Origin of the sequence: Terriglobus sp. 2YAB30_2 (assembly GCF_052114765.1) — a bacterium.
Classification (GTDB): domain Bacteria; phylum Acidobacteriota; class Terriglobia; order Terriglobales; family Acidobacteriaceae; genus Terriglobus.
The window spans coordinates 1-115343 of sequence record NZ_JBFRFJ010000012.1 but is presented as its reverse complement, the minus strand read 5'-3'; the positions used below and the strand labels follow the sequence as shown (position 1 = coordinate 115343).

Here is a 115343-nt window from a genome sequence, read left to right as displayed (position 1 = left end):
GCGTGGTTGCGCCGATAGCCCGCAGCTCGCCGCGCGCCAGTGCCGGCTTGAGCATGTTGCTGGCGTCGATAGCGCCTTCCGCTGCTCCGGCGCCGACCAGCGTGTGCAGCTCATCGATAAACAGGATGATCTGTCCGTTCGACTCTTCGATCTCCTTCAGCACTGCCTTCAGACGGTCTTCGAACTCTCCACGGAACTTCGCTCCGGCAAGCATCGATCCCAGGTCCAGCGAGATGACCCGTTTCTCCTTCAGGATCTCGGGCACATCTCCGGAGACGATGCGGCGCGCCAGGCCTTCCACAATCGCCGTCTTACCCACGCCGGGTTCGCCAATCAACACAGGGTTGTTCTTGGTGCGGCGCGACAGCACTTGAATGACGCGACGAATCTCCTCGTCGCGGCCGATCACCGGATCGAGCTTGCCCTTGCGCGCCTGCTCGGTAAGATCCTTGGCGTACTTCTCCAGCGCCTGGAACTTCCCTTCGGGATTCTGATCGGTCACGCGCTGGGTGCCACGCACTGAGGTCAGCGCCTTCAGAATCGCATCATGGGTTGCACCGAAGGCGGCCATGGCCGCCTGCACAACGCCATTCTTCTCTTCACTCAAGGCCAGCAGAAGATGCTCGGTCGAGACATACTCGTCCTTGAAGTTCTCCGCCTCTTTGAAGGCGCGATCTAATACCTTCTGCAAAGCAGAGCCCACACCGGGCTGCTGACTGGCTCCCTGCACTTTCGGCAGTTTCGCGATGGCCGCATTTACCTGGCTAAGAAGCTGCTGCACAGGTACACCGATCTTCTCCAGCACCGGAATCACGATGCCCTCACGGTCTTCCAGCAGAGCCGCGGCAAGATGCAGCGGCAGCACCTCGGCGTTTCCCGAGTCAGAAGCGTGCCCCAGCGCCGCCTGTACCGCCTCCTGCGACTTCACCGTAAATTTGTCCCAACGAATTGCCATCGCTTCTCTACCTCACCTGATTCCTTAGATACATCTCAAGCCGAATAACGACCATGCCCCGCATCACAAAAGAATGGGAGACCGCCCTTCACAACCGGCAGGTCTCCCGTTCATGTCCCCACTGCGAAAATGCAATGGGTTTCATCGATGGCGACAAGGCCGGCAGCCCCTTCGCCATCAGGTGCCCGTCAGTGCACCATGAAGCTTACGCTGCGGTCTTTGCCTCAACCTGCTTCGGACCAGTACCGGCGCCTACCTTGATCTGCTTGGGCTGAGCCTCAGACTTCTTCGCGATCTCAATCTGAAGCACGCCATCCTTATACTCGGCGCTTACTTTCTCCATATCCGCCGTTTGCGGAAGCGTGAACGCGCGGATGAAGCTGCCGTAGCGGCGCTCAATGCGATGGAAGTTCTCTTCCTTCTCTTCCTTCCCGAATTGGCGCTCGCCCTTGACCGTCAGAGTCTGGTTCTCCAGGCGGACATCGATATCTTCCTGCCTGATCCCCGGAACGTCGAGTTTCAGCACGATCTTCTGCGCATCCTCATAAACGTCCACGGCGGGAGTGAAATTCCCTGACGCCAACGACTCACTGCGGCCTTCCGGCGCACCGAAGTCGTTAAAGATCGAGTTCAAACGGTTCTGCAGAACAGCCAGATCCGAGAACGGGGTCCAACGTGTGATCGTCATGATGCATTTCCTCCTGAGTTGTGGGCCGGGATCTCCGGCCTTCACATCATCTGACGCATACCATAGCACAACCGATTCATAAAATGTGATGCAAGTACACTCAAGTTTAGAAGAAACTTTCGCCCTTTCGTAAGCAAATGAAAATAAACTACTTTTTCACGTGTTCCAATCGTCGCTCGGCCAACTCACCACCGAAGACCGTGGCCGGAACCATGACGACGATCGATACCCAGGTCAGTTCCAGGGAGCCCGACCGGCTGACAAGGAGAGACTCCGCAACGCCGAACCCACCTGTGGCAAACAGGATGATCGCAGTTCCCCAGCTGGACCGGCGCGACCCGCCGATAACCGCAGCCAGGAATCCGGTCGCCACCGAGCAGAAGAAGCCGACTACGATACTTGCGAGCAGGTAGCGCGTCGAGACCCGTTGCGTCGGATCATGATTCGTTTTGAGAAACCAGACAACCGAGCTGCCAAGTGAGAGCAGGTAACCAAAGACAGCGCCGAGAACGATCCGAACCATGGGGACTCTCCGTGCTGAATGATGACATACCAGTTCAGGCAACTCCGCAACAAAAGCTTTGCATCGCATGGAAGTCCCATTGATAGTCTCGATGCGTGCCTTTGGTTACCGGCTCGCCTATATTGGCGCCGTTCTGATTGTGTTGCTCAATAGCTGGTTGGCCTATCGCTCTCTCCGCATCTTTGCGGCGAGCCAGCAGTGGCAGACCCATACCCTGGAGACCCTGACTGCCTGCGAGCAGTTAGTGGCGGAGATTCGGACGGCCGAGGGCGCAGCTCGAGGCTACGTTCTGCAGGCGGATCCGTTCCTGGAAAAGCAGTACAACGATGCCGTCAACCAGGTCTGGGACACCTTTGAATACGTGCGCAAGCTCACGGAGGACAATCCCAGCCAGCAGGCTCGCCTCCCCAGAGTCCGCGAGCGGATTCAGGCGCGGCTGACCTCGATTGAGATTGGCGTTCAACTTCGTAAGGCTCAACCAACTGCCGCGCTCACGCCGGATCAGCTTTCGATCATGATGACCGACCAGTACCAGTATGGCGACTTCACAGCGGCTTATGCCATCACCCAGGTCGAAGGAGAGGAGCGCCGTCTGCTCAAGTGGAGGGATTCCCAGGTCACAAGCGCCCGCCGCTCGGCCTACACCACCTTCGGTGTTGCGACCGGACTGAATCTTCTATTCCTGATTCTCGCCTTCCATTTCCTTGGAAAAGAGGTGGCTGCGCGCGACCGGATCACGGCGCAGGCAGAAGAGATTCAAGCTCTGGCTACCGATCTGGAAAAGCGCGTGCGGGAGCGCACGCATGAGCTCGAGACCTCGAACCAGGAGCTCGAAGCCTTCTCCTATTCCGTATCGCACGATCTTCGCGCACCGCTACGCACCATCGATGGCTTTTCGCTGGCGCTGTATGAGGACTTCGGCGACAGGCTGGATGATCAGGGCCGAGACTACATTCATCGCGTCCGCAGCGGTGTACAGCGCATGGGCCAGTTGATCGATGCCCTGCTGCAGTTGTCCCGCGTCACCCGTACCGACCTTGTCCGCGAGACCACGGATCTGGCGGAAGTTGCCCGTTCCGTCGCCGCCGACCTCAAAGCCTCAGACCCTGATCGCAATGTCCGCTTCGAGATTCCCGGCACGCCCATGCTGGCTCAGGCTGATCCGCGTCTGCTGCGCATTGCCCTGGAAAACCTGATGGGGAATGCCTTCAAGTTCACCGCAAAAACACCGAACGCTGTCATCAGGTTCGGCTCCTATCTGGGAGATGGCGTGAACGTCTACTTTATCCGGGATAATGGAGCCGGCTTTGATATGCGGTATGCCGATCGCCTCTTCACTGCGTTCCAGCGCCTTCACGGAGATCGCGACTTTAAGGGGTCAGGCATCGGCCTGGCGACCACACTTCGCATCGTCCGCCGGCATCAGGGCCGCATCTGGGCCGAGGCTACGGAGGACCAGGGCGCGACCTTCTACTTCACGCTTGGATCATAATCTTTTGGGAAAGGTTCCTACGAATGACCATCAATACGAATTCGATCCTGCTGGTCGAAGACGACCCGGACCACGAAGCTCTCGCCATCCGTGCTTTGCGCAAGGCCAATGTCGCGAACGAGATCAGTGTCGCCCGTGACGGCGCCGAGGCGCTTGAGCTGATCGACAGGTACGAAGCGGGTGAGCTTCCCATGCCGCAGCTCGTTCTTCTGGACCTGAAGCTTCCCAAGGTGCAGGGCCTGGATGTGTTGAAGGTAATTCGCTCCAAAGAAAAGGCCTCACTCTTGCCCGTCGTTGTACTCACTTCCTCGGACGAGGAGCGCGATATCGTCAGCTCGTATCGCCTGGGCGTGAACAGCTACATTCGCAAACCAGTCAACTTTACAGATTTTGCCGAAGCCACCAAGCAGCTTGGAATCTACTGGCTTCTGCTGAACCAAGCGCCGCCGATCTCCTGAGACACGCGCGTGACCCTGCCGCAGCTCAATCCCGCTCCCCTCGCAGAACAACGCAGGCGGCTTCGCGTCCTCATCGTCGAAGACTACGAGCCTGACGCGCTGTTGCTGCGGCGTCACCTTCACCGCGCCGGATACGAGATCGAGATGCGGCGCGTCGAAACCCGCGCGCAGATGCATGAGGCCCTGCGTGCGGGGAGCTGGGACGTGGTCATCGCCGACTACACGCTGCCTGGTTTTGGAGCGCGCGACGCCCTGGCCATGCTGCAGGCCAGCGGGATCGACCTACCCTTCATCATCGTCTCTGGCACCATCAGCGAAGAGACCGCCGTCTCCACCATGCGCGCCGGGGCACACGACTATGTGTTGAAAGACAATCTGGAGCGCCTGGTACCCGCAATCGAGCGAGAGCTCGCCGATGCCGAAGCCCGCCGCGAAAAACTACGCACCGCCGCCGCGCTCAAAACTCTGGAAACACGCTTCTCCGCAACCTTCAACCAGGCTGCCATGGGAATGGCGCATATCTCACTCGATGGACGATGGATCCTGGCCAATCAGCGCCTGCGCGACATACTCGGTTTGACCGCGGATGAGCTGGAGTCAATCAGCTTCTACGATCTGCTACTGCCGGCCTCCGATCGCGATGAAGACGAGGAGATCGTCTTCGAAGATCTGCTCTCTCGCCGAATCCCCAGCCTGCGCGTCGAAAAATGCCTGCGCCACAAAGATGGTCACGCCGTCGATGTGCAGCTCACCATCTCTGTTCTGCAGCCGGACCCCAACGAGACCGAGTCGCTTTCGCTGGTGATCGAGGATATCTCCGCGCGCAAGGCCGATGCCCGTGAGCGCGCCGACCTGGTGAAACGCCTGATCAACTCCGAACGCCTGGCTTCCGCGGGACGCATGGCCAACACGCTGGCGCATGAGATCAATAACCCGCTCGAAGCCCTGACCAATGTGTTGTATCTGCTGCAGACGCATCCAGAGCTTCCACTCGATCTGCAGGAACTGGTCAATATGGGGGCACGTGAGTTGGACCGTGTCGGCCACATCACGCGCACCACACTCAGCTTCTATCGTGGCAACTCCGGCAGCGGACATCTGGTGAATAAGCTGGTCGGCGAGGTGGTGCAGATCTTTGCCTCTCGCGCCGAAGGAGCCCAGGTACAGATCATCACGGACCTTCGTCCTTCTGCTTCAGGAACAACCTTCCCGCTTTCACTGCGGCAGGTGTTCGCCAACCTGATTGGCAACGCCATCGAAGCCATGTCAGGCACGGGCGGCACCCTCACCATCCGCTCCCGCGAGACAGCCACATGCGCCATCGTGACCATCGCCGACACCGGCCCGGGAATCGCGCAGGCACACATCTCACAGATCTTCGAGCCCTTCTTCACTACCAAGGGCGAGCGCGGCACCGGTCTCGGTCTTTGGGTCACGCGCGGCATCGTCGCCGAATCCGGAGGAACCCTCACTCTGCGCTCAAGCACCGACCCCAGGAATCGCGGCACCACCATGCGAATTACGCTGCCTTTGAAGAGTTGAAGACGTACTCGGACGTAGTTACGGATTTGTTGTCACCTTCATACACTTGTGGCTGAGCTTTGAAGTTGAAAGTTGAAGACGTACTGCGTGGGCAGTCCAATCGCGCCGGCACCTTGAAGGGTTGAAGACGTACTGTATGGGTAGCTGCCGTGTGTTGCCAACTTCAGGCGATTAGGGTTGACCAACGAAGTTGAAAGTTGAAGACGTGCTGTATGGGCGGAGAGGACCTCATCGGCCCGCTGGCGCTTTCAGTTCATTGCAAGTTCTGATGGCACGTCGCCGCTGTGCCTACTGGGACTTTGCATCTTTTTTCTTCGGCGCCAGATAGATCCACAGCCGATGCAGCATGCGACCAATTTCCTCTGCTTCCTTTTGAACAGTGATTGCGGTCGCCGCCGGTAGAATTCCAACGCGTTGTGCTAGTTCAATCTGGGTCTGCAGTTCGTTGTTTGAACCTCGCGCGATCGTCACAAACTGTCGAAACTCTTTGCGCCCTATTCGATTGGCGCCTTCCGCAAGGTTACTGGGAATGGAAACCGCCGCTCGTCGCATTTGGGTAGCCAACCCATAGACTTCGCGCTTCGGAAAGTCTTCGGTGATGCGGAAGATTGTCTCCGCAAGCTGCATGGAGCGCTGCCAGACGAGCAGCTCTCGAAATGATTTCGCCATTATGCCAACAGTCTAAGCAGCTCAAAGCCATTCGAGAAGAGGTTCAATAAAATAATCGGGACCCATCCCACCCATACAGTACGTCTTCAACTTCAAAAGTCGAGCCCGACCGCATGAAGGTGGAGACGCACAACCATAACTACCCATGCAGTACGTCTTCAACTTTGGGGCTACACCAGGACTGGAACGTTCTCGACGCCTTCCACTCCAAACACGCGGCGATAACGAACAAGCTCTTCCTCGGGCCCGGTGGCTTTCTGATAGTTATCACTCAGCTTGACCGCGGGTCTCCCATTGACTGTCTGCAGTTTGCAGATCAGACCAAGCGGTTCCAGCTCATGTTCCCTGCGCGGATGGCAGCCGCGGAAGTCGTTGGTCAGTAGTGTTCCCCAGCCTGCGCTGAAGCGGACCCTTCCGTGGAAGCGCTGATGCAGGGTAAGAATCTCGTCTACATCGAGCCCGTCACTTGCGATCAGGCGCTTTCGAGCCGGATCCTGACCGCGCTCTTTGAGCCACGCGATATATTCTTCACCCGCGATAAGAGGATCTTTGCTGTCGATACGCAGACCGGTCCATGCTGCGACCCAATCCGGAGCATTGCGAAAGAACTGCGTACTACCGTAGGTGTCGGGAAGCAGCATCAGCAGTGCTCCGCCGTAGGTCTGCTGCCAGAGCTCGAGCACGTTGTACTGCGACTGCAACAGCTCTTCTTCTGTGTTTGCCATCGCGGCCAGAGCCATCGGAAGCTCGTGCGCGTTGGTGCCGATGGCTTCCATATCGTGCTTGTATGCGAGATAGGTGTTCGAGGTTCCGGCGAAGCGGTCGCCAAGCGTGGAGTGCATGGCATCGACAACATACTCCTGCCACAGAAAGCTGTGACGGCGGCGGGTACCAAAGTCGGCGATGCGCAGGCCGTCGATCGCACGCATCCGTTCGATCTTCTCCCACAGCCGTGTCTTCGCCCGCGCATACAGGATGTCGAGCTCCAACTCGTTCAGGCCGCGCAGACCATAACGCGTCTTCATCTCGCTCAGGATGGAGAGCGCATAGATCTCCCACATCGTCACCTGCGTCCATTCGCCGGCGAACTCAAGCTTCACTTGTCCATCGACAACATCGAGCAGGTAGTCCGGAAGACGGAAGTCATGTTCCAGCCATTCCAGAAAGGCAGGCTCGAAGATACCGCGTACGCCGTAGAAGGTATTGCCGGCGAGCCACACCAGTTCGCTCTTCTTGAAGCTGAGACCGCGTACGTGATCCAGTTGCGACCGCAACTGCTCGATATCGATCTGCTCTGCCAGACGTACGGCAGGCTTGCGGTTCACGACGGAGAAGGTCACCTGGACATCGCGAAAATGCTTCCAGATGTACTGCAGCATAAGCAGCTTGTAGAAGTCTGTATCCAGCAGCGAGCGGACGATCGGGTCCAGTGCCCAGTTATGGTTATGCGCCCGCCGCGCGAGGTTCAAGATCATATGCAGTCATTAGAGCATTTTCCCTGTAGGTGTCCTAGAAACCGCATCCGCTGCTGGTGGCTTACTTGGGAGCCGCAGCGGATTGCAGTTAGAGAATATCGACGTATTGGAGATAACCGATGCACCGGGTGCCCATGTCCCTCGGGGACATGGCCCGGCTTTTACTTTAGCGGCAGAATTCTTCAACGGGTCCGAGCCAAGATCCCCGGGGCATCTTGGCTCGCTTGGATTTAAGAGTTATAGATCGGGCCTTCAGCCCTCAGCTTTCACTTGGCCGATAACCCGGGGCGTTGCCCCAGGCTGGTATAGAGCGCGCTTTCAGCGCTTTTATAACGGAGGCAATCCTCGTGCGTGTTCCAATGAACCACGTTCGTTGTGGCCTATGACGAAATAGGCACTCACAAAGCATCGCACTATTCAACGATTCAACGATTCAACCATTCAACGACTCAATGCAGCGTGCTATTCACCTGCGGCGACATCGCCTGCAGCAAGCCTTCCAGCGTCAACTGCCGGGCAGCCAGCTGACACATTTTCGCGGCCTGCAGAAATGCCTCCGGAGCCAGGCGGACAGTCACAGCGCCCACGGAGAGATGTACTGTTCCGCAGGCACACAAGGTAACGCCGCCGAGGCCTTCGGCCTCGGCCAGCATCATGCGCTCTTCACTGGCAGCACAGGCCATCGCTACACTCCTCGCTTGGCGTAGTACTCCGCCACCTGTCTCAGGTTGAACTCGAAAGGGACATGTTCATTGCCAGGCACTGACAGTACCGTGCCATGGGTGGTGACACCTTCAGCAGCGAACTGCAGATAACTCGGCAGGCCCAGCCGGGGATTGGTGCGGGAGGTCCCAGTCATCTCACCACCGGCCTTCTCTGTCAGGCGGATGAAGTCGCCAACGCGCAGAACATAGCTGCCGATTGTCACGCGTTGGCCATTGACCAGCACGTGTCCATGGCTGACGAGTTGACGGGCCTGCGCGATCGAGCGTGCAAATCCCAACCTGAAGACAACGTTGTCCAGACGCCGCTCCAACAGACCGATCAGAGCCTCGGCCCAGTTGCCATTCTGCTGCACCCGTTTGGCAACGCGGACAAAGCGGCGAAGCTGCTCCTCGCGCAGACCATAGTGGAAGATCAGCTTCTGCTTCTCCCGCAGCTGCGCCCCAAACTCTGACAACTTCGGCTTACGCTCGCGGCCGTGCTGGCCTGGCGGATAGTTCCTCTTTTCGAGCGCGCCGGGCTTCCCCAAACCAGGCAGTTCCAGCCCCAGCGCACGCTGCATCTTCCACTTTGTCCGATGGCCCATACCGTTGAGGACCCCTCCTGATACCAAGAAATCGTCGAGGGTCCCTCAACCGTCGACAGAACTAAGACTAAACAAGTCCTATATTGATCTCCACGGACACACATCGAACTGCGAGAAAAAGCGCCTGAAAGGTATAGACCCCGCCCTGAGGCGAGGTCTGAGAGCATTTCCCTGTTGCTGGGTAGCCCGGAGGTAGCGTGCAGCGGCGTTTTCATTGCGGAAAACGCCCATGGAGCATTTCTCCTAATGGTGTAGAGCGGAGTTTTCGCTGTTTGCGCCGTTTTCCGCGAAGAAAACGGCATTCGCAGATTTTTCCAAGGCTACAGTATTAGGAGAAATGCTCTAGATGCGGAAGCCCTACTCTACACCTACAGCGAAAATGCTCTGACCAGGTCTTGCGGCGTATGGAATCGTTATTTCCCGTTCTGTGTCGACCGGATGAACTCGGCGGTGTCGTCGTGGAAGCGCTTCATAATCGACTCGTTCAGATAGACCATGTGCCCGGACTCGTAGAAGTGGTAGCTGATGTTCTTTTCGAGCGATGCCGGAATCTGCAGGTGCTTCATCTCGTACTCGGCCCCGAAGTAGAGGGTTCCGAGATCGAAATAGCCGCCCAGCAGCATGACCTTCATCCTGGGATTACCCTTCATGCAGTTAGCCAAGTCTGTCATCACATTGGTGCTTCGACCGAAGTTGGCAAACCCCTTGCGCATATCCCAGTCAAAGCCTGGGTCACCGTAAGCACCTGGCTTGTAGGTCATCTGGTCGCCATACTTTAACGTCTCGCGAGTGTAGCTGTTGATGGCGGTGGTGTAGGCCGAAGTGATGGCCTGCCCCTGTGGATCGTACTCCGCCTCCGAAGCCAGCGGATCGATATCAGGAGCCGCATAGCGCGAGTCCAGACGGCCGGTCGTCAGACCATCGCCAAGCTGCAGCATCTTGGAAAATCCACCGCCGTTGACGCGAAGATCGGCACGCAGCAGATAGTCGACCGGCAGCCCCGTGTAGCCGTGCAATTTTTCGGCGACAGCGCGCTTGTCCGTGTCATCCAGGTCGGCTCCCTTCGCCAGCGCCAGCAGATAGTCTGTCGTTGCGAAGTGCTCCACCTCACGCAGGAAGGGCTCCAGCGCCGCGCCCTGGCTGGGCAGCTTGTGGTGATAGAACGCTGTCGCCGCCATGCTGGGCAGCGACAGCACATAGGCCATATCGCTGCCGGGTCCGGAACGCGATCCGTCGGCCGAGTCGGCAAAGTTCAGAATCTGGCTCAGCAGGATCACACCGTTCAGATCGACGCCGCTGTTCTGCAGCATGTTCGAAAGCACCGCCGAACGGGTCGTGCCGTAGCTCTCGCCGAAGAGATACTTCGGCGAATTCCAACGCGAATACTTGGTCAGAAAACGCCGGACAAAACGATCGAAGGCATGGGCGTCCTGATCGATGCCCCAGAAGGCCTTCTCCTTATCCTTGCCGAAGAGACGACTGAAACCCGCACCGGGCATGTCGATGAAAACCACATCGGAGACGTCGAGCAGCGAATAGGTATTCTCCGTGATCTTGTACGGCGCTGCCGGGTCGTGATGCGTGTCGTTGGTGATGACACGCTTCGGTCCGAACGAGCCCATATGCAACCACATCGTCGAGCTGCCCGGACCGCCGTTGTAGAGGAAGGTCACCGGCCGCTCCTCGGCCTTCGCTCCTTTCTTGAAATAAGCCGTGTAGAAGATGCGGGCAGTCGCCGGAGCCTCCTCCGGCTTTTCGAGATTGATGTGAGCTTCAGGCAGCCAACTTCCATCGAGCGAGATCTGCGCGTCATGCGCATCATCGGCAGCCACAGTCAGTGTTCCGGCAACCGCTCTGTAGTCGACCCGCTGACCATTGGCGGTGACCGAACCTTCGGTCTCGGAATCAGGCTTCGGAGCGGCGGGCATAGCAGCGGCGGGGGCGGGGGCAGGAACCTTCGGCGGCTCTTCCTTCTGTTGCGCAAAACAGGAAGCCGTTGCAAATGCCAGAAAAACAAGCTTCTTCATCGTGATGTTTAAACCTCGGCTCATACAGGACGGGGGATTTCGTTCTTGCAACAGGTTACAGGCAAAAAAATAGGCCCCACATACGTGAGGCCTCGCTCAAGGATTTGTCGGTGCCTGGATTGTTGTGACACTTGGATTGCTAACCATACTTGCCTCCGCCGGACTCTCCCTAAGGGCCCGGAATCTGCATCGTTAGCTAGCCTAATTGCCCCAAACAATGGAACCGTACAACATATTGTGTTGTCTATGCAGATAAGTCAAGCAAAATTTCTCTGGAGCATTTTCCCTGTGGGTGTAATGCGGAGCTCCCACACCTATGGGCGTTTTCCGCAATGAAAACGCCGCTGCACGTCCCTTCCGGGATACCCAGCAACAGGGAAAATGCTCTAAATGGGAACGAATCTCCGGAAGTCGCCGTATCCTTCCATCACTATGAAAACCTCCGTCTGCCTGCTCACTCTCGTATCTGCGACTGCGCTGCTCGCCACCGGCTGCCGCGTCTCCTCCAGTGGCGAGTCCGGCAACAAGGATGTTCGTGTCGCCACCCCTTTTGGAGGACTGCAGGTCAAGACCGACCCGGAGAAGGTGATCAGCGGTCTCGGCCTGCCCGTCTATCCCGGCGCCTCCCTCGAACTGAAACAGAAGGACGGCAAAGAAGAACCCGATGCAGCCGACTTCAATATGGGTTTCGGGGACTTCCGCATCCATGTGAAGGCGGTGACCTACACCACCTCCGACTCAGCCGACAAGGTTGAGGCGTACTACCGCAAGGCGCTTGCAGCCTATGGCGACGTCATCGCCTGCAAGGACAGCAAGCCGATCGGAACGCCCACCCGCACCGGCCAGGGCCTGACCTGCGATGAGAAGGATGGCCACGTCAACGTAAACGGCAAGGGAACGGATTCCGTCAAGGGCGACCTGGACCTGCGGGCCGGTTCGAAGCAGCATCAACACATCGTCGGTATTGAGAAGAAAGGCGATGTCACCCGCTTCGGTCTTGTGGCGCTCGATCTGCCAGGCAAAATCAGCTTCGACGACAACGACAAGGACAAGGAAAAACAGGCCAACTAGCGACTCGAGATAGCCCATACACCGGGTGCCCCATTCACGCAAAAGCGTGAGTGGGACATTCGGGCGAAGCTCGAACCGGGTGGGAGCCATCCTCTGGACGTAGGTTGAACGGATATCTCGATATGCTTACCGCCTCGTCCGCTGGCCGATATGCGGAATACATGCAAAATCCATATAGTGGCACCGTTAAGGCCGACGACGACCCCGGTGCCATTGTGGAAAGCTTTCGACTTCCGGCCGTAACCTCTCCGGTTGCCTGCGGACTGTGGGCCACGTATCATTCGAGGGCAGAATGAGCGAGTCAAAGCCGAAACCCACCCTCCGCGAAAAGGGCAGACTGATGTCTGCTTCAGAGATTGAGCGCACCCTGGTGCGTCTGGCACACGAGATTGTCGAAAAGAACAATGGCGCGGCCAACCTGGGTCTGGTCGGCATCAAACGCCGTGGCGTTCCTTTGGCCGCGCGTCTGGCGAAACTGATCGGAGCGATTGAAAAGACCACGGTCGACACCGGCGTTCTCGACATCAGCTTCTACCGCGATGACCTGTCGACCTCGGGAACGCGGCCGACGGTGACTCCCGGCGCGATCGGTTTCGACGTCAACGACCGCGATATCATTCTGATGGACGACGTGCTCTACACCGGCCGTACCATCCGCGCCGCGCTCGATGCCCTGTTTGACCACGGACGTCCCCGCTCGGTACAACTTCTGGTGCTGATTGATCGCGGCTGGCGCGAACTGCCCATCGAAGCGCAGTTCATCGGCCGTAAGGTCCAAACGACTGACCGCGAAATTATTGAAGTGAAGTTCAACGAAGTCGACCAGCAGGAGCAGGTTCTGCTCGTGGAGCGAGTCGACTAACCCAGGTTTTCCCGTGTTACCTCCTGATGTCACCTGCCACTAAGTCCGCCGCTAAATCTGCGCCGAAGTCTGTGCCTAAAAAGGCTGCAGCTCAGGCGCCGCAGCCGAAGGCTACGACACCACCAGCCGACGGCATTCACCCTGGCAGCCTGCTCTCCATCACGCAGCTTTCGCTCGAAGAGGTCAGCAATATTCTTGCGCTCGCCGAACGCCTGGCCGCCGAACCGCTGAGCAAGCACGCGACCCTGCTGGAAAACCGCAAGCTCGCGCTGCTGTTCTACGAGAGCAGCACGCGCACCCGCACCAGCTTTGAGCTTGCAGCAAAGTCCCTCGGCGCAATGACCACTCTGGTCAGCGACAAGTCCTCCTCCATTGAGAAGGGCGAGAGCCTGAAAGACACCGGGCTGACGCTGCGCGCCCTGGGAGCGGAGTGCATCATCCTGCGCCACAACGCCTCCGGCTCACCTTATCTGCTGGCGAAACATACCGGCCTGCCGGTGCTGAATGCGGGCGATGGCATGCACGAGCATCCTTCGCAGGCGCTGCTGGATCTTCGCACCATCCTCAGCCGCCTGGGGAAGAAGCAGGCCGTCACCGAGACGACGCTCGACGGCATTACCGTCTGCATCACCGGCGACATCCTGCACTCGCGCGTAGCCCGTTCGAATGCGCTGCTGCTGCCGCGTCTGGGAGCAAAGGTCATTCTCTGCGGACCGCAGCAGTTGCTTCCTCCGGAAGCCGTTGATCTGTCCTCCGGGATCACCCTGGAGCGCGATTTCGATAAAGCGCTGCAGCAGTCGCAGGTCGCCATGATGCTTCGTATCCAGAAGGAACGGCTGGCGGGCATGCAGATTGACCTAGCCGACTACCAGAAGCAGTACCAGCTCAACGAAGATCGCTACTTCAAACACGCACCCAACGCTGTGGTCATGCATCCCGGACCGATGATCCGTGGGCTGGAGATCACGGCCGATATCGCCGACGGTCCAAGCTCCGCCATTGAGGAACAGGTCCGCAACGGTCTCGCCATCCGCATGGCGCTTCTCGTACGCGCGTTGAACGGAGGCGCCGCATGAAATCGATTCTGATCAAAGGCGGCCATCTGATTGATCCGCCATCGCGCACCGATCGTCCGCGCGATCTGCTCATTCACGACAATAAGATTGTTGAACTCGGCGATCCGGGCAAGCTCAATGCCACGGCCAAGAAAGAAGGCGCTGAAGTCATCGACGCCAGCGGCCTGATCGTCGCGCCGGGATTGGTCGACATCCACGTCCACCTGCGTGAACCGGGACAGAGTCACAAGGAGACCATCGAGTCCGGCACCAAAGCCGGAGCGATGGGTGGATTCACCGCCCTATGCTGCATGCCTAATACCTCTCCGGTAAACGATTCGCCAGAGATCACCCGCTGGATGCTCTCGCCAGAACGCAACGCTGTTATTCGCGTCTTCCCCGTGGCAGCCGCAACCCGCGGCAGCATGGGCGAGGCTATTACGGAGTACGGCTCGCTGAAAGCTGCCGGCGCCGTCGGCGTCTCCGACGATGGCAAACCGGTCCTGCAGGACGCCGTCATGCACCAGGCACTCATCGCTGCCGCACGCGCCGGCGTGCCAATGATTCAGCATGCGGAGAACACCAAGATCACCGTGGGCGCCAGCATGAACGCCGGCGCACGCGCCTTCCGCCTTGGCCTGCGCGGCATGTCGGTGGAAGCAGAGTCCGGCATTGTGGAGCGCGACATTCGCCTGGTCCGCGAGCTGACAACCTCGGGCAAAGGTCCACGTCCACATCTGCACGTTCAGCATGTGTCCACGGCGAAAGCGATGGAGGCCATCCGTCACGCCAAACGCGCGGGCCTGCATGTGACCTGCGAGGTAGCGCCGCATCACTTCATGCTGACCGATGAGGCAGTCGAGGGCTACAACACGCACGCGAAGATGAATCCTCCGTTGCGTAGCGAAGCCGATCGAGCAGCGATGGTGACAGCACTGCTGGACGGCACAGCCGACTGCATTGCAACCGATCACGCTCCGCACGCCGTGCATGAGAAAGAGCAGGAGTTCGAGAAGGCTCCGAACGGCATCACCGGTCTGGAGACATCACTCTCACTTTCGATCAAGATGCTGCATCATCAGCACCGTATGCCGTTACTGCGGCTGATCCACCTGTTGAGCACCGCGCCTGCCCACATCATGGGCCTCCGCGGACGTGGAACCCTGGCGCCTGAAGCCTTCGCCGATGTCGTGCTCTTCGATCCGAAGTCGACCTGGACCTTCAACGCCCGCAACTCTCCCTCGAAGTCACGCAACACGCCCTTCGATGGACACACCTTGCCGGGCGTGGTGAAGATGACAATCTCGGAGGGACGGATCGTTTACAAAGCGTAGTTGAATAGTGGAATGGCTGAATAGTTGAATGGTAAAAGCCCGGTGAATGCCGGGCTTTTTGCTTTGAGAGCATCAACCCGTTAACAAAAGTTCAGAACCGGCCCGACCGTTTGGCGACTAAACTATTCAACCATTCCACTATTCAACGACTTCCCACGACTTACAACTTGTAACTGCCGTTCACGCATCGAATTACTCGAACCGACCTCGCGCCTCCCCTCCCACTGGCGCGATCAGAAACGAGGACGATCGATGTTTCTCCCCTGGAAGACAATTTCATCTACCGCTGCGGCCCTGTTGTTGTGCGGTGCGCTTGCGGGTTGCAAGTCTGCGGATGAAAAAGCGCTGGAACAAGCGAAACAACAGGCTACAGCTACCGGCCAACCGCAGCAGGTAGTGACCAATGATGGTAAGGGCAATATCGTCACAACGACGGTGCAACCGCCCGATCCGCAAACCCATCAGCAGACCATTACGCAGACCACCGCTCCGGCGCCCGCTGGCAGCACTCCCGGCACTACCAGCACGGCAGCAGCTCCGATGGCGGCTCCCGGCTCGGCGTCCGGCGCCGCTCCCATGAGTCCCGTCGCACCTGAGCCGAATAAGCCTATCGTGAAGCCGGCCGATGTTCGGATTCCCGCCGGAACCAATATGGCGATCCGCATTAATCAGCACATCAGTGTGAAGACTACGCCCGCAGGCTCTCGCTTCACCGGCGAGATCGCCGAACCTATCGCAGTGAATGATCGCGTGATCGTGCCGCGCGGCACACCGGTAGGCGGCGTTGTCGAGGAGTCGCACAAGCGCGGTCACTTCAAGGGCGCATCCATCCTGCAGCTTCGCCTCACCACCATGACCCTGAACGGCACTGAGTATCCGCTGGAAACCGGCACCTTTACCCGCACCAAGAAGGGCAAAGGCAAGCGTAGCGCCGCCTGGATCGGCGGTGGTACCGGCGCAGGTATGCTGATCGGCGGCCTGGCCACCGGTGGTGTTGGCCTCCTGGTCGGCGGCCTCTCGGGCGCCGGCGCAGGCACAGCTGTCGCTGGCCTGACCGGCAACAAGGACATCGACTTACCTGCCGAGTCGCTTGTCCGTTTCCGCCTGGCTGACGACCTCAGCGTCGTCCCCCCGGCAAACAACACCGCGGCCTCACAGCAGTAGAGTATTTTCCCTGTTGCTGGGTATCCCGAGAGAGGAGTGCAGCGGCGTTTTCATTGCGGAAAACGCCAATAGACGCGGAAGCCCTACGCTACACCCACAGGGAAAATACTCCAGCACAGACAAACAGCTAGCCTCCCTTAGCGGACGTCCCCCGGCGTCCGCTCTTTTTTTTGAATAACCAAATGATTGAAGAATTGAAGAAGGCCTGCGCGTAGCGTCATTCAATCATTCAATTCTTCCGTTATTCAATCATCATTCAACCTCCCAGTTGACAATCTCCTCACTCCAAGCAATACTCAACCACATGGTTGAACGAGAAGCGAAACTCGACCGGGTCTTTCATGCACTCTCCGACGGCACACGACGTAAGATGCTGCGCCGGCTGACGGGTGGGGAGCACTCGGTCGGTGAACTGGCTGCCGGCTTCGAGATGTCGTTCGCTGCCGGAGCCAAGCATGTGAAGGTGCTGGAGAACGCAGGTCTGGTGCGGAGGCGCATTATGGGCCGTGTGCACCTGTGCCGTCTTGAGGCACGGCAACTGAAAAAGGCGGACGAGTGGTTACGCTTCTATGAACGTTTCTGGAGCGACAGCCTGGATCGTCTGGAGATGCTGCTGGAACAGGACGCAGCAGCGGATGCGAGATCGAAAGGAGAGAAATAGTGAAGCAGGCAACCATCATCGACAAGCGCGCAGTGCGCGTCAATGCAGACACCTTCCGCTTCGAACGTCTGTTCCCCGGCCCCATCGAACGTGTGTGGGAGTACCTGGCAGACGGCGAGAAGCGCGGCAAGTGGCTGGCGAAGGGAGACGCGGGAACCTCGGTCGGCGAAGAGTTCCAGATGCGCTTCAAACACGCGGAACTGACGCCTGATCCGGGCGTGATTCCTGAACGTTTCAAACAATATGAAAACGGTCTCACCAGCACACACAAAGTCACCGTGTGGGAGCCTCCGCGCCGTTTCGGTATGAGCTGGGGAGGAGGCGAAGAGCCATCCGAGGTCATCTTCGAGCTCACGCCCGAGGGCAAGAAGGTCCGCTTTGTCCTGACACACCGCCGCGTCTCCGACGCGAGTCAGGCGGAAGGATTCACCAAGGGCTGGCACACGCATCTGGAGGTACTGGAAGGTGTGCTGGAGGAGAAGCCGTTGGAGCCCTTCTGGGACATCTACCGCAATACCGAAGCACTTTACGAAACAGCAGAATAGCGAACGGGCCTCATTGGGGAGCGCCTCAGCGAGGCCCATTTTTCGTTGCGCCCTCTACAATCAAAGAGACAGCTTTTTTGAGAGTAGAGGACCCACCCCAGCAATGGCTTTGAACTGTGGCATCGTCGGCCTGCCGAACGTCGGCAAGAGCACGATCTTCAACGCGCTGACCTCGGCCAAGGCGATGGCCGCCAACTATCCGTTCTGCACCATCGAACCCAACGTAGGCGTTGTGGTCGTTCCCGATCCCCGTCTCGACAAGATCACCAACTTCGTGAAGCCGGCCAAGACCGTGCCCACGACGATGGAGTTCGTCGATATCGCCGGTCTGGTCGCGGGCGCCAGCAAAGGCGAAGGCCTCGGCAACCAGTTCCTCGGCCACATCCGCTCCACCGATGCTGTTGCGCACGTCGTCCGCTGCTTTACTGATGACAATGTCGTCCACGTTGCCGGCGGCGTTAATCCGCTCAGCGATATCGATGTCATCAACACCGAGCTTCTGCTCGCCGACCTCGAATCCGTCGAGAAGCGGCTGGTGAAGACCGAAAAGGTTGCCAAGAACTCGCAAGACGCCAAGGTGAAGAGCGAGCTCTCCGCGCTGAAGAAGCTGCAGGCCGTGCTTGGCGAGGGCAAGCCCGCGCGCGTTGCCGACCTCACGGAAGACGAACTGATCGCCAGCCGCGAGCTCTTCCTCATCACCCAGAAGCCCATGCTCTACGTCGCCAACGTCGACGAGGCCGGACTGACCGAAGGCAATGAGTGGACAGCACAGGTGGAGAAGCGCGCCGCCGAAGACGGCAGCGAGGTCGTGCGTATCTGCGGCGCGATGGAGAGCGAAATCGCGCTCCTCGATCTGGAAGAGCGCAAGGAGTTCCTCTCCGCTATGGGGCTGGAAGAGCCCGGCCTCAACCGCCTGATCCACGCTGCCTACAAGCTGCTGCATCTGATCACGTACTTCACCGCCGGTGTCACCGAAGTCCGCGCCTGGACCATCAAGCGCGGTACCAAGGCTCCGGGCGCGGCAGGCGTGATCCATTCGGACTTCGAGAAGGGCTTCATCCGCGCCGAGGCTTACCACTGCGACGATCTCTTCGCTCTTGGCAGCGAACAGGCCGTCAAGGAGAAGGGCCTCTACCGCTCGGAAGGCAAGGAGTACGTCGTCAAGGACGGCGACATTCTCTTCTTCAAGTTCAACGTCTAGCTTCAAGACGCGGTCGCGTTTCAATGCAAGAATAGTTTCTATATCCACATCATCTCCGTGGACAAGAGGAACCGTTCCGATGTCGATGACGCGCCGTACCCTGCTTGCATCGGCGCTGGGAGCAGCCGCAACCGCGGCCGCCCCGGTGCTGACTGCCGCCACCACCTCCCGCCGGCCAAACATCCTCTTCATCCTGGCCGATGACATGGGATGGGGCGACCCCGCCGTCTACGGCTCCGCCAAGATCAAAACCCCGAACATCGACCGTCTCGCGGCGCAGGGCATGCGCTTCACGCAGGGCTACGCCGGGGCTCCGGTCTGCGGTCCATCGCGTTGCACGCTGATGACCGGCCTGCACGGCGGCCACGCGCGTGTCCGCGACAACTTCGCTCTCGCGGCGGGCAAGGTTGGCCATAAGGGCAAAGAAGAGATTCGTCGCGCCAGCCTGCTTCCCGAAGACCGCACCGTGGCCGACTACCTGCGCCCGGCGGGCTATCGTACTGGTCTGATGGGCAAATGGCATCTCGATGGCTACGATCCCGAGGCCACGCCGAATCGTCATGGCTTCGAAGAGTTCAAAGGCTGGCTGACGCAGCGCGAAGAGACGCAGGGCTACTGGCCGGCGAAGCGCATGCGCAATGAGGAAGAGATCGAGATCCCCGAAAACGCGAGCGGCCGCCAGGGCCGCTACGACACGGTGATGATCACTGAAGACTCCATCGACTTCATCACGCGGCACAAGGACGAGCCCTTCTTCCTCTACACCGCCTTCGACAGCCCGCATAGTCCCTACACCGCTCCGGACTTCGGGCCTTACGCCGAGGAGAAGGGCTGGTCTGACGATGAGAAGACCTACGCCTCGATGATCTGGTGGATGGATAAGGGCATCGGGCAGATCCTCGACACACTGAAACGTCTGCACCTGGATGAAAACACGGTCATCTTCTTCGCCTCCGACAACGGTCCGCGCTCCGAACCCACACCGGCGCAGACGCGCGTCATCGACTTCTTCGACTCCAACGGCAACCTGACCGGCTACAAGCGCGACATGTACGAGGGAGGCATTCGCGATCCGCTAATTGTTCGCTGGACTGGCCAGATCAAGGCCGGCTCCATCAGCCAGATGCCTGTCTACTTCCCCGACTTCCTGCCCACGGCACTCGACCTCGCCGGAGCTCCATCAGAGCCCACCGACGGCATCAGCATCCGGCCCTATCTGCTGAGCGGACGCACCGGCGAAGACCGTTTCCTCTACTGGGAGTTCTACGAGCCCGTCTACCGCCAGGCCGGACGCCTGGGCAAATGGAAGGCAGTGCGTCTGAAGAAGGGCGCAAAATTGGAACTTTACGATCTGAGCGTCGATCCCTGGGAAAGCAAGAACATCGCCGCCCAGCATCCCGACATCGTCGCCCGTATGGACGAGGAGATGAAGAAGGCCCACCGCGAGTCACCCGAGTACCCGGACAATCCTCCAGCCAACGGAGCCAAAGCGCCCGAATAGCCCAAGCACCGGGTGCCCCATGTCTCGATTCTGGGACGTGGGTATTCGCGCTCCGCGCGAACCGTTTTTGCTTTCGTCAGGAACCGGAATCATCAACATCCCACTACCGTTTTCCAGCGTTCCGGAAGGTTCCGAACCAAGCCCATCCAACTCACGTGGGAAAATAGAGACATTGTGAGCGACGAATTTCCTAGAATCAAACGCCTTCCGCCCTATGTCTTCAACATAACCGGCGAGCTGAAGGCGGCGGCGCGTAAGCGCGGCGAAGACATCATCGACTTCGGCATGGGTAATCCTGACGGCGCGACGCCGCAGCATATTGTCGACAAGATGATCGAGGCGGCGCACAAGACGCGCACGCATCGCTATTCGCTCTCGAAGGGGATTCCCCGTCTGCGCAAAGCCATCTGCAACTGGTATGCGCAGCGCTACAACGTCGAATTCGATCCCGCGACCGAGGCCATCATGACCATCGGCTCGAAGGAGGGCATCGCCCACTTCTGCCTGGCCGTGCTCGACAAGGGTGACACCGTGCTGGTGCCCAACCCCAGCTACCCGATTCACATCTACGGCCCTGTGATCGCAGGAGCCGATGTACTTAGCATTCCCATCACTGACTCGACCGACGAGTTCCTGTCGCGCATTCAGGACGTGATTCCGCGTATGACGCCGCGCCCCAAGGTGCTGATCGTCAACTTCCCTGCCAATCCGACCGCACAGTGCGTCGATCTTCCCTTCTTCGAGAAGCTGGTCTCCATCTGCAGGGAGTACGGTGTGTGGCTGGTGCACGATCTCGCCTACGCCGACATCGCCTTCGACGGTTACACGCCTCCCAGCGTCATGCAGGTGCCCGGAGCCAAAGACATCGCCGTCGAGTTCTTCACGCTTTCGAAGAGCTACAACATGCCCGGCTGGCGCGTTGGCTTTATGGTCGGTAATCAGAAGCTCGTCGGCGCTCTGGCCCGCATCAAGAGCTACTTTGACTACGGCACCTTCACGCCGATCCAGGTCGCCAGCATTCTCGCCCTGGAAGGCCCGCAGGACTGCGTCAAAGCCATCTGCGACAACTACCGCTCACGCCGCGACGTCCTGGTCCACGGCCTGAACAAGCTGGGCTGGCCGGTGGATCTGCCGAAGGCAACGATGTTCGCCTGGGCTCGCATTCCCGAGCAGTATCGCCATCTGAAGTCGCTCGAGTTCTCAAAGCTGATACTCGAACAGGCCAAGGTCGCGGTAAGCCCCGGCATCGGCTTCGGCGAGTACGGCGATGAGTACGTTCGCTTCTCACTGATCGAGAACGAAGAACGGACTCGCCAGGCGCTTCGTGGCATCAAGCACATGTTCTCGAAGCCCATCGGCGACTAAAGAATCTGGCTAATCTTTTACAAGTTGTCATCCTGAGCGTTCGGGGTCCCCGGCGAACTTGTTCGCTGGGGTGATTAGCGAAGGACCTGCTTTTAGACGGAGCCAACGCGACAACCCAAGCACCGCACCCGCTGCCCCATTCTTCGCGGTGTTATCGCGAAGCGTGGGGTTTAGGGTGGGTATCCCGCTATGCGCGACCGTTTTTCCAAACGTCAAACGACATGCGTAGAGAAGCAGATTTCTCCGCTCCGCTGCGAAATGACAAAACAAGGATTCGAAGGTAGCTCCATATGAATGGGCACCCACCTATTCAACCATTCAACAATTCAACAATTCAACTATCGTGGCCGAAGGCCACGTCCTGGCTTTTAAGCCAGCTCCGCCGACACCGCAGGCTCTTCCTTCGCCGGCCGCTGTACATCGCTATGCGCGTAGTACATCTCCGCAATCGCATCGTGCAGCTTCTTTGTGACAGCCTCAGCATCTCTCGTCGTAAGTCCGGTGGTGTCGATCGGATCCCCCACCACCAGCTTCAACGGGCGCGGAGCCAGAGCATACACATGCATCGGCATCAGCTCATGTGTTCCCACCAGGGCCAGCGGAATCAGCGGCACCTGCGCCTTGATCGCCATAAACGCCGCGCCCGACAGCATCGAGCGAATATGGCCGTCCTTACTACGGCCTGCCTCGGGAAACAGCAGGAGCGGCATGCCCGACTTCAGCGTCCCTGTGCCCTTATTCAAACCCGCGATCTGCGAACGCAGGTTTGACTGGTCGATGGGTACCTGGCCAGAACGCGTGAGATGCCATCCAATAAACGGAATCTTGAAGAGATAGTGATTCGCCAGGATGCGGAACTGGAATGGCAGATTGCCAAAGAGCGCCGGTGTATCCATGTAGCTGATGTGGTTTGACGCGTACACTCCCACACGGCCCAGTTTCTCGCGGCCGATGATGGTCATCGGCGAGAACGCGAGCATCAGCAGTGACTTCGCCCACACCTGCGCAATGGCATGCTGCTGCCGCCCGCCCTTATCCCACAACGACGTAATCAACGAGATGATGCCAAAGAACGCGGTGGACGCCACGATCAACGGCGCCAGCAAAACGTATGTCAGAAGCTTCTGTGCGGTGGTCGGTTTCGCCATCGTAGTCAGTTACATCTCTTTCCTCAGAATATGACGCACCTCGCCAATCAAATAAACCGAACCGGTCACAACCACGAGTCCGCCGGCTGGCGTAACGGCGCGAGCCTGCTCCACGGCAGCGGCAACGTCGGGCGCCGTCTCAGCAGGGATATCCAGACGAGCGGCAGCCTGCTTCAGGTCATCGATCAACGCGGCGCGCGGATTCATCATCGGCATCAGCACAATGTGATCCTGCACGCGATCGGCACTTGCATCGAAGAGCGGGAATAGTATCTGCGCAATGCCGTCTACTGCTTTGTCCCGCAGACAGGAGAAGAGCAGCGTGCGCGGCCGCGACTCCGGAAGCTGGCCCAACGCGGAGCGCAGTGTCCATGCGCCGTCAGGGTTATGAGCCACATCCAGCAGGAACTCCACACCGCCGCGGGTCAGCACCTCTAGACGTCCCGGCCATTCTGTCTGGTGAATCCCAGCGGCAATGCTGCCGGCAGTGATCTTCGCAAAGTCATGATGCTCGCGAAGCTCGACTGCGGTGGCAATCGCAAGTGCGAGATTGCGCTGTTGGTGTGCTCCCCCCAAGGGAGCATCGATGATGACATCTTCCCCAAGCACACGCAGGGGATACACATTGCGGAAAGGACTTGTCTGCGCCAGGCCGCGGTCAGGAATATAAGCAGCGGCATTGACGCCACGCACCTCCAGGGGCACCGCGACTTCACCCAGAGCGTAGTTCGCCTCAGGATGCTGCGGCAGCGTGACCATCACGCCGTTCTTGCGCAGAATCCCGGCCTTCTCCTTCGCGATGTGCGTCAGTGTTGGTCCGAGGTAGTCCATGTGATCGAGCCCGAGATCGGTAATCACCGAGACGACGGGTTCGACGATATTCGTCGCATCCAGACGCCCGCCCAGGCCAACCTCCAGCACGGCAATCTCAACCTTCTGCTCCGCGAAGTAGAGGAAGGCGATCGCGGTCATCACCTCAAAGAAGCTGGGAGGATGCGGCAACTCTCCAGCAGCGACCAGACGGTTCGACGTGTCATCCACACGGAAGTAGAGCTGTGCGAAGGTCTCGTCACCAATCAACTCATTGCCAATGCGGATGCGCTCATTGATACGCTCCAGGTGCGGCGAGGTGTAGAGTCCGGCGCGATAACCCGAGGCGGTCAGAACACTGGCCAGCGCCGCCGCCGTCGATCCCTTGCCATTCGTGCCTGCAATCAGCACGGACGGGAAGGTGGTCTGCAGATCGCCCAACTCGGCCATCAACCGGCGCATATAGGCGAGGTCGAACTTGCGGCGGGGCGCACCCGGCTGTGGCGGCGCAAGCTCGTGGCCACGGGCGTAAAGCTGTTCGACGGCAAGCTGGTAGGACATGACGGGCTCCCCCCCTATTTTAGGCGTGCCATCAAACCCCTGATGTCAGCGTTCGATGACACGTCTTATGACCACCTACCACCAAGGTGGAATAGGGAATCCCACCACCGTTCGCGGCCGCTTGCCGAAGTGGAATGTTCACCGGAGCACCTTCGAGAGATTCTGACTCTGGCAGGAGCGGGAAGACGCTCCGCAGAAAAGAGGCACACAGTATGCACGACATCGTCATCGCTATTATTTTTGTTGCCATGGTTCTCGCACCTTGTATCACCGCCGCCCGCTCCGGAGCCGCCAAAGCCGAAGAGAACCTCTAAGACTAAAGATCGCGCACCGTGTGTGCGGCGAAGAAGACCGCAGTCCGAACCTGGATGCGGTCTTTGGTGTTTAAACACGTAGCTTCTTGAGCCTTTTATTTGTCATTTCGCAGAGGGTCCCCGGCCGGCTTTGCTGGCCGGGCAGAGCGACCAGAGGGAGGGGAGAAATCTGCTTCTCCCCCCATACAGTCTCAGTATTCATACACCGCTGCTTCGTGTTTAATCGGCTTCACCCATGAAGATCACCGCCGCAGCGGTCAAGACAGAAGTAGCCCGGCTCGCCGATCCGGCACGCGCCACATTTCTCCAGCGATTCTTCCGCACCGGTAAAGGCGAGTATGCCGAAGGCGATCTCCTGCTCGGCCTCACCGTTCCGCAACAACGTGCCATCGCAAAACACTTCCGCGATCTCCCTCTGCCTGAGATCGAAAAGCTGCTCCGCTCAAAGTTCCACGAACACCGCTTGATTGCCCTGCTCCTGCTCTGCGGCCGCTACGAACGTGCCGACGGAGACAGCGAACAGCGCGAAGAGCTGCACCAGTTCTACCTGGAGCACACCGCCTGGGTGAACAACTGGGATCTGGTCGATACTTCGGCAAGGACCATGGTGGGAGAACACGTTGCTCCGGGACAGTACGGTCTGCTCGACCGTCTCGCGGACTCTGACTCGCTATGGGAACGCCGGATCGCCATCGTCTCCACCTACGCCTCCATCCGCAAAGGAGAGCTTGCGCCTACGTTCCGCATCGCCCGCAGGCTGCTGCATGACCGCCATGACCTCATTCACAAGGCCATCGGCTGGATGTTGCGGGAGGCAGGCAAACAATCTCCCGCGGAACTGCTGGACTTCCTGGAGAAACACTACGCACGTCTGCCACGTACGGCGCTGCGCTACGCTATTGAACGCTTCCCTGAGGAACGCAGGAAACAACTACTGCGCGGAGAGTTCCGAACGTAGACACCGCTACCCTCTCCAGGCCGAGATGATCCGGCCGCCGCTACCCCGCAGCGCCAGGCCGTCCTCTCGTCCGGCAAGATAGCGCGCAGAGAGATCCGGTCCTCCAAGATCCTCAATCTCCCTGAATCCGGCCTCGGTGAGTCGGCCGCTCAACTCCTCTTTGCGGAAGAAGAGCTGGAAGGGCTCGCCCGCCTGGGCCACGCGCGCCGACATCGAGTCCAGCATCATCTGCTCCACCGGCGGCAGCACCTCGCGCGGCTGCGAGTAGTCGAAGACCACGCCCGATCCCGCAGGCCGCTCCGCGATGAAACGCAGAGTCTCGGAAAATCCTCTCTCGGTGAGGTAAGGCACCACTCCCAGCCAGGCAAAGAAAACAGGCTGCGTAAAATCGAACCCGGCCTCGGCGAGTCCCTCCGCCAGCGAATGTTCCTCAAAATCCACGGGAGCGTAGCAAGCATTTTCAGGGACCGGGACACCGGCCTCCGTCAGCAGGCTGCGCTTCCAGACCTGGGTGGCAGGAAAGTCCACCTCGAAGACGCGCAGGCCCGAGAAGGGGTTGCGATAGGCAAAGGTATCGAGGCCCGCGCCCAGCAGCACATACTGCGACAGCCCGCGGGCGACAGCGGCCCCAAGCAGGTCTTCCGCATGGCGACTACGGACCACCATGAACGCGCGGATGGCAGCCGAAAAGGGTTTACGCAGGCCGTCTGGCGTGCGCTTGACCTCGTCCTGCTGCTCCTGAGGAAGAATCCGCAAAGCTACGGGATCCTCCAGAACCAGCGGGCGATCAAAAACCTGGTGCGCCGCGCGCCGCATGGCGACGCGAAGGGCGGTTCTCGATGGAGTTCCCTCAATCATTCCATTTGCATCTTACGAGATATGAAAGTCCCTGCACGTATTGCTCTTCTGCTCGCTGTCTCCCTTATTGCCGGCTGCAACAGTAAATCCGCCGAGACGCCGGAAAACTTCATGACCGGGCTGAACAAATACTGGCCGGAACATCGCCGGGACTGCCTGTTCCCCGCCGGTTGGCGCTTCCCCTACACGACCAGCAATCCCAAGGAGCAGCAACAGCTTGATGCCCTGGTGAAGGTCCTGCTGCTTAAACGCACGAAAGAGGAGAAGCTTGCCTATTACGAGCCGACCGACTACGGCAAAACCGGAGCTCCGCGGTACTGCTATGGCTACCGCGAGGCCAACGCGGTGCTCAGCAATACTCCCCCGGCCGTGAAGGACGGCTTTCGGCAGACAGGTGTCACATATCGCTATCAGATGAAAGATGTTCCGGGATGGGCAAAGTCGGACGACCTGAAAGCGGCCTTCCCACAGCTGGCCAAGGATCTGAGCGGTGAGGCGACCGCAACTACTCCCCTGGCCCAGACGGGGGCAGGATGGCAAGTCGTAGATTAGAGCGAGCCTCAAAAGCCATCAAAGCCGGCATCTCTGCCGGCTTTTCCCTTTTAAACCCTGTATCCCGAAACGAAGTCGCAAAACAGAATCGCGCGTTTTTCCCGGGAACCTGCCTGTTTCCTATGACTTGCAAGAACGAGAGCCAGCACCCGCGAAAGTTACCTCGGTAATCAAAATCCATTCATACTTTCACATGTAATTGATTCTATTGGACTTAGGGATAATCACACGATACTCTCTCGACATCTGGCAAGTCCAGAAAAATTTTTAGCTCGAAATTGAGGTTCTCAACACCATGAAAATTGCCATCCGCACCCTCGCTGTCGCCCTTGCTTTGACCGGAGCCGTTGCTTCCGCCCATACCCGTACCTCCGATGTGAAGCCTTCTCGCGCGACCAGCATTGTTCCAATCCCCGTTTGCCCTCCCGACGATCCGAACGCCTGCGGCATGTAAGAAATCCAATTCGTTGTTTTTTATCAACAAGTTATTTGATTCCCGGAGCCTTAAGAACATGAAAATCGCTATCCGTACTCTCGCCGTTGCTCTCGCTCTTACCGGAGCCGTTGCCTCCGCCCACACCCGCACCGCCGACGTGAAGCCTTCCCGCGCCACCAGCATCGTGCCGATCCCGGTTTGCCCGCCCGACGACCCGAACGCTTGCGGAATGTAAACACGCTTTTGATACAGCGAAACCGAAATTTGAAATCTCCCAGGAGAACCGAGACCCCATGAAGACCGCCATCCGTACCCTCGCCGTCGCCCTTGCCCTCACCGGAGCCGTTGCTTCCGCCCATACCCGCACCACCGATGTGAAGCCTGTCCGTGCCACCAGCATTGTGCCGATCCCCGCTTGCCCGCCCGACGACCCGAACGCTTGCGGAATGTAATGCCAGCGTTGATGCACCAAAAGCTACACCTGAATTTCTGAGATTTCCCAGGAGAAACACCATGAAGACCGCTATCCGTACTTTCGCTGTTGCCCTTGCCCTGACCGGAGCCGTCGCTTCCGCCCACACCCGCACCACCGACGTGAAGCCTGCCCGCGCCACCAGCATTGTGCCGATCCCCGCTTGCCCGCCCGACGACCCGAACGCTTGTGGGATGTAATCCAAAGTGGGATGTAGTCCAAAAGTTGCAGGCGAAATTCATTGATCAGCTCCAGTAGCTGGGGTACAGTTAAAGTCCCGGTAGCTGCAGGAGCCTGTTCATGAACGCAAAATCGGTTATTGAGCTTCTGGAATACGTTGATCCGATTCTCTGCCTAATTACACTCGGCGCTCTGTTCCGCGCGAAGCAGGTGCGGGCGTTCTTCAGCCTGTTTCTCCTGCTTTCCACCAAAGTGATTGCAGATAGCGTTGCGCTGCTGATCTTCGCCCTTTTGGCGAAGGGCGTGGATAAACACATCGCGTATCCGATCTACTTCTACACCTACTGGACTGCCTACGCACTCGAGGCGATTCTGTCCATCCTGGTGATCTATAGCATCTTCAAGCTCGCGATGGAGCCGTTGAAGGGCCTGCAGTCGCTCGGCCTTCTGGTCTTCCGCTGGGCAGCGGCAATCTCCATAGCAGTCGCTATCGGCATGGCCTTTGGCCCGCACATGACCAGCACCAAGTTCATCATCAATGCAGCCAACCAGTTGCAGCGCACCCAGAGCATCCTGACTCTGTGCCTGCTGCTCTTCGTCTGCTTCGCCATCCGTCCGATGGGCCTGTCTCACCGCAGCCGTATCTTCGGTGTCAGCCTTGGCCTGGGCATCCTGTCTACTGTCGAGCTGGTAAACGCCGCCTGGCTCACCAACCAGACCAGCATGTACACGACCATCAGCGTGATCCGTGGATTAGCCATCAGTGCGGCATTCGCCATCTGGGCCGCGTACTTCTTCATCCCCGAGCCGCAGCGCCGCATGATCGTGCTGCCGACGACCTCTCCGTTCCTCAAATGGAATCAGGTTTCGCTGGCTCTGGGGCATGACCCCGGCTATGTCGTCGTAGGCAGCAGCTCACCCGACCTCTTTGCTCCCGCGGAGCTGGAGATCATGCGCCGCGCCGCTGAGAAGACAGTTCCGGTCGCTGCGCTCAACTAACCCATTCCGGTTGAAAATTGTAAAAGGGTCGTCTCCGGACGGCCCTTTTGCTTGACCGCTCTCTGCGATAGGAACAGAATTACACTGTTAGGGACATCTCACTATGACAGCGTATCTGGTACTCTTCGTCGCGGTCTTCAGCCGCCTTCTGCCGCACCTGACTCACTCCGCGGGTATTGGCTTTACTGCCGTCGGCGGCGGCTTGCTCTACTTCGGCGCAAAGCGCAACCGGTGGCACGCCATCGTTGCAACGCTTGCCCTGATGGCGACCGATTACTACCTGACCGTCTATGCCTACGGTTACGCGTTCCACGCTTCGCACTACCTGCCCACCTGGGCCTGGTACGCGGGTGTCTGCCTGATGGCGAACGCGACGCTAGCAAAAAAGCAGAGCTTCCTGCGCGTCACCGGAGCTGTACTGGCCTCGGCCACCAGCTTCTTCGTGATCTCAAACTTCTTTGTCTGGGCATGGTCGAACATGTATGCCAAGAGCCTGAGCGGACTCGCCACTTGCTACGTTGCAGCGATTCCCTTCTACCGCAATGACCTCATCGCGACCGGCCTGATCGCCGGTGCGCTCTTCGGCCTGCCGGCTCTGGTCCGCCAGATGACCGCCGCCCACGAAACCGCCAGCGACAGCCACCTGGCCCACTAAGATCGACACACACTACAAAAGCCCTCGCGTCGGCGAGGCTTTTGTATTTGCATCGGCGCAGCCATTTCGCATCGTAGGTGCGAATGTCTTCTTACGGGGACGGCTTCAGCCGCCGTCCTGTCAGAGGCGCCACGATTCACGGACTTCAGCCCCTGAGGGCAAAGCGGCCCGAAAACTACACCTCGTCGATACGGTCGCCGTGACTCGGCGGCTGGCTGATCATCAGGAAGCGCAGATCTCCCCCACTGCGATTCATCGCCTGATGGCTCTGTCCTGGATGGATCTCAACCCCCTCGCCGGCACGAACCGTGAAGTCGTGGTGCTCGACCTCCATCGTCAGCTCGCCCTCCAGCACATAAGCAAACTGGCGTGAGCGCACATGATGATGCCGCACCTCGCTGGTGCCCGGCGGCATACGTTCTTCAATGACACTCAGGCCATCCTGTTTCACCAGATGCCAGCCGTCACACTGCTTGCCCCAGAGATAATGCTCGGCGCTCTGGCGGCTGATGACCGTCGTCGGGTCGCTTCCAAAATCGTTCATGGACTTAGGGTCTGTCATCCAATTCCTGTCGTCAGCGTTGCGAGCGCAAATTTGTTCATACGAGACGGAGGCCGAAGACTGTGGCGTTCCCACTGCCGAGGCCGACAACGAAGTATGGGCGAATTTGCGCCGCAACCCGAAGGGCCGGGCAGATTTTCCCGATCTCTTCGTCGCTCGTCGTTCCAGTAGATCAGCTACAGTTTCTCTCCTCGCTCCTCGATCTCAAAAAAATCTGCTCCCGGCGCTGACGGCAGGAATTAGATGACAGACCCTTGAGTGTGCCGTCTATCCATCCACAATTCCAGCGAAGAAAAGGAGAATATAATCAGTTTCTGCCATGTCGGCCACGCCCCAATCCGGCGAGTTCCGCATACCGGAGGACCGGTTCGTCTTTCTGCACATCGATCTCAACTCCTTCTTCGCCTCGGTCGAGCAGCAGCTTCATCCGGAGTACCGCAACCGCCCGCTCGCCGTTGTTCCCACCAACTCCGATACCACCGCCTGCATCGCCGCCAGTTATGAGGCCAAGGCCTTCGGCATCAAGACCGGCACCATTGTCGGCGAGGCCAAGCTGAAGTGCCCCGGCATCATCCTCGTCGAAGGTAGTCACACCGAGTACGCGAAGTTCTCCCACGCCATTGCGGAAGCGGTGGAACGCGTATGTCCCGTCTCGCATACACCTTCTATCGATGAGATGGTCTGTCAGTTGATGGGCCGCGAACAGTTGCCGGAGAATGCGCGTCGCATCGCATACGACATCAAGCAGGCGATCTATCAGGATGTCGGCGAGGTGCTGCGCTGCTCCATCGGCATGGCGCCGAACCGCTACCTGGCAAAGATCGCCAGCGACATGCAGAAGCCCGATGGCCTGATCGGCCTGCTCCCCTCGCAGCTGCCGCGCGCCATCGCGCACCTGGACCTGCGTGACCTTCCCGGTGTGGGTGCGCGCACCGAGGCTCGGTTAAATGCGCAGGGTATCCACACCATGCCGCAACTCCTGGCGCTGGATCGGCACGGAATGCATAAGCTCTGGGACTCTGTATGGGGAGACCGCCTTTATCACTGGCTTCGCGGCCACGTCACTGGCGACGACGGGGCGCCCGTGCCGAGCGAAATCCAGAAGTCTCTCGGCCACTCTCACGTTCTTGCGCCGGAACATCGCACCATCCCCGGATCCTGGGCGGTCGCCCACAAGCTGCTGCATAAAGCCGCCATGCGTCTGCGCATGGAGAAGTTCTATGCCGGCTCCATGGCGCTCCACGTCCGTTTTGCATTGAACCGTGAACAGGCAGAGCGCCTGCGGTCAAAACAACATTTCTCCGGTCTGAAACATACCGGCTGGGGAATGGAGGCCCGCTTCCCGGATGCGCAGGATACGCTCACGCTACTGGAAGTCCTGCAGAAGCTCTGGCAGAAGCGGCCGCAGGGACCCGACTTCGAAAAGCCATTCTTCGTCGGTGTCACGCTGGGCCGCCTGCTGCCGGAGTCCCACCACAATCCCGGCCTATTTGCCGATCAGGACCGGCGCTCCCAGCTCTCCACAGCTATCGATCAGATCAACCTGAAACACGGCCACACCACCGTGCATCTGGCCGGCATGATGTCGGCCCGCGACTCCGCACCGACACGCATCGCCTTCACCCAGATTCCGGTGCAATACGGAAGCGAGTGGATGTAGATCATCGTCTCGTGCACAGTAGAGATATGACCCGGTATCGCCTGCTCGTCATTCTGATGACACTTGCCGCCTCCGCGCTCAACGCGCAGACACTAACCTGGCAGCCGCAACACATCGAACAGGGTTCGCCGGTACTGTTCACACTCACGCTCGATCGCCCCGCAACACGCGTCACAGCCACCTGGCTTGGCAAAGAGCTTGGTTTCTTTCCTGCGATCGATAGCCGCACCTGGTACGCCATCGCCGGAGCCGATGTCGAACAGGAGCCGGCATCGTATCCCTTCGCGATCAGTGGCACCTATGCGGGTGGTGCAGCGTTGAACACAACGCAGGAGCTACAGGTAGCCGCAGCGAACTTCCACTCCAGCACACTCTCTGTTGCGAAGGCCTTCATTGCGCCCAGTCCCGCAGCGCAACGGCAGATGGAGCGAGATGCGGCGGCAAAGAAGCGTGCCTTTGCAAGCTCTGCCTCGCAACCGTTGTGGTCCGGCAGCTTTGCCGCTCCGGTTGCCTCCAGGGTCTTCGACAACTTCGGCGACAACCGCGTCTTCAACGGCAAGAAAATCAGCATCCATCGAGGATCAGACTTTCCCGCACGCCCCGGCACTCCTGTCCATGCGCTGAACGCAGGCCGCGTCGTGCTGGCACAACGCATGTTTCTGGAAGGCAACTGCGTCATCATCGATCACGGCAATCGGCTCTTCAGCATCTACATGCACTTCTCGCGCCTGCAGGTGAAGGCAGGAGCGATGGTGAGGAAAGGCCAGCTACTCGGCCTCTCCGGAGCGACAGGACGCGTCACAGGGCCACACCTTCATGTTTCATTACGTTGGAGTGGTGAGAATCTGAGCCCCGCAGCGTTGCTCGCGATGCAGTTGCCGGAAACTGGCGCAATCGAACCTAAAGAGCGCTGAAGGCGCGTTCCATACCAACTCAGAAGAAAAACGCACCCCGCATTAATAACGCCCGGTTCGCTGCGCTGTTGTTCGTGAACGGCGTATTCAGTGAAATAGATCTGCCGAAATACGGCGAGCTCAACACACCCACAGGTGCACCGGGATTGTTCGTATTCAGCAGATTGTCTGCGCCAATACCGACCTGGAAACGATATGGCTTCTGTGGCAGCTTCTCCTTCGCAGTGTCCTTCGGCGACTCCGGTCGTTTGCCGAAGTAGAAGTTCTTATTGAAGTACAACTCCATGTAGAACAGTCCCGGCGCCGTGCCGTAGTTGATGGGAATGATAGTCTGCCCGGCCATCGGCTTGGTGTCGAAGTTACCCCACGCTGTTCGCACTACTGAAGATCTCGTCAGATCTGTCGCAAACGCAGGCCGATCGTTATACTGCGCGTCTCCGTTCAGGTCAGTGCCGGTCGTGATGTTGAAGTTCGACTGCGACCAGGCGGACATGAAGACATTGAATGCTGTGCCCCAGCCGGGCTTCCAGTTCGCTCCGCCGAAGTAGCGTATCGGAGAGAAGCCAGCCAGCCTGCCGTAGTCGGCGCCGAGGTTATACGAGTTCGACGGGAAGAAACCCGAGGCGCTGCTGGTGCTGAAGTTGACGTTGCCTTCCTGGCGGGCAACGCCTATGAACGACCAGACATTGAGCGACTTCGTCACGTTGAAATTTCCATTGATGCCCAGGCTATGGCCCTCTGACAGACCATTGGAGGAGAACTGATACAGGTTGCTGTTTCCTCCCAGCGGCCGTACACCGCTGTTGGGATTGCTGGGATCATATGTACCGGGCAATGGCGCGTTGATATTCAGCGAGGTCCACTGGTGTGTGGATTTGCGCTGGTAGTACTGCACCGAGATAGAGCCGTACTTGCCCAGGCTGTGATCGACCGAAACCATCCCCTGCATCTGCATCGGTGACCGCAGATTTGGATCGAGCCGGTAGACGGTGTTCAGATACTGCGGCAATGAAGAAGCCGGCGGAATGTTGGGGTAGAAGTCAGGGTTCTGAACGATGAATGCCTGTTGAGTCACGCCGTTCTGGCGATAGGTGCGGAGGATATTACCGGCATCGAACCTCTGATAGAAGATGCCGAAGCCGCCGCGGATTACGAAGAACGGCTCCTTCGCCTTTCCATGATGAAGGACAGACCAGGCAAAGCCCGCGCGAGGTGCTGGATCGAAATGGTCAGGAATCGCTGTCTGCGATTCGAAGCGAATGCCGAGGTTCAGCGTAAAATTCCGGTTCAGCTTCCACTCATCATCGAAGTACACACCCAGGTCCGCAGTATTCACCTCTGCTGTCGGAGTACCCGCGGTCAGTGAGAACTGCGTTGCTCCTCCGCCGGCTGCGCGAATGGCCGCCGGAGTGAGGCCGCGCTGAATGCCATCGAGGGTAATGCGATAGGCGGTCAGTGAGGGAAAGATGAACTGGCCGTTGTAGCCGGCTCTCGATAGATTCGAATCGTGATACCAGCGATAGCGGAGGCCGGTCCGAAGGTAGTGATTCCCCAAAGAAATCGATGCCTCCTCGCGCAGCTCGATACGGTCCTGGTGATCGTGCTCCTGCTGGATAGTATTGGATCCGCTGCTGAAGGAACCCTGCACGATCAGTGAGGGTGTATTCGACGTGGCATCGCTGCTCGTCTTGCTGCGAAGGTACTGTACTGCGGAGTCCAACACTACTTTAGGGCTGAAGATGTGCGTATCGGTGAGCTGGAAGGTGTCTGTCCGGACACTGTTCCGGTAAGCCTGCGAAGCCAGCACCAGCTGCCCCGCTCCTGAGGCCGGTACCAGGACACTACTGTAGCTGTAACGCCCAATCAGAGTGTTCTTCTTGCCGAACTGGTGATCGAGCCGGATGGAATCGTTCTGCACCGACCGCTTGTTGGCGATGGTCTGCTGCACATTGACCGGATTCAGACTCGAGTCCAGCACGGTCGCATTGATGACCTGGTTCGCCGAAACACCTCGCTGCTGCCAGGTGAAGTAGAACGAGCTGTTCTTGCCCAGTGGGCCATTCACACCGCCATCGAGATAGTAGTTCGTATACGGCAACACCGAAGCCGCATACGGATTGTTGGCGTTGAGCGCCTGTGCACCGAAGTTGCTGGCAATGTTGCCGTGCAGCTTATTGGCTCCCGGTTTGGTAAAGACCTCAATGCGGCCGCCGCCGAACTGATCGTAGTAAGGCGAGAACGGATTCTGGTTGACGCGGATCTCGCGGATACTCTCCTTCGGGGGAAGGTCTCCGTGGGCAAAGCCATCCACATAAAGCTGCGGAGGATTGGTGGGATCGCCACCGGCCAGCGACGTTAGCTGCTGCTGCATCATCTCCGGATCGTCAGAGAGCGTATCGAGCTTGTCGCCTTTGAAGACCAGGGCGCTCTTGTTCGAGCTGCTGTCGTTCGAGACTTGCTCCTCTCCAGAGACCTCGACGACTTCGTCTTCGCCTGCGACGACTAAGACCGCCGACAACGGCGTGGTTCGGCCATCGAGAACGAGCACTTTCTTCATTGTCCGTTCACGAAAGTTATCGGCTTTGATCGTGATGTCATAGCTTCCGGCCGGTAACGGTAGCGTCACATTTCCCTGACCATCGGTCTGCCGATCTTCCCCTACCTGCGGAGAGACATGCACCGATGCACCAGGGATCGCAGCACCGGAGGTATCGAGCGCCGTCAATGAAACCTGCGAGACATGCGGCACAGCCTGCGCAATCAGTGCGGCTGCCCAAAGGCAAATAGACAAGGCAAAAAAACGCAGCGCGGTTCTCATCGAACGGAACCCTCCCTACTCAGCATCCGGAAACAGAATCAATGTACGAATCACTTCGTAATACTGCAACGAAATGATTCGTATGTCAATTCTTCCCGTTTTTAGAACCAATTGGCCCGGCTTGTGACTTAGACAGAGGGAAGCGCTACCGGTTAGCTTATTTTTTTGCGTTCTGCATCTTTAGCCATTCATACAGCGGAGCAAAGTAGTCCGCCATCGCCTGCGCATCGAGGTGATCGCTGCCGGTCATCTCTTTGAGGGTCTGCTGCCAGGGCTGCGATTGTCCTGCCTCCAGCATCTTCGCCAGTTTGTCACCCGCCGGCTTCGATGCGAAGAAGCTGCACCGGTTCAGCGGCCCTTTATAACCGCTGGCGTCACACATCGCCTTGTAGAACTGGAACTGATAGATGCGCGCCAGGTAGTAACGGGCATAGGGCACGTTGGCGGGAACATGCATCTTTGCTCCCGCATCGAAGTCGGTCTCGGAGCGATCCACCGGTGGGGCGACCTTCTGGTACTTGCCCCGCAGCTCCCACCAGGCTTTGTTGTAGTCCGCCGGCTTGATCTCGCCGGAGAAAACACCCCAGCGCCACTTATCGAGAGCCAGCGCAAAGGGCAGGAACGCGATCTTATCAAGTGCGGTGCGCAGCTGCAGCGGGATGTCGGCTTCGGCAGGAGGCTCCGATTCGCTCAATCCCAGCGCCTTCAGATAAGAGGGCGTAATCGACAGAGCAACTGCATCGCCGATCGCCTCATGGAAGCCGTCATTCGCTCCGCCTCGGAAGAGGAACGGCTGCTTGTTATAGGCACGCTGGTAGAAGTTGTGTCCAAGCTCATGGTGCACGGTGGTGAAGTAGTCGTCATTCACCTCAATGCACATCTTTACCCGCAAGTCGTCGACCGAGTCCAGGTCCCAGGCCGAAGCGTGGCACACGACATCGCGATCACGCGGATGGATAAACTGCGAGCGCTCCCAGAAGGTGGCGGGCAGAGCCGGAAATCCGAGCGAAGTAAAGAAGCTTTCACCGTAGCGCACCATCGCTTTACCGGCTGCCGTCTTCGCGTCCTGGCCGGCATCGCTTGTCAGGTCCGTGCCGGAGGCGAATGCCGCTGCCGCAGCCGGATCCTTCGCCGCGATCTGCTTCTTCAATGCCTCTTCCAGGTTCACCGGCTTGTACTGCGCCAGCTTCGGATCAGTTGGAGCGACGATGTCATAGATATTGCCCCACTCCTGTGCCCACATGTTGCCGAGCAGCTGCGCGGGAATCTTTCCGTCGGCGCGCTCTGCCGCTTTGCCGTACTTCGCGATCAGCCGTGTGCGGACGTAGGTAAACAGCTCGTCATAGAGCGGCTGCAACTGGGTCCAGGCGCGCTCCAGCTCGACGGAGAACTCCGCCGGAGTCATGTCATATCCCGCGCGCCACAGCTCGCCGGTGTCCTTATAGCCCAGCTCCTTCGCACCGATGTTCTGCAGCTCGATGAAGCGCACGTACTTCTGGCGCATGGGTGCACCGGTGTCATGCCATCCCACCCAGATCTTCCTGAGTTCCTCAGGATCACGGGACTTGGCCATGATCTGCGACAGCGGATCGATCCCCAGGCACTTCTGCGGTTCTACACAGAACTTGCCTTTGCCGTACATACCGGTCAACTGTGCCGCGAGCTGCGTCTCCTCTGCCAGCAGCTTCGGATCCTTGGGCGCGGCGGGCGCTCCCAGCTGGAGCAGCAGGATCTGGCGGCGCAGATCGTCCGGCAGCTTCACCTTGTCGAACTTGTGGCTTTCTGCGGTAAGCTCCAGGGAACGTGCCGTGACCCGCTCATTCTGCAGAGCCGTGTTCGACTCCGTGTCGTCGGTAATGTAGGTCTCCGCAATCCATTCCGCGTGCGAGGCATCGGTGGAGAGCTTCAGCAGCTCGGCATTGGCCTTATCGACAAAGGCCTTCGCATCCGCAACCGTAGGCGCCTTCTGCGACCACACCGGTACGCACGTAACGACAAAGAGAGAGCTCAGGAGGAGTTTCCGCATGGCCGACAGTATAGCGAGTTTCTAGTTGCTGGTTGCTGGTTGATTCTTGCCGATTATGCAGTATCGGTTACCAGGCACCTTCCGGAAGAGTCTGGAGAGCGGATGTGGACGAGGACGCAACCAGCAACCAGGAACTAGCAACCAGCAACCAGCAACTAGGATGGACATATGTCCATCCTCTACCGGGGCCGCATCGCTCCTACTCCGACGGGATACATGCACCTGGGGCATGCGCGTACTTTCTGGATCGCGCAGCAGCGTGCGACCGGCGGCGTGCTGGTGCTGCGCAATGAAGACCTGGACCGGCAGCGATGCAAACCGGAGTTCACCGCCGCCATGCTGGAAGACCTGCGATGGTTTGGGCTCGACTGGCAGGAAGGTCCCGATGTCGGCGGTCCCTTTGCTCCTTATACCCAATCAGAGCGACTGCCTCTCTATGAAGACGCGTTGCAGCGTCTGCTCGCGATGGGGCTTGCCTATGCTTGCAACTGCTCCCGCAAAGACCTGGCGCGCATCGCCGCTCCGCATGCCGAGGATGATGACGAACCGGTGTATGACAATCACTGCCGTCCCGCAGACGCAGAGCCGCAGCCGTTCGCTGCCGGTGTGAACTATCGCTTTCGAGTGCCGGACGGCGAGCTGATTCAGTTCACCGATGGCAATCTGGGCTCGCAACAGTTCATCGGCGGCGGAGACTTCGGCGACTTCCTCATCTGGCGCAAGGACGGCCTGCCGAGTTATCAGCTCGCCTGTGTTGTCGATGATGCGGCCATGCTGATGACCGAGGTCGTACGTGGCCGCGATCTACTGAAGTCCACGGCGCGGCAGATCCTGCTGCAACAGGTACTCGGCCTTCCAACACCGGCATACTTCCACGCTGAGCTCATGCTGGACGACCACGGTGAACGACTCGCCAAACGTCACGATGCGCTCGCCTTGAGAACCCTTCGCTCCCAGGGCATATCGCCACAGCAACTGATCGACACATTCGCGAAATAAGCAATGAATCCGGGTGCATAGGCCGTCCAAAACAAAAGAGGCATGGCCGTAGCCATGCCTCTCCTCACTCGCCCTAACCCTAGAACACATCCGGCTTCGTACTCATCTTGTACTCCGCCGGTGGTGTCGCGCCCATCAGGTTGGTCACGAAATAATCCCAACGCCGCCGCATCATGTAACGCGATGCATCGGCATAGCCGTGATGCGCGTTTGGAATCAGAAGCAGGTCGAAAGTCTTATTCGCCTTGATCAGCGCATCCACCACCATCAATGTCTCGTACGGCGGAACATTATCATCCATCGTTCCGTGCGCCAGCAGCAGCTTGCCCTTCAGGTTCTTCGCCAGCGTGATGTTGGACTGGTTGTCATAGTTACTGGTCTTGCCGTCCGGACTCGTCTCCAGCATGCCTTGATAGCGCTCGCCCCAGTCATCCTCATACAGACGGTTGTCATGGTTGCCGCTCTCGGAGATGCCCACCTTGAAGAAATCCGGATAGGCAAACATGGCATCCGCCGTCGCGTTGCCGCCACCCGAGTGGCCCCAGATGCCGACGCGATTCAGATCCATCCACGGATTCTTCGACGCCAGTTCCTTGATCCCGGCTACCTGGTCAGGCAAGGTGTTGTCGCCCATCTGGCCGTACCAGGTGTCCTGGAAGGTCTTCGAGCGCCACGGTGTTCCCATGCCGTCAATACACACCACCACAAACCCAAGCTGCGCCAGCGCCTGGTTGTCACCGCGCGCTGCGGCAAAGCTCCGCCCACCACAGGAGCCGGTCTGCGGTCCCGGATAGATGTAATCAATGACCGGATACTTCTTCGACGCATCCAGGTTCACCGGCTTGTAGAGATAACCATACAAATCCGTCTTGCCGTCACGCGCCTTCACCGTAATCGGCGTGGGTGCAACCCATCCAGTCAGCTTCGAGACATCCGTCTTTGCAATCTCCGCCACCTGCTTCCCATCGCCGTCGCGCAGCACGGTCGTGGTCGGCGTATCGGCGGTGGAGAACGAATCGACGAAGAGCTTGCCGTCCTTCGAGAGCACGATGTTGTGATCAGCTGTCTCCGGTGTCAGCAGCTTCAGACCTTTGCCGTCAAAACCGATCTTGTAAAAGTAGTGGAAATAGGGATCGCCCTTTTCGTGGCCCATACCGGTGAAGTAGATCACCCGCTTCTCTTCATCCACCTTCGGCACGGTGTAGACGTTCCATTCACCGCTGGTGATCTGGCTCTTCAAGGAGCCGGTCTTCAGGTCGTAGAGATAGAGATGGCCCCAGTCGCTGCGTTGCGAAAACCAGAGCAGCTCATTCGACTTCGGCAAATACTTCCAGTCCACCGCCGCATGACCGCTCTCAAAGTAGGTCTTCACCGTCTCGTTCATCACGGTGCGGACCTCGCCGGTCTCCACATCAGCAATGCGGAAGGTCGCGGACTTATGATCGCGCGAGGTGGAGACAAAGCCCAGCGTCTTGCAATCTTCATCCCACTGCACGTCATCCCATCCGGAGCCGCCGCGGCAGCTCACATCGTCGCAGTTGGTTGAACGGTGCTGGTCAGGCTCCATCTTCAGGCGCAGAACTTTAGCGGTGGGCACATCGATGATCACGCGTTCAATCATCGTCACATCTTTATCGCCAGGCAGCGGATACTTCCACTGCTCCAGCTTCGGATGCCCCATCTGCGTTGAAACCAGATACATGTCACCGGTCCTGCGCTGATCCTGCTGGAAGGTGGCAATCTTCTTACCGTCAGGCGACCAGACCAGGATCGGGCTATCGGAGTGTGTCCAGCCGGCGTTATCCGTAGCGTAGCCGTAATCCTTCACGCCATCGGTCGTAAGCTGCTTCTCTCCACCCGACTTCACATCGCGCACCCACAGATTCCAGTCGCGGATGAAGGCCGCCTGCGATCCATCGGGGCTCAGAGCCTCCGGAGAACGCCGGCCCGTTGCTCCACCGGACGGCGCCATAATCATCGTGCAGCTCCAGTCCGCCTTCTGGCAGAGGAACTTGCCGCCCTGCACTCCAATCTCCAGGGACTTGCCGTCGCTTCCCTCTTCCAGCGAGCTGATCTGCAGCCGCGCCGCATCTACAGGCCGCTTCAGCAAGCCACTTACAGAAGCCGCTACCTTCTTTGCATCGAAGGCAGGAGACTTGGCTCCCTTCGCATCGACAACGAAGAACTGTGCTCCCTCCGGGCCAACATCGCGATACCAGAAGCGGCCATCCTTCATCCACTCAACACGGTTGACCTGGTGATAGACCAGAGGATTGATGTTGTAGCTTAGCCGCTGTTCAGCGGCGGCATAATCTGCATCGGTATAGACCCGGCCCTGCTGGGCCAGGGCGACCGTGCTCAAAACGCACAGGAACACACCAGAGTGCACGGAAAGACGCATCAGAAAACTGCCTCCAAATGGATGCCTTTGAGCATACATCGGCACACTAGAGCATTTCTCCTGTTACTGGGTATCCCGGAAAGAGCGTGCAGCGGCGTTTTTCATTGAGGAAAACGCCCATAGATGCAAACGCCCTGCACTACACCTACAGGAGAAATGCTCTAGTCGCATTTTCCCTGTTGCCAGRTATCCCGGAGGGGGAGTGCGGCGGCGTTTTCATTACGGAAAACGCCCATAGATGCGGGAGCGCTGCGCTACACCTACAGGGAAAATGCTCTAGTCGCATTTTCCCTGTTGCCGGGTATCCCGGAGGGGGAGTGCGGCGGCGTTTTCATTACGGAAAACGCCCATAGATGCGGGAGCGCTGCGCTACACCTACAGGGAAAATGCTCTACTGCCGCAGCTTCCAAAGCACCTGCCGCCAGATGCCCGTCCAGATCTCGGCATCCCTCCGGTTCAACCGCAGCCGGCGCACCAGGCGGCGTGTCATCTCTTCGCCGCAGTTGGCCGGAAACTTCGCCTCATACCCGGTCGCTGTCAGACCTTCGCGAAGCACTGCCTCGAAACGGTCTACCGCAGCGCTGTCGGCAAACCCATCCTCCGGCRTCACACCTCCGCTCACTCCATCACGAGTAAGCTCCCACAGACAGACCGCCACGGATTGCCCCAGGTTCATGGAGGTGCCATGTACCTCCATCGGAATCGTCAGCAGGCCGGAGCAGTAGCTCATCTGCTCATTGCTCATGCCCGTCTTCTCGCTGCCAAAGACAATGGCCGCTCTCTGCTTTCCAGCCAGCACATTTCTCACGGCAGCAGCAGCCTGCGGCAACGGCTCGACCGGATGCTCCAGTCTCCTGCTGCCGACCGCCGTCGTGCCGTAGATCAGGCCGCAGTCCCCGATGGCCTCGGCGAAGCTGGTATGAACCGTCGCCTGTTGCATCACCTCGGCGGCATCCACGGCGCTCTTTGCTTCCGTGACCGGCAGCGGGAACTCCGTCACGATCCGCAGGGTGCGAAAGCCAAAGTTGCTCATCGCACGAGCCGCTGCGCCGATGTTCAACGGGTTGCGCGCGCCGGCCAGCACGACAACGAGGTTCTCTTTCTGCTCAGGTGTCAGCACAGGGACTATTCTAGGCAGCATGAGCGAACTTGGGTTAGGCGAGAACGATCGTCTCTTTATCCTGACCGGCGCCGGCATCTCCGCTGAGAGCGGTCTTGCCACCTTCCGAGGAAGCGGTGGCCTGTGGAATGGCTACCGTGTCGAACAAGTCGCTACCCCCGAAGCCTGGGAGGCCGATCCAGAGCTGGTGTGGCGTTTCTACTCCATGCGGAGGCGTGACGCCATGGCCGCGGAGCCGAACGCAGCTCATCGCGCCCTGGCCGCCCTGGAACAGAAGTCTGGCGATCGCCTGTATCTCTGCACGCAGAACGTCGATGACCTCCACGAGCGTGGTGGCTCCCAACGCGTACACCACATGCATGGTTCCCTCTTCGAGTCGCGGTGCGTGCGCTGCGAAGAACCCTTCACGGACCATGCCTTCTATGAGAAGGCCGCTGCATTACCGGTATGCACCACCTGCGGTGCGGTAGTGCGACCGCACATCGTCTGGTTCGGTGAGATTCCGCTGAATATGGATGAGATCTACAGCCGTCTCGCGACATCGACCCATTTCCTGGTTGTGGGTACCTCGGGCTCGGTCTATCCGGCCGCTGGCTTTGTCCAGATCGCTAATCAGCGTGGCCTGAAGACAATCTATGTCGGCCCGGAAGAACCGCTGAATGCAGAGGCATTCGACACCATCTTCCTGGGCAACGCCACCGAGGTGCTGCCGAGCTTTCTCCGATAAGGCCGTTTCCCTGTAGGTGTAGCGTAGGACTTCTGCATCTATGGGCGTTTTCCGCAATGAAAACGCCGCTGCACTCCTCTTCCGGGATACCCAGCGACAGGGAGAAGGCTCTAGGGCAACATCGGCTCACCTACACTAGAAAGAACCAGTGGCGGATGATTTCGCACAGCTCGTCAAGCAGCAGGCCGACATCGTTAAGATCGTCGAGGAGTACGTCCGCCTCCGCAAAAGTGGAGCCCAGAACTACTCCGGCCTTTGCCCCTTCCACAAAGAGAAATCGCCCTCCTTCTCCGTAAACRCAGTCCACGGCTACTTCTACTGCTTCGGCTGCCATGAGAAGGGCGATGTCTTCACCTTTGTCATGAAGCTGGAAAATGTAGGTTTCCCCGAAGCGTTGCGCATCGTCGCCCAGAAGGCCGGTATCCCGCTGCCCAAACGCGACTTCTCTTCCCCTGAAGAGGCCCGGGAAGCGGGCTTGCGACGCCAGCTTCTCGATGTCCACGAGGCCGCCACGCAGTACTTCCAGGCAGCCTTGAACTCCCCCATGGCAGCCCGCGCCCGCGAGTATATGAGCGGCCGAGGTATTACACCTGAGACCGTACAACGCTTCCGCATCGGCTTCGCCCCAGACGATTTCAACCACATGCGCGACGAGCTGCGGAAACACTTCAGCGAAGAGGTGCTGCGCGCCAGCGGTCTGTTCACCAGCAAAGAGCAGGACCAGCAGGGACTGCCAACCGGCAATCTCTATGCCCGCTTCCGCAACCGCGTCACCTTTCCCATCTGCAACGAACAGGGCAAGGTCATCGCCTTCACAGCGCGTGCTCTGCTTCCTGACGAAAAGACTCCGAAGTATCTCAATTCGCCGGAGACACCTCTCTATACCAAGGGACAGGTCCTCTTCAATCTGGATAAAGCAAAAGCCGCCATCCGGGCGCAGGATTACGCCCTGCTGGTGGAAGGCCAGATGGACTGTATCTCCGTCTTTATGGCCGGCATTCAGCCTGTCCTGGCCACCAGCGGCACTGCCTTCACCGAGGCCCAGGTCCGCCTGCTCTCCCGCTTCACCAAACGCGTTGTCGTGAACTTCGACCCTGATACGGCCGGAGCCGCCGCTGCGGAGAAGTCCATCGCGCTGCTTACCGAAGAAGACTTCGAGGTTAAGGTTGTTACTCTTGAAGGCGGCTTGGACCCTGACCGCTTTGTCCGCGAACAAGGCATCCAGGCCTATGGTGCAGCTCTGCGCGGCGCCCGAAGACACTCCGATTATCTGATCGAGCGGGCACGTACTCAGTTTCCGCCGCGTACGCCGGAGGCCAAGGTTAAGGCGGTGAACTACCTCATGCCGCACATTCGGCGTGTCCCCTCAGCGATTCAACGTGACGCCTTTATTACCGATGCAGCCCAGAAGCTTGGCATCGACTCATCCATCCTCAGGCAGGAGATGAAGCAGGCAGCCGCCAACCGGCTTGGCTCCGTCCGTCAGAACGCGGTTGCTCCTGTCTCCGAGACCGAACGCCTGCTGTTGCGCGCGTTGGTGCAACCCGAGGGCTCCGCACCTAGGCAGATGGCGAGCGAACAGCTTGCCGCACACCCGGAATGGTATGACGGCCTGACCACCGCCGCCCTCATGGAACAGCTTGCCAACGCACCTGTTCCGGCCAACCCTCTGGAGGCCGCTTCGGAGCCGCAACTGGCCGCTGTACTCGCCACCGTTCTGGCAGAGTCGCACGCGGGAGACGATCAGTTGCCAATGCAGCTCAACGGCGCACTCCATACTCTGCATCGCCGAGGCCTGGAAAGAAGGCAGCGCGAGATTCGCGTAACCATCGCCGAAGCCGACCGGCGCGGAGATACATCTATGGTCGGGAGCCTAACAGAAGAGCTAATGGTAATTAGCCGTCAGTTACGAGAGTTATAGGTTGGAGCATCGAAACCGAGACTCCAACGTATAACCGGTCTTGAATGTCGGGCTTAAGACATTGTTCTTCGTGAAAAGTTGCGCTTTTCGCTATCTAAATTCAGGACATTCGTGCAAATCTGTTAGCAGATATCCCACGATTTCGATCCCGAATGGCTATCCGACAAAAGATAGGCACCTGGAATCTCAACGATTCGAGTCTTCCGATGCCACATGTTGCACGATAAAAAGCATCATACGGAAAAAGATCGTAATTCTTCCCGCCCGGCCGCTGAGCTGAACTTAACCCGGCTCCCAAGGACTGTGTCTGTGCGTATCCTTCATTTGATTTCGTCACTGGATCTCCGCGGAGGAGGCCCAGCAGAGGTGGTTCGTCTTCTGGGCAAAACGCAGGCCGCTATGGGGTATAGCGTCGAGGCGGTCAGTGCGGATGGCGAAGCTACGGACGTCTCCGCCTTTGAATTTCCTGTACATCGGCTCGGCCCTGGCATCGGGTACGGCTATTCCAGCCGTTTGGCCGAATGGCTGAAGAAGAATAGGTCACGATTCGATGCCGTGATCGTGCATGGTCTCTGGCAGTATCCGCATCAAGCGGCCTACACCCTGCTGCGCGGTCACGTCCCCTACTTTGTCTTCGTCCATGGCATGCTGGACCCCTGGTTCAACCAGAGCTTTCGCTTCAAGCATCTGAAGAAGCTTTTTTACTGGCACACGATCGGGCGCCATGCTCTCGATGGGGCGGCCTCCGTCATCTTCACAACAGACGAAGAGCTTCGCCGCTCCGCCTCGGCGTTCTTTCCATATAAGTGGCGGGCGATGGTTGCGGCTCTGGGGATTGAGGGACCACAACATCCTGTCGATCCGTCGGGCCTGTATCAGAGATGGCCTCAACTGGAGCAGAGAGAATATCTCCTGTTCTTCGGCAGGCTCCATCCTAAAAAGGGATGCGATCTGCTTCTAAAGGCGTTTGCCCGTGTCGAGACCGACAGCGAGCGGATGCTGGTCTTAGCTGGCCCCGCGGACCGTTCATATGGACGGTATCTTCGCGAACTGGCGAAAGAGCTTGAGATCGAGGACCGCATTCTCTGGACCGGCATGGTGCAGGGCGAAGAGAAATGGGCCATGCTGCAGGAGGCCGACGCCTTTGTCCTTCCTTCGCACCAGGAGAACTTCGCCATCGCCACTGTCGAAGCCATGTGCTGCGGGACACCGGTCCTGTTGAGCGATAAGGTGCAGATCTACCGCGATGTAGTTCAAGAAGGCGCGGGCCTGGCGGAGCCGGATACGCTGGCGGGCACGGTGTGCCTGCTGCAACGCTGGGCTGCTCTGGACAATCACGCCAAGGCAACCATGGGGCAAAACGCCCGGACAGCCTATCGGCAGAGGTACACGGCCGTGGCTTCCACTGGAAATCTCATGCAACAGATCGAGACCGAGTTGCGCAGATTACGCCGGCCGGAGCCCGGACTTCCATTCGGCGGCTCTCAAAGCGCAGCGAGGCATAGCGGACTCTAAGTATGCAAAAGATGCAGCTCCCTAATCCTTACCCTTCGCCGGTACGTTACGGTGCCGCCGTCGGTGTTGCGACCTTGTCCATCGTCCTGAGCACTGTGCTGCTCCGGGTGGGCATTCGGCTGGAGTCCGCATGGATGCTTGCTGCTGTCACCCTCGCCGCCTGGTTCGGCGGCCTGGGGCCCGGTCTGCTGTCGACCGCGCTCTGCTTTGCCGGGCAGATGGTGCTTCGCTACCCGGAAGGAAGCTGGAGGGTAGAAGGTACAAGCGAGTGGGTCGGTCTGGCGGCGTTCCTGCTGAATGCGCTGCTGGTCTCGGTCCTGTTTCGCTCTCACTACCGTGTCCGTGCCTGGCGCAAGGTGTCACCGGTCGCGGTCACCGGCGGATACTGGTGGCGGTATGACATCGGCGGCGAAAGCGTAGAACTCAGTTCGCCCGCTTTCCCCCACGTCACCATCACGCGCACCTATGCCGACTGGCTGCGGCAGATCGCACGGCAGGACCGCGAGCGCGTTGAGGCTGCCATACACAAGGCTATTTCCAGTGGCCAGATCGACCTCCAGTTCCACATGATCCTGCCGGAAGGCGTTACCCGGTTAGTGGAGATGCGCGGCGTCCGGCCTGAAGGCAAAGAAAATGGCCTTCTCGCGGTCTGCCTGGAGATGGGAGCACCGACGCCCGATCCCCAGGCGTTTCTGCACTAAAGCGTTTTTCCTATTCCAGAATTATTGCGAGCGCCAATTCGTCCACACGAGACCAGTCGAGGCCGGCAACGCATGGACGAATTTGCGCCGCAACGCTCAGGCCGGAATCTTGTTCCGCTTGCGCTTATAGTCCAATAGCTCCTCTTTCCAGTTCACCTGAGGCATGCCTGCATGTTTCGCCTGTTGCTGCAGGCGTTCGATCGCCTCTCCAAACGGTGTCTGCGGTTCTGGGCTGTCCTCAGTTGAGGACTCCGAAGACGGCGCCGGCATCACGTGAACTTCATGAGGAACCACTGCTGCCGGGTCGTGCTCCTGCCTGATGTGTTGTTGGCGCTCAGCAAACTGCTCCGGGCTCATCATAGAGGCGGGTAGCCCCATGGGGTCGTACACAATTCCCTCAGCCATCAGCTTACGGGCAGTCACTGTCAGATTATCGCGACGGGTTGTGGCGGTACGAAGAGCGCGGTCGCGCTCGGGTTCAGACTCGAACTGCGCGTGATGCCGAAGATGCTCAATTTTGCGGTCATACAAGTCAATCTCACGAAGCAGATCCTTCAGAAAATACTTGTCATGAACAACATGACGCATGGATGTAATCTCTCCAAAGCCGATTTGGCTACAGACGTTGTCGTGCTTTGGTTGGGGGCGAAAGACGTGCGGAGCGCAACTGCCCTGGAAGGATAAGGGACCCTTCCGGAGAGGGGCTATCGGCTCTCGACCGCCCATAAACCGGATGAAGAGATAGATGCAGAATGCACGGCCGGCAGTTGTGTCAGCTTAAACACGAAGGGGACAGCGCGAACGCTGTCCCCTTCGGCACTCTATCCGTGAGTGAACTTAGACTGCCGTAACGTTCTCAGCCTGGAAGCCCTTCGGGCCCTTCACGACGTTGAACTGAACGCGCTGTCCCTCGGCGAGCGAGCGGAAGCCGTTGGCATTGATGGCGGTGTGGTGCACGAAAACATCCTCACCGTTGTCGCGGCTCAGAAAGCCGAATCCCTTGGCGTCGTTAAACCACTTCACTGTTCCCTGTTCCATTGTTGTTCCTCTTTACCTGTGATGTACCGCTGAATTCTGATGTTTGGAATTCTGCGTGTTCATCTTTGGGGGAACATGCAGGGATTACAAGATCGGATTCTACGATGTTGATTCATGATACCAGATTTCCTCAGTGATGTTTTCCGCAGGGGCACGTCTATAGAGGATTTTCCTGTCGCTGGGTATCCCGGAAGGGGTGCAGCGGCGTTTTCATTATGGAAAACGCCCATAGATAACGAATCCCTACACTACACCTACAGGAGAAATGCTCTAATGCGCCGCCTTCTGCGCCGCGATCCAGCGGTCGGTTCGGGCATCCAGAACATCCAGGGGAAGCGCCCCTCCGTCCAGCATCTCGTCATGGAAGGTCCGGATGTCGAACTTCGGCCCCAGTTCCTTCTTTGCCCGCTCCCGTAATTCCACAAACTTCAACTGTCCCAGCTTGTAGGAGAGCGCCTGGGCCGGCCATGCGATATACCGGTCTGTCTCCGACTGAATCGTAGGCTCGTCCACGGCATGTGAATTTCTCATAAATTCGACCACCTGGTCGCGCGACCAGCCAAGATCGTGAATTCCCGTATCGACGACCAGGCGCACCGCACGGAAGAGCTCTGAAGAGAGCCGGCCGTAGTCCGAGACCGGATCCTGGTAGAAACCAACCTCTTTGCCCAGTTGCTCGGCATAGAGCGCCCAGCCCTCAACATATGCGGAGTTGCCTCCATGCAGCCGGAAACCGGGCAGGCCGGTAAGCTGCTGCTGGATCGAGAGCTGCATGTGATGCCCAGGGATCCCCTCGTGGTACGCGACCGCCTCGTCCTTGATGGTGTCGCGGTGCTGGAAATCGGAGACCGCAACCGACACGCGGCCCGGCCGCTTTCCGTCGAGGGTACCGGTCTGGTAATGGGTCGCCATGGCCGCCTGGAAAGCAGGGATAGCCTCGACGGTAACCGGCGACTTGGGCAGCAGAGTGAAGAGCTGCGGAAGCTTGGGCTCCATCTGCGCAATCGCCTTGCGGAAGTTGTCGAGGATCTGCTCTTCCGAGGTGGGAATGTACTTCGGATTCCCCACGAGGGATGCCCGGAAGCTGACCAGGTCCGGATATCCGGCACGTTTGGCCACCGCAGTCATCTCAACCTCAATCCGCTTGATCTCATCCAGACCGATCTGGTGGATCTTTGCCGGCGGCAGATTCGTGGTGGTGCGGCTATAGATCGCCGCCTGGTAGCGGCGCTTACCATCGGGTAACGAGGTGATCGAAAGCTGTGTCCGGCCGTGCGCCGCATACTCGTCCCGCACATAGGCAGCAAACTGCCGGTATGCCGGGAACACCTCTTTTTCGACGGCTTCGGTGATCTGATCGGTCAGGCGCTTCTTGTCTGCTTCAGAGAAGCTCGCAGGAAACTTCTGAGTCGGGCGGAGGAACGGGTTGGCGCGGATGACTCCCTCGCACTGTCCCGGAACCTTTTCCAGAAGAAACCGCACCGGCATCAGGTGATCGTTCTCACCGGCCTTCATCGCTTCGATTGTCTGCTGGAAGACGCGCGGGACCTGGTGCAGCCGCGCGATGTAGTCCTCATATTGCTTCACCGAATCCAGAGGAACGGCATTCGGCAGATCCGCCAGACTGGAGTGCGGCCCGCCCATCTGGTCGACGGGCATCTCATAGTCTTTCAGCTCGTAGTTCTCGAGAGCCAGCTTCAGGCTGCGGACAGCGAGCTGATGCGAGAGCAGATCCTGCTCCGGAAATCCCGTGGTCGAAATCGCATCCAGCTTTGCCAGATACGCCTTGCGGTGCTGGTTCTGGCGGGCAATCGTCGCCAGAGAGACGTCGTCGAGCTGGTCGTTATAGCGATAGTCGCCGTAAGCCGTCGCACGCTGAGGAGACTGCCGCAGGCTCTCCTGGAACTCGTCTTCGAAGAGCTTGTTTTGAGCGGCGACTCGCTCAGCGACGGGTGCAACCTGGGCGAAGGCGGCCGCAGACACAGCAATGCCGCTGGAGAGAACTACCGCATGGAGAAGACGCATGCAGCGACAATACCAGAGATCGTCCGGGACTCCTCGTCCCTTCCCGCCTACTCTTCTTCGTCGTCGAGGACTTCTTCTTCGATCTGCATGTCATGGAACTCTTCGGAGTCAAAAACTTCTCCGCACTGGAGACATTCAACGAACTCCGCATCTTCATCGCGGGAGACGACGCGGACCTGAGGGTGCTTGCAGTCAAGGTTCATGGGACGAATCGATCCGGAAGACGGCATATACCGCAGGTCCCGGATGACTCGGATTTTTACCCGCAATGGCCATTATGTCAACGCCATTCACCAACTTTGATAATAATTATCGTCTAATAGGTGTTGCTTTCACCCTGAGGGTGGACTAGACTTGTCCTATATCGTGAGACCTCCGGGTCTGTACGATTCCCAGGCGAAACGGCATGCTCAGGCTGACAAAAAAAGCGGACTACGGGCTGATGGCTCTGAAGTATCTGGCCGAGCACGTGGATAACGGTGCCCAGAGCGCCAAAGACATTGCCGAGGCCTACCATATTCCCGCTCAGTTGCTTGCGAAAATTCTGCAGACGCTCGCCAAGGGCGGCCTGCTGGTCTCAACCGCAGGCACGCGCGGCGGTTATGCGCTGGCGAAGCCGGCAAACGAGATCAGCGCCTTTGAGGTTATCCGCACGATCGATGGGCCGCTGTTTATTACCAGTTGCATTACGATTCACGGCGCGTGCGACCTGACGAGTACCTGCACCATCAAAGAACCGCTACGCAAGGTGAATGACAGCATCAAAGAACTGCTGAGCGGCATTACGATTGGGGACCTGGCTGAATCGCCAGAGACCGGAACTGCGCTGGGCAGTGGCCTGGTAACGATTGCGCTATAAGCCATGAGCTACAGCGATTGCGCTGTAAGCGCATAAAAGTCCGATTCACGGACGAGAAAGATTGTAAGGAGAAGATCAAGAGTTATGAGCACTGTTGCCGCTACCGTTGCCGCGCCGAAGGGTGTGAAGCTCCCCATTTACATGGACAACCACGCCACCACGCCGCTGGATCCGCGCGTGTTGGAGGCGATGATGCCCTACTTCACCACCGTCTTCGGAAACGCCGCCAGCCGCAACCACAGCTTCGGCTGGGAGGCGGAGCAGGCTGTAGAGAATGCCCGTGAGCAGGTCGCGAAGCTGATCGGCGCTACCGCCAAGGAGATCATCTTCACCTCGGGCGCGACTGAATCCAACAACCTCGCCATCAAGGGCATCGCCGAGATGTATCGCGAGCGCGGCAACCACATCATCACTCAGGTTACCGAGCATAAGGCCACTCTCGACACCTGTAAGAAACTCGAGAAGCAGGGCTACCGCGTCACCTACCTGCCGGTAAAGGCCGACGGCCTCATCGACATCGAAGACCTGAAGCGCGCCATTGACGACAAGACCATCCTCGTCTCGATCATGTACGCCAACAATGAGATCGGCGTCGTTCAGCCGGTTGCCGAAATCGGACAGCTCTGCCATGAGAAGGGCGTGCTCTTCCACAGTGACGGCGTGCAGGCTGTAGGCAAGATCCCAGTCAACGTCATCAAGGACAACATCGACGTTCTCTCACTCTCCGGCCACAAGATCTACGGACCTAAGGGTGTAGGCGCACTGTATGTTCGCCGCCGCAACCCACGTGTGCAGATTTCGGAACAGATCAATGGCGGCGGACACGAGCGCGGCATGCGTTCGGGCACGCTGAATGTTCCCGGCATCGTCGGCCTGGGCAAGGCCTGTGAGCTCGCCGGCCAGGAGATGGAAGAAGAGTCGAAGCGGCTCTCCTCCCTGCGCGATCACCTCCGCCAGAAGTTCGAGTCTGTGCTTGACTATATTCACGTCAACGGCAACATGGAGCACCATCTGCCCGGCAACCTGAATATGAGCTTCGTGTACGTGGAAGGCGAGAGCCTGCTGATGGGCATCAACGACATCGCTGTCTCCTCCGGTTCGGCCTGCACCTCGGCCACCCTGGAGCCCAGCTATGTGCTCAAGGCCCTCGGCCTGGGTGACGACGTTGYGCACAGCTCCATCCGCTTCGGCCTCGGCCGCTTCAACACGATCGAAGAAGTAGATTACGTTGCCGACAAACTGATCGACGTAGTGCAGAAGCTGCGCGAACTCAGCCCGCTTTACGAGATGGTGAAGGAAGGCATCGACCTCAGCAAGATCGAGTGGGCAGCACACTAAACAGAGAATTCGGACGAACCTTCGTCCCTGAAAGCTAATCTAAGACTCAAGGAACCCGTGAGGGAGGAAACGAAATATGGCATATAGCGATAAGGTCGTAGACCACTACAACAACCCCCGCAACGTCGGCACCCTGGACAAGAGCTCCGAGGATGTTGGCACGGGCCTGGTCGGCGCACCCGAGTGCGGCGACGTGATGCGCCTGCAGATCAAGGTCAACCCCGAGACACAGGTCATCGAAGACGCCAAGTTCAAGACCTTCGGCTGTGGTTCGGCCATCGCTTCTTCCTCGCTCGCCACCGAGTGGGTGAAGGGCAAGACCATCGACGAGGCTCTCTCCATCTCGAACACCGACATCGTGAAGGAGCTCGCGCTTCCTCCGGTCAAGATCCACTGCTCGGTTCTGGCGGAAGACGCCATCCGCGCCGCGATCGGCGACTGGAAGAAGAAGAACAGCGTTGAGACCGAGGCTGCCGCTCCGGCCGCTGTCGCTCACTAGTCTCCTTCGGCATTCATAACCAAAGGCGCAGACTAAGGTCTGCGCCTTTGTGTTTTAAAAACCAAGCGATGCACTGGGTGCCCCATCCATCGCATCGCGATGGGTGGGATATTCGGGTTCCCCGGCGAACTTGGTTCGCTGGGGTGGTGTCCCTCGGGGACATGGGCCTGGCCTTCACTTTCCTGAGCACTCCTATTTACATCAACGTTAGGCATAGAAAGACGGTCGCGCGAAGCGCGATACCCCACCCTTCGCGATAAAACCGCGAAGAATGGGGCAACGAGACTGTACTGCTTTGGAATTTGTCGATGCATTAGCAAACGCGCGAATTGGTGATTCTCGACGTGATCAGACTTCACGCTATGCCGCCGTCTTCGGCCCTAGAGCATTTTCCCTGTAGGTGTAGAGTAGGGTTTCCGCATCTATGGGCGTTTTCCGCAATGAAAACGCCGCTGCACGTCGCTTTCGCTACCCAGCAACGGGAAAATGCTCTATATCCCACAGCATCTTCGCCTGCCCCGCAATCAGGTCCGGCATCTCCTCCGGAAAGAAGAGATTCGCATCCGGCACCCGCTTCACGCCGCGAGCCCCCGGCAGCGTAGTGTTCAACCAGTCGGCCCACTCCACCGGGAAGAACGAGTCTTTCAGTCCCCAGATCATGCGTGCATGTCCGCTCCATGAATGAAGCTGCTCTCGCATCGGAACCAGGACATTTTCTCCAAGCGCAACGGTGTAGGAATGAAACTGTTCCCGCCGCTGCGTTGTTGCCGCAATCGGGCTAAGGTAGTAGTCAATCGTCTCGTCCGCCAGCTTTTCCGGATAGCTGAAGGCTTGCCCCATTCCCTTCTGCGACCGCGCCAGTTCCTTGTTCTGCAGCTGCGACACAATGAAACGATCGGCCAGTATTCCCTTCTTCGCCAACTCGATGAAAGGTGCGAACTGCGGCGGTGGATTGTTCGTGTCCACATCGCAGTTGGTCATCAGCAGCGAACGTACACGATGCGGGTACAGAGCGATGAAGATCTGCGCCGTAATGCCGCCGCTGTCGTTGGCTACCAGATCCACGCTCTCAACCTTCAGATGATCGAGCAATGCCGCCAGCATCTCCGCCTGGGTTTGCGGAGTGATGGCCTGTCCTGCATTCGGCTCGGAGTAGCCGAGCCCCATCAGATCGGGCGCGATACAGCGGCGTTCGCCATGTAGCCGTTCAAGGGCACCGCGCCACTGATAGCCGTTGAGCGGATATCCATGAATGAAGAGCGCCGCTGGGCCCCGGCCGTGTTCGACATACGCAATGCGGCCAAAGCTCAGTTCGGCAAACCTGCGAGAACGGGTGTACCAGTTCACATCGAGCCGCTGATTCTCTGCCACCGCAATGATGGGTGAGCACGAACCGGCTGCGACAAAAGCGGAGGAGCGAAGAAGGTCTCTGCGAGTCATAGATCGCAGTATCGCCAGCCCAGACAAACCTTTCGCGCACATTCAGACGCTCATGAGCACATTCAGCGGACGATCCATGATGAGCCCATACTCCGGGTGCCCCATGTCCCGGGTCCCCAACGAACTTTGTTCGTTGGGGTGGTGTCCCGATTTTGGGACGTGGGTATTCGCGCTACGCGCGAACCGCTGCTTACTTGTCATCCTGAGCGATCGGGGCCCCAGCGAACTTGTTCGCTGGGGTGATTAGCGAAGGACCCGCTTCTCTCTAATCCGCCGCCGTCATCTCCGTCATCCTGCGCCGCAGCTCCATCGGCGCCGTTCCCTCGGCGCGCCGCAGATGGCGCGCCATGTGACTCTGATGCGCAAACCCCGCGGCCTGGGCGATCTCTGCCATCGTCAGGCCACCATGCCGCATCAGCCGTTTGGCGTGGTCCACACGCCGCTGGATGACATACTGATGCACCGGCGTCCCCACTGCCTCCCGAAAGACAGACTTCAGGTGTGACTGGCTCATGCCGGCCGTCCCTGCCAACTGACCAAGCGAGAGATCCTCGGCGATGTTCTCTTCGATGAAGCTAAGAAGCTGTTTCAACCTGTGCCCGCTTAGCGACTGCCTGGCGCGGGTTTCGCGCACCGTCAACGAGCTGTGCCGCGTCACCAGGCGCGATGCAACCGCCAGGGACAGTCCATCCATGTAGAGCGTTCCGGAAGGAAAGCCGTTTTCAATCTCGCGCTTGATCGCCCAGGCCAGCGTCTCCAACTCTGTGTCACGCGCCTGGTAGCGGTTGAGCAGCTCCAGTTTGTCCGGATTCAGGCCGCTGCTCTCGGCCACGGAGCGAAGAAGTTTCCCCGGCATGCTGAGCAGCAGCGCCATGTCATTTTCGTCATGCATCTGCCAGCGTGCCGGCACGTGAGCGGGAATGATATCGATGTCACCGTGAACGGCCGTTCCCGAGAACCACCTCCCTTCGCGGCGGCAGGCGACTCGGGCCGCCGGTCCCACGTGGACGGCAATCAGAGCATTCTCCAGACCCGGCATCTCCAGCGTCCCTGCAGGATCGCGCCGAAGCTGGAAGATTACGCCCTGTTTCGAAGCTCCCTGGGCCAGAATCAGCGGTTTTGGCTCTGCCTGCGGCATGGTTCCCTCCCTGCGCATGGTTCCAGGACGGCTCCGTTTGTGCTGGAACGATATACTGGAAATGATGCGGACGGGTTCCCTGTCGCATCTAAATATCTATGTCCACTGTCTCCATCAGCTCGACCACCAGCAACGCCATGAGCGCCCCGGCGCCCGAGGAGCAGAAGCTCTCCTCGCCGCTGGCGACGGCGGTGGCAGCGCCCGAATTGAATGCAAAAGCCACCGGCATCTCCGTGACAGAAAAGGCGATCCGCCGCGTCCGTGCCGCCATGCACAAGGAAGGCATCTCCGGTACCGACGGAGGTCTGCGGCTGGGCGTTACCGGCGGCGGCTGCTCCGGTCTGAGCTACTCCATCCGCTTCGATACCAAGCCGCGTGAACGCGACCGCGTGTGGGAGTTTGAGCAGGACAGCGAACGGGTCCGCATCTTCGTCGATCCCAAGAGCTTCCTCTACTTGAACGGCATGATCCTCGACTTCGAAGAGACCCTCATGCGCCAGGGTTTCAACTTCATCAATCCCAACTCGCAGAAATCCTGCGGCTGCGGATCGTCGTTCACGGCATAAAAGCTCTTAGAGAAGACAACGAGAGGCCGGCCATCGTGGCCGGCCTCTTGCATGCAGCCCTCAGAGCATTTTTCCTGTTGCTGGGTATCCCGGAAGGGCGTGCGGCGGCGTTTCATTGCGGAAAACGCCCATAGATGCGGAAGCCCTACTCTACACCTACAGGAAAATGCTCTAGGCAGCGAAGCCCCCATCGATCAACAGGCTTGCGCCGGTAATGTATCCAGCCTCCGGGCCTGCAAGATAACTCACCATGCCCGCAATCTCATCGGCATGACCGTAGCGCTTCAGCGCCAACAATGACAGCATCGTCTCCGCAAAGGGTCCGGACGCTGGATTCAGATCGGTATCAACCGGGCCGGGCTGAATGTTGTTGACCGTAATGCTGCGCGATCCCAGATCACGCGCCAGTCCCTGCGTGAAGCTGGCCAGTGCGCCCTTCGTCAGGGCATAGACAGAGCCACCCGCAAACGGCATCCGCTCTGCATTGGTGGAGCCGATATGGATGATCCGGCCTCCGTCAGGCATGTTGCGAACCGCCTCCTGCGTGGCTGTAAACACACTGCGTACGTTTACCGAGAGCGAGCGCTCAAAGTCGGCCTCGCTGAAGTCAGCGATAGGCGCCAGGACGGCGATACCGGCGTTGTTGACCAGGATGTCGATCTTGCCGAACTCCTTTGCCGCCTGCTGCACGGCCGAGCGTACTGCTGCCTGATCCGTCGCATCCGCCTTGATAGCGATGGCTTTCCCTCCGGCCTTCTGAACCTGATCGACGACCTGTTGTGCCTGATCGGGCGACGCGCTGTAGGTAAATGCGACCTGTGCACCGTCGGAGGCGAGGCGCTTGACGATCGCCGCACCGATACCACGTGAGCCGCCGGTGACGAGCGCCGCTCTTCCACTGAGGTTTGCCATGACGAATTCTCCTGTTCTGATTGAGGCTTATTTCTGAATGCCCTATTTATAGAACGACACCGATGCCCATGCACCAGCACTGATACTGATGACCATACTGCAGAAATGATCTTCCGGCTGCGGGCAGAACAGCGATGGCGGCGTGGCCTGTTGCATAGAGCATTTTTCCTGTAGCTGTCGTGCAGGGCTTGTGCATTTATGGGCATTTTCCGCAATGAAAACGCCGCTGCACGATCCTTCGGGATACCAGCAACAGGAAAAATGCTCTAACCGATACACTGGTGATCGATGAGTGATTACTTTGCGTTCTTCGGTCTTCCCCGTCATCTGCATCTCGACACCGCCGCCCTGGAGAAGCAGTTCTACACTCTGAGCCGCAAACTGCACCCCGACCGCTTCGCCGCGAAGCCTGTCGCGGAGCAGGAAGAGGCTCTGCGCCAGTCCTCGTTGTTGAACGACGCCTATCGCACGTTGAAGGAACCCATCGCCCGTACGGAATATCTGTTGACATTGGAAGGCGTGCAACTCGAAGAGCAGTCACGTGCCGCTACCGATGCAGCCAGAGCCGCCGGCACCGAGAAGAAACAGGTGGCTCCGCCGGAGCTTCTCGAAGAAGCCTTCGAGCTCAACATGCAGCTTGAAGAGATGAAGATGAACAAACAGATGGGCGACGACGATCCCCAACTGCGCAAAGACCTCGAAATCGCAAAGGCGAACTTCGAAGGCATGCTCGCCAGCGCACAGACCGAGCTCGAATCGCTATGGACAGCCTGGGATGCGGCTGTCGATGCAGGTGACGATACCGCGAAGACCAAAGCCCGCGACCGCATAGTGGCATTGCTCAATCGCCGCAGCTACATTCGCAACCTCGTGCGCGACGTCAACGCAGCGTTGGAATAGTCACCACGATGTTCTTAGGTGGGAGCAGCGGGCTTCAGCCCGCTGATTTCAGACTTACTAATCAATGGGCTTTAGCCCTGGGCCTTTCTGTCCTCCAGAAAATGAGCCCAGGGCTAAAGCCCATTTGTTATGTGGCTCTAAACCGTGGGCTGAAGCCCACGGCTCCCACCTGCTTCACATCTTTGCCCATGGGTTATACGTCCCTACATGCCACAGATATCCCTCAGGATCGCGGCACGTAAACCCTTTGCCGCCGTAGAACTTTTCTTCAAGATCGAAGACCATCTCTGCTCCCGCAGCCTTTGCGAGCGCATACACCGCATCGCAGTCGCTGACCACCAGCGACACACTCCTCGTCTCGCGTCCGCCAATCTCCTGCGGAGTCGCGGCATACGGTGTGTATGGGGTTTCATTCTGCGCCGAGCCCAGCATGATCATGCCGTTGCCGAAGGTAAGCTGCGCATGGTCGACGCGTATACCATCAGCGTTCATGTATACGGCATTCTTTTCAAAGCCGAGTGCGGTACAAAGCCATTCGATTGCCGCCACGCAGTCGCGATACCGCATGCCGGGAATCACAGTTGAGGGAACGTTCGCTGCCGGAGTTTTCATGCGCCTATCTTCCTCTCTCTGCCAACAAGCTTCTTGGAAAAAACGGAAATCTTTACAACACGAGATGGTTCGCCCATGGCCGCTCAAGACGGGAATAGGCCGTCGGACTGATGCCTGAGAACTCATAAAACTCATTCGCAAAGTGCGACTGATCGTAGTATCCGCACTCCAGCGCCAACTCTGCCCACGGTTGCTCTGTCCCCTGATGTAACTGCTGCACCGCCCGCTGAAACCGCAGGATCCGCAGAAACGACTTCGGAGACACACCGATCTCCTCGCGAAACAGATCGCGCACTCTGCGATCGCTGAGGCCCGTTGCCTTGCTCGCATCTGCCAACGAGCACGCCGTCGCATGCCGCCGGATCTCCAGCAACATGGAACGTACCGCCGGGTGCAGGGGTGCGGCTCCCAGCCTGCCGCGCAAGAACGATTCGAGCACGGCAAACTTCAACTCCGGACCGGAGACGTCCATCAGGCGCTCACGGAGGGTTGCGGCATCCTTACCGAGCAGCGATTCCAGATCCGTCTCTTGGCCGCAAAGCTGCGCCGCCGGCTCCGCGAAGAAACGCCGCTGCCCGCCGGGAGCAAAGACCACGCCGACCATCTCTTCGGTGTCCGCGAGGTCGATGGTCTGGTACCCATGCTGCAGCCCAACCAGAAGCGATGGGGCCTGCAGGAATCGCTCTCCGGAACGAAGAACTCCATGACAGTGCGCGTGCGCCAGGTTGATGACGATCTGCGTGTCACCATTCGGCAGGACGCGCTGCACGGTGCTCACCATGCCGGGTGTACGGACGTACCAGAGCGTCTTCACCCATCGCGCGAGCGGCGCCTTCGGCTTGTATTCGAGGTAGACCATTTTCCCTGTAGGTGTAATGAAGGATTCCACATCTATGGGCGTTTGCCGCAATGAAAACGCCGCTGCACGCGCTCTTCGGGGATACCCAGCAACAGGGAAAATGCCCTAGACCGCGCATCGCCTTTGCTGTGCCGTCATCAGAAGAATGCGACAATAGTATGTTGCGCCTCTGCGGCTTTCAGCCGCCAGTGGACCCTTGTTTATGGCAGATCTTTTACAGATTGAGAGCATTCAGCCCGCGGGCCGCGTGGTCGGTATCGACCTCGGTACAACGAACTCCCTCGTCGCCTTTATGGAAGGTGAAAAGCCGGTGGTCATTCCGGGCGAAGACGGATCGAACCTTGTCCCCTCGGTGGTTGCGTTCACCGGCGAAGGCGCGATCGTGGGCAATCCGGCGCGCGCCACCTTGCTGAGCCATCCGGGCAGCGCTGTCTACTCCGCCAAGCGCCTGATGGGGCGTGGTTTGGAAGATGTTCGGGATGAGTTAAAGCTCTTCCCTTTTCAGATCGCCTCCAAAGCCGGTGAAGTGTTGCGGCTCAAAGTTGGCGACCGCGAGATGACGCCACCGGAGATCTCCGCTCTGGTTCTGGGCCAGTTGAAGAGGAACGCCGAGCGCTTCTTTGGCCAGGCAGTCACCAAGGCTGTCATCACCGTTCCCGCGTACTTCAACGACGCGCAGCGGCAGGCCACCAAAGACGCCGGCCGCATCGCCGGCCTTGAGGTGCTGCGCCTGGTCAACGAACCCACGGCAGCCGCTCTGGCCTATGGCCTCGACCGCGCGAAGGAAGGCATTGTCGCCGTCTACGACCTCGGCGGCGGAACCTTCGACGTCTCCATCCTCAAACTGCACGAAGGCATCTTCGAGGTTATCTCCACCAACGGAGACACGCACCTCGGTGGTGACGATATCGACCACCTGCTGCTGGCGATTGCGCTCGATGAGATCGCCAACGAGATCGACCCCGCGCTCGCCGCCAATCCGCAGACCGTGCAGGCTGTACGCAAAGCTGTGATCGACGCCAAGATCGCTCTCTCCTCGGAACAGGAGACGCGGATTGACGCCGCCCTGCCCGGCGGCCGCAAGTACCAGCGCACGATCACACGCGACCAGTTTGAAAGCCTGATCGTCGATGTCATCGCGCGCACCGCTGGTCCGGTAAAGCAGGCCCTCAAAGACGCCGCTCTGCAACCGGATCAGATCAACGAAGTCGTCCTCGTCGGTGGTTCCACCCGCATTCCTGCAGTACGCGCTCTGGTAGACACGCTCTTTGGGCTGAGCGCTCGTGGCAGGAAGGCTCACACCGAGCTCAATCCCGATGAGGTCGTGGCTCTTGGCGCTGCCGTACAGGCCGACATCCTTGCCGGCGGCTCGGCCGCAACCGAAGACCTGCTGCTGCTTGACGTCACTCCGCTCTCGCTCGGCATTGAAGCGCTTGGCGGTGTCGTCGCTAAGATCATTCAGCGCAACTCCACCATTCCGGCAAGCGCGACCGAGCACTTCACCACCGGTGTCGACGGACAGACCAATGTCGCCATCCACGTGGTGCAGGGCGAGCGTGAGCTGGCGAAGGACTGCCGTTCCCTGGCCCGCTTCGACCTCAAGGGAATTCCTCCCATGACCGCCGGTATGCCGCGCATCGAGGTGAAGTTCCTTATCGACGCCAACGGCATTCTGCACGTCAGCGCTCGCGAACAGCGCAGCGGCAAAGAGGCGGAGATCGAGGTGAAGCCGACCTACGGCCTCACCGACGAGCAGGTGGAAGAGATGATTCTCTCGAGCTTCGACAATGCGGAAGCCGACCTCGCCGAACGCCAGTTGATCGAAGCAAGGAACGAAGCCGCCACGATCATCGACGCGGTCGAAAAGGGTAAGAAGCATTTTGCCTGGCAGCAGTTGAATGCCGACGAACTCGCCGCTATCAAGATCGCCGAAGTCGAACTCGACGCCTCGCTGAAGGGCGGAGACTACAAGATCATTCGCACGGCAATCGACGGCCTGGATAAAGCCACTCGGCGCTTCGCGGAGCTAATGATGGACTCCGCCGTTGCCGGAGCGCTCACGGGACAAACCATGGATGCCGCGGGTGAGAAAATGGGAGAGGGCCCCACAGCGCCGCACCCCTTCGCACCCGCACAGATCAGCGAAGCGAAGCCCGAAGAAAAGAAGGACTAAAAGATATGTCAGATACCACAAATCTTCCCGAGGTTGACCTCAGCAAGCCTCCCGCTGCTGACATGGTGCGCGTAACGTTTTTGCCCGAGGGCAAGACGGTGGAGTTCAAGTTCGGCACCATGCCCTACGATCACCACGGCAAGCCGATGAGCTTCCTGGATGTGGCTGAGAACTATCACATCTTTCTGGACCACGCCTGCGGAGGCTCCTGCGCCTGCACCACCTGCCATGTCTATGTGAAGGAAGGGGCGGCGGGTCTCTCTGAACCCGAGGATGATGAACTGGACCGCATCGACCAGGCTGCTGGGCCACAACTAAACTCCCGTCTTGGCTGTCAGGCCATCATTACGAAGCCTGGAAGTTATACGGTGGAGATCCCAAGCTGGAATCGAAACTACGTCAGCGAAGGCAAACCGCTGGCGCTGGCGAACGAAAAAAAGGACTGATATAGTGCTTTGGTTTTAGCACGGCAGATTACTTAAGGAACCTTATCCACCCCTTAAGCGGTGACTCCAAGTTAGGTACTCGTACCAAAACGGGAATGCTTCACAATCCACACAGGACGGCCCCTCCCCGGACCCTCTATTGTTCCTGACAATGGTGCCATGGTGCCGATGCCTCCTGTCAGCGAATTGTCATGGGGGGCGGATTTTTCGCTCCGAGCCATGGTCAGGGCGCTACCTGGTGTGCTCCTGCTATTCGACCGGAATGGTCTGATCCTCGCAGCCAGCGGTGGGGCAGAGGCTTTTTTTGACTATTCAGCTGATGAGCTGATCGGCAAAGAGATCGAAACGCTTCTTCCCGAATTTCGCAGACGCGGACACGCTGAAGCCGCGAAGAGCCATGCGGAGTTCACGGCCGTCTCCAGACACGGTACGGCGATTCCAGTGGAGGTGCGGCTAGGGATGCTAGACGGTGCTTCCGGTGATCCGTTCCTGGCCTCCATTACGGATCTCTCCGCACGTAAAGAGCTGGAAATCTCTTTGAAACACAGCCGGCTCGAGATGGAGCGGCTGCGGGATATGCTGGCGGAAAAATCCGTAAAGCTGGGTCACTCCGAAGAGAACCTTCGGAATAACCGCGAGAAGTTCCGCTACCTCTTCGAACGCAATCCGCTGCCGATGTGGCTCTACTCCCAGGAAACCTTGCGCTTTCTGGAAGTGAATGAGGCAGCGCTGAACCGCTACAACTACACCCGTGACGAGTTCCTGTCGATGACGATTCAGGACATCCGCCCTGAAGGAGAGATGGAACGGTTACGGAAGAACCTTGGATCCGTCGACCGTGAGAGTTACCAACGAAGCAGGAACTGGCGGCACCGGACGAAGGACGGCAAGCTGATCGAGGTCGATATCTTCAGCCATGCCGTGGTCTATGAAGGGACACCGGCACGCATGGTTGTGGCGCTGGATGTGACGGAACGCAATACGACCGAAGCGCAGTTGCGGCGATCTCAGAAGATGGATGCCATCGGCCAATTGACCGGCGGCATCGCCCATGACTTCAACAACCTGTTGATGATCATCCTGGGAAACCTGGAAGGCATCGCGGATGAGGCTGAGGACAATCACCGTATTCGGGAGATGGTAGAAGATGCACTCTCTTCCGTCGCCCGTGGAGCCGGTTTGACGCGGCGCATGCTCGCCTATGCCCGGCAGCAGTCTCTTGAAGCGAGAATCGTCGATCTTCGCTCACAAGTAAGCGAGATGGCCGATCTGTTGGCGCGCAGCCTGGGTGAAGAGATCCGGGTGGAACAGCGACTGCCCGACGATCTATGGAAGACGCTCGTTGATCCGAGTCAATTGGAGAGCGCCATCCTGAATCTGGTCGTCAATGCGCGCGATGCGATGCCGCACGGTGGAACGATCATCATCTCCGGTAGAAATCACACGATGGACGCAACAGAGGCTCTCGTCCATGAGCTGCCCGCCGGCGACTACATCGTGCTGGATGTAAAAGACACAGGGACAGGTATCTCGCGCGAAGATCTGGAACATGTTCTGGAACCGTTCTTCACCACCAAACCCGTGAACAAAGGCACAGGCCTGGGTCTCAGCATGGTGTACGGATTCGCAAAGCAGTCAGGCGGCCAACTAGGCATCACCAGCGAGCTGGGCAGTGGAACTGTCGTCAGCCTCTATCTGCCGCGCGTACATGAACAGGCAGAGACGACTGCCGCGGAACCACCCGCCTCAGGCCCGGTTCACTCCGGCCCCAGGAAGACCGTCCTCCTGGTAGAAGACGACTCGTCGATTCGCAAGATGCTCGAACGCCTGCTGAACCATATGGGCTATGAAGCATTTGCCGCAGAGGATGGCCCGAGCGCCATGGCTCTCTATGAGCAGCTTGGTGAGATCGATATGCTTATCTCCGACGTCGTGCTTCCGAACGGAATGAGCGGCGTCGAGATAGGCGCACAGATCACGGCGAAACAACCAGCCATACCTGTGATCTACATGTCCGGGTACACGCGCAATGAATTGAATCAGAGTGCTCTGAAAGACGAGAAGATCTTCCTGCTGCAGAAGCCGTTCCGCCGCGAAGATCTGACGCGCGCCATTCAGCTTGTTACAAGCTGTGCGACAAAACAAGCCTGAAGGACTAAGCGCCCACTGCACCCCTCTTCCGGGATACCCAGTAACAGGGAAAATGCTCTAGTCAACCTGGACAAGATCAGGAGGCGGCGCCGTTGGCGGCTGCCCTTTCCTGGACTCGCCGGGCGACCGCCCAGGCGTATTGGACAGCAGAGCAGGGAGCAATGATGGAGATAGCACGCAGCAGCAGATCGATCGGAGTCTGAAAGGGGAGCCACATCCACACCTGTTGCACCAAGATCAGAATGACCGTGACGATCTGAACAGCCGTATTCACCTTACCCAGCATGCTGGGAGGAAAGTCTCGGAGGGTATTGGTGACATACAACAAGGTGCAGACCAGCAGGATGCCGAGATCGCGGCTGAAGACCAGCACCGTCACATAGCGCGGTACCAGCCCCTCATGCGTCACTACCAGAAACAACGTGGAGAGCAGCAGCTTATCCGCGATGGGATCGAGGTACTGGCCCAGGGTGGTGCGCTGGGCCAGCTTGCGCGCCAGCATACCGTCGAGACCGTCGGAGATGCCGGCAGCCACAAAAAGGATGAAGGCGCCCGACCACTTGCCGTCGAAGATTTCGATCACCAGAAACGGCACCAGAAAGAGCCGCAACAGCGTGAGCAGATTGGGAGCCGTACGAAACTGTGCGAAGACGTTCAAAGTACTTAGCTGAATCTTAGCTGAAGCGCCCTCGTGTACCTGGGAAAGCATCGCGGCCATCCTACACCCCGCGCCCCCTTCGAGACTCAGTCGGGACATACTTTGGTACAATTGAGTGGTGGGCGTCTCCTGGATGTACTCTTGGATGCCTATCGACCTCGCAGGCGCGTAGCTCAGTTGGTTAGAGCGCTACCTTGACACGGTAGAGGTCAGCGGTTCGAATCCGCTCGTGCCTACCATCCTTTTCAAAACTTACGGGGTTTCCCCAGGATTCGCCACCGCTCCACCTCGCTTCAATAAGGAGCTAGGTGCTTGCATTCATTTGGGGTGACGTGTCAGTTCGCGGACGAGGGCACGGCCTTTTTCACAGAGAACGACGACTGCATATCATCAACATCGAGTGATAGGACTTCGTGTGTGCGCGGGTCCATATGAAAGCTAGAGCAGTTCTCCTAAGGGTGTAGAGCGAAGCGTTTGCAGTTTGCGCCGTTTTCCTTAGAAGAAAACGGCATTCGCAGATTTCTCCAACACCACAGTATTAGGAGAATTGCTCTAAGCTCTTCAGAAAGACCTTCCAGAAAGAACTGTGTCGCGGACCAGGGAATCATCTGCCGGGACCCAGGTTCGAATATTCCTACTCCGTTCGTAGGGCTTGCATTGGCTCAACGCTGGAAGCGCGGCGGGCAGGGACGGCGCTGGCTACGAGGGCGCTGCAGATGAGGACTCCGCAGGCGGCAAGGATGGTGCGGATGTCGTAGCCGTTGACTTGGTAGAGCTGTGACTGGAGAAGGCGTCCGGCGAGGAGGGCGGCAGGGATGCCAAGCAGGAGGCCGATAGCTATCTGGGTGGCGGCTCCGTGGAGGATGAGGCGGACGACGCTGGCGCGGTCGGCGCCGAGTGCCATACGCAGGCCAATCTCGGGGATGCGGCGGGCGACGCCGTAGGCGGTCACGCCATAGAGGCCGATGGAGGCGAGGATGAGCGCGACGGCACCGAAGATGGCGGTTAGGCGGACGACGAGGGTCTGGCCTGTGAAGTAGTTGCTGACCTGCTCGTCGTAGGTGACGAGGTAGGAGATGGCGATGTCAGGATTCACCTGTTGTATGGCGCGGCGTACGGCAGCGGTAGCAGCAGCGGCGTCACCGTCGTAGCGAACCACTATTCTCGAAGCGAAGTGCGCGAAATGCTCGTTCTTCGTATGTTGATCGCGAATTCCCTGGGGGGCGTTGAGGCTCTGGTAATCCGCGGTCTGCGAGAGAGGCATGAAGAACATGGGGCGTGTGGGTTGAGAGGGATCGCCGTACTTGGAGTCGTCGACGATACCGACGATCTCGTATTCGGTTGTCATGCGCGGATCGGGGCCGAAGAGACTCCCTATGGGATTTTTGCCCTTGAGAAATTTATCGACAAAGGTTCTGTTGACGACGGCGACGTGGCGGCTGGCCGATGTGTCTTCGTCAGTGAAGGTGCGTCCCTGAAGCACTCGGGTTCCCACGGCGTTGAAGAAACGCTGCGAGACGAAGGAAAAGCTGGCGAGCATCCTGGCGCCGGGATCCCCACCGTCGAGGGCTATGGCGGTGTTCCAGTTGTTGTAGGACATGGGGCTGTAGGTGGCCCATGCAGCGTCATGCAGGTTGTGGGCATCGGCGAATGACTGGTCGAACTGACGGTAGAGGTTGTCGAGCTGGTCGTAACGTATGCCTGCGGCCTGAAGGTCGACGAAGGCGATGAGGCGACCATGGGTCTCAAAGCGGAGGTCCTGATGCTGAAGCCGCTGCAGGCTAAGGATGAGAAGGCCGGAGGTGCTGAGAAGAGCGACAGAGAGCGCCGCCTGAACAATGACGAGAGCGCGCTGTAGTCCACTGATGTTGCCAGTGGTGCGATTGGCTCCGTGCAGAGCTTCGGCAGGGTTGAGGCGCGAGGCCATAAGGGCGGGGGCGATGCCAAAGATGATTCCGGTAAGTGCGGAGACGCCGAGGGTGAAGAGGAGAACAGGCAGAGAGGGTGATGCGTTGAGCGGATCGACGGTGACGCCTTTCATTACGATGGCGAGGATGGCTTTGACTCCGGCGTAGGCGACGAAGAGTCCGAGAGCGCCGCCGAAGACAGCGAGGGTGATGGACTCGACGAGCATTTCGCGGACGAGGCGCGAGCGGGAGGCACCGAGGGCGCTGCGGACGCTGAGTTCCTGACGGCGGGCGACGCCGCGGACGAGCATGAGATTCGCAAGATTGGCGCAGGCGATGACGAGGACGAAGGCGGCGATGAGTTGCAGCATGGTGAGACTCTTCTCGTACTCGTCACGTAGGTTGTTGATGCCGCTGGCTGCGGGTGCGAGTTCGGTGGTCTGTTTTGCGATCTCGGTTTCGGGGTCGTTTGAAGCGGGGTCGCGGTGTGCGCGAATCCAGTGGAGAAGCTCTACGCGTATGGCGTTCTCGGCGGGAGCGACGTTCTTTGGATTGGTGATGCGCGCGATAAGATCGAGCCAATGATCGTTCGGCTGGCGAAGGAGCTGACGGGTCGGGTTGAACTCAGGTTCCAGGCTGAGCGCCAACCATACCCCCGCGGGGTCGCCGTCGTTGCGCTCGCCGAGGAAGTTTTCGGCGGTGATGCCGACGATGGTGACAGGATGACCGCTGAGCATGACGCTGGAGCCGACGAGAGTGGGGTCGCTCGAGAACTTCGATTGCCAAATGGCGTGGCTGATGACGCCGACGGGCGCCGCGCCTTCGCGATCGTCTTCGGGTGTGAGCAGGCGACCGGCGAAGGGCTTTACTCCCATAACGGTGTAGTAGTTTCCGGAGACGAAGCGAACCTCGAGGACCTGACCGGTGGAGTCACCTTTGCGACGGGAGCTGACGGTGACGGAGCCGGCCTGAACGGCGGCGAGGCCATTGAGCCCCGGAGTCTCATCGCGCAGGGTGCGGTAGAGGTCATAAGAGAAGAGACGCCAATGCCCCTGCTGGCTTCCGTCGACGCAGCACTCGATCTCTTTTCCGACCTTGTAGAGCTGCTCGGGGTGCTCGACGGGCATGGAGCGAAGGATGACCTGGTAGGTGAGGGTGAAGATGGCGGTGGTGGCTCCGATGCCGAGGGCAAGGGTGGCGAGCGCGGTGAGAGTAAAGCCGGGTGCGCGGCGTAGCCGGCGAAGTCCGTGGCGCAGGTCCTGAAGGATCGTTTCCATCGTGGTCTCTTTCTCCCCGTCGCAATCGAATACGGCACGAAGAGTGCCGCAGTTTCAGGATGAGCAAATAGAAGACCATTGGAATGGTTCGGATGGAATGGAATATCAGCGATTTATGCGGTGTTGGCGAAAGAATGAGCGCTGTAATCGTCCGATTCCGTAAACTGACGTCCGGTATTGGACAGGGAGGAAGACGTGAGGGGTTTTCGTTCGATACGAGATTCCGCGCCGCTCCACCTCGCTCCGATAAGGAACTAAGTACTTATCAGCAGCCGGCTACTTTGGAACTGCCGGCCCATCTTCCTGTGGTACTTCAGCTCCTTCGCCAGGAAACGGCCATGCGCGATTGATGGGCTGCATATCCTCTCGTGCGGCCTTCTTTATCTCGTTCACTTTAAGATTCTCAAAGACATGAACGCCCAGCTTTCCGGCTGTCGCCAGGTCAAGATCGCCGTCCTGATCGAAGTCCGCCGTAACGATCTGCGTGCCGATTGTAGCCGTACCATTGACAGAGAGAGCGATGCGATTGAATACAGGATCAGCGGCTGGATCTGAAATGGTCATTGTCGGGTCTGCCGTGTTCGTACCGGTGTGAGTCTTCGCTGCCGCAAGCTCTGTTGCAACAGGCAGCCGATAGGCATACACCACCGTCGGATCGTACGCGCCTGCATCCCCGCCCGAATGTGCACGATAGCGTTTGCCGGTGACAAGTTGCAGGCTGCCGTCGCCATTGAGATCCACCAGCGCCAAGGCGTGCGATTGCGAGAAAGAGTCGTCAATCGTGTGGCGAATCCACTGTGGATGTTCGTGTGTGCCGGCCTGGTCGAGCCAGTAGAGACCGTAGCCATGTCCCTGTCCGTAGATGAGATCCATCTTGCCGTCGTGGTTCACGTCGTAGGCAAGTATGGGAAAGCCTGTTTCACCGAGAGTCCAATCAGGATGCCACTGCCATTTGTCCGCATCCGCGTTGATTTGCTGGAACCACCCGTGCGTCGTGAGAATGTCAGCTTTACCGTCTCCATCGATGTCGGCGATGCCGATGCCATGTCCATCCTGCTCGCTGTCGCCGAGGTGGTGCACCTTCGGCCTGTTGGTAGCGAAGTCTATCCAAATGACACCGGCTCGGTTGTAGTGAGCTAACGCAAGATCCGGCCTGCCATCCCCAGTAATATCGGCGAAAACTCCGCCCTCTGTGTCAAAGCTATCCGTGATCTTTTCGCCTTTCCATTGTTCGCCGAGCACTGTGGCTTGCGGACCTGGATTGCGGAACCACCAAACGCCATTTGAGATCCATCCAGCAGTCACCAGGTCAGGCAGGCCGTCGTGATCAACATCAATGACCCACTCACCGCAATCTGAGACGAACTCGTTGTGAATCCCGACAGTGCGGAACTGGTGCTGCTTCCATTCACCGCCTTGCCTTCCTGGGTTTCCGTACCAGTAAGCGCCGCTCAGCAGATCGACAAAGCCGTCACCGTTCATATCGATCATCGAGATCCCTTCGGCATGGTCAGCGCCTAGGCGATGCGTGAGAAAAGCAATCCGCGGCTTCCCGTCGGGATCATGCCCTGGCTGTGTGCGCTTTGCGGGCGCGTGAGCCGGATCTTGTGCATGCGCGGGCGCTACAAGCAGAAACAGCGCAGAGACCAAAGCAACAGTGCATTTCGAGGCGGTCGTCATATTTGGCTCCCCGTGCAAAATCGTGGAACGCGGATAGTCCTTCAAAAGATGTAAAGCAATGAAGCATTTCCTGCAGATTTATGGAACGTTGCTATCGCAATGATCGCGTGCTGAGCCGTCTTTTGTATCCCACATCTCCGGGAACTTCCATCCCGGTGAGATTGCCACGTGCCCTACGATCTATATCAGCGTTTGTGAGGAGTTACCTCCGGTTGCTTCTGACTTGTCAGTTTCTGTTAAAAAAATGCAAAGGGACAAATTCGTAAGAGCGGCTCCACAACGCAACATCGGTGGTCCTCAAAGGCAAATCTTAATCAACGCAATTGTATTGGGTCGACGGTCCCGCACCAATTCGCAGACAGCGATGTTGCCGAAGTTAGCAGCATTACCAGTACGTAGCGAAGTGAATGATGCACAGGAGTAAGTTCCTTTCTGTGACGCCGAATTCATAAAGACGTTGAATTCATAATTAGTGATCTATGCGAAGTGCGGGGGGACCAGCAATGGTCGCCCCCGTCGTGGCCTGTTCAAACCCGGATCGGTAACGATCAAGTCGGCCCTTGACCAACATTCCCATAGATGGGTAGACCGCCTTCAAATCCAACACGAACGCGAGGGCGGTCTACTGTGCACTCGGGAGGGACGGCGGTAGGCCGAATGTGGGCAGGACAGTTTCTTCGAAGCGGATAATGGCGCTGACTCGGTCACCGGCGAGAGTGAGGACTAAGAGGCCGCTTCCGTTGATGCCGGCGGCTGTGTGTCGATAAACGAATGCCGGCCCACCGTTGGCTCGCGTCGGTAACAACTGGAATCTCTGTTCCGAGCCGAAAACGAATGCGAAGAAGCGGGTCACGCTGTTTAGGCCTTGGTATTCCAGCGGGATCGGTGGCATCGAGAGGAAAACGTCGTCGGTCAACAAAGCCACCAACGCGTTGATGTCGGCAGCTTCGAAGGCGATGACAAACTTCGCTACAATCGCGTCCTCTGCAGGTGAGTCCCTACTAGGGGGCGGTGCTACGTCGGCAGGCACCGGTAGTCGGCGCTGCATTCCTGCACGCGCGCGCTTGAGAGTGCTTTTAACCGATTCGACGGTGGTGTCCAACATCTCGGCTACTTCGTTCGCGTGGAATCCGAGGACGTCGCGCAGGATGAGGACTGCGAGTTGGCGAGGCGGCAAGACCTGCAGGGCGGTCACAAAGGCCAGAGAAATGGATTCGGTTTGTTCGTAGCGCGCCTCCGGACCGAGCGGCACACTGATCGCACCGTCCAGAAGGGCGTCGGGATAGGGCTCGAGCCAGTGGATTTCGCCGAGTCGAGTGGGTTCCGGTGGTCTGATCCCCGGGATGTCCCACTGCTTTGCAGGACGCCGGCGAGCAGAGCGCAACGCATCGAGGCATCGATTGGTGGCGATGCGATAGAGCCAGGTGCGAAGTGAGGCGCGCCCGTCGAATCCTTCGAGGCCTCGCCACGCGCCGAGCATCGTATCTTGGACAGCGTCCTCGGCATCCTGAAACGATCCGAGCATCCGGTAGCAGTGTACGTGTAGCTCGCGACGGTGTGGCTCGGTCAGCGCTCGGAATGCCTCGCCGTCGCCGGCCTGCGCCCTCGATATCAGGTCAGTTCTTGCCAGCTCCACTCTTGCCACCTCATCTCTTGTGTGCAGCTCCAAACTATATAGACGCCGGGCAGGACGTGAACTGGGCGGTCGCGGAGCGCCTCCTTTTCAGATGCCGCGGCGTCTAGACCAGTGATAGCCGACAACTCTCAAAGGAGAACGGAAATGGGAAAGATCGTCATCAGCACAAATGCAACGCTCGATGGAGTGGTGCAAGATCCGGACGGCCAGGAAGGCTTCGAGCAAGGCGGCTGGTTCCACCAGTTCGTGGGGGGCAAGGACCTCGAAGGCTGGGTCGCCAACGAGACGGAGGAAGCGCTGGGTGCCGACGCGCTACTGCTGGGCAGGCGGAGCTTTGAGTGGTTCGCATCCCGGATGCTATCGGGCGAGGGCGCAGATGTTCGCGTAAGCCGCAAGTGGGCGGACAGAATGAACAGCATCCCCAAGTACGTCGTGTCGATGACTCTCGAGCATCCTCAGTGGAGCAACTCTACGGTCCTCAACGGAGATGCGGTAAAGAATATTTCGGAGCTGAAGCGGAAAGTGGACGGGGAAATCGTGGTCTATGGGAGCTATCAGCTCGTGCGCACCCTGATTGAACAGGACCTGGCCGATGAACTCCGGCTGATTGTTTTCCCGGTCATGCTGGGAACCGGCCTGCGTATCTTCGACGAGACTAACAAGAAGAAGCCGCTGCATCTGCTCAACACACGAAAGATCGGTGACGGCCTGCTCTCCTACACTTACGAATTCGTGCAAGGCTAGGCATTTTCCCTGTAGGTGTAGTGTAGGGCCTCGGCATCTATGGGCGTTTTCCGCAATGAAAACGCCGCTGCATACCCTTTTCGGGATACCCAGCAACAGGGAAAGTGCTCTAACGTCCGTAGTTGGCAAAACCCTTTCGTATGGAGGTTCGAAGTGGCAACATCGGGATCGCAAGGCAACAACAAACTGTGGCCTTCTCCAAGGGCTCTATTTCGCGTCAGCTCAATCCTGATGGTTGGATTGATGATCGGTCATATGTCAGCTTTTCCTTGGATATCGATTAAGTCCCCGCAGGAGTCGCAACTAAGAACCTTGATGACATCTCTCCCATTCGTGTTCATGGGTGAACGCTCAACTTACTGGAATCTTTATTTTGGATGGGGCATCTTAGTTGGCGTTCTGCTCCTTGCATTAGCAGGCATTCTCTGGATATTGTCGGATGTCAGCACGTTCAGGCCGCGGAGCACAGGTGCCGTTTCCGCGGTCATTTCCACTACGAGCCTGGTCGGCGCCTGCCTCTCCTTTCGCTTTTTCTATATTCCGCCCGGCATTTTGTTCTCGATAATCTGCGCGACTCTATTGGTGGCGACCTTGGAATTGCTGAATAGACGAAGCGAATGAAGCCTATTCATACGTCTACCTTTCATGTGCAACACAAATCTGTTTTGGATCGCCTTTATGCGAGATTCTCCGAGACGAATATCCCTTGATCGAGCCAATGACGGCTGGAGATGAAGCAAATGTCGCGGAGCGAAGATTTAACTGACGGACGGGATGATAACTACAAGCAATTGATGTGCGAGTTTTGGGAAGCCGCTCTCCAGAGGGCAAAACGTGTCGCCGAGGGTATTGCGTCCCGGCACCCAGGCGGCAATGGCCAAGCTTGGCGGAAGGCTGAATATTAGAGGTCAGCGGGTCGAATTCGCTCGTGCCTATCCCTTTCAACTCGCGGTTGTCGATGGGCGCATGGGCGATTTTTCGTTAACTGACTCGTGGATTGCGCGCGAACGAGTGTTGCATCAAGTGAGCGGCTGGCGACAAGGTCTTTTCTGCGCCAGCCCCTCGAACAGCGCTTATGCGGGAACAGCTATCGCCGCTCTTCTGGCCTTTTCAACCTGCACCTTGGCCATGATTTCATTCATATACACCCGGGCGTCGCCTCTTGTCTTAAGTCCCTGAAACCTCGCCGCCGCAGCCGCTCTTTCCTGGGGGGTTGCGGCTAAGTGGACGTCCTCTTTGAAGAGTATGCCGAGGAAACCCATCAAATTGCTCCGGTCAGGTATGGGTTCCAGGTCTAGCGCGGCCTGTTCCTCTGCCGTGAGGAGAGGACGCTTTTCAGGCCGAGGGGCGGGAGGTTTCAGCTTCACTGGACAATCCGTTCGTAGCACATTTGCCGTTTGCACGCCCTGAATCACATTGGCTGCGGCATCTCGACCAGTAAGAGGAGACAAGCCAAATAACCACTCCAGCGTCTTCAGAACCGAGGAGTGATCGTAAACGGTGTGATCGACATTACTCGCCAGCAATGGCGAAACAATGACCGCCGGTACGCGAACTCCGTATTGGCCAAAGGTGAAGCCGCTTTCGTTGTACTTGCTCGATTGGTCTTCCTTACTCGGAGGTACCGCCTGGCCGGGGGGCCAGTGATCGTAAAAGCCTCCATGCTCGTCGTAGGTAATGATCAGCAGACTCGAACTCCAAAGCGGAGAACTGCGGAGGGTCTCATAGACCTTGAGAATCAAGGCTTCTCCATTGGCAACGCTATCCATCGGGTGCTGCGAGGATCCGTTCTCGTAAGTTCCATTTAAAGCGTCACCGTAGTTCGGTTCAATGAACGTGTATTGGTATGGATAATCGCTCGACGTTACATCTGATTCGAAAGTCTCAAGATCGTTGACATCCGCCACGTAGATACCTTCGATCGCCGCTACCAGTGGAACCCTTCCCCCGATGGGTCCGTTTGTGTCGTGGTACAGGCCCCAGGTGATACCTTTCGCCGTCATCTCATCGAAGATCGAACCATTGGAAAACTTGAAACCGTTACTGAAGTCCTTAAACACCCAGTCAAATATTTCCCCGCCGCTGGGGGTATGGTCGAGGCCACTGGATGACGCTGCATGCAGGAAAAAACGATTCGGCCAGGTTGGACCGGGAAGGGAGGAGAACCACTGATCGCAAACCACATACTCTGTAGCCAGCTGATACAGCGCCGGCAACTGGTCCTTCGTATCGAAGCACTTCATAATGTCGCAAATGTCAGCGGCTGGAGCAACTGGCCCCTCCGTTGTCGTGGTTGCGTAGTTGGCTACGAATCCCGAATTGTAGATTGTCGGATACGCTTGTCCGGACACATAAGTGGAGCCTGGGCCGGCGAGTTGCTCGAGCACATCATCAAACTCGTGCCCAGGATCGGTCGGCATGTTCAACGGCGGATTGCCCTGAACGTTATACGGGGTGCCATTGTAGGAATTGGAATCGCTGGTTGTGGCTGCGTAAATTCCTGGAATACCCGACAGAGCCAGCATGTTGTCAAACGAATGATTTTCCAGCATCAAAACAAAAACGTTCTGGATTGCAGAAACGGGCCGAGTGTCTTTGAATTGGAGATCGAAGCTGTCATGGCTGCCTGACAGTTCATACGTGTAGACCAGGTTGTTAATGGAGCACTCCAGCCGTGGCGTATCCAAACTGAAGATCGCGCTACCGCCAATCCACCAGTTGTTCCTCGCCGCAGCGTGCCCTTGCCCGAGATAAACGGTTACCGCTGCGCCAATGGAAAATTGAATGACCACGGCAAACATAAAGTTCAGCTCTTCGGGCGTCTCGCCGCCTCCAAAGGGGGCATACTCCTTCGCGCTATCGTTGCCGCAATTGGAATTAAATGCGTCTGCAACCGGCGTGGATTTTTCGCGGCCAGCCTCCAGCGTGATGGTAAACGTACCGTCCGAAAAACTAATGGTCGGTGGAGTTTGAGAGGGCTGCCCGTCAGTGATGACCAGCGACCCGGATACATAACTGATGCTGCTGATTGCATTCGATAGATCGTTAATGGTGACGACATTGGAGCGCGTCTTGGCGAGAGACGAGTCTGCGGTGTTATCGGGAGTAGACACGGTATTTATCCTTTCGGGTACGGAGGGCATAGAGGCCCCTCCTGCAGCGTCCTACCGCCACAAGGCAGAAAACGCAGGTCTTCAATCAGGCGTGGATAACCGTGTTTCCAGAGTCTGCGCCGTTATCTATCCTGATCAACGGACTATGGCGCGCTTCATCCGTGACAAAGATGGAGCGGCCACAGGGCTACGAGTACATCCGTGCATATCTGGGAAAGGAAAGGCAGGAAAGGAGCTTCTTCACCGGGCTGGTCGTCATGTAAGCCAGCAGTAACCTTTGCTCCGGCATAGGAATATTGACTGCGACCGCTCTGGATGTCAAGAAGAGAGCTGAGAAGAAGATAGTTCCCAACTGGCGACTTCAGGGCTTAGGGGGTGTCATCTGAGAGGGTGCCGAATTTGCTCCCATGCTGTCCGCCGCAAACATGCTCACGGGGCGGTACACTTGCAAGTGAGGTTATCCATGAGTGCCGCCGATTTAACACTTCAATGTAGCGAGTGCGGGCAGGAATTTGTATTTACCGCAACGGAACAGCAGTTCTTTCAGGAGCGTGGTTACTCTTCGCCCAAGCGCTGTAAACCTTGCCGCCAAGCGAAGCAAAGCGCAGGGTCGTATGGCCAGCAAGATAGTGGACACACGGCCGGTTACAGCTCCGGCATGGGCACCGGAACAACGGTCGTTTGCGCCAGCTGCGGACAAACCACCACCGTTCCGTTTGAGCCGCGCGGCGATCGGCCGGTTTACTGTAAGAGCTGCTACAAGCCAAAGCAGGGTGGTGGGGGTGGGGGTGGACGAGGCCGTGGCCCCAGCGGAGGAAATCGCGACCGGGATCGCCGCCGCTACTGATCTCCCTTTCGCCCCCGTTCTCCTGGAAGACAGATCTGTCTTCCAGGAGAACGGGGGCGCCCTCAATTGTTGCGAACAGGGCGTACCGTAAATCCATAGACGCGTCCTCCCAGGTCCTGAGAGCGGGGACTTCATGACCATCCTCAACCGTTTAGAGCATTGGAAGGAGCAAGGCGCGATATCACCGGAGCAGCACGCCCATTTGACGAGCCTCTCCCGTGCAGAACCCTTCTCCCTTTTTCTTGAGCTGAACGTTTTCCTCTATGCCGGCGTGCTGGCGTTCGTTGCCGGACTTGGCTGGACTGTCACCACCTGGTCGCAACAACTCGGTGGCGTCCTCGTCCTGACCATTCTCTTCACCATCCTCGCCGCCTGTTTTTGGTACTGCTTTTCGCGCGCATCCGCCTGGTCCCCCACAGAAACTCCTGCACCGAGCCTGGTCTTCGACTACCTGCTTTACCTCGGCAGCCTCGTCTGGTGCGTAGAACTCGCTTATCTGGAGAACCGCTTCCACGTGCTCGCCGGACAATGGGACCTCTACCTCCTGGCGACCGCGGGCTTCTTTTTCTTCCTCGCTTATCGTTTCGACAATCGCTTCGTGCTGTCGCTCGCTTTGTCCTCACTCGCTGGATGGTTCGGACTCACCGTATCGCACTGGCCGTCCCATCAGGACACGGCGTCTCGCCAATATGCCCTTCTCTACTGCCTGGTGGTCGGCGTCTGCGGGACTCTTCTTCAGTACCGCGGTCTGAAGCCGCATTTTTTCGGCACTTATCTGAACATCGTGGCCAACGTTCTCTTTTGGGCATTGCTCTCCGGCGTGTTCAATCGACAAGCCTACGGCCTATGGTTTCTCGCTCTGCTTATCGCCTGTGGCGCATCTCTTGCATGGGGCCTGACGCGCCGGCAGTTTGCGTTCGTCGCTTATGCCGCCGTCTACGGCTACGTTGGAGTTAGCTCAATCCTCATCCGCGGCGTCACTGACGAAACCTTTGTCCTGAGCTATTTCGTCATTACCGCAATCGCAATGCTCGTGGTGCTCGTCCAGATCGCGCGCCGCTTCGGGAGACCGGCGTGAGACTTTACACTGCATCCAGCGAAGAGATTCTGCGCGCCCGCAAACTCCTGACGGACTGGGCCGGCGAGGGCTTCCTCACCAAGGCGCAGTACCAGCATCTGGAGCAGGAAACGGTCTCTGAACTGCGCACCACCAACATTTTTCTACGTCTGATCTTGTTTCTCTTTACCCTGATCACCGTGGCCACCGCCGCCGCGCTGTTCTTCGTCGTTTTTCTTTCGCGACCGTCGGAGCAAACCACTGGCATTTTCTTGCTGATCTTCGCAGGGGTCTGCTATGCGGCGGCCGAGGTTGCCGTCTCCAAAACCCGTTTGTATCGTTACGGGATCGAGGAAGCCCTCGCCGTCTGCTCGGTTGGTTTTCTCTGCGCGGGAATGCAGGCCGCTCTTTTCAGCGGCAGCCATTATTCGCCAAAGCCGTTGGGAGCCCAGTTTGTGGTTCCCGCCGCCGGCGCCGTCTTTTCGCTCTGGATCTGGCGCCGCTTCGGGCTCTCGTATGCATTTCTCGCCGCAATGATCTTCGCCCTCTTTGTGCCAGGCTACTGGACCTCGTCTCACTCAGCGCAGCACGTGATCGTCGCCGGGTTCTATGCAGCCGGGCTGATAGGTATAACGGCAATACGCTCCCGTCACCGCTACGATTACCTCGAGGATGCTTATTCGCTCGTGGAAGCGTTCCTCTGGCTCGGCATCTACCTGGCCATCAACCTCAAGCTTTCGTCGTTGAACCTGTCCGCGCATTGGTGGGGCGGCAGCACACGGGCTGCCGCTGAATTCGCGAGGCCTTTCTACTGGACCACGTGGGTGCTGATCTGGTGCCTGCCGCCCGTCGTACTCGCGCGCGGCGTTCGCCATAAGGACCGCTTCGTCATCGCGGTGGGTGCGATTGCTGCCATCCTGACCTTCGTCTCCAATAAACCTTATCTCGGCTGGCAGAGGCATACTTGGGACCCGATGCTTCTGGGCATATTGTTGAGCGGTGTCGCGTTGTTCCTTCGACGCTGGCTTGCCAGTGGCCCGGGCGGAATTCGCCACGGCTTTACCGCCGCGCGCCTATCGGGAAAGGACAAACACTGGATGAACGCAGGCTCCGCCGTATTGGGCCTGGTATCCCCCCACTCAATAACGCCAAGCCCGCAAACAAGCAGTCCAGAGTTCCGGTTCGGTGGAGGAGCTTCGGGAGGCGGAGGCGCCGGGGGCGATTTTTAAAGTCGACTCAACTGCCGATTTCCCCGGGTGACGGGCAATCCGGAAGTTGAGGGTCAGTTGGCGAGGACAGGGCAATGCACTCATCGAACTATTCAGATCGATTACGATTTCGGCAAGTAACCGGGGAACCGGCATCTCGGATAACTGTGGGTTTCCTATGAAGACCAAGGAAGTAATCGAATCGTCCCGCAAATTAGCAAAACGCTTTCGAGTCATGAACGGCAAGAATTTCAAACTCAGCAAGTACGACCCTGGCGAAACTCTGGGCTTCGGCTCCGAAGACAAGCCGCTTGCCAAGGAGGCCCTGGAGAACGGAATTCAGGCCTTAGCGGAGTTGCAGGACATGCTCTATGCCCAGGACAAATGGGCCGTCCTGCTCATCTTCCAAGCCATGGATGCAGCCGGCAAGGACGGCGCCATCAAACACGTGATGTCCGGCGTGAATCCCCAGGGGTGCCAGGTATTTTCGTTCAAGGCTCCCTCCGCCGAGGACCTTGACCACGACTACCTGTGGCGCTGCATGAAGTGCCTGCCCAATCGTGGACACATCGGTATTTTCAACCGCAGTTACTATGAGGAAACCCTGGTTGTCCGGGTGCATCCCGAATTGCTTGATAAAGCAAAGATCCCCCCTTCTCTGGTTACAAAGAGGATCTGGGATGAACGATTCGAGGATATTCGTTGTTTCGAGCGTTATCTGTCGCGCAACGGTATTGTCGTCGTGAAGTTCTTTCTTAACCTTTCCAAAAACGAGCAAAAACGGCGATTTCTCGAGCGCGCGGACGTGCCCGACAAGAATTGGAAATTCTCCGCCTCAGACATGGCAGAACGTTCCTTCTGGAACCAGTATCAGAAAGCCTACGAAGACATGATTCGCAACACCGCGACCAAAGAGAGCCCCTGGTACGTTGTGCCCGCCGATAACAAGTGGTTCAGCCGGGGGGTTGTAGCGGCTGCGGTGATTGACGCCATGGCCAATCTCGATCTCGCTTATCCGCGTGTTGACAAGGCCAAGCTGGCCGAGATCGCCACGGCCAGGAAAGCTCTCTTAAGTTCGCAGTAAATTCGCCAGTGCCGTCGGGCATCTCCGCCCCTTCCGGCAAGATCGTGAGCCATCTCTCGGCCCACCCCTACAAGATCTCCCTGATCTCCCGCACACGGGCGAGAGCTGCCTGGACACTGGCTTTACCTACTTCTTCAGTCCATCGCGATAGGCCATCGCTTCGAGTTCCACACGAATCGCGTCGGCCACGGGAACAACGGGACGAGCCTCAAATGTAAAAGCAGGGAGCATCGAACAGAACTTATGCACTTCGAGCGGGTCATCGCATTCCATCAACATATACCCGCCCCAGTCCCCCACGCGGATGACGAACGAATGGATCTTGAAATTGGCTGGCGCCTTCCATGGGCTGAAGACTTCCAGGATTCGCTTCTGTGTATTCTCGTACTCGATGGGCGAGCCCTGCGAGCGTTCATTCCAGGTGATCATATATTGCATGCAATCAACCTCTCTTTCACCGGGGTCCAAGGTGCGGGCCTCTTGGTGGGCAAGGGTACGCTTGGGATATACGCGTGTCGAGTGACATTACGGAGAATTCAAGGGATCGTCTCGGTATACCTGCTTTTGCCGGATGGCGTCCTTATCCGTAAGTGTTTCCCTAAAGATTAGTGAGCGCGAAAGCTGGCCTATCCGTTGGTTCTCGACTCAGCGAGCATCGCCTTCCGGCCGTAATAGCTGATGAAGTACAAAGAAACACCAAGCGATATGACATCCTTAAACAGAAAGAGCCCAAGATTGTTCATGTATCGCAAGCCATTCCACTCGATGGTCGCGCCCGGTGTCGATAGGAGCATGGTGCTGGTGATAAAGAACATCAACGTCGTGATGAGCGCTCCCACGAGACCTGCTTTTGGGCGTACATAGCCGATGATGAACAGCACGGCGGCGGTGACTTCGGTCGCACCGATCATGTCTGACCCGATGTAAGGCCCGAACAACTTAAAGTGCCACCAGATCAGGGGACTGTTGGACACCAAGGGGATAATCCCTTCGGCTCCAGGCTTTGTCATCTTGAATGCCCCGGCCCAAAGAAGCATCACAATCATGCCGATACTGGAGACCAGGAACGGAAGATTCCGGTCCGTGACCCAGACTGATATACGAGTTAAGGGTCCGTCGGCCGTCGGCCCACTTTCTATCACCCGCCGTGAAGACTTCAAGTCCATGTTTACCCTCCTTGCGTACCTCGATTACTGACGGCAAGCGAACGAATAGTTGATCTTCGGCAGTCGCACTTTTCGTTGTGCAACCAACAAGGCACAGCACTCTATTTCGCCGAACGCTGGGATCGACGCAATTCGATTGCCAATGCCGGTCTGGTCATCTTCATGCTCGGACGCTACTTAGTCGCCTTGTCTCGCAGATGACTGTATGCAGCTGGAACGTTGACGGTTTTGTGCGCCCATTCGAAGAGGCTGTAGTCGCCGTAATGAGCCATCACGACTACATCGGGAGCTTCTTCTGCGGATCGCCCCTCATCGAGGGCCTTGCGCACCGAGCCATCGAGCTCGCGAAGATACTTCAGTGGGAAATCGATGTCTGCAGGACGCATCGGACGACCGTGGCCGGGGATAATAGTCGCGTCCTCAGGAAGAAAGGCCTGTACTCGGCTCAGGGTTTCGATCGTATCGTGATGTCGGCCTTCCAAAAGCCACGGAAGTGCGGGGGAGGGCGCCTGGATCATGTTGCCGACCCATAGGACCTTGGCCTCAGGCACCCATACAACGAGATCCCCGGGAGTCTGCGCAAACCCGAGGTGACGGATTTCTACTGTTCTCCCACCTAAGTCGACGCTGATCATATCGGGGACTACAACATCGGCGCTTCTGGACTGTACGCGTTCAATGCCCTTACCTTTGCCCATCAGGCCGATCATGAAACGGCGATCATCTTCAAAGTGCTCGTCCATGTAACGCTTGGTCGCGGGATGCTGGATGATGACAGTACTTTCAGGGAATACATAATTCCCGTAAGCATGGTCTCCGTGGTAGCTCGTGTTGACAAGAAAGTGAATCGGCTTGGTCGTCTGCTGTCGCACGAGACCAATGAGTTGCGACGCGAGATCTCCATTCACCATGGACTCGATCACAAGAACTGCCCGGTCGCCGATCACAAAGCCGGCAGTTGTCGCGACATGGTCCTTATCAAAGACATCATCTGGCAGGACCGCGAACACGCCGGGCGCAAGTTCCCTGGAAGTAAGGTTTACCAGAGAGGCGTCCCACGGAGGTGTGGCTGCTTGATCATTATCGTTGCTCATGGATTTATCTCCTGTTGAGTTTGCTGCTAGAGCATTTTCCTGCGTTTTCCTCAATGAAAACGCCGCTGCACGCTCCTCCCGGGATGCCCAGCGACAGGAAAAATGCTCTAGTCGAAGCCGTTAAGTTCTGTCGCAGAGCAGGCTTTCGATAGAAGTGCCCTTGGTATGATGCCGTCTTGCATGCTGAGTGCAGTTCCTTTCGATTCGCTTGCGGATTAGGCACCGCGTGATCGTGCCTGAGCGCTCGTCGAGCACATACGGGAGTGAAAGGCTCTGGCGCATTCAGCACTCATGGCAATTTCTGAGCAAATGAATGGCCGACCACGGCAATGGACCCGCAAGGCCGGCTGGAGGAGCTCAACGCACCTCTAATCAATGTTTTGCCAGAGTGGCCCAGAAGGTAGCGGGCTTGTCGCGCCGACGGAACCGTGACAGATGTTCGCCACTGACGGCGTCCCGTCGCGGATTACCATTCAGAGCCAGAAGCCTCGAATTCAAGCTAGGCGTTCATACTCTCGTTGGCGCGATTTGCAGAAAACCCGGGTCTTCTTATGCCCAGTTTCTGCATTCTGTATACGAGCGAGGTACGCTTCATACCGAGACGCACAGCAGCGCCGCTTCTCCCGCCGATGACCCAATTGCTTGCGTCGAGAGCTCTCAATATATGATCTCTTTCGAGTTCATTGAGCCCAGACAACGGAATATTGCAGCCCCTGTTTGCGTTGATCTGCTCTAGTTCAGAGATAGGTGCACGCAAGACCCGATGTGGCGACAGGATCACTGCTCGTTCGATGAAGTTCTGAAGCTCTCGCACATTACCAGGCCAGCGGTACCGCAGCAAAGCATCGATCGTCTCCAAGGGAATTTCATCTATCTGTTTGTTCATCCGCTTGGCGTGAAGGTTTAGGAAATGGCCGACAAGCTTTGGAATGTCTTCCGTGCGCTGACGTAGCGGAGGAATGTGGATCGGAAATACCCGCAGCCGATAGTAGAGATCATCACGGAAAGTGGACTGCCTCACCATGGCCGCCAGATCTCGATGTGTTGCCGCGACCAACCGAACATCCACCTTGTGAGTGCGGTTGCTACCGAGCCGTTCAAATTCCTGCTCTTGAAGCACGCGCAAGAGCTTCGCCTGGAGTTCCAGGGGAATATCTCCTACTTCGTCAAGAAAAAGTGTGCCTCTATGAGCTAGCTCGAAACGACCGACCTTTTGAGAGACTGCCCCGGTAAAAGCTCCCCGCTCGTGACCAAACAACTCACTTTCCAAGAGCCCCAAGGGAATAGCCGCGCAATTCAGTTTTATGAAAGGTTGCCCCTTACGCGCGCTCAGATCATGGATAGCCCTGGCAATCAGCTCCTTGCCTGTACCCGTTTCGCCCAAGATCAACGTGCTCGAATCAGTTGGCGCAACGATAGACACCAGGTCGAGGGCGGCCTTCAACGCAGGACTGTCTCCGACAATGTCGCCAAACTCCGCGCGGACCTCCTCTTCGAGATACTGCTTTTGCGTCGCTTCTTTGTCCCGCTCCTTCAGCGCTCTTTCGTAATCAAGCGCATTCTCGACGGCAAGAGCCACCTGGCGAACTGCCTGTTCAAGAAAATCCGTTTCATCCTTCTCATAGCTCCGCTCCGAGCGATTCAAGGCGACGAGTGTACCGATCGGGCCGTTTCTTCCTAAGAGCGGTAGATAGAAACCCGACTCAAAACTTTCACGCTTGAGGCATTCGTAGTTCATCCGAATCGCCTTGTCGCTCGATGCTGCAACTTCCTTCTCAAGGTCCAGGAAGTTTTCAAGATACTCGGCTTTTCCGGTACGGAAGGGTCTACCACATATCGAACCGGAGTTTGGGATCATCATGCCGTCGCAGAGAATGCCTCGGCGTTCCGGGTTATATAAGGTTGTCAGTCGAAAGGCGGTTCGATCCGGGTTGGGCAGAAGCAGTGCGCAGAAATCGCAGCGCATCACCCTGAGAAGATCCGTGGACAAGGTCTCGACCAACTGGCGCAAATCCAGCTTCGAAGCCATGCTGTTAGTGATTTCAAGCAGAAGGCGTAATCGATCACGCTCGACACGTAACTTCATATCGCTCAGGTGATGTTCCACGGCTATGCAAGCTATGCTGCTGAGGTTCTCGATGATCTCCAAGTCGGAGGGCTCTGGACTGCGTTGTTCGCGATGATGTATCGCGATGACTCCACGGCATTGACCGCCTTGGGCAAAAAATGGCAGTGCCCACAGTGCACGGGCCTCAAGAGGCGCCATTGAGTCCAGATGTTGTTGCCATTGCGGCACACTGCGGCTGTCGGTCACGTAGATTGGCTTCTGCTGTTCAACCGCTGCACCCAGAGGGCCGCCTGCCTGGCCGGCACTGAACCGCTTCAGATACTCCGTAAAACCGGAGCAGCTTGGAGCTGCAGCGCAATAGAGATGCCTTCCACCACTTTCCAAGAGCCAAATCGAGCACTGTGCGCCAACTCTGCTAGCCTCTGCCAATTGGGCTACTGCCGCGAGAACTTCGGGCAACGGCGTCCCGTCAAGAATGAGCCTCGACACATGAGGCATCGCTGCGTAGGAAGATGAAAGCGACCCTACCGTTCTCTCCGTTGCGTCTAGCGTCGGACTGGTGGATTGCATCGTTGATTCCATTGGCCCTCCTCGCTGGATTCATCACCAAGGACAGGAAAGCCCTCCCAGTTTTGTGAGAATCGAAGCTTTGAGGATAGTGTCAAACCGCATCATGGCGGTCGTCAATATCGGCTCCTGACCGTTATGGGGACGCACCTCACCTCGATCCGAGATCCGGATTGATCTCAAATGACTGAAGTTCGCCAGTGACGAATTTTCGGCTCAAGTTCCGTCACTGTCGATTGGGTTCCGCGGTCTGCTCTGCCGTCAAGCTTGCTGGATTTCGTACGTCTCATCCGTCTCCTTCAGTGGATCTCCTGCGCATTCTCTGTACTAAACATGACCTGGTTATCGCCCGCGGCAAGGTTCGCGGCGATGTCCCACACAAGCGAACCACCCGAGTTGGGGACGATTGCGAAGAAGAAGTAAGTGCCCGCCTCAGTGTGTGCGGAGAGTGTGGCCCTGCCTGACGCATCCAGTTTTGTGGCAGTAACGTAGTAGCGGCTCATGCCCTGAACGGCCGAAGTGCATCCTTGCGGCGAATGGCACAACGTTTGAAGTGACTTCATAGCCTCGCCGGGACCGGCATTGGCGGGCACTGAAACTCCGAGCTCGCGGAGTACGCTGCCGATAGGCTTGCGCATCACGAATACTGTTTGGCCTGCAAGCGGGTTGGTTCCTGAAAAGGAGGACCCGAGCAGGACACGAAACGCAACGCGCTGGTCTGTAACCCGATCGGCGGCTCGGTCGGCGGCGGCCACGGAGGCCGCGCCTGAGGCGGGGTGTGCTACTGGCGTTACTGCAGAGGCAGCCATCGACGAATTGTCCGGCGGCGCGGCCGGAATCGGACCGCTTGAGGCGGGCATCGTGTTCCGTTTGCTTCGGGCAGAGAATGTGTCGACATTGCAGTTCTCAGAGTGCGGGGTGAAGTTGACGATGTCGCCGCGGATGGAAGCGACGAGTTTGCCATTCACGCTCGTTGCTCCGGAACCGCGGAGCGTGTTGTCAGGCGCAACGCTAAGAGGGAAAGCTCCGCCACCGTTCTGCACACGGACAACAAAGCCGGCCGGCTCATTCTCTACGACGTAGGGCGATTTTGCATGAGCTTTGCCGCAGTCGAGGATGACGGCATCGTTCTCGAACTCGAGCGTCAATCCGGAATTGTCGAGGTAACGACCCACCATCCGGAAGCCGGTCACAGCCGGCGTACTCGTGGTCATTGCGTCGACAAAGCCGATGCCTGTCTTTGGCACGGCGACCGGCTTCGTCGCCGTAAAGGCCATGGAGCCGAGAGTGCACCGTTCAATCTTCGGAGCGTAATTTGGAACGGAAGAGCTGGTGCTGCATGGACCGTTACAGTAATATCCCTGCGGACCGGCCGGTGCGCCATCCACCACTACCGTTTTCGTGATCTTAGTGTAGCCGGTGATGATGCGCCCTTTGACAAGCACAGATCCGGGACCGGAGATGGAGCCGTCGGGCTGCAGAGTGATAACGATGGGATTGGGTTCGTTGGCGAGTACAAGTTGCACCATGCCACCCGACCTGCGAAGAGTGTAGTCATGTCCGTCCAATGTCGTGGCAACCAGCGAGCCGCAATCTCGTATGATCGCAACCGGAGCGCCACTCAAGTCTGTGCCGAAGTTGATGCTGGCAAGCCCTGCTCTGCCCTGATAGGCGCCGACGAAGACGACTCCGGCGACCGGTGGAGGCTCATTCGGATTGGGCTTCTCTGCGAACGGAACCAGAATGCTTGCCATGCCCTGAATTGCGCCGACACCCTCGCACGCATCCAGGCTGCTGCCAAGTTCCAGACAGCGCCGCAGTTCCGGATCGTTTACTCTGTTCGCCTCAGCTCGTGCAAATATTCCCATAGGGTCCAATACGGGATCACCGGCAATGGATGAGCGGCCACCGCCCTGGTCCTGTTTCATCTGCTGCTGGAGACGTTCCTCATGCTGCTGGTAGCTCTGCGCCAGAGAGACCTCAGCTCCTTTATAGGTGTCAGCGGCCTGCTGACCTTGAAGCTGCTTGATCCAGTCCAACGCGTTCATCACTTCGTATTTACCTTCCAGCTGCTGGAAGGTCTTAACCTCGGCAGGTGTATGGCTCTTGGTGAAATCCTGCGAGAGCTGATAGGCGGCCTGGGCATAGTCGCCCATGAGTTTCTGCTCACCGGCGGTGAAAGGGCCGCCGTAGTGTCGTGCGTATACGATGCGCGTGATATAGGTCTGCAGGTAGGTGAAGACGGCGACCTGGCGCGCAACGGTATCGGTGGGATCCGCCACTCTGAGTTGTGTTTTGACCTTCTCGACAGAAGGCAACGCGGCAGTGTAGTCGCCGGACGTTTGTGTAGCCTGGGCAAACGCTGGTGTCCGCGAAATGGCAAACACCTCGGCGATGCAAAACAGAAGAGATGCAGCGATCCGTATCGTTCTCATGTTTCTGCTCCGGAAATCTCGGATCCATCAGCAGCGATGGAATCCATCCTCGTACAGAACCGTTCCCGCCCAGCATCGCCGGTGCACGCGTGCAGCCATTCACCGAGAACTTACTTCTGCTTTCGCAATAGAGCATTTTTTCTGTAGGTGTGGCGGAGGGATTCCGCATCTATGGGCATCAGTGGCCTGGCGTTTTACAAAGGACCGAAAAACATGTTGACCAAGGCATAGGAAAGTGCGCAAACAATTGCACATTTTTGGGCAGGGGTGGAGGAGAACAGACCCCACGCATCACAGCAGCAGAAGAACCACGACGGGCGTAGACTGAATTCGCGTTCTCGGATTCTTTTCGAGGCTGCGAGGTTGAAATGGGACTTGCGCGCGCGTTTAGAAAAGTGCGTTCACTGCCACGCAGCTTTCGTTACGCACGCATGGTGGCGCGCGCACTCAAGTCACGCCGTCATCCCATCCTCGCCCATATCATCCCAATCCGACGTTGCAATCTCGCCTGCGCCTATTGCAACGAATATGACAAAGTCTCCAGCCCGGTGCCCACAAGCGAGATGGTACGCCGCATCGATCTTCTCGACGCCCTGGGAACGGAGATCATTACATTCAGCGGCGGAGAGCCGCTCTTACACCCCGATCTCGACGACTTGATCCGGCGTATTCGCAGCCATGGCCGTATCGCTACTCTTATTACCAATGGATATCTGCTTACTCCAGACCGCATCCGACGGTTAAACCGCGCCGGCCTGGAGCACTTGCAGATCAGCATCGACAACGTGAGGCCCGATGACGTTTCCAAAAAGAGTCTGAAGGTTCTGAATAAGAAGCTGGAATGGCTTGAAGAGTTTGCCCAGTTCGCCATCAGCATAAATTCCGTTGTGGGGGCCGGAGTCAAGGATTCCCGAGATGCGCTCATCATTACACGACGTGCTCTGGAACTGGGCTTCGATACAACCGTTGGAGTGATCCACGATCATGGCGGTCAAGTGCTGCCATTACCAGAAGCGGATCGGGCCGTTTACGAGCAGATACAAAAAGAGCGAAAACCATCATTCTGGGCATTCTCGTATGACAACTTATTCCAAAAGAATCTAATAGCCGGAAAGCCGAACGACTGGCAATGCCGCGCGGGTAGCCGATACCTCTATATCTGTGAAGATGGACTTGTCCATTACTGTTCGCAACGGCGAGGTTACCCGGCAATTCCACTGGAGAAGTACACTCTCGAAGACCTGGAACGCGAGTACTGGACGAAGAAACCGTGCGCTCCTTATTGCACTGTTTCCTGTGTGCACCGGGTAGAAATGATCGACATGGTTCGGGTGGATCCTCGTACGGCTCTGAAGAAGTTCTTTCCGCCGGCGGCACAGGGCGAAGCCCCCAACCTCCCAGTGGGCATAAAAATCCTCTCCTCTCTGTTTCTCCCGCCGGAGACTGACAGACCTCAGAGTGGAGTAACGAAAGCCGTGGCCGGCGCGGTGATGAGAGTGCTTGGAATCAAATGAGCAAGCCATGCCAGATACATCGCCAGCGTCAAAACCGCTCCCAGCACAACATCCATAGCGTAGTGATACCTTTCCACGACGGCGGCTACGGCAATCCAGAAGGAGATGACCAGGAAAAAGACCCCTGCGGCTGGGACTTCATGCAATAGGAAGAGGGATATTGCTAAGGAGGTGGCGACGTGCGCACTGGGGAAGGAAATCGCATGGATGCTTCCATGCTTCTGGATCCATAGATTGAAGACCCTGCTTTTCGTTGCCTGAGATTCCCTATGTTCTGATTCGAGAAAGCGAGGCGGCATCGCGGGCACAAAAGGTGTGATGGCATAGCAGAGGTACGTCGGCACGAGAACAAAAGCCCAAAAAGAGTCTGCCTCGCGGCTTAGTCCAGCCGCGTAGAGTGTCGCCAATCCCAGGAGCGGTAGCGGATAGCACAACATGTAAGCCCACTCCATGGAGAGGTGCGCAAACCGGCCGAGCCTCCAGCCGGTATGCGATGCGAGGTTCCATAGCCTGCGATCCGATTGCATGAGCCAGGCCTGAATCTTCTCGTTCGGTCCGAGGAAGAATTGGCCAGTCTGCCAATAAGGGATGAGCATCAAGACCGCAGGCAGCCAATCACGGAGAATTGAAACCTGAACCGGCGCGAGGATGTACACGGACAATCGCCCCAGGGCAATGACGAAGATTGCGCCTGCGGCAAGTGACGTTATGATCAATCGTCGGCGGGCAGCAAGCGGGTAAACCCATGCTGCCACAGCGAATATGCTGGCGAAGCCTGCCTGGATCCACTCGGAAATTCGCATCGATCTCCCAAGATCTTGCTGCGGCCGATCTTCCCACTTTCCAACGGCGCCGCTACGGCTATCTATAAGAATCTATTTGTAGTGTCTGTTGCACTTGGAGTTTGATTCCAACCAGGTCCTTCACTAATCACCCTAGCGAACAAGTTGGCTGGGGGCCCGAACGTTCGGGATGACAACATTTATGACAAGAACTTCTGACTCAGGACACTAGTCGTCATTGTCGTGATACTTTTTCGCGGCCTTGACGAAGGGTCCGGGCATCAGCACCTTGTCTTCGCCTGGATAAGGGCGATCCCATCCTGTTGTCGCATACCAGGTCACGTGATTGAGGAAGTTCGGATCGACTGAATCCGCTTTGTCGTACTTGTTCTTCATCACCTCCGCGGTGGCCTTCAACCAGGCCTTCTGTATCGGAGTCTCCGAAGCATCCTTGCCGGCCTTCAAACCGGGTCCCTCGTCCAGAGCAATCACCGCAGGACAGACGTCGTAGGCCGTCAGGTCCGGGGTGTTCTGGAATGCGTCAAACATAGGCGATGCCACCAGGTCGAACTGCGTGAGAGGCTGCGTGCCGAGGATGTTCTCGATGGTGCGGTTGATATTCTCAGCGGTATAGGTCGTGTGAATCGTCTTGCCCTGCCCAGGCTCCTTCGGAGCCGCGGTGTACGGGCTGATGACATAGACCGGCTGACGGTGACCATCAACATGGTCGGCGCCACCTTGCGAATCGTCTTCCTCGACAAAAATGGCCGATTGAGCCCAGACCTTGCTATGACTGATGACTTCTACCATGCGGCCGAGAGCCAGATCGTTGTCTGCCTGGTAGTTGATGGGATAAGGATGGCCCTTCGAGGTGCCGGCGGTGTGATCGTCGGGAAGCCAAAGAATCGTCAGATTGGGAACCTGACCGGCTGCGTCCAGCTGCTGGAAATCCTTGATCCAGTAGTCGACGCGGTACTGGTCTGGAATGTCGAGATTGAACGGCGGATAGTGCGGGTCCATAATCTTCGCCGCCGAGGGGATCGAAGAAGTTACTTTGACGGCGTCATCCGGAACGATGCAGCTCTCAGCCGGCGCCTTACCTTCCTTGCACAGTGAGGTGTTATAGAAATCGAGCCAGGTGTAGGCCGAACCGTCCGCCTTACGGGCGATGGTAGTGTCGCTGCTCCACTCGCCATACAGCTTCGAGGTAAGTCCCTTCGCTTCCGCCGCTGTCCATAAGAAACCCTTCGGCGTGTAGGTGAGAGGGTCGTCGGCCCCACCACCTGGATAAGAACGAATCCAGTCCGGTGACAAGATGTCATTGGAGTAGAACGATCCTGACATCCCAATCCACGGATGGCCATCCGCGGACTGGCGGCTTGGCGCGTAGACGTTGTCGAGCAGCGGGAAGCGCTTCACGAAGGCATGCTGATTCGGCACTGCAGAGGCGAAAACCGCAAGCGCGGGGGCACCGTTGCCCCAGGCAACATCACCCAGTATCTGGTCGTAAGTGCGGTTTTCTTTAATGATAAGAAAGACATGCTTGATGAGTGACGGCTCGCCGATGTGTTTGGGAACCGCTACCGCCACAGCATGAGGATCGATGTACTCTTTTCCGACTTCGATGTTCGTGGTCAGGTTCCAATGATTGTTGTCAAAGACCTGCTTGCTGAGTTTCGCCAACTCGCCGGCATTCGGCTCGGGAATCAGGTTCACGACGCCCATGTCGGAATGGGTGTTGTAGTGAGGAACTCCGTCCTTGGTGCTCGAGATTTCCCGCGCTCCCAGCCCCTTGTCGTCAGCCACTACAAGTTGCTTCTGCGCTGTGTCGTAAGAGATGGAAGTTGGGAAATAGGCCGTCGGAATATAACCGATGACTGGGTGCGCATCACGGGTCAGGAGATTAATGACAGCCACTGCATTCGCCTGGCCCAGCGTCACATAGGCCTTCCCATTGCCGGTTACGGCAACTCCATTAGGCCCGGAGCCGAAGACGCCACCGGCAATCGGAACACTCAGATCAATGGTGCGGACGACCTTATCGGTCTTGAGATCAATCACCGACAAGCTGTCGCTATAGGCGTTGGCGACGTACAGATTGGAACCGAGGATCGTCATGCCGGCTGGATGCAGACCAACGGAGATCGTTTTCTCTTCCCTGCCCTGCGCGAGATTTACGACGGAGACTGTGCCGGTGAGAGTGAAGGCATCCTTACGGTCGACCACGATCGGCGTGCCGTCAGAGTAGTTCGTGAAGTCGGCGCTGGTTGCCGGCCGGCCACCCTCGTTGCTGACGTAGGCGTAGTTCCCCCTAACCACAACGCTGTTCGGAACATTGCCCACAGGGATCTGACTGATAAGCCTGGCAGGAGACGCCGTCAGGTCGATTACGCCGAGCGTGTTCGTGACATTCAACGCCACATAGGCGCGTTTATTGTCTTCAGAAAAGGCAATGCCGCCAGGATTGATGGACTTCGCATTGTGATAAGGACGTCCGTCGGCAGGCGGCGCAGGCAGACTGACCCTTTGAGCGTTGGTCAACAAGCCTGTCTGCCGGTTTACATTCGCGATGACGACGTAGTTGTTGTCCTGGCTGAAAAGTAGCTTCGTGCCGTCGGCGGAGTAGGTGACGCCTGTGAAAGAACCCGCAGTCAGTTCTTTTGGGGGAGCTGCTGCATCCGCTGGAATGAAGCGCTGCAGAACCTTCCCGGTTACGGTGTCGAACACGATGATCGGCTGCGGCGACCCCATCAGCAGCACGGCAGCGCTGTGAATTGCTCGATTTGGATTGAGCGCAATCGCCTTGGCGCGTACGGGCGAGCCGAGTTCAACAATCTTGCCGGCCGGGGTCAGCGTCTGGTTGTCCGATGCGACGATCGAACCATCCTGCTGCAGTCCCACGGTTCGGTTCGGACCGCCTGATTGGGATACTGCCCCATGCCCGGAAGCCGTAGCCTTTCCGGCCGCAACCGCCTCATCCTTCGGCGGCGCGGTGTTGAAATCGGAACTGCCTGCCTGCGCAGGGGCCGTTTGACCGAGGGAAAACGCCGAACCTAGGAGTAAAGAAACAGCCAGAACGCCAATTTGCCTAGACCTTGCGAATTCCATCGAGTCTCCTCTTCAACTGCTTGCATCCCGCAGAGAACGAGATATTTGTTTTTTGCCCTTGCCCCGAAGCGAAGCGGCAATCTCACGGTCGTTCCAGCGATCGGATTCGATCTACACAACTTAGGAGCTGTATTGCCGGCTCTGTTCCGTCCCGCACACGATTTCGGCGGAATACCGCTGTCCATCGCCTGAATCTCATGTCGAGCTCGGCAAAAATATATCACCACAACTTGATATGAATGATGAACTCCGGCGGTGGCACAACGATCCACGCATCGTGGGTTGGGTGCCGGCAAAACTGGCCCACCGTGTGCATCATCTGCAACTTGCACTACGAAATTCCGCTTGATGGAATTCTCTCTCTAACCCTCGGTCAACCGATTCAGGTATTCCGTCGGTGAAAGCACCATAACTCCGCGCCGGGCTGAAACTGGAAAATCTTTCAAGTTACCAGTAATAAGCCACGCACCTGCCATATGGGCAAGGGAAAGAAATGGAGCATCCTTTGGATCTGGCATTGGGAGAGGCCAAGCCGGCGGGTCGGACAGATGCAGGCTTTCAGCAATCAGGAACTCCAGCCAGAATGGGGGGAAACCATAACGACGAAACTTTTCCCGCTGGGCGACTTCTCGATATTCAGCTACGGTCCACGGACTAGTCACAGTCTGAACTAGCCCCTCCAGCACCCAATCCATCACAAGTGCAGGAGCTGCACCGGTGTTAATGCCAGCGGAGATTACAACATTCGTATCGAGAACGATCAGCCTCATTTGTTCTTTCGTTGAATACGGCGAGAACGAACAGTCTTGATCTCCTGCTTGATTTCCTCTTCGCTCAACTTCGAAGCTCCGGATTTATCTGCGAGTCTCCAACTCTTACGCAGGCTGGCCTTTGCCAGCGCCCTACGAAGCTCGCGGTCTTCCGCAATCACATCATCGAGCACCGGGACAAGGAAATAGACAGGACCATCCTGCCCAGCCAGCAGAACTGTCTCGCCCTGTGGTATCTCTTTCAGCGCCTTTGAGCCTCGCGTACGGAATTCCCGTAAAGACACCTGTCGCATAAAAATGCCTCCGAAACCTCAGTGTAGCCATTTTGGCTACACTGAGCAAATGCCCGAGGGAATGCGCTGCGCACCTACCTTTGGCGGCCCTCGCGCACCACGATATACCGATGCTCTCTGGGTTTAAACACCTGGTTGAGATAGGTTCCCTTCGATTCGGCTGCCATAAATTCGATGTATTCCTCGGGTAACACCCCGAAATACCGATACACCGATCCGCTCTGGCGGAACTCGATCTCTAGCTCGTTCCGGCTCGCGTTGTAGCCGATCGAGGCGATGCTCTCCGACTCCACCGCTCGCCGCCTCATCTTTCAGGAGTACCCCCACCATGGATGAGACAGGTTCCGGAAACGGATGTATGAACTAAGCTAACTGTTCGCTCGTCTCCGTGGACGAAGGATGCTCTTCTCCCGTGACGACCCGGTTCCGTCCGGCATTCTTCGCCATATAGAGCGCGGCATCGGCACGCTTCACCATCGTCGTCCAGCTTTCGGCAGCTCCGTTCCAGCTCGCCACCCCCAGGCTGGCGGTAACGCCGACCTTCTTGTTTTCTACCGGCACAACGATCTGCGAGATGCGCTTACGCAGGCGTTCGGCCAGGTGTAACGCGGTGGCGTGATCCGTATGCGGCAGCAGAATCAGAAACTCTTCACCACCTGAGCGGCATAGCAGGTCGGTCCCGCGAAGCGCCGATTGCAGGTCACGCACCACCAGGCACAGAGCGGCGTCACCGGCGTTGTGGCCGTGGGTATCGTTCAGCAGTTTGAAGTGATCCAGGTCCAAAACCACGACTGACAGCGGAAAGCCGTAGCGGCGGCAGCGGGCCATCTCGCGCGCGGCCTGGGATTCGAGAGCACGGCGGTTCAAGGCTCCGGTCAGGGCATCGGTGCTGGCAATCTCACGCAGGTCCAGCCCCATCTGGCTAACGAAGATCCCCACGAAGCAGAAGATCGTCGCTGCATTGAAGAGCATATTGACCGGCCACTGCGCGTGAGCAATGGATTCGCCGGAGACTCCCAGGACATTGGAGCGTATCTCAACTACCTGCCAGAACAGCCGGAAGAGGGCTACCAGGGAGATCACGATACTTGTAATGATGCGCAGCAGGCGGTTTTCTTCAATACCGAAGCGCAGCAGCACTTCGACACTCAGCGCGGTCTGAATCGCCAGAATCACTGAGAGTAGCTGAAAGCCGCGGAGCGGCTCATTCCTCAGCACGACAAACCTCATCAGAAAACCGGCATAAAGCGCGACCAGGACAGCATTCGTCCATAGATGACGGGTTTTGACATGCAGGAACTCGGCGAAGCCCGTATGGCGCAGCCACAGGCTCACCGGCAACAGCAGCATGCTGAGGCCGAGATGAAGATTCCTGGGAAAAAGGTTGTGTCCGGCAATCAGGGCGCTGGAGGCGCCGGCGGCAACACACGACACCATGAACCACCAGATGCCGCGCGCCCGCCGGTAGCTGATATGCAGCGAGYAGAGCCCCGCAGCATAAACCAGCATGGTAAGCGCATTGATCAGCAAGAGGTTGTACGTATTCATGGCAGGAGCGGCCACCCCCAGAGAAAACTGGCCTGATGGTGAGGCCGCAGGTCGCGGACAGCGAGATTGTAGCAATGCAAGGGGCCTTCACTCCAGTACCAGTTTGGTAATCCGCCCCTCGGAAGCCGATTTGGTTCCCAGGCTTCTCTCTGTTCCGAAATAACATATGATGAGAACCGCCCGCCCGATCGGATCTTTCCGGGAGGCAATCTATCTGGTAGGCAGTCGCCTTTCCGTATCCTGCAGAGCCTAAGCCGCGTGGTCCAAATGTGCCAATGCAGTTTCGATGTGGAGACCAAAAACGGGATGAGCCCGAATGCCTGAAAGCCCCTCGACAGTAACCATGTTGTTCTGGGCTGTGCTGGTGCTTGCCACCCTGCTGCTCGCATGCTGGCTGCTGCGCCTGAGCGCGAGGCGCGCCGATCTGACTCCGCAGAGGCGCCAATTTCTGGCTACCATCGGCGGTGCCTTGCTTGCCTGCGCCATATGGTCGCTCTACCATCTGGCATCCTTCTCTCCCGCCGGCGGCTTCGGCACACGGCACCCGGGCATCATGCTGGGAGTTTCGCTGGTTGTCGCCATGGTGGGCTGCGGAGTCGCCGTAGGCAATGTCGCCCTGCTGATAGATAAGCAGGCCAGCAGTAAGGCTTCCAACGGGATCGATGCCCTGACCGGTCTGCAGACACGGTCGCAACTGGAGATCAGTATCCGCAACAGCATCCGTCGCTGCGGCCCGGAAGGAAGGTTTGCCGTAGCCCTGGTCGATCTGGATCGTTTCAAAGGCGTCAACGACACGCTCGGACATGAAGTAGGCGATCTGATCCTGCGGCAGACAGCGCAGCGTCTGCGTACTGTCGTCGGTCCACGCGAGACCCTGGCCCGCATCAGCAGCGATGAGTTCCTCGCCGTATTGCCAAAGATCGAACAGGAAGGCGCTCTTTCCACGATCTGCCGAAAGATCCTTCATGCCGTCTCGGAGCCGCTGACCGTCGGCAGCCACAAGCTTCATATCACCTCCAGCATCGGTGTAGCCGTCTATCCGGATGACGGCGCCGATGTATCAACCCTGCTTCGCAAGGTCGACACCGCACTCGACCGCGCCAAAGCCGCGGGACGAGGAGACTTCCGCATCTTCAATCCGGAAGTCGACAAAGCCCTGCTGGAGCGGCTGGCACTTGAAAACGATCTGCGCCATGCGCTCGGACGCAACGAGTTCCTGCTGGCCTATCAGCCGGAGTTCGACCTGCAGACAGGCGAAGTCGTCAGCATGGAAGCTCTTCTGCGCTGGCGTAGGCCGACGGGTGAGTTTATCTCTCCGGCTAAGTTCATTCCCGTCGCCGAGGAAACGGGCGTTATTGTCCCCCTCAGCCAGTGGGTTCTTGAAACTGCCTGTCGCGAGCTCAACGCCCTGCGCTCCTCCCTCGAGTACAGCCCTCGCTTCGCCGTCAATCTCTCTCCGCGCCAGTTTCAGCAGGACAATCTCGTGGAGATGATCATCTCGACCCTGGAGAAATACCAGGTCGCTCCCGGCAACCTGGAACTGGAGATCACGGAAGGCTCCCTGATGGATGATCCGGAGAAAGCAGCGTTCTCCCTCCAGCGGCTGCGCCAGCACGGTATCGCCACCGCCATCGACGACTTCGGCACAGGGTACTCTTCCCTCAGCTATCTGCGGCGCTTCCCTATCGACAAGCTCAAGATGGATCGCGCCTTCGTCACCGATATCCAGGTGGATAAAGACAGCGCCGCCCTGGCAGAGTCCATCCTGCGCATGGCCCATCAACTCGGTCTGAAGGTCGTGGCGGAAGGGGTCGAACTACCCGAGCAGCTCGACCTGCTGCGCCATCTGCGTTGCGATGCCGCCCAGGGCTTTTTGCTGGCCCGGCCCATGTTTCTGCCGGAACTGACCGGGTTCCTGCTGGATCATCAGGAAAAGGGATAGAGCATTTTCCCTGCGGGTGTAGCGTGAGGGTTCGCATCTATGGGCGTTTTCCGCAATGAAAACGCCGCTACACCCTCCTTCCGGGATACGCAACAACAGGAAAAATGCTCTAACCTGATCGCAGGCTCGACATACCTTCGACTTACAATGGCTTCACCCATGCGCCCAGTTGCTTTGCTCCTCATTTCCAGCCTCTGGCTGGCAACCACAGGATTTGCCCAGCGCAATGCTGAGATCGACGAGAGTCCGAGCACGCCGCCGAATATCCTGAAGACCCAGTCCGGCACCGTTGAGACCGGTTCCATGGGCAATGCAGCCTACCGCATCGATGTTCCGGCAAACTGGAACCACTCCCTGGTCGTCTTCTACCACGGCTACAGCGAGCAGTCGTTTCACTACCGCTCCGACGCGCAACTGCATGATCAGGCCCGGCCAATGTTCCAACGCGGCTTCGCCGTGATCCAGAGCGGCTACTCCCAGACCGGGTGGGCCCTGCAGGCCGCCTATCCTGAGACCGAACACCTACGGAAGTACTTCACCAAAAAGTACGGTCAGCCGAAAGAGACCTACGTCGCCGGCGGCTCCATGGGGGGAGCTCTGACCATGATGACGCTGGAGCTGAATCCCAAGCAGTATGTCGCCGGTCTCGATCTCTGCGGAGCCGTGGAACCAACCTACGAGTGGGCCTCGCGGCGATTTGCCTGGCGCGCTGCCTTTGACTACTTCTTCCCCGGCATCTTTCCTCCGCTGGTGCCGACACCGCAGGACTTCATCGAGAATGACGGCCTGCGCCAGAAGATCCTCACTGCCCTGAAGGCAAAGCCCGCCGCCGCGGCGAGTATGCGGGATATCACCTACGAACACACGGATCTGCAGGTGGCCAACCTGATGATGTACATCACCTGGCAGATGGCTGACTTTCAGAGGAAGGCAGGCGGCAATCCTTTCGAGAACCGGAATTACATCTATACCCGCTCCAGCGAAGACCCGCATACCGACTACGCCCTCAACGACGGTGTGCGCCGCTACGCCGCCGACGACAAGGCGCGCAAATGGGTCGCGACCTGGTACACCCCAACGGGAAAGCTCACCCGTCCTATGCTGGCACTGCACACGGTCTTTGACCCCCTCGTCCCGGCAACTTCCATGACACTGTATGGCCGCATGGTGGAAGAGGCGGGCTTCGGCAACAACTACGTGCAAACCTACGTTCATCGCGAAGGTCACTGCACTATGAATGCCGACGAAGTCGGCCGCGCCTTCGATCAGTTATTGCTGTGGGTCCATCAGAAAAAGGTCCCCCAGGCGGGCCTGCTGCGTTAGAGCTTTTCACCGCAGGTGTCGTGTAGGGCTCCCGTATCTATGGGCGTTTTCCGCAATGAAAACGCCGCTGCACACCCCTTCCGGGATACCCAGCAACAGGGAAAACGCTCCAAGATTTGTCATCCAATTCGGTCAACCAAACTTAAGCCAGACTTAAGTTCCACAGAAATCACGCCAAAACAGGGCAAATCAACCTTCCATTCATAGACGCCACACCTTCTATTCACATTTCTGGGCTACTTTCAGCCCATTGTGAACAACAGAATAGTTGTCTCGTCTCTGGCAATTTTGCTGTCTTTGGAGGCAGGTGGAGGTGCGCAATCGGCACCCGCGCCAGCGAAGCATACCGCCTATTACGTCAACACGCAGGTGCTGCATATCGCCGATCTGATTCCGGCGCCGCCGTCGGACAACGATCCGCAGACCCGCACCGAACTCGCTGAAGTCCATCGCGTCGAAACATCACGTACGCCGGCGCAGGCTGCAGCCGCCAAAGCGGATGATGAGGAAGAGGATATCTTCGTCTTCCGCACCGTTATGGGTCCGTCGTTTACGGCGGCAAAACTGCCGCTGATCGCGGAGCTTTCGAACCATGTCAAAGGCGACCAGTCCGTTCTTGGCGGAGAGCTGAAAGCGCTATTCCAGCGTCCGCGCCCTTACCAATCGGATAAGACGCTGCATCCGGTCTGCAAACTGACCGACGTGCATAACTCCTATCCGAGCGGCCACTCGCTCTCCGGCTACATGCTGGCGCTCACCCTCGCGGAGCTGGCTCCTGAAAAGCGCGATGCCATTCTGGCGCGCGCCGATGAGTATGCGCACAACCGCGTGGTATGCGGCGTTCACTATCGCGCCGATACCGAAGCCAGCCGGCGCATCGCCTATGCCGCCTTCGGCAACATGCTTGCCAATCCGAAGTTTCAGACAGACCTCGCTGCCGCACGCGAGGAGCTACGCACCGTCTCGGGCAATACGCACTAACGCTGCACCTTGCACCTTCCGGCCCAAGTCGTAACGAAAAAAATCAGGAGATACTCTCGTGCTTCGATCTTCTCTCTTAGCCAGAACGCGCGCTGCCTTTGCTGTGGCGCTTGTTGCTGTTTCCCTTGGTTTGCCTGCAATCGCACAGCAGACCGGAACTCTCTCTGGAACCTTGAAAGACGCCATCGGCGCGTCCATTCCCAACGCGACCGTCGTTCTGCGGAATGAAGAGACCAAGGTTGTCCGCAACGTACGCGGCGACGCCGAGGGTCACTTCAACGCCAGCGGCCTGCCCGCGGGAACGTACACCGTCGAGGCCTCCGCGCCCGGCTTCGCCCTCACGACACGCCAGGGTGTACAGCTGGCTGCCAGCAACACGCAGGACGTCACACTGACCCTGAAGGTCGGCGGCGCCAACGAGCAGATCACCGTTGACGCTGCTAACGCCAATTCCATCGCTGCCGCCTATGCGGTGATGGATGGCGTGCTTGACGCCCGCAGCGCCCGCACCGAGATCAATTCCACTTATATCCAGAATTACGTTGCGCCGACCGCGGACTACACCGAAGTTCTGCAGAACGCACCCGGAACGTACAGCCTGAATGCGAACGGCGTAGGTCTGGGTGACGCGAAGATGTTCTTCCGCGGTTTCTCCGACGGCAACTACGACATCACCTTCGACGGTATTCCGTGGAACGACACCAACTCGCCCTCGCACCACTCCTGGGCCTTCTTCCCGTCGCAGTTCCTCGGCGGCGTCGACTTTGACCGCTCACCCGGCTCTGCCTCAACCGTCGGGCCGACGCCCTTCGGCGGCTCTATCAATCTGCTCTCGAAGGAGATGCCCGACGTCCAGAACATCCGCGGTGGCATCAGCTACGGTTCCTTCAACACCAAGCTGATCGATGTGAACTACGACTCGGGAAACTTCGGCGGCGCGTCCAAACGGAATAACGTCTTCATCGATGTCCATCACATGGACTCCGATGGTTACCAGACCTTCAACTACCAGACCCGCAACGCCGGCGCGCTGAAGTACCAGTTCAAGTTCTCTGAGAACAAAATCCTGACGGGCTTCGCCAGCGTGCTCTGGCTTGACTCCAACACGCCCAATATCAAGGGACCCACACGCGCCCAGGTAGCCCAGTACGGCGATAACTACCTGCTGCAGAATACTGATTCAACGCAGGCGAACTACTACAAGTACAACTTCTACCATGTGCCTACGGACTTCGAGTACATCGGCTATAAGCAGCAGCTCGGCCACGGCTGGTCGCTCGATACCAAGCCTTACACCTACAGCTACAACAACAAGCAGAACTACGCAGCTACACCGAAGAAGGGCACGGTCAGCGAACCCAACTGTTCCACGCCCGTCAGCGGAGCTCTGCCCTGCGGTACTGACAAGCTGAACAGCTATCGCAAATACGGTGAGATCACCAGCCTGAGCCAGGTTTCCCGCTTCGGGATCTTCCGCGTGGGCATGTGGTACGAGTGGGCTGCAACCGACCGTTTCCAGATCCCTCAGGATCCCATCACCCAGGTCGACAGCGCACTGCCCAACTTCCATGAGCAGTTCTGGACCAACTCCTACCAGCCTTACGCCGAGTACGAGTACCACGCCACCAGCAAGCTCACGCTCACAGGCGGCCTGAAGTTCGCACACTACACCATGGACCTGAAGCAGTATGCCGATAACGGATCCACGGTCGGCAGCCTGAACGGCGCTCCGTATGTTCGGAACAACGCCAGCTACAACTCAGTACTTCCGTCCGTCGACGCCAACTACCGCATCCGTCCCAACTGGTCGGTCTATGGGCAGTTTGCCACTGGCAGCGTGATTCCTCCCAGCAACGTCTTCGATATCAATCAGACTTCGACCGGCTCCAGCCAGGCCGCTGTCCTCAAGACGTTGCCCGATCCCAGCTATGCCAAGAGCTACCAGACCGGTTCGGTCCTCAAACTGCACCGCGTTACCCTCAACGCCGATGTCTACTATGTCCGTTTCGGCAACGCCTACTCTGCGCCCAGCGACCCGAACTTTGTGAACTACACCTCGCAAGGCGACTCGGTCACCAAGGGTTTTGAAGGCGAGACCAATGTCTACTTTGGCAAGGGCCTCAGCCTCTTCGCCAACGGAACCGCCGGCACCGCCAAATACGTCAGTGATACGGTCGGCGGCAAGGCGAATCCGAACTACAACCTCTGGGTCGCCAGCACGCCCTCCAACACCGAGAGCCTGGGCATGACCTTCCAGGACAAATACCTCAACCTTGGCATCTTCAACAAGCGTATCGGCCCGATGTGGAACGACGGCAAGTACGCTGCGCCGCTCTCGACCGACCCTGTGCAATTGAACCCGGTCCTTGGAACCAATGCCAACCAGGCGGTGCCGATCGATACGTTCAACGTCACCAACATGTACGTGAACTTCACGATGCGCCGCGGATCCATCTTCGACCAGACCAAGATCCGCTTCAGCGTCAACAACCTCTTCGACCAGCACAACATCACCAGCGTGAATCCGACTGGTTCGGTACCGCTCACCCGCACCAACTACGTCTTCACGCCAGCCTCAGGAGACACCGTGGGCCTCCTGCCCGGACGCAGCTTTATGCTCTCCTTCACCATCGGTCTGTCCCGGCGACAGTAACCGAAGCACGAGTAACCAACCTTGCGGAGGGCCGGAAACGGCTCTCCGTTCTTTTCTTTAAGGGGATAAAGCGTTTTTCCTGCGGGTGTAGAGCAGGGTTTCCGCATCGATGGGCGTTTTCCGCGATGAAAACGCCACCGCACGTCCATTCCGGGATACCCAGCAACAGGAAAAACGCTCTAGAATCAGTTATGGCCATCGCACGGCCTGCGACCACGCAGGCTGGGTCCGGATTGACGCCTCCCGAGATCACCTCCAGCGCCGTCTCCGCCGCCAACGGCGTTGATCTGGAGCAGCCGATTTCTGTGCCCAAAGCTCTGGAAGATGCCTCGGTCCACGATTCGTTGGCCTCTCCCAGCGGCATTCTGGCGGAAAAGCCCTTAGCTCCCCTCGCCAAACCGACCTCCGTCACACCCTACCTGACCTGGTTGGATAGCGCCTCGGCTCAGCGCATTGACGTAAAGTTCGCGCACCTGCTCGAGACCGTCCGGACCTTCCGCCCCGGCGACGACATGGAGGTCATCCGCAAAGCCTGGATCTTCTGCCTGGAGAACCACGCCGACCAAAAACGTGCCTCCGGCGAACCCTACGTCATCCATCCGCTCGAGGTCGCCCAGTTGCTCGCGGAGATGAAGCTGGACGCCACCGCCATCGCCGCCGGCCTGCTTCATGACGCGGTGGAAGATACCGACGTCACCGCCGACGAGATTTCGACCCGCTTCAGCGATCAGGTCGCCCACATTGTCGAGGGCGTCACCAAGCTCGACAAGATCAAGTTCGCCAACCGCGAAGACCACCAGGCGGAAAACATCCGCAAGATGCTTCTCGCCATGGTCACCGATGTCCGCGTTGTGCTCATCAAGCTGGCCGACCGCCTGCACAACATGCGGACGCTGGAGCACCTGAGACCCGAGAAGCAGCAGAAGATCGCCAGAGAGACCCTCGACGTCTACGCCCCTCTCGCCCATCGCCTGGGTATGGGTAAGCTTCGCGGCGAACTCGAAGACCTTGCCTTCCGCTACGTCGATCCCGTCGCCTACCAGCAGGTCGAGAAAGAGGTCGACCAGGTCCGTGACGCGGGCGAACGCTTCCTGCAGGGCATCGCCAAGGTCCTGGAGGAGAAACTCGCCTCACACCACATCCATGGCCGCGTCGAGTACCGCATCAAGCGTCTCTACTCCATCCAGCAGAAGCTGCAGGATGGGTCGCTTCCACTGAACCAGGTCTACGACCTTCTGGCCGTTCGCGTCATCACCCAGACCGTCGGCGAATGCTACGCCATGCTTGGCCTGCTGCACTCCACCTGGCGTCCTGTCCCCGGCCGTATCAAGGACTTCATCGCCATGCCGCGGCCGAACATGTACCAGTCGCTGCATACCACCCTCATCGCCGATGGCGGCCACCAGTTCGAGGTGCAGATCCGGACCGAGGAGATGCACCGCATCGCCGAAGAAGGTATCGCAGCGCACTGGAAGTACAAGGCTAACGAATCTGTCACCGACAAGGACGAACAGCGCCTCGCCTGGGTACGCCAGATCATGGAATGGCAGCGCGAGATGACCGACCCCAACGAGTTCATGTCGACGCTCAAGATCGACTTGTACCCGGAGGAGGTCTACACCTTCACCCCCAAGGGCAAGGTGGTGGTGCTACCGAAGGACGCCACACCGATCGACTTCGCGTATACCATTCACACCGACGTCGGTAACACGACCGTCGCCGCCCGTGTGAACGGACGCATCGTTCCTCTCCGCACCAAGCTGCACAACGGCGACATCGTCGAGATCTCCACCCAGACCGGTCATACTCCGAGCCGCGACTGGCTCAGCTTCGTCAAGAGCTCCCGCGCCCGCAACAAGATCAAGCACTGGATCAACGTGCACCAGCGCGAACGCGCCATCGAGATCGGCCGCAAGCTCCTCGACCGCGAGGGCCGCAAGTTCAAGGTCGCCATCACCAAACTGACCGAAGCCGATTTCACCCGCGTTGCCAATGAGTACGGTCTCGGCAATGGAGAGGATCTCTTCGCCGGCCTCGGCTTCGGCAAGCTGTCATCACGCCAGGTGCTCAACAAACTGGAACCCGGCAGCACTATGCCGATTGAAACCGACACGGAGCCGACCCTTCCCACGCCCGGACAGATGTCCGAGGCGGTCAAGCGCGTCTTCTTCGGCAAAGGATCAGACTCGCTGCAGGTGGAAGGCCAGGACGACCTGCTTGTCTACCGCGCGCGATGTTGTAATCCCATCCGGGGCGAAGAGATCGTGGGCTATGTCACCCGCGGTAAAGGCGTGGCTGTGCACGCACGAAGCTGTCCAAACGTACAGAATCTGCTCTACGAGAGCGACCGCCGCATCAATGTGGAGTGGTCGGCTACACCATCGGCGAACGCCCGCCAGACCACCTATCCCGTGAAACTCATCCTCACCTGCGACGACCGCACCGGTATGCTGAAGGAGTTCACCGCCATCATCTCCGACGACGACACCAACATCCGCAGCGTGGAATCACGCTCGAACGACGACGGCACCGCCACCGTCGAGTTTGTCGTCGAGACCGTCGACCTGAAACACCTGAACAAACTGGTCAACGACCTCCGCCGCGTCCAAGGCGTCCGCGACGTCCAGCGCGTGAATAAGATCTAAAAGCGACCCATCTTCTTGTTTTGTCATCCTGAGCAAAGCGAAGGACCTGCTTTATGCTGCCCATACATCGGGGTGCCCCACATCTCGGCACGGCCGAGATGTGGAGTATCGAGCTCTGCTCGATCCGCTTTAGTTTTTGTGGCTTCCCTATCCACCCTAACGGGCAGGAATTAGAAAGCAGATCCTTCGCATTGCTCAGGATGACAAAGTTACAGACCGAAATTACCGCTTCAACCGCGCATCAAACGGATACGCATAACTCTCCGCGATCCGGAATCGCTTTGCCGAGCGATGCAAGGGATTAAAGAGATAATTCGCCGTCTCCGGAACAATCGCGCTCGGTATCTTCAGCAGCACTGTTTCAGCCTCACGCAGCCACTCTGTTCCGAGATGCTGTGTCCGTTCGAGATCGTGCTGCCATCCCGCGCCAAGCTGTGATGCGCGAATCTCATCCAGCTTCACCGTCGGGCCCACAATGCGCAGCAACGTGAATGCCGGTGGCACATCATTAGCCGCTGTATGCGCACAGACTTCGAGCAATGCAGCCGCGGGATGATCTGCCAGATAGACAACCGGCTGACCGGCAAAGTGCCAGCGCCCGGGCGCACGCTGTCCGCCAACGCCCTTCAGATCCTTGAAACGGCTGATGCGCCAGAGAATCACTAGACGAAGAAGCCTTCGTCGATCTGTACCAGCATCTCTTCGACAATGCGGCTGCCGGTGTCCGTCTTCAGCAGCGACAATGGGGTCCGCTCGTCCAACCTCACATGCGGCCGGCGAAGCCACGCCAGTGCACGCTCGCGCGAGCCGTACGTTGCTTCTGCCGCCGAGAGCACACGGATCACCCGCAGTACCCGGTCAGACTCCTCCAGCGTCAGCTTCTCTCGCTTCGCCTTGCGATGCTGCAGGGTGCGCGACGGAATCACAACTGCGTCGATCTCCGCCCGCTCCAGCCCAAGCTCCGAGAGGCGCCCAACGACCGAGGGCGCGAGCCGCGCTTCAACGATCTTCAGCACCGCCGCCTCGGTCACCGGAGCACCGAGACCGAGCCAATCACCGATTTGGACCATTGCGGTATTCATACCAACATTATGCCACAAAAATAACGGCAAAATGTTATACAGGTTATCCTGAACATCCATGAAGAAGAGCCTCTTCGCCGCGCTTCTCCTCCTCGTCTCCAGCATCTCCTTCGCGCAGGAAACCCCGACCATCCGCGTCAACACCAACCTGGTGCAGGTACCGGTTTCAGTCGATTACAAGGGCGAGCGGCTCTATGGCCTTAAACCTGAACAATTTGTGGTGCAGGATAACGGGGTCGAGCAGAAGATCCGTCTCGATGAAGACGCCGATCAGCAGGGCATCGCGCTCTTCGTCATGGTGGAGTGCGGCCGCGAGTCCATGATGCAGTTCGGTAACATCAGCGGCCTGGCAACGATGGTAGAAAGCATCGTCGGCGGTGCACCCAAGCTCATCGCTGTGGCCCGTTACGCCTCCGGCCCGGAGCTGTTGCAGGACTTCACCGGCAACATGGAGAAGACCACAATGACGCTGAACGCCCTCAAGCCCTGCGAAGATGGCGGGGCCAACACGCTCGACGCCGTGAAATATGCCGCCGAAGCTCTGTCCCAGCGTCCCAGCCGCTACCGGCGCGCCATCCTGCTCGTCGGGGAGACCCGGGACCACGGCAGCAAGGTCAAACCCGAAGCCGTCGTTGAAGAACTCGGCCGCTCGAATGTCGTCGTTGATTCCGTAAGCTTTAACCCCGGCAAAACCGAGATTGTGAATAGCCTCTTCCACGGCCAGATGGGCTCCGGGCCCCTCGGTCTCCTCGTCATGGCAGTCAACGCCCTGAAGAAGAACGTCCCCAAAACCCTGTCAGAGCTCTCAGGCGGCGAGTACATCAACTTCACCACCCAGAAAGGCTTCGATAACGGTATGTTGCGGCTGTCGAACCACATCCACGACTATTACCTGCTCAGCTTCCAGCCGCCGGCCACCGTCGAACCGGGGCTGCATCGCATCACCATCTCCATCCCCGACTATCCCGACGCGAAACTCCGCGCCCGCCAGAGCTACTGGGCCGGACCAGCCGGGGCACAGTAAACCCTCCCCGGCGCTGAAACATTCCTGTAACATTGCCGGGAGATGCGAGGGCTGGTTTTCAAGGAAGCGTCTTCCGCCGAAGAGATCGACCAGATCGAGCGGCTAAATCACCAGACATTCGCGGAAGAAATCCAGCAGCACGCTCCGCGAGAAAACGGCAGACTGCCAGACCGCTTCCACGCGACAAACCGTTATTTCATCGCTCTGCGCGACGGCAAGCTGCAGGGCATGATCTCCGCTAACACCACGCCTCCCTTCTCAACCGAAAAGCGTCTGCCTGCAAAAGCCGCGATCTACGCCTTCGGCACAAAACCGTGCGAAGTGCGGATGCTTGCAGTCACTCCGCAGTCGCGCGGAGGCATGGTGCTGGCCGGACTCTTCTGGAAGGTCTATGACTTCGCCAGGCGCGATGGTTGCACCCATCTCCTCATCTCCGGCGTAGTCGAACGCCTCGATATGTATCGCTCCGTTGGTTTTGAAGCATTGGGTCCGCCCGTTCCCGATGGCGACGCCAGCTTCGTTCCCATGGCCCTCTCCCTGGAAAAACTCCCGGCCGGCGTCCACGAGTCCCTCTTCCGGCGATGGTGGCAAACGGAGAGTTTGGCGGCCGCCTCCTTGGGCAAGCTCTTCGTGCCGGCCTTCGCCATGAAGTGCTCGAGTGGAAGTGGAACGAAGCATGGAACTTCCAGCAGATCGCAGATGCCATACAACGGCGCCCTGCATGGGTATGGGCCGTTCATCTTGAAACCAGTACTGGCCGTCTGAATCCATTGCATCGGCTCGACCGGCTCTGCCGCGAACACGGCATTCCCCTCATGGCAGACTGCGTCAGCAGTCTCGGTGCTGTGCCGCTCGAGGGCCTCGCTCTCTTTCTCGCATCCGCAGTCAGTGGAAAGGCTCTGGGTTCATATGCGGGCCTCGCTCTTATCTTCGCGAATGAAGATGCGCTTGATCGGATGCAGCCACGGCATCTTCCATCCGTCTTCGATATTCATGCCGCCATCCACGCCGAAGCTCCCAGGTTCACTCTTGCTTCGCCTCAGGTTGTAGCCCTGCATGCTGCTCTACGCCACTACTACGGTTCAGCTTCCAGAACCCAGGCACGCTTCCGCCGCTATGCCGAAGTTGCCGCTCTTGTCCGCGAAAACCTGCTCACTGCAGAGCTTCCACCGTTGACTCAGGACCACGAAGCCTCACCTGTCATCGCGACCTTCGCTCTTCCCACGGGCATCGCTGAATCCTGTTATCAGGCCGGGTATCACATTGCCCATCAAAGCGGCTATCTGCAGTCTAGAGGTTGGGGCCAGATCAGTGTGATGGGGGATGTTCAACCAGCAATGCTCCGCAATCTGTTCCCCGCGCTCAACTCTGTCCCGTAAACCCGGCTGGCGTAAACTGCCCTCATGAGCGACACCAACAAGACCGCCGTCTCCACCAAGGAAGCACCGGCCGCCATCGGCCCCTATTCGCAGGCTATCCGCGTAGGTGACACACTCTTCACCTCCGGCCAGGTCGCCCTCGACCCCGTTACCGGCAACCTGATCGAAGGTGGCATTAAAGAGCAGACCGTCCGCGTACTGGAAAACCTGAAAGCTGTTCTCGCCGCCGCCGGCCTGGATATGGTGCATGTGGTCAAGACCACTGTCTTCCTCAAGGACATGAAGGATTTCGCCGCAATGAACGAGATTTACGCCAGGTATCTTGCCCCGGCGGGCACCGTGGCTCCGGCGCGCACCACGATCCAGGTAGCAGCGCTGCCCAAGGATGCTTTGGTTGAGATCGAGGTCATCGCCAAGGAATCCGCTTAAGCCCTCCAGGCGTCTAACAAGCAAAAGGAGATTCCAATGGCCGAAACACCTATGCTCGATGAGCAGACGACGACCAGCGGCAAGATCCACAAGACCGAAGAGGAGTGGCGTCAGCAACTCACACCGGAGCAGTTCCATATCCTGCGCCGGAAAGGTACAGAACCGGCATTTACCGGTGCTCTGCACCAGAATCACCAAGATGGAACCTATTGTTGTGCAGGGTGCGGCGCCGAGCTGTTTACCTCAGACAAGAAGTTCGACTCAGGTTCCGGCTGGCCCAGCTTCTGGCAGCCTATCTCGGCTGATGTAATTGAGGCGCATGAGGACAGCAGCTACGGCATGCGCCGGATCGAGGTGACCTGCGCGCGCTGTGGCGGCCACCTTGGCCACGTCTTCCCCGACGGTCCTCGCCCCACTGGTCTTCGCTACTGCATCAATTCCGCATCGCTGGAGTTCGACAAAGAACCGAAGTAATTCTGTCTATTACCCCAAAATGGCCCGCGAACCTGCGGGCCATTTCGATTTAACAGCCGCGAATTCGTACAATAGACACTATCGTGACACTGGATTTTCTAGGTTCCACTACCCGCACACACCGGTGCGGAGAGCTTCGCGCCGCAGATGCCGGCAAACCCGTAGTCCTGATGGGCTGGATCAACCGCCGCCGTGACCACGGCGACCTGATCTTTCTGGACCTGCGCGACCGTACCGGCATCACCCAGGTGGTGCTCGACAAGTCGCTCTCCGGCCATGACGCGCTGGCCAAAGCCGAGGCCGCGCGTCCTGAGTACGTCATCGCCGCCCTCGGCAAGGTTCGCCTGCGCGAGGAATCGCTGGTCAACCCTAAGATGCCGACCGGCGAGATCGAGGTGCTGGCTACCGAGCTGCTGATTCTGAACGACGCCAAGACGCCGCCCTTCTCGCCGGCCGATGACGCCATTCAGAATGAAGAGATGCGGTTGAAGTACCGCTACATCGACCTGCGCCGCGCCGAGATGCAGCAGAACTTCCTCGTGCGCCACAAGGTCAACCAGGCCATCCGCCAGACGCTCTCCGACGAAGGCTTCCTCGAGATCGAGACTCCGTTCATGACGCGCTCCACCCCGGAAGGCGCACGTGATTACCTGGTTCCCTCTCGCGTCCATCCCGGCACCTTCTATGCGCTGCCGCAGTCGCCGCAGATCTTCAAGCAGATCCTGATGATCTCGGGCTTCGACCGCTACTTCCAGATCGCCCGCTGCTTCCGCGACGAAGATCTCCGCGCCGACCGCCAGCCGGAGTTCACCCAGATCGACCTGGAGATGACCTTCCCCACGCAGGATCAGGTCTTTGCTGTCGTCGAGCGCTTCCTCACCGCCTCCTTCTCGGCCGTGGGCGAGACCATCAATACCCCCTTCCTGCGTATGAGCTACGACGAGGCCATCCGCAAGTACGGTATCGACAAGCCCGACATGCGCCTGCCGGCGATGGCCGATCTGACCGACGTGCTGACGCCCGAGCTGCGCACCACCCTCAAGATCGAGCAGAAGCTGCCCGTGCTCGGCTTTGTGATTCCTTCGGTCGGCGAGCTCTCCAGCACTGCCCGCAAGTCGCTGCTCAGCGAGGTTCGCGCCTCGTTCGGCGATAGCGGTCTTGACCTGCTCGACCTCGTCCGCCTGCGTACCGCCGAGCAGTTCGTTCCGCTGGCCGATGCTATCTCTGAGAAGCTGAACGCCGAGCTCGTTGCCTTCAACGGATCGAGCCTCACGCCCAATGATCTGGCAGTGGTCGTCACACCCAAGCTGGAAACGCCGGAGATGTGGAACTTCGATCGCCAGTGGATCTGGAAGCGTGTTGGCCAGCTTCGCCTGGAACTGGCGAAGAAATACGCCGACAAGCACGGTCTTTTCGAGAAGAAGGGCACGCCCGACGACTACAAATTCCTCTGGGTCACCGACTTCCCCATGTACGAGTGGAACGAGGAGAAGAAGATCTGGGACGCTGCGCATCACCCGTTCACCTCACCGCACGAAGAGGACATCATCTCCGGAGCTCTCTTTAATGACAAGGGAGCCGTACGGGCCTCGGCGTACGACGTAGTGCTCAACGGTCTGGAGCTGGGTTCGGGCTCTATCCGTATCCATCGCAAGGACGTACAGGCTGAGATCTTCCGTTCGCTGGGCATGAGCGATGAAGAGGCCAAGGAGCGCTTCGGTTTCTTCCTCGATGCGCTGGAGTACGGCACGCCTCCGCACGGCGGCATCGCCCTCGGCATCGATCGCATCGTCATGCTGCTGGCCGGCGCACAAAGCCTGCGCGAGGTCATCGCCTTCCCCAAGACAGCAAAGGCCATCGACCTGATGGTCGACGCTCCCAGCCACGCCACCGACATGCAGTTGAAGGAGCTTCACCTGCGGCCTACGGTGCGCAGCTAGGTAAGGTCAAAGGAAACAACATAAAACCCGCCCTTTGTAGGGCGGGTTTTATGTTGTCTATCTAAGCCCATACACTGGGTGCCCCATCCATCGCATATCGGGGTCCCCGACGAACTTGTTCGTTGGGGTGATAGCGCGATGGGTGGGATATTCGCGACTTCGCTATGAAATAACAAAAGACGATTCGAGCTTCGCTCGAACACCCCCACCCATTGCTTCGCAATGGATGGGGCACCCACTGTACGGGCTATCTAACTACTACGCCCCAACAAATCCTCTACCTCATCCCTGGAAGGCATTGACACCTGCGCACCTAAACGCGTCACTGAGATCGCAGCAGCTGCATTCGCATACCGCGCCGCCGCCTGTGGCGAATCCCCCTCCAGCAATCGCACCGCAAACGCCCCATTGAAGCAATCCCCTGCAGCCGTGGTGTCTACAGCCTTTACTGCAAACGCAGGCACCAGCGTCGCCTCACAATCAGCGCCCATCAGAAACGCTCCGCGCTCGCCCAGCTTCAGCGCCACATTGCGGCATCCCATCGCCAACAATCGCTCAGCCGTTTGCTGTGGCTCCATCGAGCCTGCAACCAGCTGCGTCGCCTCAGTCTCATTCGGAGTCAACCATGTCACCACACGCAACAACTCCGTCGGCAATGCAGCAACAGGAGCGGGATCAAGGATGACTGCAATGCCGGCCTTGTGTGCAGCCTGCGCCGCAGCAACCACCGCATCCATCGGGATCTCGAGTTGCAGCAGGACGACACCTGCCTCTGCAAACTCCTGCGCTCTGATATCCGCTGCTGTTACTAAACCATTCGCGCCTGGTTGTACGACAATCGCATTCTGTCCATCGGAGGAGTGAGTAATTACTGCCAGACCCGAAGGCCCTTCACTCACCTGGACACCGGTCACATCCACCTCGGCTTCATCCAGTCCGTCCAGCAGCGCACCCCCATAGTTGTCGCTACCGACGCGGCCCACCATACGCACCCAAGCTCCCAGCCTGGCTGCCGCAACAGCCTGGTTTGCGCCTTTACCACCCAGCAGGGACTCGTATCCGCTGCCACGAACCGTCTCACCGGCAAGCGGAATGCGCTCCGCATGCACGACAAGATCCAGGTTGAGACTTCCAATCACCAGCACCGACTTCTGCACGAACCTCATCCTAGAGCATTTTTTCTGTTGCTGGGTATCCCGGAAGGAGCGTGCAGTGGCGTTTTCATTGCGGAAAACGCCCATAGATGCACAAGCTCTACACGACACCTATGGGGCAAATACAAAAGCTCTGACCAGCGGAGCGTCGGTGCCTTTCTAATTCCATCCTTCAATCATTCAATTCCTCATAAAAATCGGCAGCAGAGGTGTCGCGGCCTCCGCTGCCGGCGTGAGGGGTTTAGTAAGAAGCGTTATGGTTTGTCGACGCCGTCGTGTGCGAAGTCAACGGTGCAGTCCCGTTGTCCGCGAGGTTCTTGACGTCCTTCTCTGCGAGGAGCGCTTCTATCTCCGCAGTGAATTCCTGTTTGAGCTGATCGTTGAAGGCTCCGCTCGAAGGCGAGGCGAAGCCCGAGTGAACCAGCCGCACGCGGCCATCCTTACCTACAAACAACGTCGCTGGCCAGGTGTTCAGATTCACCGCTTGAGGCACCTTCTCCCACATCTCTGCCGGGGCGCCGGCGAGCAGATAGGTGTACTTCACGCCATAGTGGTTGATGAATGCCTTCTCGCGAGCGAGCGAGTCCTGCTGCTCTGGCTCTTCGAAGTTCAGGGCAACGATCTCCAGTCCCTTATCGCGATACTTCTTGTCGAGTTCGACCAGGTAACGCGCCTCGTCATGGCAGTTCGGGCACCAGGTTCCAGTCACGATTGCGAGAACCACTTTGTTCTTGAAGCGGGCATCGTCGCTGGAGACCAGCTTGCCGTTTACATCCGGGAACTTGAAGCTGAACCGCTCATTCGCATCCCGTACTGTGGTGTGCTTGCTGTAGTTCTCAGGCTCCGCGAAGCCCTTGCTGCGCGCCACCTCGGGGCGATACGCAGTCAGCGCTTCCGTCGGAGTATAGGCGCCTTCGGTCTTCACCTCCAGCGTACCGTCCTCTTTTGGTGTTACCCGCACCAGCAGAGGACGAGCTCCATCGAAGTGGCTCAGCAGCCAGCTTCCGTTCTTATAAGTTCCGGTCAACGCCCCGGTGTCGCCATCGATACGCAGAATCGACGCTTGTGCTTCCGCGCCGTTCTGCTTCACGATCAAGCGCCATGCTTTCTCACCCTTCGCGGTCTCATGCGGAATCTCCCAGTTACCCGCGATGTTTGGCGCCTGCGCAGATGCTGCTGCCGTGGCATCGATATGGCGGGTTGCATGGAAGGGATAATCGGCGATGTACTTCTCGCGTTCAAAGCGTCCACGCAGTTTGCCTGTGAGCGTTTCCCCGTCGGCGTTCGCCGAAATCGTCGTCAGGTAATGCTCGAAGTCGAGTACGACCTCATTGTTATTGCGCTTCGCGCTGGTTGTGCTCTCGGTCTCTTTGTCTCCGTTGAAGAGTGTGCCTTTGATCTGCTGGCCGTCTTCGGAGATGTCAAGACGAAACGGAATCTCCGTTCCATTGAGAGTGAAGGCCGCGTCCCAGCGCCCTGCGAGTGAGTTTTGTGCGAAGACGGCCGAGCTGCTGAGGACCACGGCAGCAAATGCGATGGTGCGATTGCGAATTGTCATGACAGGCTTCTCCTGAATTTCAGTTGCGAAGGAAGTTCTGTTGCGAAAGGTTGTCGGTGAACTGCAGCGATACGGGCGGTTGCTATGTATTTGGCTATCCCGCCCTTCGGCGGGATAGCCTTTCTGCCCGTGCTGCTGCAGCAGCCGACTGTCGCCACTCCTCCGGTAGATGTGGCTTGGTCGCGAGCAGAATCTGGTACGCGGCTGTGCGATCGGCCGCGGAGATCTTCTGGAATGCGGGCGTTTGGTCTGCTCCGCTCAGCACCTCATAGAGGCGGTGATAGACATAGGTCTTCGCCTCCTGTGGCAACTGATCAAACTGGTCTGAGTAGATGAGATAGCTAACGGGATAGCGGAAGATCCGCCTCTTCAGATCGAAGTCGCGCAGAGATCGCCCTTTGCGATCGCGCAATCCTGCCGCGGCAAAGGTCCGCGCAAAGCTGTTGTTTCCTGCCACGGCCCCGGGTAGAGGAGCTTCGTTGGCAAACAGCAGATACCCCACCAGCTCTTCCGCGGGCTTCTCAAACGTAGTGCGCTCTTCAGGCGTGAGCGGACCTTCGACGCCGTTGTTCTTCTTCGCGTGCTCGAAGAAAGCGATGCGAGTCTTGTAGTTCGTCAGTGTGATGAGGTTGTGCATCTGCGTCTGATGCGCCAGCACCAGATGCGCCACAATGTCGCTCTGCGGATTCAGGTAATCCGCATTGAGAAATTTCTGTTCCAGCGGCTGCAGGCTTTGATCGGGATCGCCGCGCGGTCCATTGGCAATGCCATATCCCGCAGGCATGATGGAGTTACCCATCGTTCGTTCGCTGCCGGCTGAGCCGGTGACATACCATCCACCCCAGCGCTTCGCGATCGGCGTCTCCTGACCGGTGACAAACGACTCCGTCGAGTTCGCCAACGTGCCTGTCGGTGAGGGATAGATCGAACGCACCAACACACCGGGAACATTGCGTGTGCCAGGCGCGATATGGCACTGCGTGCAGTCCAGCTCGGCACGCTCAAACTTCGGATGCTCGGCCTTGTTGGCATCGAGCAGATAGAAGGCAGCCCCCTGGTTCGGATCGAACGAGACGATCTCCAGAGCCTTGCCTTCGTGCACAAAGCCGACATACACGTCGTCGTTGAAATAGAGCGCACGCGGATGTTCGGGCGAGATCTTCTTGTACTGGAAGCTGGTCTTGGAGAAAACCAGCGTCTGCGAGTCCTCGGGAATGTGCAGCGCCTTCAGCACCGAGGGCAGATAGCCCAGACGATCGTCATACGTCAGTTTCACCGTTCCCGCTTCAAGCTTGTTCTCGAGCTCGGCCACGGGATCGTGCAGTTCATCCTGCAGGTAGCGGATCGGCGCATCCGTGTAAGGAATATATCCCTGACGCTTTACAGCAATCTGGCCGCGAGCGCTCCACGCTCCAACACTTACGGCGAATAACGCAGCCGACAACAACGACACCACAACAGGCAGACGCAGACGTGCCAACTCCACGACCTTCATGGTCCAAGACCTTTCCTGGGCTGCACGCGACAAGACGCACACAACACCGGAAGACGACGCGACACTGCGGAATACAAGTTCCGCAACAAATCGCTTCAGATTGTCAGAGGATGATCAACGGTAGAAAGTACGAAGCAATGCCCGCACACACTCATACTCGGATTGATCAGGAAAGCTATCGTGAGCGGCAACAACCACAGAGCGTGGCCGCAACAGAGAGAACGCGCGCTGTCGCCGCGAACATCGCGTTCCGGCCTGCACTCATCGCGTTGTTGTGAAGATAGGTCTTCAAAACGCCTGCTCCGTTGTACTGCTTAGTTGTCTATTATGCACTTCTGGAAAAATCGTGCAAGTTGATTTCGGAATAACCCAAATTCTGGGTGCCAAATCCATCGCATCGCGATGGGTGGGGCACCTGTGATGTTTCAAGAGGTTGTTGTCCATCCGTTTGTATCTGGAGATTCTGTTTGTGACGAGCAAATAGAAGTTTCCGGAGGAACGGATGGACTATCACTATCATGCCCGATTGACGGTGCATGGTCGAAGAG

At 58.2% G+C, this 115343-nt stretch carries 100 protein-coding genes and 1 tRNA gene (1 of these 101 running past the window's edge); 55 read left to right on the top strand and 46 right to left on the bottom strand.

From position 1 onward, the window contains the following. The 3 genes from clpB to AB4Y89_RS17710 all read right to left on the bottom strand — a co-directional run. Positions 1-955 carry the beginning of an ATP-dependent chaperone ClpB gene (gene clpB, locus AB4Y89_RS17720; RefSeq protein ID WP_442302270.1) on the bottom strand. 1667 nt of this gene lie to the left of the window's left edge, so only the first 955 of its 2622 coding nucleotides appear in the window; the start codon lies at positions 953-955; its stop codon lies off the left edge, out of view. A 205-nt stretch (positions 956-1160) separates the two neighbouring features. Next, positions 1161-1643, bottom strand: a complete 483-nt coding sequence (locus AB4Y89_RS17715; RefSeq protein ID WP_442302269.1) for an Hsp20/alpha crystallin family protein — start codon at positions 1641-1643, stop codon at positions 1161-1163. A 148-nt stretch (positions 1644-1791) separates the two neighbouring features. Next, positions 1792-2166, bottom strand: a complete 375-nt coding sequence (locus tag AB4Y89_RS17710) for a hypothetical protein (RefSeq protein ID WP_442302268.1) — start codon at positions 2164-2166, stop codon at positions 1792-1794. Positions 2167-2233: 67 nt separating this feature from the next. Between AB4Y89_RS17710 and AB4Y89_RS17705 the strand changes: the two genes are divergently transcribed. From AB4Y89_RS17705 to AB4Y89_RS17695, 3 genes are read left to right on the top strand one after another with little or no spacing between them, the layout of a single operon-like run. Further along, positions 2234-3658: a sensor histidine kinase gene (locus tag AB4Y89_RS17705; RefSeq protein ID WP_442302267.1), complete on the top strand. Its 1425-nt coding sequence runs from the start codon at positions 2234-2236 to the stop codon at positions 3656-3658. A gap of 23 nt (positions 3659-3681) precedes the next feature. Then, positions 3682-4116: a response regulator gene (locus AB4Y89_RS17700; RefSeq protein ID WP_442302266.1), complete on the top strand. Its 435-nt coding sequence runs from the start codon at positions 3682-3684 to the stop codon at positions 4114-4116. Between the two features lie 9 nt (positions 4117-4125). After that, positions 4126-5658, top strand: a complete 1533-nt coding sequence (locus AB4Y89_RS17695; protein ID WP_442302265.1) for an ATP-binding protein — start codon at positions 4126-4128, stop codon at positions 5656-5658. Positions 5659-5946: 288 nt separating this feature from the next. Here AB4Y89_RS17695 and AB4Y89_RS17690 read toward each other — a convergent pair whose 3' ends face one another. From AB4Y89_RS17690 to AB4Y89_RS17670, 5 genes are all read right to left on the bottom strand, one after another. After that, positions 5947-6327, bottom strand: a complete 381-nt coding sequence (locus tag AB4Y89_RS17690) for a four helix bundle protein (protein ID WP_442302264.1) — start codon at positions 6325-6327, stop codon at positions 5947-5949. A gap of 170 nt (positions 6328-6497) precedes the next feature. Beyond that, on the bottom strand, positions 6498-7802 hold the full coding sequence (gene pncB / locus AB4Y89_RS17685) for a nicotinate phosphoribosyltransferase (protein WP_442302263.1): 1305 nt from the start codon (positions 7800-7802) through the stop codon (positions 6498-6500). A 449-nt stretch (positions 7803-8251) separates the two neighbouring features. Next, complete coding sequence (locus tag AB4Y89_RS17680; protein ID WP_442302262.1) at positions 8252-8485, bottom strand: hypothetical protein; 234 nt, start codon at positions 8483-8485, stop codon at positions 8252-8254. A gap of 2 nt (positions 8486-8487) precedes the next feature. Continuing rightward, entirely contained in the window at positions 8488-9111 is a 624-nt protein-coding gene (rpsD, locus tag AB4Y89_RS17675) for a 30S ribosomal protein S4 (protein WP_442302261.1), read from the bottom strand. Between the two features lie 413 nt (positions 9112-9524). Continuing rightward, positions 9525-11138: a S10 family peptidase gene (locus AB4Y89_RS17670; RefSeq protein ID WP_442302260.1), complete on the bottom strand. Its 1614-nt coding sequence runs from the start codon at positions 11136-11138 to the stop codon at positions 9525-9527. Positions 11139-11528: 390 nt separating this feature from the next. Here AB4Y89_RS17670 and AB4Y89_RS17665 point away from each other — a divergent pair, with 390 nt between their 5' ends. The 10 genes from AB4Y89_RS17665 to alaC all read left to right on the top strand — a co-directional run bounded on the left by AB4Y89_RS17665 (position 11529) and on the right by alaC (position 21897). Further along, positions 11529-12209, top strand: coding sequence for a hypothetical protein (locus AB4Y89_RS17665; protein WP_442302259.1), 681 nt, complete (start codon positions 11529-11531; stop codon positions 12207-12209). Positions 12210-12501: 292 nt separating this feature from the next. Next, positions 12502-13071, top strand: a complete 570-nt coding sequence (pyrR, locus tag AB4Y89_RS17660; RefSeq protein ID WP_442302258.1) for a bifunctional pyr operon transcriptional regulator/uracil phosphoribosyltransferase PyrR — start codon at positions 12502-12504, stop codon at positions 13069-13071. Between the two features lie 26 nt (positions 13072-13097). Beyond that, positions 13098-14147 (top strand): aspartate carbamoyltransferase catalytic subunit, encoded by a 1050-nt coding sequence (locus tag AB4Y89_RS17655; protein ID WP_442302257.1) that lies wholly within the window; start codon positions 13098-13100, stop codon positions 14145-14147. Beyond that, positions 14144-15460, top strand: a complete 1317-nt coding sequence (locus AB4Y89_RS17650) for a dihydroorotase (protein ID WP_442302256.1) — start codon at positions 14144-14146, stop codon at positions 15458-15460. Before AB4Y89_RS17655 ends, AB4Y89_RS17650 begins: the two co-directional genes overlap by 4 nt. 252 nt (positions 15461-15712) lie before the next feature. Beyond that, entirely contained in the window at positions 15713-16624 is a 912-nt protein-coding gene (locus AB4Y89_RS17645) for a hypothetical protein (protein WP_442302255.1), read from the top strand. A gap of 304 nt (positions 16625-16928) precedes the next feature. Further along, a complete protein-coding gene (locus AB4Y89_RS17640) occupies positions 16929-17285 on the top strand; it encodes an ArsR/SmtB family transcription factor (RefSeq protein WP_442302254.1) in 357 nt (118 codons plus the stop codon). Continuing rightward, on the top strand, positions 17285-17830 hold the full coding sequence (locus AB4Y89_RS17635) for an SRPBCC family protein (protein ID WP_442302253.1): 546 nt from the start codon (positions 17285-17287) through the stop codon (positions 17828-17830). The genes AB4Y89_RS17640 and AB4Y89_RS17635 overlap by 1 nt, the downstream gene beginning before the upstream one ends. Before the next feature lie 103 nt (positions 17831-17933). After that, positions 17934-19031 carry a redox-regulated ATPase YchF gene (gene ychF, locus AB4Y89_RS17630; RefSeq protein WP_442302252.1) on the top strand — a complete coding sequence of 366 codons (1098 nt, stop codon included), beginning with the start codon at positions 17934-17936 and terminating at the stop codon, positions 19029-19031. Positions 19032-19116: 85 nt separating this feature from the next. Then, positions 19117-20532 carry an arylsulfatase gene (locus tag AB4Y89_RS17625; protein WP_442302251.1) on the top strand — a complete coding sequence of 472 codons (1416 nt, stop codon included), beginning with the start codon at positions 19117-19119 and terminating at the stop codon, positions 20530-20532. Between the two features lie 174 nt (positions 20533-20706). Continuing rightward, positions 20707-21897, top strand: a complete 1191-nt coding sequence (gene alaC / locus AB4Y89_RS17620; RefSeq protein ID WP_442302250.1) for an alanine transaminase — start codon at positions 20707-20709, stop codon at positions 21895-21897. Between the two features lie 368 nt (positions 21898-22265). On the opposite strand, the gene AB4Y89_RS17615 is transcribed toward alaC, so the two are convergent. Then, the gene (locus AB4Y89_RS17615; protein WP_442302249.1) at positions 22266-23045 is read right to left on the bottom strand and encodes a lysophospholipid acyltransferase family protein; all 780 of its coding nucleotides are present in this window, start codon (positions 23043-23045) and stop codon (positions 22266-22268) included. Between the two features lie 9 nt (positions 23046-23054). Next, complete coding sequence (locus AB4Y89_RS17610) at positions 23055-24416, bottom strand: bifunctional folylpolyglutamate synthase/dihydrofolate synthase (RefSeq protein ID WP_442302248.1); 1362 nt, start codon at positions 24414-24416, stop codon at positions 23055-23057. A gap of 549 nt (positions 24417-24965) precedes the next feature. On the opposite strand from AB4Y89_RS17610, the gene AB4Y89_RS17605 reads away from it, so the two are divergent. After that, the gene (locus AB4Y89_RS17605; RefSeq protein ID WP_442302247.1) at positions 24966-25688 is read left to right on the top strand and encodes a DNA alkylation repair protein; all 723 of its coding nucleotides are present in this window, start codon (positions 24966-24968) and stop codon (positions 25686-25688) included. A gap of 6 nt (positions 25689-25694) precedes the next feature. Here the strand turns inward: AB4Y89_RS17605 and AB4Y89_RS17600 are convergent, their stop codons facing one another. Then, positions 25695-26546, bottom strand: coding sequence for a class I SAM-dependent methyltransferase (locus tag AB4Y89_RS17600; RefSeq protein WP_442302246.1), 852 nt, complete (start codon positions 26544-26546; stop codon positions 25695-25697). A gap of 21 nt (positions 26547-26567) precedes the next feature. Here AB4Y89_RS17600 and AB4Y89_RS17595 point away from each other — a divergent pair, with 21 nt between their 5' ends. From AB4Y89_RS17595 to AB4Y89_RS17565, 7 genes are all read left to right on the top strand, one after another. Then, positions 26568-27098 (top strand): hypothetical protein, encoded by a 531-nt coding sequence (locus tag AB4Y89_RS17595; protein ID WP_442302245.1) that lies wholly within the window; start codon positions 26568-26570, stop codon positions 27096-27098. Between the two features lie 295 nt (positions 27099-27393). Continuing rightward, positions 27394-27552 (top strand): hypothetical protein, encoded by a 159-nt coding sequence (locus AB4Y89_RS17590; protein WP_442302244.1) that lies wholly within the window; start codon positions 27394-27396, stop codon positions 27550-27552. A gap of 58 nt (positions 27553-27610) precedes the next feature. Then, on the top strand, positions 27611-27769 hold the full coding sequence (locus tag AB4Y89_RS17585) for a hypothetical protein (protein WP_442302243.1): 159 nt from the start codon (positions 27611-27613) through the stop codon (positions 27767-27769). Between the two features lie 58 nt (positions 27770-27827). After that, positions 27828-27986: a hypothetical protein gene (locus AB4Y89_RS17580; protein WP_442302242.1), complete on the top strand. Its 159-nt coding sequence runs from the start codon at positions 27828-27830 to the stop codon at positions 27984-27986. Positions 27987-28047: 61 nt separating this feature from the next. Beyond that, on the top strand, positions 28048-28206 hold the full coding sequence (locus AB4Y89_RS17575) for a hypothetical protein (RefSeq protein WP_442302241.1): 159 nt from the start codon (positions 28048-28050) through the stop codon (positions 28204-28206). A gap of 100 nt (positions 28207-28306) precedes the next feature. Then, the gene (locus AB4Y89_RS17570) at positions 28307-29185 is read left to right on the top strand and encodes a hypothetical protein (RefSeq protein ID WP_442302240.1); all 879 of its coding nucleotides are present in this window, start codon (positions 28307-28309) and stop codon (positions 29183-29185) included. A 103-nt stretch (positions 29186-29288) separates the two neighbouring features. Further along, positions 29289-29840 carry a DUF6580 family putative transport protein gene (locus AB4Y89_RS17565; RefSeq protein WP_442302239.1) on the top strand — a complete coding sequence of 184 codons (552 nt, stop codon included), beginning with the start codon at positions 29289-29291 and terminating at the stop codon, positions 29838-29840. A 175-nt stretch (positions 29841-30015) separates the two neighbouring features. On the opposite strand, the gene AB4Y89_RS17560 is transcribed toward AB4Y89_RS17565, so the two are convergent. Beyond that, the gene (locus AB4Y89_RS17560; protein ID WP_442302238.1) at positions 30016-30402 is read right to left on the bottom strand and encodes a cupin domain-containing protein; all 387 of its coding nucleotides are present in this window, start codon (positions 30400-30402) and stop codon (positions 30016-30018) included. A 319-nt stretch (positions 30403-30721) separates the two neighbouring features. Here AB4Y89_RS17560 and AB4Y89_RS17555 point away from each other — a divergent pair, with 319 nt between their 5' ends. Next, positions 30722-32062, top strand: coding sequence for a DNA polymerase Y family protein (locus AB4Y89_RS17555; protein WP_442302237.1), 1341 nt, complete (start codon positions 30722-30724; stop codon positions 32060-32062). A 26-nt stretch (positions 32063-32088) separates the two neighbouring features. Beyond that, positions 32089-32976: a M23 family metallopeptidase gene (locus tag AB4Y89_RS17550; protein ID WP_442302236.1), complete on the top strand. Its 888-nt coding sequence runs from the start codon at positions 32089-32091 to the stop codon at positions 32974-32976. A 19-nt stretch (positions 32977-32995) separates the two neighbouring features. Here AB4Y89_RS17550 and AB4Y89_RS17545 read toward each other — a convergent pair whose 3' ends face one another. After that, entirely contained in the window at positions 32996-35794 is a 2799-nt protein-coding gene (locus AB4Y89_RS17545) for a carboxypeptidase regulatory-like domain-containing protein (RefSeq protein ID WP_442302235.1), read from the bottom strand. Positions 35795-35951: 157 nt separating this feature from the next. Next, entirely contained in the window at positions 35952-37820 is a 1869-nt protein-coding gene (locus tag AB4Y89_RS17540) for a M2 family metallopeptidase (protein WP_442302234.1), read from the bottom strand. 168 nt (positions 37821-37988) lie between these two features. Between AB4Y89_RS17540 and gluQRS the strand changes: the two genes are divergently transcribed. Then, positions 37989-38819 carry a tRNA glutamyl-Q(34) synthetase GluQRS gene (gluQRS, locus tag AB4Y89_RS17535; RefSeq protein WP_442302233.1) on the top strand — a complete coding sequence of 277 codons (831 nt, stop codon included), beginning with the start codon at positions 37989-37991 and terminating at the stop codon, positions 38817-38819. A 79-nt stretch (positions 38820-38898) separates the two neighbouring features. On the opposite strand, the gene AB4Y89_RS17530 is transcribed toward gluQRS, so the two are convergent. After that, a complete protein-coding gene (locus AB4Y89_RS17530) occupies positions 38899-41220 on the bottom strand; it encodes a DPP IV N-terminal domain-containing protein (RefSeq protein ID WP_442302232.1) in 2322 nt (773 codons plus the stop codon). 391 nt (positions 41221-41611) lie between these two features. Next, entirely contained in the window at positions 41612-42340 is a 729-nt protein-coding gene (locus AB4Y89_RS17525; protein WP_442302231.1) for an RNA methyltransferase, read from the bottom strand. A 19-nt stretch (positions 42341-42359) separates the two neighbouring features. Between AB4Y89_RS17525 and AB4Y89_RS17520 the strand changes: the two genes are divergently transcribed. The 4 genes from AB4Y89_RS17520 to AB4Y89_RS17505 all read left to right on the top strand — a co-directional run bounded on the left by AB4Y89_RS17520 (position 42360) and on the right by AB4Y89_RS17505 (position 47204). Then, positions 42360-43067 carry an SIR2 family NAD-dependent protein deacylase gene (locus AB4Y89_RS17520; protein ID WP_442302230.1) on the top strand — a complete coding sequence of 236 codons (708 nt, stop codon included), beginning with the start codon at positions 42360-42362 and terminating at the stop codon, positions 43065-43067. A 148-nt stretch (positions 43068-43215) separates the two neighbouring features. Further along, the gene (dnaG, locus tag AB4Y89_RS17515; RefSeq protein WP_442302229.1) at positions 43216-44988 is read left to right on the top strand and encodes a DNA primase; all 1773 of its coding nucleotides are present in this window, start codon (positions 43216-43218) and stop codon (positions 44986-44988) included. A 213-nt stretch (positions 44989-45201) separates the two neighbouring features. Beyond that, positions 45202-46503 (top strand): glycosyltransferase, encoded by a 1302-nt coding sequence (locus AB4Y89_RS17510; protein ID WP_442302228.1) that lies wholly within the window; start codon positions 45202-45204, stop codon positions 46501-46503. Between the two features lie 2 nt (positions 46504-46505). Continuing rightward, the gene (locus AB4Y89_RS17505; protein ID WP_442302227.1) at positions 46506-47204 is read left to right on the top strand and encodes a DUF4118 domain-containing protein; all 699 of its coding nucleotides are present in this window, start codon (positions 46506-46508) and stop codon (positions 47202-47204) included. A gap of 96 nt (positions 47205-47300) precedes the next feature. On the opposite strand, the gene AB4Y89_RS17500 is transcribed toward AB4Y89_RS17505, so the two are convergent. The 4 genes from AB4Y89_RS17500 to AB4Y89_RS17485 form a co-directional block, all read right to left on the bottom strand. Further along, positions 47301-47792: a hypothetical protein gene (locus AB4Y89_RS17500; protein WP_442302226.1), complete on the bottom strand. Its 492-nt coding sequence runs from the start codon at positions 47790-47792 to the stop codon at positions 47301-47303. 249 nt (positions 47793-48041) lie between these two features. Next, positions 48042-48242 (bottom strand): cold-shock protein, encoded by a 201-nt coding sequence (locus tag AB4Y89_RS17495; protein ID WP_147645673.1) that lies wholly within the window; start codon positions 48240-48242, stop codon positions 48042-48044. Between the two features lie 270 nt (positions 48243-48512). Then, the gene (locus tag AB4Y89_RS17490; RefSeq protein WP_442302225.1) at positions 48513-50267 is read right to left on the bottom strand and encodes a DUF885 domain-containing protein; all 1755 of its coding nucleotides are present in this window, start codon (positions 50265-50267) and stop codon (positions 48513-48515) included. 47 nt (positions 50268-50314) lie between these two features. Further along, a complete protein-coding gene (locus AB4Y89_RS17485) occupies positions 50315-50470 on the bottom strand; it encodes a hypothetical protein (RefSeq protein ID WP_442302224.1) in 156 nt (51 codons plus the stop codon). Positions 50471-50673: 203 nt separating this feature from the next. On the opposite strand from AB4Y89_RS17485, the gene AB4Y89_RS17480 reads away from it, so the two are divergent. From AB4Y89_RS17480 to iscU, 3 genes are all read left to right on the top strand, one after another. Beyond that, positions 50674-51126 (top strand): RrF2 family transcriptional regulator, encoded by a 453-nt coding sequence (locus tag AB4Y89_RS17480; RefSeq protein ID WP_442302223.1) that lies wholly within the window; start codon positions 50674-50676, stop codon positions 51124-51126. A gap of 84 nt (positions 51127-51210) precedes the next feature. Then, on the top strand, positions 51211-52464 hold the full coding sequence (locus AB4Y89_RS17475; protein ID WP_442302222.1) for an IscS subfamily cysteine desulfurase: 1254 nt from the start codon (positions 51211-51213) through the stop codon (positions 52462-52464). A 76-nt stretch (positions 52465-52540) separates the two neighbouring features. Then, positions 52541-52963: a Fe-S cluster assembly scaffold IscU gene (gene iscU / locus AB4Y89_RS17470; protein ID WP_442302221.1), complete on the top strand. Its 423-nt coding sequence runs from the start codon at positions 52541-52543 to the stop codon at positions 52961-52963. 468 nt (positions 52964-53431) lie between these two features. Here the strand turns inward: iscU and AB4Y89_RS17465 are convergent, their stop codons facing one another. Continuing rightward, positions 53432-54403, bottom strand: coding sequence for an alpha/beta fold hydrolase (locus tag AB4Y89_RS17465; protein ID WP_442302220.1), 972 nt, complete (start codon positions 54401-54403; stop codon positions 53432-53434). Between the two features lie 265 nt (positions 54404-54668). Then, the gene (locus AB4Y89_RS17460; RefSeq protein ID WP_442302219.1) at positions 54669-55541 is read right to left on the bottom strand and encodes a helix-turn-helix domain-containing protein; all 873 of its coding nucleotides are present in this window, start codon (positions 55539-55541) and stop codon (positions 54669-54671) included. 98 nt (positions 55542-55639) lie between these two features. Here AB4Y89_RS17460 and AB4Y89_RS17455 point away from each other — a divergent pair, with 98 nt between their 5' ends. Continuing rightward, positions 55640-56107 (top strand): HesB/IscA family protein, encoded by a 468-nt coding sequence (locus AB4Y89_RS17455; protein WP_442302218.1) that lies wholly within the window; start codon positions 55640-55642, stop codon positions 56105-56107. A gap of 171 nt (positions 56108-56278) precedes the next feature. On the opposite strand, the gene AB4Y89_RS17450 is transcribed toward AB4Y89_RS17455, so the two are convergent. After that, on the bottom strand, positions 56279-57019 hold the full coding sequence (locus AB4Y89_RS17450) for a 3-oxoacyl-ACP reductase family protein (RefSeq protein ID WP_442302217.1): 741 nt from the start codon (positions 57017-57019) through the stop codon (positions 56279-56281). A gap of 288 nt (positions 57020-57307) precedes the next feature. On the opposite strand from AB4Y89_RS17450, the gene hscB reads away from it, so the two are divergent. Next, positions 57308-57919 carry a Fe-S protein assembly co-chaperone HscB gene (hscB, locus tag AB4Y89_RS17445; protein WP_442302216.1) on the top strand — a complete coding sequence of 204 codons (612 nt, stop codon included), beginning with the start codon at positions 57308-57310 and terminating at the stop codon, positions 57917-57919. A 174-nt stretch (positions 57920-58093) separates the two neighbouring features. Here the strand turns inward: hscB and AB4Y89_RS17440 are convergent, their stop codons facing one another. Together AB4Y89_RS17440 and AB4Y89_RS17435 are read right to left on the bottom strand one after the other, a co-directional pair. After that, complete coding sequence (locus AB4Y89_RS17440) at positions 58094-58531, bottom strand: VOC family protein (RefSeq protein WP_442302215.1); 438 nt, start codon at positions 58529-58531, stop codon at positions 58094-58096. A 52-nt stretch (positions 58532-58583) separates the two neighbouring features. Continuing rightward, positions 58584-59390: a helix-turn-helix domain-containing protein gene (locus tag AB4Y89_RS17435; protein ID WP_442302214.1), complete on the bottom strand. Its 807-nt coding sequence runs from the start codon at positions 59388-59390 to the stop codon at positions 58584-58586. Positions 59391-59592: 202 nt separating this feature from the next. On the opposite strand from AB4Y89_RS17435, the gene hscA reads away from it, so the two are divergent. The 3 genes from hscA to AB4Y89_RS17420 all read left to right on the top strand — a co-directional run bounded on the left by hscA (position 59593) and on the right by AB4Y89_RS17420 (position 64160). Continuing rightward, on the top strand, positions 59593-61563 hold the full coding sequence (hscA, locus tag AB4Y89_RS17430; protein ID WP_442302213.1) for a Fe-S protein assembly chaperone HscA: 1971 nt from the start codon (positions 59593-59595) through the stop codon (positions 61561-61563). Positions 61564-61568: 5 nt separating this feature from the next. Beyond that, positions 61569-62009: a 2Fe-2S iron-sulfur cluster-binding protein gene (locus AB4Y89_RS17425; protein WP_442302212.1), complete on the top strand. Its 441-nt coding sequence runs from the start codon at positions 61569-61571 to the stop codon at positions 62007-62009. A gap of 219 nt (positions 62010-62228) precedes the next feature. After that, positions 62229-64160, top strand: coding sequence for a PAS domain S-box protein (locus AB4Y89_RS17420; RefSeq protein ID WP_442302211.1), 1932 nt, complete (start codon positions 62229-62231; stop codon positions 64158-64160). Positions 64161-64236: 76 nt separating this feature from the next. On the opposite strand, the gene AB4Y89_RS17415 is transcribed toward AB4Y89_RS17420, so the two are convergent. After that, complete coding sequence (locus AB4Y89_RS17415; RefSeq protein ID WP_442302210.1) at positions 64237-64869, bottom strand: CDP-alcohol phosphatidyltransferase family protein; 633 nt, start codon at positions 64867-64869, stop codon at positions 64237-64239. Positions 64870-64980: 111 nt separating this feature from the next. On the opposite strand from AB4Y89_RS17415, the gene AB4Y89_RS17410 reads away from it, so the two are divergent. Next, positions 64981-65057, top strand: a tRNA-Val gene (locus AB4Y89_RS17410). 395 nt (positions 65058-65452) lie between these two features. On the opposite strand, the gene AB4Y89_RS17405 is transcribed toward AB4Y89_RS17410, so the two are convergent. The 3 genes from AB4Y89_RS17405 to AB4Y89_RS17395 all read right to left on the bottom strand — a co-directional run bounded on the left by AB4Y89_RS17405 (position 65453) and on the right by AB4Y89_RS17395 (position 71327). Then, positions 65453-68002, bottom strand: a complete 2550-nt coding sequence (locus AB4Y89_RS17405) for an ABC transporter permease (RefSeq protein WP_442302209.1) — start codon at positions 68000-68002, stop codon at positions 65453-65455. A 276-nt stretch (positions 68003-68278) separates the two neighbouring features. Beyond that, complete coding sequence (locus AB4Y89_RS17400) at positions 68279-69682, bottom strand: FG-GAP repeat domain-containing protein (protein ID WP_442302208.1); 1404 nt, start codon at positions 69680-69682, stop codon at positions 68279-68281. A 622-nt stretch (positions 69683-70304) separates the two neighbouring features. Next, the gene (locus tag AB4Y89_RS17395) at positions 70305-71327 is read right to left on the bottom strand and encodes a sigma-70 family RNA polymerase sigma factor (RefSeq protein ID WP_442302207.1); all 1023 of its coding nucleotides are present in this window, start codon (positions 71325-71327) and stop codon (positions 70305-70307) included. Between the two features lie 135 nt (positions 71328-71462). Here AB4Y89_RS17395 and AB4Y89_RS17390 point away from each other — a divergent pair, with 135 nt between their 5' ends. Together AB4Y89_RS17390 and AB4Y89_RS17385 are read left to right on the top strand one after the other, a co-directional pair. Next, on the top strand, positions 71463-72062 hold the full coding sequence (locus AB4Y89_RS17390; protein ID WP_442302206.1) for a dihydrofolate reductase family protein: 600 nt from the start codon (positions 71463-71465) through the stop codon (positions 72060-72062). Between the two features lie 153 nt (positions 72063-72215). Next, the gene (locus AB4Y89_RS17385; protein ID WP_442302205.1) at positions 72216-72683 is read left to right on the top strand and encodes an LIC_13387 family protein; all 468 of its coding nucleotides are present in this window, start codon (positions 72216-72218) and stop codon (positions 72681-72683) included. Between the two features lie 452 nt (positions 72684-73135). Here AB4Y89_RS17385 and AB4Y89_RS17380 read toward each other — a convergent pair whose 3' ends face one another. Then, positions 73136-75175 (bottom strand): alkaline phosphatase family protein, encoded by a 2040-nt coding sequence (locus tag AB4Y89_RS17380; protein WP_442302204.1) that lies wholly within the window; start codon positions 75173-75175, stop codon positions 73136-73138. Between the two features lie 463 nt (positions 75176-75638). Between AB4Y89_RS17380 and AB4Y89_RS17375 the strand changes: the two genes are divergently transcribed. The 4 genes from AB4Y89_RS17375 to AB4Y89_RS17360 all read left to right on the top strand — a co-directional run bounded on the left by AB4Y89_RS17375 (position 75639) and on the right by AB4Y89_RS17360 (position 79371). Further along, positions 75639-76022, top strand: a complete 384-nt coding sequence (locus AB4Y89_RS17375; RefSeq protein ID WP_442302203.1) for a zinc-ribbon domain containing protein — start codon at positions 75639-75641, stop codon at positions 76020-76022. A 133-nt stretch (positions 76023-76155) separates the two neighbouring features. Further along, positions 76156-77100: a DUF2157 domain-containing protein gene (locus tag AB4Y89_RS17370; protein ID WP_442302202.1), complete on the top strand. Its 945-nt coding sequence runs from the start codon at positions 76156-76158 to the stop codon at positions 77098-77100. Next, positions 77097-78308, top strand: a complete 1212-nt coding sequence (locus AB4Y89_RS17365; protein ID WP_442302201.1) for a hypothetical protein — start codon at positions 77097-77099, stop codon at positions 78306-78308. Before AB4Y89_RS17370 ends, AB4Y89_RS17365 begins: the two co-directional genes overlap by 4 nt. Before the next feature lie 157 nt (positions 78309-78465). Then, the gene (locus AB4Y89_RS17360) at positions 78466-79371 is read left to right on the top strand and encodes a polyphosphate kinase 2 family protein (protein WP_442302200.1); all 906 of its coding nucleotides are present in this window, start codon (positions 78466-78468) and stop codon (positions 79369-79371) included. Between the two features lie 126 nt (positions 79372-79497). On the opposite strand, the gene AB4Y89_RS17355 is transcribed toward AB4Y89_RS17360, so the two are convergent. The 5 genes from AB4Y89_RS17355 to AB4Y89_RS17335 all read right to left on the bottom strand — a co-directional run bounded on the left by AB4Y89_RS17355 (position 79498) and on the right by AB4Y89_RS17335 (position 86701). Beyond that, the gene (locus AB4Y89_RS17355) at positions 79498-79809 is read right to left on the bottom strand and encodes a DUF3303 domain-containing protein (protein WP_442302199.1); all 312 of its coding nucleotides are present in this window, start codon (positions 79807-79809) and stop codon (positions 79498-79500) included. A 188-nt stretch (positions 79810-79997) separates the two neighbouring features. Continuing rightward, a complete protein-coding gene (locus AB4Y89_RS17350) occupies positions 79998-80537 on the bottom strand; it encodes a DUF417 family protein (RefSeq protein ID WP_442302198.1) in 540 nt (179 codons plus the stop codon). A 173-nt stretch (positions 80538-80710) separates the two neighbouring features. Continuing rightward, positions 80711-81631: an MBL fold metallo-hydrolase gene (locus tag AB4Y89_RS17345; protein ID WP_442302197.1), complete on the bottom strand. Its 921-nt coding sequence runs from the start codon at positions 81629-81631 to the stop codon at positions 80711-80713. A 499-nt stretch (positions 81632-82130) separates the two neighbouring features. After that, a complete protein-coding gene (locus AB4Y89_RS17340; RefSeq protein WP_442302196.1) occupies positions 82131-84281 on the bottom strand; it encodes a sigma 54-interacting transcriptional regulator in 2151 nt (716 codons plus the stop codon). 284 nt (positions 84282-84565) lie between these two features. Next, positions 84566-86701 carry a hypothetical protein gene (locus AB4Y89_RS17335; RefSeq protein WP_442302195.1) on the bottom strand — a complete coding sequence of 712 codons (2136 nt, stop codon included), beginning with the start codon at positions 86699-86701 and terminating at the stop codon, positions 84566-84568. A gap of 368 nt (positions 86702-87069) precedes the next feature. On the opposite strand from AB4Y89_RS17335, the gene AB4Y89_RS17330 reads away from it, so the two are divergent. Beyond that, entirely contained in the window at positions 87070-88215 is a 1146-nt protein-coding gene (locus tag AB4Y89_RS17330) for a radical SAM protein (protein ID WP_442302194.1), read from the top strand. Here AB4Y89_RS17330 and AB4Y89_RS17325 read toward each other — a convergent pair. From AB4Y89_RS17325 to AB4Y89_RS17300, 6 genes are all read right to left on the bottom strand, one after another. Continuing rightward, positions 88155-89018: a phosphatase PAP2 family protein gene (locus AB4Y89_RS17325; protein WP_442302193.1), complete on the bottom strand. Its 864-nt coding sequence runs from the start codon at positions 89016-89018 to the stop codon at positions 88155-88157. The two genes, AB4Y89_RS17330 and AB4Y89_RS17325, sit on opposite strands and share 61 nt — an antisense overlap. Positions 89019-89225: 207 nt before the next feature. Continuing rightward, positions 89226-92105, bottom strand: a complete 2880-nt coding sequence (locus tag AB4Y89_RS17320) for a bifunctional YncE family protein/alkaline phosphatase family protein (RefSeq protein ID WP_442302192.1) — start codon at positions 92103-92105, stop codon at positions 89226-89228. 362 nt (positions 92106-92467) lie between these two features. Further along, on the bottom strand, positions 92468-92875 hold the full coding sequence (locus AB4Y89_RS17315) for a putative toxin-antitoxin system toxin component, PIN family (protein WP_442302191.1): 408 nt from the start codon (positions 92873-92875) through the stop codon (positions 92468-92470). Then, entirely contained in the window at positions 92872-93168 is a 297-nt protein-coding gene (locus tag AB4Y89_RS17310; protein WP_442302190.1) for a prevent-host-death protein, read from the bottom strand. Before AB4Y89_RS17310 ends, AB4Y89_RS17315 begins: the two co-directional genes overlap by 4 nt. 74 nt (positions 93169-93242) lie before the next feature. Next, complete coding sequence (locus AB4Y89_RS17305) at positions 93243-93476, bottom strand: KTSC domain-containing protein (protein WP_442302189.1); 234 nt, start codon at positions 93474-93476, stop codon at positions 93243-93245. A 55-nt stretch (positions 93477-93531) separates the two neighbouring features. Next, positions 93532-94716: a diguanylate cyclase gene (locus AB4Y89_RS17300; protein ID WP_442302188.1), complete on the bottom strand. Its 1185-nt coding sequence runs from the start codon at positions 94714-94716 to the stop codon at positions 93532-93534. 316 nt (positions 94717-95032) lie between these two features. Between AB4Y89_RS17300 and AB4Y89_RS17295 the strand changes: the two genes are divergently transcribed. The 5 genes from AB4Y89_RS17295 to AB4Y89_RS17275 all read left to right on the top strand — a co-directional run bounded on the left by AB4Y89_RS17295 (position 95033) and on the right by AB4Y89_RS17275 (position 104260). Further along, on the top strand, positions 95033-96658 hold the full coding sequence (locus AB4Y89_RS17295) for a putative bifunctional diguanylate cyclase/phosphodiesterase (protein WP_442302187.1): 1626 nt from the start codon (positions 95033-95035) through the stop codon (positions 96656-96658). A 159-nt stretch (positions 96659-96817) separates the two neighbouring features. Beyond that, positions 96818-97981: an alpha/beta hydrolase gene (locus tag AB4Y89_RS17290; protein ID WP_442302186.1), complete on the top strand. Its 1164-nt coding sequence runs from the start codon at positions 96818-96820 to the stop codon at positions 97979-97981. Positions 97982-98233: 252 nt separating this feature from the next. After that, positions 98234-98962 carry a phosphatase PAP2 family protein gene (locus AB4Y89_RS17285; RefSeq protein WP_442302185.1) on the top strand — a complete coding sequence of 243 codons (729 nt, stop codon included), beginning with the start codon at positions 98234-98236 and terminating at the stop codon, positions 98960-98962. Between the two features lie 58 nt (positions 98963-99020). Next, positions 99021-101615 (top strand): TonB-dependent receptor, encoded by a 2595-nt coding sequence (locus AB4Y89_RS17280; RefSeq protein WP_442302184.1) that lies wholly within the window; start codon positions 99021-99023, stop codon positions 101613-101615. A gap of 191 nt (positions 101616-101806) precedes the next feature. Next, a complete protein-coding gene (locus AB4Y89_RS17275) occupies positions 101807-104260 on the top strand; it encodes a RelA/SpoT family protein (protein WP_442302183.1) in 2454 nt (817 codons plus the stop codon). Positions 104261-104482: 222 nt separating this feature from the next. Here AB4Y89_RS17275 and AB4Y89_RS17270 read toward each other — a convergent pair whose 3' ends face one another. Both AB4Y89_RS17270 and parS read right to left on the bottom strand, forming a co-directional pair. Then, a complete protein-coding gene (locus tag AB4Y89_RS17270; RefSeq protein WP_442302182.1) occupies positions 104483-104923 on the bottom strand; it encodes an RES family NAD+ phosphorylase in 441 nt (146 codons plus the stop codon). Next, positions 104923-105342, bottom strand: a complete 420-nt coding sequence (gene parS / locus AB4Y89_RS17265) for a type II RES/Xre toxin-antitoxin system antitoxin (protein ID WP_442302181.1) — start codon at positions 105340-105342, stop codon at positions 104923-104925. Before parS ends, AB4Y89_RS17270 begins: the two co-directional genes overlap by 1 nt. Before the next feature lie 58 nt (positions 105343-105400). On the opposite strand from parS, the gene AB4Y89_RS17260 reads away from it, so the two are divergent. From AB4Y89_RS17260 to aspS, 6 genes are all read left to right on the top strand, one after another. Continuing rightward, positions 105401-106366 (top strand): VWA domain-containing protein, encoded by a 966-nt coding sequence (locus tag AB4Y89_RS17260; RefSeq protein WP_442302180.1) that lies wholly within the window; start codon positions 105401-105403, stop codon positions 106364-106366. 42 nt (positions 106367-106408) lie between these two features. Then, positions 106409-107131: a GNAT family N-acetyltransferase gene (locus AB4Y89_RS17255; RefSeq protein WP_442302179.1), complete on the top strand. Its 723-nt coding sequence runs from the start codon at positions 106409-106411 to the stop codon at positions 107129-107131. Beyond that, positions 107017-107745 carry an aminotransferase class V-fold PLP-dependent enzyme gene (locus tag AB4Y89_RS17250; protein WP_442302178.1) on the top strand — a complete coding sequence of 243 codons (729 nt, stop codon included), beginning with the start codon at positions 107017-107019 and terminating at the stop codon, positions 107743-107745. The genes AB4Y89_RS17255 and AB4Y89_RS17250 overlap by 115 nt, the downstream gene beginning before the upstream one ends. 24 nt (positions 107746-107769) lie before the next feature. Continuing rightward, on the top strand, positions 107770-108174 hold the full coding sequence (locus AB4Y89_RS17245) for a RidA family protein (protein WP_442302177.1): 405 nt from the start codon (positions 107770-107772) through the stop codon (positions 108172-108174). Between the two features lie 36 nt (positions 108175-108210). Beyond that, positions 108211-108648, top strand: a complete 438-nt coding sequence (gene msrB, locus AB4Y89_RS17240; protein ID WP_442302176.1) for a peptide-methionine (R)-S-oxide reductase MsrB — start codon at positions 108211-108213, stop codon at positions 108646-108648. Between the two features lie 83 nt (positions 108649-108731). Beyond that, positions 108732-110588, top strand: a complete 1857-nt coding sequence (aspS, locus tag AB4Y89_RS17235) for an aspartate--tRNA ligase (protein WP_442302175.1) — start codon at positions 108732-108734, stop codon at positions 110586-110588. A gap of 251 nt (positions 110589-110839) precedes the next feature. Here the strand turns inward: aspS and rbsK are convergent, their stop codons facing one another. From rbsK to AB4Y89_RS17220, 3 genes are all read right to left on the bottom strand, one after another. Then, positions 110840-111745, bottom strand: a complete 906-nt coding sequence (gene rbsK / locus AB4Y89_RS17230) for a ribokinase (RefSeq protein WP_442302174.1) — start codon at positions 111743-111745, stop codon at positions 110840-110842. Positions 111746-111983: 238 nt separating this feature from the next. After that, positions 111984-113300, bottom strand: coding sequence for a peroxiredoxin family protein (locus AB4Y89_RS17225; RefSeq protein ID WP_442302173.1), 1317 nt, complete (start codon positions 113298-113300; stop codon positions 111984-111986). 94 nt (positions 113301-113394) lie between these two features. After that, positions 113395-114795 (bottom strand): hypothetical protein, encoded by a 1401-nt coding sequence (locus AB4Y89_RS17220; protein WP_442302172.1) that lies wholly within the window; start codon positions 114793-114795, stop codon positions 113395-113397. Between the last annotated feature and the right edge of the window lie 548 nt (positions 114796-115343).

Excerpts from the sequence above, each read along its gene's own strand:
- AB4Y89_RS17715 (WP_442302269.1), bottom strand. The coding sequence starts at position 1,643 with ATGACGATCACACGTTGGACCCCGTTCTCGGATCTGGCTGTTCTGCAG.
- AB4Y89_RS17710 (WP_442302268.1), bottom strand. The coding sequence starts at position 2,166 with ATGGTTCGGATCGTTCTCGGCGCTGTCTTTGGTTACCTGCTCTCACTT.
- AB4Y89_RS17705 (WP_442302267.1), top strand. The coding sequence starts at position 2,234 with ATGGAAGTCCCATTGATAGTCTCGATGCGTGCCTTTGGTTACCGGCTC.
- AB4Y89_RS17700 (WP_442302266.1), top strand. The coding sequence starts at position 3,682 with ATGACCATCAATACGAATTCGATCCTGCTGGTCGAAGACGACCCGGAC.
- AB4Y89_RS17690 (WP_442302264.1), bottom strand. The coding sequence starts at position 6,327 with ATGGCGAAATCATTTCGAGAGCTGCTCGTCTGGCAGCGCTCCATGCAG.
- pncB (WP_442302263.1), bottom strand. The coding sequence starts at position 7,802 with ATGATCTTGAACCTCGCGCGGCGGGCGCATAACCATAACTGGGCACTG.
- AB4Y89_RS17680 (WP_442302262.1), bottom strand. The coding sequence starts at position 8,485 with ATGGCCTGTGCTGCCAGTGAAGAGCGCATGATGCTGGCCGAGGCCGAA.
- rpsD (WP_442302261.1), bottom strand. The coding sequence starts at position 9,111 with ATGGGCCATCGGACAAAGTGGAAGATGCAGCGTGCGCTGGGGCTGGAA.
- AB4Y89_RS17670 (WP_442302260.1), bottom strand. The coding sequence starts at position 11,138 with ATGAAGAAGCTTGTTTTTCTGGCATTTGCAACGGCTTCCTGTTTTGCG.
- AB4Y89_RS17665 (WP_442302259.1), top strand. The coding sequence starts at position 11,529 with ATGGGAACGAATCTCCGGAAGTCGCCGTATCCTTCCATCACTATGAAA.
- pyrR (WP_442302258.1), top strand. The coding sequence starts at position 12,502 with ATGAGCGAGTCAAAGCCGAAACCCACCCTCCGCGAAAAGGGCAGACTG.
- AB4Y89_RS17655 (WP_442302257.1), top strand. The coding sequence starts at position 13,098 with ATGTCACCTGCCACTAAGTCCGCCGCTAAATCTGCGCCGAAGTCTGTG.
- AB4Y89_RS17650 (WP_442302256.1), top strand. The coding sequence starts at position 14,144 with ATGAAATCGATTCTGATCAAAGGCGGCCATCTGATTGATCCGCCATCG.
- AB4Y89_RS17645 (WP_442302255.1), top strand. The coding sequence starts at position 15,713 with ATGTTTCTCCCCTGGAAGACAATTTCATCTACCGCTGCGGCCCTGTTG.
- AB4Y89_RS17640 (WP_442302254.1), top strand. The coding sequence starts at position 16,929 with ATGGTTGAACGAGAAGCGAAACTCGACCGGGTCTTTCATGCACTCTCC.
- ychF (WP_442302252.1), top strand. The coding sequence starts at position 17,934 with ATGGCTTTGAACTGTGGCATCGTCGGCCTGCCGAACGTCGGCAAGAGC.
- AB4Y89_RS17625 (WP_442302251.1), top strand. The coding sequence starts at position 19,117 with ATGACGCGCCGTACCCTGCTTGCATCGGCGCTGGGAGCAGCCGCAACC.
- AB4Y89_RS17615 (WP_442302249.1), bottom strand. The coding sequence starts at position 23,045 with ATGGCGAAACCGACCACCGCACAGAAGCTTCTGACATACGTTTTGCTG.
- AB4Y89_RS17610 (WP_442302248.1), bottom strand. The coding sequence starts at position 24,416 with ATGTCCTACCAGCTTGCCGTCGAACAGCTTTACGCCCGTGGCCACGAG.
- AB4Y89_RS17605 (WP_442302247.1), top strand. The coding sequence starts at position 24,966 with ATGAAGATCACCGCCGCAGCGGTCAAGACAGAAGTAGCCCGGCTCGCC.
- AB4Y89_RS17600 (WP_442302246.1), bottom strand. The coding sequence starts at position 26,546 with ATGATTGAGGGAACTCCATCGAGAACCGCCCTTCGCGTCGCCATGCGG.
- AB4Y89_RS17595 (WP_442302245.1), top strand. The coding sequence starts at position 26,568 with ATGAAAGTCCCTGCACGTATTGCTCTTCTGCTCGCTGTCTCCCTTATT.
- AB4Y89_RS17590 (WP_442302244.1), top strand. The coding sequence starts at position 27,394 with ATGAAAATTGCCATCCGCACCCTCGCTGTCGCCCTTGCTTTGACCGGA.
- AB4Y89_RS17585 (WP_442302243.1), top strand. The coding sequence starts at position 27,611 with ATGAAAATCGCTATCCGTACTCTCGCCGTTGCTCTCGCTCTTACCGGA.
- AB4Y89_RS17580 (WP_442302242.1), top strand. The coding sequence starts at position 27,828 with ATGAAGACCGCCATCCGTACCCTCGCCGTCGCCCTTGCCCTCACCGGA.
- AB4Y89_RS17575 (WP_442302241.1), top strand. The coding sequence starts at position 28,048 with ATGAAGACCGCTATCCGTACTTTCGCTGTTGCCCTTGCCCTGACCGGA.
- AB4Y89_RS17570 (WP_442302240.1), top strand. The coding sequence starts at position 28,307 with ATGAACGCAAAATCGGTTATTGAGCTTCTGGAATACGTTGATCCGATT.
- AB4Y89_RS17565 (WP_442302239.1), top strand. The coding sequence starts at position 29,289 with ATGACAGCGTATCTGGTACTCTTCGTCGCGGTCTTCAGCCGCCTTCTG.
- AB4Y89_RS17560 (WP_442302238.1), bottom strand. The coding sequence starts at position 30,402 with ATGACAGACCCTAAGTCCATGAACGATTTTGGAAGCGACCCGACGACG.
- AB4Y89_RS17555 (WP_442302237.1), top strand. The coding sequence starts at position 30,722 with ATGTCGGCCACGCCCCAATCCGGCGAGTTCCGCATACCGGAGGACCGG.
- AB4Y89_RS17550 (WP_442302236.1), top strand. The coding sequence starts at position 32,089 with ATGACCCGGTATCGCCTGCTCGTCATTCTGATGACACTTGCCGCCTCC.
- AB4Y89_RS17545 (WP_442302235.1), bottom strand. The coding sequence starts at position 35,794 with ATGAGAACCGCGCTGCGTTTTTTTGCCTTGTCTATTTGCCTTTGGGCA.
- AB4Y89_RS17540 (WP_442302234.1), bottom strand. The coding sequence starts at position 37,820 with ATGCGGAAACTCCTCCTGAGCTCTCTCTTTGTCGTTACGTGCGTACCG.
- gluQRS (WP_442302233.1), top strand. The coding sequence starts at position 37,989 with ATGTCCATCCTCTACCGGGGCCGCATCGCTCCTACTCCGACGGGATAC.
- AB4Y89_RS17530 (WP_442302232.1), bottom strand. The coding sequence starts at position 41,220 with ATGCGTCTTTCCGTGCACTCTGGTGTGTTCCTGTGCGTTTTGAGCACG.
- AB4Y89_RS17520 (WP_442302230.1), top strand. The coding sequence starts at position 42,360 with ATGAGCGAACTTGGGTTAGGCGAGAACGATCGTCTCTTTATCCTGACC.
- AB4Y89_RS17510 (WP_442302228.1), top strand. The coding sequence starts at position 45,202 with ATGTTGCACGATAAAAAGCATCATACGGAAAAAGATCGTAATTCTTCC.
- AB4Y89_RS17505 (WP_442302227.1), top strand. The coding sequence starts at position 46,506 with ATGCAAAAGATGCAGCTCCCTAATCCTTACCCTTCGCCGGTACGTTAC.
- AB4Y89_RS17500 (WP_442302226.1), bottom strand. The coding sequence starts at position 47,792 with ATGCGTCATGTTGTTCATGACAAGTATTTTCTGAAGGATCTGCTTCGT.
- AB4Y89_RS17495 (WP_147645673.1), bottom strand. The coding sequence starts at position 48,242 with ATGGAACAGGGAACAGTGAAGTGGTTTAACGACGCCAAGGGATTCGGC.
- AB4Y89_RS17490 (WP_442302225.1), bottom strand. The coding sequence starts at position 50,267 with ATGCGTCTTCTCCATGCGGTAGTTCTCTCCAGCGGCATTGCTGTGTCT.
- AB4Y89_RS17485 (WP_442302224.1), bottom strand. The coding sequence starts at position 50,470 with ATGAACCTTGACTGCAAGCACCCTCAGGTCCGCGTCGTCTCCCGCGAT.
- AB4Y89_RS17480 (WP_442302223.1), top strand. The coding sequence starts at position 50,674 with ATGCTCAGGCTGACAAAAAAAGCGGACTACGGGCTGATGGCTCTGAAG.
- iscU (WP_442302221.1), top strand. The coding sequence starts at position 52,541 with ATGGCATATAGCGATAAGGTCGTAGACCACTACAACAACCCCCGCAAC.
- AB4Y89_RS17465 (WP_442302220.1), bottom strand. The coding sequence starts at position 54,403 with ATGACTCGCAGAGACCTTCTTCGCTCCTCCGCTTTTGTCGCAGCCGGT.
- AB4Y89_RS17460 (WP_442302219.1), bottom strand. The coding sequence starts at position 55,541 with ATGCCGCAGGCAGAGCCAAAACCGCTGATTCTGGCCCAGGGAGCTTCG.
- AB4Y89_RS17455 (WP_442302218.1), top strand. The coding sequence starts at position 55,640 with ATGTCCACTGTCTCCATCAGCTCGACCACCAGCAACGCCATGAGCGCC.
- AB4Y89_RS17450 (WP_442302217.1), bottom strand. The coding sequence starts at position 57,019 with ATGGCAAACCTCAGTGGAAGAGCGGCGCTCGTCACCGGCGGCTCACGT.
- hscB (WP_442302216.1), top strand. The coding sequence starts at position 57,308 with ATGAGTGATTACTTTGCGTTCTTCGGTCTTCCCCGTCATCTGCATCTC.
- AB4Y89_RS17440 (WP_442302215.1), bottom strand. The coding sequence starts at position 58,531 with ATGAAAACTCCGGCAGCGAACGTTCCCTCAACTGTGATTCCCGGCATG.
- AB4Y89_RS17435 (WP_442302214.1), bottom strand. The coding sequence starts at position 59,390 with ATGGTCTACCTCGAATACAAGCCGAAGGCGCCGCTCGCGCGATGGGTG.
- hscA (WP_442302213.1), top strand. The coding sequence starts at position 59,593 with ATGGCAGATCTTTTACAGATTGAGAGCATTCAGCCCGCGGGCCGCGTG.
- AB4Y89_RS17425 (WP_442302212.1), top strand. The coding sequence starts at position 61,569 with ATGTCAGATACCACAAATCTTCCCGAGGTTGACCTCAGCAAGCCTCCC.
- AB4Y89_RS17420 (WP_442302211.1), top strand. The coding sequence starts at position 62,229 with ATGGTCAGGGCGCTACCTGGTGTGCTCCTGCTATTCGACCGGAATGGT.
- AB4Y89_RS17415 (WP_442302210.1), bottom strand. The coding sequence starts at position 64,869 with ATGCTTTCCCAGGTACACGAGGGCGCTTCAGCTAAGATTCAGCTAAGT.
- AB4Y89_RS17405 (WP_442302209.1), bottom strand. The coding sequence starts at position 68,002 with ATGGAAACGATCCTTCAGGACCTGCGCCACGGACTTCGCCGGCTACGC.
- AB4Y89_RS17400 (WP_442302208.1), bottom strand. The coding sequence starts at position 69,682 with ATGACGACCGCCTCGAAATGCACTGTTGCTTTGGTCTCTGCGCTGTTT.
- AB4Y89_RS17390 (WP_442302206.1), top strand. The coding sequence starts at position 71,463 with ATGGGAAAGATCGTCATCAGCACAAATGCAACGCTCGATGGAGTGGTG.
- AB4Y89_RS17375 (WP_442302203.1), top strand. The coding sequence starts at position 75,639 with ATGAGTGCCGCCGATTTAACACTTCAATGTAGCGAGTGCGGGCAGGAA.
- AB4Y89_RS17370 (WP_442302202.1), top strand. The coding sequence starts at position 76,156 with ATGACCATCCTCAACCGTTTAGAGCATTGGAAGGAGCAAGGCGCGATA.
- AB4Y89_RS17360 (WP_442302200.1), top strand. The coding sequence starts at position 78,466 with ATGAAGACCAAGGAAGTAATCGAATCGTCCCGCAAATTAGCAAAACGC.
- AB4Y89_RS17355 (WP_442302199.1), bottom strand. The coding sequence starts at position 79,809 with ATGCAATATATGATCACCTGGAATGAACGCTCGCAGGGCTCGCCCATC.
- AB4Y89_RS17350 (WP_442302198.1), bottom strand. The coding sequence starts at position 80,537 with ATGGACTTGAAGTCTTCACGGCGGGTGATAGAAAGTGGGCCGACGGCC.
- AB4Y89_RS17345 (WP_442302197.1), bottom strand. The coding sequence starts at position 81,631 with ATGAGCAACGATAATGATCAAGCAGCCACACCTCCGTGGGACGCCTCT.
- AB4Y89_RS17340 (WP_442302196.1), bottom strand. The coding sequence starts at position 84,281 with ATGGAATCAACGATGCAATCCACCAGTCCGACGCTAGACGCAACGGAG.
- AB4Y89_RS17335 (WP_442302195.1), bottom strand. The coding sequence starts at position 86,701 with ATGAGAACGATACGGATCGCTGCATCTCTTCTGTTTTGCATCGCCGAG.
- AB4Y89_RS17330 (WP_442302194.1), top strand. The coding sequence starts at position 87,070 with ATGGGACTTGCGCGCGCGTTTAGAAAAGTGCGTTCACTGCCACGCAGC.
- AB4Y89_RS17325 (WP_442302193.1), bottom strand. The coding sequence starts at position 89,018 with ATGCGAATTTCCGAGTGGATCCAGGCAGGCTTCGCCAGCATATTCGCT.
- AB4Y89_RS17320 (WP_442302192.1), bottom strand. The coding sequence starts at position 92,105 with ATGGAATTCGCAAGGTCTAGGCAAATTGGCGTTCTGGCTGTTTCTTTA.
- AB4Y89_RS17315 (WP_442302191.1), bottom strand. The coding sequence starts at position 92,875 with ATGAGGCTGATCGTTCTCGATACGAATGTTGTAATCTCCGCTGGCATT.
- AB4Y89_RS17310 (WP_442302190.1), bottom strand. The coding sequence starts at position 93,168 with ATGCGACAGGTGTCTTTACGGGAATTCCGTACGCGAGGCTCAAAGGCG.
- AB4Y89_RS17305 (WP_442302189.1), bottom strand. The coding sequence starts at position 93,476 with ATGAGGCGGCGAGCGGTGGAGTCGGAGAGCATCGCCTCGATCGGCTAC.
- AB4Y89_RS17295 (WP_442302187.1), top strand. The coding sequence starts at position 95,033 with ATGCCTGAAAGCCCCTCGACAGTAACCATGTTGTTCTGGGCTGTGCTG.
- AB4Y89_RS17290 (WP_442302186.1), top strand. The coding sequence starts at position 96,818 with ATGCGCCCAGTTGCTTTGCTCCTCATTTCCAGCCTCTGGCTGGCAACC.
- AB4Y89_RS17275 (WP_442302183.1), top strand. The coding sequence starts at position 101,807 with ATGGCCATCGCACGGCCTGCGACCACGCAGGCTGGGTCCGGATTGACG.
- parS (WP_442302181.1), bottom strand. The coding sequence starts at position 105,342 with ATGAATACCGCAATGGTCCAAATCGGTGATTGGCTCGGTCTCGGTGCT.
- AB4Y89_RS17260 (WP_442302180.1), top strand. The coding sequence starts at position 105,401 with ATGAAGAAGAGCCTCTTCGCCGCGCTTCTCCTCCTCGTCTCCAGCATC.
- AB4Y89_RS17255 (WP_442302179.1), top strand. The coding sequence starts at position 106,409 with ATGCGAGGGCTGGTTTTCAAGGAAGCGTCTTCCGCCGAAGAGATCGAC.
- AB4Y89_RS17245 (WP_442302177.1), top strand. The coding sequence starts at position 107,770 with ATGAGCGACACCAACAAGACCGCCGTCTCCACCAAGGAAGCACCGGCC.
- msrB (WP_442302176.1), top strand. The coding sequence starts at position 108,211 with ATGGCCGAAACACCTATGCTCGATGAGCAGACGACGACCAGCGGCAAG.
- AB4Y89_RS17225 (WP_442302173.1), bottom strand. The coding sequence starts at position 113,300 with ATGACAATTCGCAATCGCACCATCGCATTTGCTGCCGTGGTCCTCAGC.
- AB4Y89_RS17220 (WP_442302172.1), bottom strand. The coding sequence starts at position 114,795 with ATGAAGGTCGTGGAGTTGGCACGTCTGCGTCTGCCTGTTGTGGTGTCG.